Below are 102,380 nucleotides of genomic sequence, written 5' to 3' on the forward strand. Positions count from 1 at the left end.
CTTCAGTAGCACTGATTTTTCCAGAAATTTTCCAAACGCTGGTGAAAGCGACCGCTCCTACCTACTGCTCTGAATATCCCCATATTCAGCCCTGAAGCTCTTACCCTCACTTATAAGAGACAAGTGCCTAGAGTGCATGTGTTGAACCTCTAGTTTTGATGGGAATCTTCTGAAGGAGCTTGCTAACTCGCAATATCGTTTACAGGCATAGTTAAACGGTCATTTCACAAGAGAAGCTCATTCTCTAAATTCAGAAAAGTAGGAACTAGTAATCATGGTGTCATGGCTTACAACAGCGCAGTGGAAATGCATACAAACTTTTACAGGCCACCAGGGACGACATGCTGGTGTCAACTCAGTCGCTTTTAGCCCTGATGGATGTTTACTAGCTAGTGGCAGTGACGATCAGAGCGTCAAGCTATGGGACTTGCAAACGATGTGTGAAATTACCACACTTACGGGACATAGAGCCGCTGTTCGTCAACTTGCATTTCACACTAACAGCAATATTCTCGCTAGCGCTTCCCTTGACCGAACAATTAATTTATGGAACCTCAAAAACAATCAAAAAATTAAGACCTTGTTTGGGCACTATGATGAGGTTTCTTCCATCTCCATTGACTCATCCAATAACGTGATGGCTACTGGTAGCAATGATGGAGATATTAAGTTGTGGGATTTGACAACAAAGGAAGAAATCAAAACTTTGTCTACTTCAGATCCTCGGATAGTTGAGGCAGTTGCCTTTAGCCCTGATGGGAGAGTTCTTGCAAGTGGCGGCTTTGATAACACTCCAAAACTATGGGATGTAGAAACGGGGCAGTTAGCCCGTAAATTTTCTGCACATTCACAACAAATTCGTTCTATCGCTTTTAGTCCTAATGGACAGCTTCTAGCCAGTGCCAGCAATGACAAAACTATTAAGCTTTTTGATGCATCTTCTGAGCAAGAAGACATTCTGCAAGGTCATACTAAGGCTGTCGTATCTATAGCTATTGATTCGAGTAATACGATGTTAGCGAGTGGAGGAGATGATAAAGAAATTAGAATTTGGGATTTGAAGACCAAGAGAGAGATGTGCAACCTGGCTGGTCATGAATCTTATGTCATGTCAGTTGCCTTCAGCCCAAACGGAAATTTTCTGGCTAGTGCCAGTCATGACAGAAGTATTAAAATTTGGCAGCGTCTATAACAGGTTCAGTCAGACAGTAGAGGCGATCGCTCTTACCCTCCTGAGCTGATCGCCTTACCCTATTGGGCTAAAGAAGGCACATAGCGTCCTAACAGCGATCCGTTTTCGTCGTAGAGTTCGATGGCGATGTTGGCGTTTTCGCTGATGGCTTCTAGAGCGGCTTCCAAAGTTTGAATGTGATCGCGAACGTCTACTTGGGTGCCAATGTCACCATTCGCTTCAGCGGTGATTGCGGTTCGGACTAGCTTTCTGACATGGTCAGGATTTAACTGAACTTTGATTAGGGCGAGACTCACCGCGAAGTCGCATACCCTGGGAGAGCCAGCACAAGTACGGCGAAGGTCAGCGCGAGCGCCTTCTAAAATATTTGCCAAACTCAGCTTATTCTCGGCTTCGGTCAGCGAGTTCCCATAGGAACTTATTAATGGCTGAGCTTGGTTGTAAAACAGGCTGTCTGTAGGAACCTGCTTAGCCGCAGCTAGGGCATCTCGCCAGTTAGCGACTGCTTGGGACCATTGATTTTGCTGCTCAAAACTTTGGGCTTGACGGGCTAAGTTCACGGCTTGGCGATAAGCATTGACAGACAACTGCTCCTTCGTTTTGCGATCGCGGGCTGCTAGAATCTTTGGCTGATACTCACCGAGCAATTGCTGAGCTTCTTGATAGGCCATCGTGCCGCGTGGAACTTGCCGCAAGGTGTTGGTAGACATGCGCCAAGTCGCATCTGCTAGCTGCCAACTCGCTAAGGATTGAGCGATTCCCTGGCGAGCCTCCGCCACCTGAGCGGTAGACTTAGCCTTCGCCAAGGTTGCGTTAGCTTGTTGCTCCAGTTTGGCTCGCTTATTGGTCATAACGAGGTTGGCGCGGTATTCCGTCACCTTCTTCTGCGCCACGGGGTATGCAGTACTGGTTTGGGGGACTGCCTCTAATTGTGTGATTGCCCCTCGCCAAAGCTTTTGAATCTCAGTCCAGTCTGCTAAGGGATGCGGCGGGTTCTGGCTCTTTTGCGCGGCGGCGATCGCTTGGTTTTGCGCAGCTACTACTTGAGCGATCCCTTGCTCCTGTGCTTGATAAGTGTTTAGCAGAGTTTGGGCTTCCCCATGATGACCTGACCAAGCAGGAATGGGTGCTAGAGCTTGGGTTGCTGTCTCTAATTTTTGTTGAGCCGTTAAAACTTCTTGCCCAGACTTGGTAGCTTGGAGAATTTTCGCTGACTCCTGACTGAGTTGCTGCGCGGTGGCGATCGCGGGACAACCGCCAATCACGCAGGGCCGCGTCAGGGCATAAATGACTCCTGCCAAGGCAAACAGCCCTACCCCTGCTCCAGCTACCAGCAAAGGTAACTTAGTGCGTTGGTCTGGCTTGCTGGGCTTGCGGGTGGGAACTAACTCATCACTAGGCTCAGTCAGAGGTTGAATGGCAGAGCCAAAAGGGTTATCCTCGGCATCGCTTAAGTCTGGTGGGTCGGCAATCTCGGCATCCAGCAGCGCATTGGTAGACTCAAAGTTGTGGCTGGTATTAGCTGAGTTGTTTGGTGGTGTAGCAACATCGCCCTCTAGAAGATCGGCAGGTGTGGTAGGCTCCAGCGTCAGGGAATGGCTAGCGTAAGGTTGTTTCTGTCCAGCGACTCGCAAATACAACCGGACAGTGTGGTTAAACTCGGAATCAGAAAAATCGGGTTGTAGAGACTCTAAGGCTTGCTCTAAAAGCGTGAAAACTGACTGAGGAGTGGGTGGGTTAATACCGGGAGAGTGTTGGCCTAAAATCATGAGTACGCCTTGCTTTAGCGCACACTGAATCTGGATCGGAACTGGCTGGGCCAACTCGGATTGCAAATGTTGCTGTAACTGCCGTGCCAGCACCTGCAAACTATCCTGATGCACTGCGGTTTCCATAGGGCAGTCCCACTCCACCTGATTAGTTTAGAAAGATAAATACAACTTCCAGATTGCCCAATACAGAAGTTGCGATCGCGACCGTATCAATACAATCTACATCCTGCTTGTGGGTGATTTCGGTCGAATTTAATCGTCATTTGTAGAAAATGGGGAAAGCGGCAAAGCCAATGGAAATCTTAATCGTCGAGGATGAAGCTGAAATTGCCCAGCTCATTCAACTGTATTTAGAGAAGGAAGGCTTTTCTTGCCGCATTTGTCGGGATGGCATCACGGCGCTGCAAGTGTTTCCAGAGCAAAAGCCAGATTTGGTCATCCTAGACCTGATGATTCCTGGCTTAGATGGTTTAGAGGTTTGCGCCCGCATTCGTCAACGTCCTGGGGCGAAAGATCCCTACATCTTGATGCTGACCGCCAAAGGCGAAGAAATCGATCGCATCATTGGCTTATCTACTGGGGCGGATGACTACCTGGTGAAGCCCTTTAGCCTACGAGAGTTGGTAGCGCGGGTGCGGGCGCTGTTGAGACGAACACTCCGACAAGGTGGCCAAACCCAAACTTACCGCACCCAGCATTTTCTGATTGATATTGAACAGCGTACCGCTTCCCGCTTTATGGATGGCGTTACAGAAGGCGCTATAGGCGGGGCTATAGGGAGCGATCGCGCAGAAGCATTGGATCTAACCACCCTAGAGTTTGAGCTATTAGCCACGTTTATGAGTTATCCAGGACGAGCCTGGAACCGCACGCAACTCATCGACAAACTCTGGGGTAGTAACTTTTTTGGCGATGAACGGGTAGTGGATACCCATGTAGCGCGACTCCGCAAAAAGATTGAGCCCGACCCCGCAAATCCCACGTTCATAAAAACGGTGATCGGGGTGGGCTACAAATTTGAGGATCAAGCACAAGCTTGAACTTATGCCAGATCAAACAGCAAGAGTTCTGCACCTGTATCGCTGCTGAGGTCAAGCTGCTCGCCAGCCGCGATCGCCACGCCATCCCCTTCGCGGAGAGTTTGATCGCCCCAAACCACCATACCTTTTGCCACTTGCAGCCAGCCGTAGCGTTCTGGTTGGAGGGTGTAGAAGAGGCGATCGCCAGCAGCCAAGATGGACACGTACAGGTCAACATTTTGGTGAATCGTGACGGCTCCACTACGGCCATCTTTAGCACCAATCAAGCGCCATTGACCTTGCTTTTCCTCTAGAGGAAAGTCGCGCTGCTCGTATCGGGGCTTCAACCCTTGCTCATCGGGCAGAATCCAGATTTGTAAAAAGTGAACAGGATCAGTGCCGGAAGAATTGAACTCGCTGTGAGTAATGCCTGTGCCTGCACTCATCACCTGAGCTTCTCCGGGCTTAATGATGGCACCGTTGCCTAAGCTATCCTTGTGCTCCAAGGCTCCTTCAATCACATAGGTCAGGATTTCCATATCCCGATGGCTATGCATGGGAAACCCTGCGCCCGGTGCTACGCGATCGTCATTGATTACTCGTAACGCCCGGAACCCCATCCGACCGGGATCGTAAAAGTTGCCGAAGGAAAAGGTGTGGTAGCTGTCGAGCCAGCCGATTTTAGTGCGACCACGGGCATTGCGATCATGAATTAAGTTACTCACTGTCCCTTGGGTCATAGCTTAAACCTCGTAATAAAGGCGATCGCTGAAAACACTCCTGGTGTGTTGCGTCAGGGAGGTGTTTCTCATCTGAAATCTTGCTTTCATCCAAATGAAATTGGTTATTTCTTGGATGTCTTCTTACTCTAAACTAGCTAGCATCAATATGGAAAGTACATACTTGAAAGTGGAATACTATCCAAAAAGATACTAAGCAAAGCAACTGGGTTTGAAGTTAGCCTAGAACTAACGTAGCGAGCTAGGGCTGAGGCAATAGGTTAAGAGATAGCACTGGTTAAATAGCACTGGCGATCGTGAACGATTAGATTCAGGACATCGAGCATTCGTGGCTAAAATTGGGCTGCAAGGACGACTATTTTTATCCCATGTGATTGTCATGGTAGTGGGGCTGAGTACCCTGATCACAGTGGGCAAGTTTTACTCACCTCGCTTGTTTGTGCTGCATTTAGCCAAGTTAGAAGGAAGCGGATTTAAGTTAGGTTATGTGCGCTACCAACTAATTAAAGGCTTCGAGTATGCCTGGGGACGTGGGGCACTTTGGTCAGTCGTGGTCGGCGGATCGACTGCGGGAGGACTGAGCTATTTAGTGGCGCGGCGCATTGTCAAACCCCTAACTCAAATGGAAGCCATCACCCAGAAATTCGCTTCTGGCAACCTCAGTGAGCGCATGCCTGCCAACGACATTCGTGAGTTGCATCGACTGGCGGCAAGTTTTAATCGCATGGCAGCCGATCTGCAAGGAGTGGAACAACGGCGGCGGGAGTTAGTGAGCGATCTAACTCATGAGTTGCGCACTCCTCTAACCGTAGTTGAAGGGTATTTAGAAGGCTTGGCAGATGGCACGATCGAACCTTCTGTTGATATTTACCAACGCTTAGCCAAGGAAACCAAACGCTTACGACGTTTGGTGAATGACCTGCAAGAACTCTCCCAAGCTGAAGCAGGTTATCTACCCATTCATACCCAAAAGTTGGAACTGCTGCCTTTGTTGACGGCACTGATTCAGAAGTTTTCTGACCAACTCTTAGAAGAAGGGCCAAAGTTACGTCTAGACTGTCCAGCCGTTCTCCCACTGGCATTGGCTGATCCAGAACGAGTCGAACAAATTTTGATCAATCTATTAGGGAATGCGCTGCAATACACCGAGCAGGGTTCAATTACGGTGCGGGCTTGGAGTGAAGCAGGAAAAGTATGGGTTGCAGTAGTAGATACGGGGATAGGCATTGCACCTGTAGATCTACCCCATGTGTTTGAGCGGTTTTGGCGGTCTGATCCGTCGCGCGATCGCAGTTCTGGCGGCACCGGAATTGGGTTATCCATTTCCCGCCGCTTGGTAGAGTTGCAAGGGGGCGAAATTGAAGTGGAGAGCCAAATGGGAAAGGGTAGCACCTTTAGATTTTCCTTACCCTTGGCTTGAATAACCCACTCCTTGAGGTGAACCACATCCAATGACAAAACTTTGTGATGTTGTGGTCACGAAGATGCCAAACAGAATCGCTAAAGTCAGGCGGTTGGCACAATGGTAATCCCTATGTCTCCCCTCTCATTAGCGATCCTTCTGGTGAGCCTCGCCCTGACTTTAGGTGTGGTTGCAATTAGCTATCTTTTTCCTCCCAGTCGCTTTCCTGACTAATACTGCTACTGCCAGTAATCGCAATCAGAGAGTTAACCCTCTAATCGGGCAGCACAGAGGGCAGCTCCAATTAAGCCAACCTGAGGATTTAGGACAATATGTACTGGGACTCTCTCTAGCAACGGGCTAATTCTGCCCTTTTGGCCGAATGCTCGGATAAACAGACCAGTCTGCATTAATGGCAAAATTTTGCTGGCAATGCCACCCGCCACATAAAGGCCACCGTAGGGTAGGAGTTTCAGTGCTAGGTTGCCTGCTTCAACCCCATAAGCTTCCACAAAGATTTGCATCGCTTGCTCACAGAGCCGATCTGTCTCTTCTAAAGCAGCAGTAGCGATCGCAGCGGCTGGGTCTACGGTTTTTTCGCTCCGCCCCGCTTCATGCTCCCAAGTTCTCACGATCTGCCCCACTGGAGACTCAGCAATCGGTTGAGCGCTGCCTGTGAGTTGGCGATCGCGCAAAAACTGATAAATAGCGGTAATACCTTGCCCAGAAACTACACGCTCTACAGAAATCCGTTGAATGTTGTTGCGATCCAGCAAATACTTCAGCAGTTGGAACTCTAGCTCGGAGCGAGGCGAAAAATCGGCATGACCGCCTTCGGAACCAAACACTTCATAGCCGTTGTTGCAAGGAATCAGAAATCCTTCTCCTAAGCCAGTTCCCGCCCCAATCACCCCAATGGGAGCGCTCGGATCTGGTTTGCCTGCTTGCAAGGTGAGCAAGTCTTCGGGATTCAAGCCTACAACTCCATACCCTACCGCCACAAAATCATTGATTAGCCGTACATGCTTCAGGGCTAGCTCTGCTTCCAGCCGCTTACCATCGAGAGACCAACCCAAATTTGTCAAAATGGAGGTGTTGTTGACCACAGGCCCAGCGATCGCAAAGCAAGCTTCTTGGGGCGCGAGAGCATAGCCTACTTTTTCTGCGGCTTCCTTATAGAACTGCTGCACCATCGGCACCAAGTCAGGAAAGTGCTGACTAGAGTAGCGAGCTTCGTAGAGTGTTTTAAGATTAATTTTGGCTTGAGGTGATGTCGTTTGGGCTTCTACTAACCGCAGGATAGTTTTAGTACCGCCAATATCTCCCGCTAATAGTAACGTCATAGCTTTTATGTACTCCCTCTCAACGCTAACTCAGGCAAGAAGCTGCCTAGGATGCAACTCCAATGGTAAGTGTAAGGCGTGGTTCCCATTTACAACTCCATGAATGGTCATAGATTCCATTCACCTAGCTAATAATTTGATCCCTAACCATTGCTCGATATATAACCGTTCATGAACAGTTCGATCGCTGATCTGCGTAAAGACTACGCCCTACAAGCACTGACCGAAGCAGAAGCCCATCCCGACCCGTTTCAACAATTTCAAATTTGGTTTGATCAAGCGATCGCGACCCAACTCCACGAACCCAATGCGATGACCTTGGCAACCGCAACTCCATCAGGCATGCCCTCAGCCCGTATTGTCTTGCTCAAAGGCTTTGACCCACGAGGTTTTGTGCTCTATACCAACTACAACAGCCGCAAGGGCCAAGAGCTAGATGCTAATCCTCAAGCTGTGTTGGTGTTTTGGTGGGCCGAGCTAGAGCGGCAAGTCCGTATCGAAGGTCGTGTAGAAAAAGTCGCAGACTCAGAAGCCGATGCTTATTTCCAAAGTCGTCCCCGTGGTAGCCGTTTAGGTGCTTGGACTTCTAATCAAAGCGAGGTAATCAGCGATCGCGAAGTGTTAGAACAACGGTTACAAGCATTAACCGCACAATATCAAGACCAAGAAATTCCCCGACCCTCTCACTGGGGAGGCTACCGCGTGGTGCCATCTGCGATCGAATTTTGGCAAGGTCGTCCCAGTCGTCTCCACGATCGCTTGCGTTATCGCCAAGGCGAAGGTAGCCAATGGTTGATTGAGCGCTTAGCACCTTGAGTTGTCACAGCAATGCGGCGACAGGAGTGCTCCATGCAGCCCCATGAGCTAGACCTCTGGTTTACTCCAGAATGCCAGCAGCATTACATTACGCTGCTATCTGGACGCATTGGCTTAACTCGGCGTCGGGCTGAATGTTTCGTCCGCTTGTGGGCCTATTTGTCTCTGAAGCAGCAACAAGCTGTGACGCAATTACCTCCTCTCCCCATCTCGCGATTACAGCCATTAGCAGAGCCAGTCGCTTGTAGCCATCGAGAAGCGGCACAACTCTTCTACACAGGTAAAGACCAAGGAAGCGATCGCGCAGCGGGAATGATGCTGGACCAACTCGTTACCCTAGGGTTGATTGACAAAAAATTTGACGGCAACCGTATCTCTATTCGCATTCGGGCGGTGCCAGAGCTGACTGAATCGCCTCGGTTGTCTCCCTTTCCCAGCGTGCAACCAGACGCATTCAATCCCCGCACCGATGCCATTCCAATTGCAAGTTTGCTAACTCACACCTATGGTTGGCTGGTCAAAGATGCCGCGATCGCTCAACCCAAAATCATCAAAACCCTGCGAGCCTGGGCACAACAATATCCCACCGGGATGCGGGTCTTGCGGCGCTGTGATAACCTTCAGCCCGTTGGCATGTCAATTTTATTTCCGGTCGCCAGTGAGTCAGAAGCTAATTTCTTCAGGCCACCCGCCAAGAGTTTCTACTTAACCTCCAAGGCCAAAAGCGACCCGTTCCAGATCGCATCCTTAGGAGATATGAATTGTACGGCTGTGTTTGAGCGGTTTTGGATTGTTGATAGTGAATATCTGCGCCGCGATTATCTTTGCCAGTTTTTAGAAGATGCGCAAGCCACTCTGACGCAGATGAAACAGGATTTCCCTAACCTGTGCGATCTCTACATCGTGGTGGTACATCCGATTCATCTTTCATCCTTGGCCACTACCTTGGGTTTTCAAAAAACGGGGCAAGAGGCTTCCCTCTCGGCTTACTGGATGTATCAAGCAATCGATCGCTTTTTAGCGCTGGATATGAAGCAAGTCTTGGGAGATCTGCAACTTGAAGCCGCACGGTAAACTCAATATTTCTCAGATGCCCTGTAGGCAAAACTTCTGGGCCTGCCTATTTGCTGTTAGCGATCTGAAGCACCTGATTGAGCTTACCGCTGCGGAAACCTTCTAAATCAAGGGTGACGTAGAGAAAGCCGTAACTTTGCAAGGCTGTTACAACAGTGGAAAGATCGGTCGTTAAAACAAATTCTTTGATTTGCTCTGGGGGTAACTCAATTCGCGCCGTGTCGCCTTCAGATCGCACGCGGAGATTTTGGAGTCCTAAATCGCGCAGATAACGCTCTGCTCGCCCGACTCTTTGTAGTTTGGCTACCGTAATTTCCTCACCGTAGGGAAAACGTGAACTGAGGCAAGGTTGGGCGGGTTTGTTCCACCACGGTAAACCCAAAGATTTAGCCAGCTCTCGTACTTCCAGCTTGGAAATGCCCACCTCGGCCAAGGGCGATCGCGCTCCCCGTTCTTTGGCCGCTTGGATGCCCGGACGGTAATCTCGTAAATCGTCGGCATTCACGCCATCGACGACGTAAGGGTAGCCCCGCTCTAGCGCCAGTGGTTTTAAGGTGTCGTGCAGTTCACTCTTGCAGAAGTAGCAGCGGTTGACGGGATTTGAAGCGTAGTTGGGGTTGTCCATCTCATGAGTGTTAACCACCTCATGGGCGATGCCAATCTCAGCGGCTTGAATCCGAGCATCCTCTAGGTCTTCTGGCATTAAGGAGGGGGAATCTGCCGTGACTGCGAGGGCGCGATCGCCCAAAACATCGTAAGCGACTTTAGCGACCAGGGTACTATCAATGCCGCCTGAGTAGGCGATCAAAGCCTGCTCCATTTCGGCCAATAAGGTTCTCAATTGCTCAAGTTTTTGTAGCAGCATGGTCTGGCAATCCCCAAGCAATGATAGTTACTCAATTTTTGGCAACTTTGGCAACTTTCGGCATCAAGCGCCTCACCTAGGGTAGCGAATTTCGGCCAGATTTTTAATCTGGCTCAAGCTTGCTGCGGCAACCTGTGATTGGGTTCAACCCCACCGCTGTATCTCGCTACCATTTGCGCCAGTGCACTCAAATCGATTGGTTTGGTGAGGTAGTCGGTAAAGCCTGCTTCTAAACAAACTTCGCGATCGCCTGTCATCGCCATTGCAGTTTGAGCAATGATTGGCAGTTGTTGGTACGTCTGGTAAGACCGCAACTCGCGGGTTAGACACAGGCCATCAATCTCAGGCAGATGAATGTCCATCAGCATCAGAGCAGGTAATGAAATGGCTAACGCTTGCCACATTTCGGTCGCATTTTTGACCCAGGTGACTTCATAGCCCAGCTTGCTCAGGTAAGCAATCAACAGCTTGGCATTGGGGACGTGGTCTTCGATCAGCAGGATATGGTAGGGCCGAGTGTGCGTACTCAGCGCTCTGGGGCGGCTTGAAACTCGCATGGCTGTCACAGTCTCTTCCGGAGTTGCCGCCATCACTGATTCTGTACTGTGGCGTAGAGCAGCTTGAGCCGAGGGACTCGCTGCTTGCATGGCAGTGCGCTTCAAGCGCGATCGCTGAGCCGTAGGAGTAGCTGAGCTAGTCGGGCTGGAAATGTCCGGGGTGGTTCTCGGCTTGCCTGGACTCTGGTTAGACCGAGGGTTAGATCGAGGGCTTGAGTGAGGGACAGTAATTTCAGTCTCAACTTGATACTTGGCAGCACTCTCCGCGACGGTAGAAGCAGAGCTAACTGCGGGGCTGGCTGCTGTAGTGGTTGCGGGCAAAGCTTCTGCACATTCCCGCATAGGCTGAGTGTTGAGCTGCGGCGTTAATGGCAACTTGACAGTAAAGCGCGAACCCCGATTAAGTTCTGACTCAACTTCTACCCAACCGCCATGTAGTTCAGCTAGCTTCTGGGTTAGAGCTAAGCCTAAACCTGTGCCTTCGTCTCGGCTCACCACGGCATTGGCAATCTGTGAATAAGGCCGAAACAACTGTTGTTGCTGTTCGTGAGAAATCCCGGTTCCGGTATCCCAAACAGTGAAGTCCAGAAAAATCCCAGCCAACCGGACTTGCAAACCTACAGTGCCTTTGGTGGTGAACTTCAAAGCGTTGGATAGTAGGTTGAATAACATTTGCTTCAACCGCAACGGGTCAGAAACAAACGTTGTCACATTTGGATCGAGGTCAAGGCGCAACTCTAAGCCTTTGTCGCTGGCTTTTTCTTTGACTAATTTCAGAACGCTGCGACAAATCTCTTCAACTTTAGTCGTTTCGCATTGCAAATCGAGTTGATTCGCTTCAATTTTGGACAAATCCAAAATGTCATTAATTAAGGCTAATAAATGCTGACCACTCGTCAAAATAATGTTGAGATATTCTCGATGGCGGAGGCTACTGGGGTTAAAGCCTTGCTCCCGTAACAAATGAGTAAAACCCAGAATAGAGCTGAGGGGAGTCCGAATTTCGTGACTCGTATTGGCTAAAAACTCACTTTTGAGTTGATTGGAGCGCTCTAGCTCCCGGTTGCGAGCTTCTAGGTTTTGGCACTGCGGACAAGTGGCATTCAGTTGTCGAGCTTGCTGAACTGCGATCGCACATTGATGGATCAGCCGTTCAATTAAATGGGTTCTTAAGGGTCCCTGCCAAGCTTGCAAGGTGGACAGTTTGGTTTCGCCAACCGCATCACAAACAACATCAGAAACAATCAGCCAACCCAAAGCTTTGCCATCCAAATTCAGAATTGGCCAAGCAATCGGATCGCTTTGGTCATGCAGCGTTTGTAAATCAGTCAGGGGCAACAATTCACCCAAACTAAATTTGAACAGCTTGCTAGTGGCGATCGCGATGGGTGTCACGGAATTGCTGGAGCGCTGCAATTGCTGAGGCGCTACATGACCGATGCGAAAAGCCAGTATTGCTTCTGAAGCGGCTGGAACTGTCGCTAAGGGAGGAGTGGGTGACTGGTAAGGTAGGGCGATCGCAACGATCCCGCTGCCCAGAGCGCTTCTCAGCTCATTGACAATGATTTGAAAAATTTCTGCTTCTGGCTGTAGCGCAGTGGCGAGTTCCGGTTGATGTTTGTGGTTCAGGAGTTGGTTGGCTAGGCGATCGCTGAGTTGGTTGCAAAAGCGCTCGACCCAAAGCTCAGCTTCCAATTGCTGAATTCGAGACGAAGCTGCTCGCTGCGGTGCTCCGTGCGTCTGCAACTCTGGCAGAGATGTCTCTGACGACTCCTCAGCCTGCCAACTTAAATGTTGATGTGTATTTAGCCTGTCCACTAAATTTCGGTCTCTTTTAATTCAATAGCTCGGATATTTGACCAGCCGCAGAAAACAGGGAACACACTACTACTGCTTTGATGGAGCTAGTCATCAGCTCAGTAGTTTTAAGCTGTCATAACTCAGTCGCTATCCTAAAAACGCAGACCTTAGAGCACCTTCGCTTTGCGCAAGTTTACGCAAACACTTCAGGCTAAGATTGACTCCACAAAATCTGTCATTATCTAAAGTTGAGGTTGGCAGTTTTGTCTTACTTACAGTTCTGTCTTAGCTTAAAGCTGACTAACTGATCCTCACTGAAAAAATTAATTTAGTTAAAACTAGGTTGCATGCTTTCGCTTAATTCTAACGTTACATGCGTGAACGTACTGAAAACAAAAATTGTTGCTTTGTAAATTTTAGATAAATTTCATAAAGTTCATGCGATCGCTCACCTCACTCTCAGGATTGTGAATAGAGATTACAGAAAATTTTTGGCAGCTATTGCTCTGAGACAGGGCTTTGAACCAGTACTTTGAGCCAGCCCCAACAATGATATTCTGGGAACGCAACTGGCCAAATGTCGCCCTAACAGCCGCTAAGCGCTGAGCAATCTGTGTGAGAAGTGACCATGAATATTGTGCCAACTGAGATTCCAGATGTCTTACTGATTGAACCTCGGGTTTTTCGAGACGATCGCGGCTTCTTTTTTGAAAGCTTTAACCAAAAATTATTTGACGATAAGACTGGAACTCCTGTCCCTTTTGTCCAAGACAACCATTCTCGCTCCCAAAAGAATGTGCTTCGAGGGTTGCATTACCAAATCCAGCAGCCGCAAGGGAAATTAGTCCGAGTGGTGGTAGGGGCGGTGTTTGATGTGGCCGTTGATATTCGCCGCAGTTCCACCACTTTTGGGCAATGGGTAGGGCGCTTGCTCAGTGCCGAAAATCAGCAGCAGTTGTGGATACCTGCGGGTTTTGCTCACGGATTTTTTGTGATTTCAGAGGTTGCCGAAGTTCTGTACAAAACGACGGATTACTACGCTCCCGGTGGAGAGCGCTGCATTTTGTGGAATGACCCAGAATTAGCGATCGCCTGGCCATTGGCCGGAGAGATCCCGATTCTGTCAGCAAAAGATCAAGCAGGACACCTTTTCAAAGCGGCAGAGATGTTTCCATGAAACGGATTTTAGTCACTGGGGCAGACGGCCAAGTGGGGCAAGAGCTAAGAACTTGTCTCACCTCTCTCGGAGGAGTCACCAGCTTAGGGCGAGCCGCACTAGATCTAGCCCAGCCTGAGCAAATTCGTCAGGTGATGGATCAGATTCAACCAGAAATTGTGGTGAATGCTGCGGCTTACACAGCGGTAGACAAAGCGGAAGCGGAATTAGAGCAAGCGATCGCGATTAATGCCACAGCGACTCAAGTTTTAGCCGCCGCTGCCCAACGTGGGGGATCTTTTTTGATCCATATCTCAACCGATTATGTGTTTGACGGCACGCAAAGCCACCCTTACTTAGAAACAGATGCTACCCATCCCTTGGGCGCCTATGGCAAATCAAAATTGATGGGAGAAACCGCGATCGCGCTCAGCACTTCCAACTACGCCATTCTCAGAACCGCTTGGGTTTATGGCAGCTATGGCAAAGGTAATTTTGTCAAAACTATGTTGCGTCTAGGAGCTGAGCGTGAAGAAATTCGCGTCGTAGCCGATCAAATTGGTAGTCCCACTTGGGCTAAGGATTTAGCCCAGGCGATCGCTCAGTTCATTCCCCACGCAAATTCCAAACACGCAGGCATCTACCACTACACCAATAGCGGCGTAGCCAGTTGGTACGACTTTGCCGTTGCCATTTTTGAAGAAGCCAAACTATTAGGCTTGCCGCTCAAAGTGCAACAAGTGGTCCCGATTACAACGGCTGAATATCCTACGCCCGCTCAGCGTCCAGCCTACTCAGTCCTCTCTTGTGCAAAAATAGCGGGAGTCCTGGGAACTTATCCCCCCCACTGGCGACAAGGACTCAGGCACATGCTAGCCGAACTTTATGCTCAAACCCATGAAAGCGCTAATTCTCTCCGGCGGTAAAGGGACACGTCTGCGACCGCTGACCTATACAGGAGCGAAGCAACTAGTGCCCGTCGCCAATAAACCAATTCTTTGGTATGGCATTGAAGGGATTGTAGCGGCTGGCATCACTGATATTGGCATCATTATTAGCCCCGAAACGGGTGCAGAGGTAAAAGCCAAGACGGGAGAAGGCGATCGCTTTGGGGCCAAAATTACTTATATTCTGCAAGAACAACCCGCGGGTTTAGCTCATGCTGTGAAAGTGGCTCAGCCTTTTTTGGGAGATTCGCCCTTCATTATGTATTTGGGCGACAACTTGATCCAAGATGGGCTGGAGCAGTTCTTAGATAAATTTACTCAGCAAGACCTCGACGCCTTGATTCTGCTGCGCTCGGTGAAAAACCCCAGCGCCTTTGGGGTGGCAGAGGTGGCGGAGGATGGACGGATTGTGCGCTTAATTGAAAAGCCACAGCAACCTCCCTCAGATTTGGCTTTGGTGGGGGTCTATTTCTTCTCCCCCGTGATTCACCACGCGATCGCCAATATTCAACCATCTACACGTGGCGAATTAGAAATTACCGACGCGATTCAATACTTAATCGATCAACAACGCCAAGTTCAGGCGACTCAACTACTAGGTTGGTGGTTGGACACCGGCAAGAAAGATGATTTGCTCGCTGCCAATCAAATCATTCTCGACAGTTATGTAAATCCCCAAATCGCGGGCGAAATTGATGCCCAGTCACAGGTTAGCGGCAGGGTCGCGATTGGCGAAGGCTCACAACTGATTAACTGTACTGTGCGCGGCCCTGTGATCATCGGGCAAAACTGTCATTTAGAAAATTGCTTTATTGGTCCTTATAGCAGCATTGCTGACAAAGTCACCCTGATTGACACTGATATTGACCACAGCGTGATCTTGCAAGGCGCTAGAGTCGTTAATATTAATCAGCGGATTGTGGACAGCGTGATTGGTCGAAATGCCTCCCTGACAGTGCATCCCCGCCGACCCAAAGCCTTAAGATTCATGGTGGGGGATGACTGCCAAATTGAACTGGCCTAGGGATACCAGCATGTCAGGCCCAGAAAAAATCGCCGTTGTTCTCGCTACTTACAACCCGAACCCAGCCTATTTTCGCCAGCAAATTCAATCGATTCAAAGCCAAACTTGGCAAAACTGGGTTTGCCACATTGTCGATGATCGCTCGCAAGCTGAGTCGCAGCAGCTAATTCGAGACACCGTAGGCGACGACGATCGCTTTATCTGTCACTTCCATCCCCAAAATCTCAATTCCTATCACAACTTTGAGCGGGGTTTGCAGTCTGTAGCTACCGACTCCACAGTGACCGCGATCGCTTTTGCCGACCAAGACGATATTTGGCAAGACCATAAGCTGAGCGCGTTGCTAGAAACTCTACGAGCTGAGCAAGCGCTGTTGGTGCATTCCGACTTGGAACTGATTGATGGTAGCGATCGCACCTTGCATGCTTCGGCTTGGGAGTTCGAGAGCCGCCACCCGGAAAAACTCACAGCCGAGCTACTGCTTCTACGAAACACTGTGACGGGCTGTTCGGTACTATTTTGTGCGACGTTGTTGCCCTCGGTGCTGCCGTTTCCGCCTCAAGTAGAGGTGAATTGGTATCACGATGTTTGGGTGGCGATCGTAGCAGCGCAGTTAGGGAAAGTTGCTCATGTGCGGCAGCCTTTAGTTAGGTATAGAATTCACGGTTCTAATACTATTGGAGTGGTTAGAGATGCCGGGAAACTCTACCGAGAATTGATTGTTTGGCTCAGTAAAAAATGTCGAATTACGGGTAAAAGTTATCTGATTCATCGAAACTTGAGTCAGGCTTTCTATCTACGCTTTCAGCAATCTACCAATCCTGAATGGCGAGATCCGTTTAGCGATCGCCAATTAGACTTTGGTTTAGGCATTCTTCGCTTAGGTTGGCAAAGTTATCAAACGGGATATGGCTCTGAGGGAATCGCTTTGAGAATTTGGGCCTTAAAGCTATTATTCGACTTGCAGAAATTGCGCCAAAAGTTGATGCCAAAATTATTCAAGATTGGTTAGCGTTGATGATATTTCCTAACTAATGCAACCAGACAAACAAAATATTTTAGTTTCAATTATTTTAGTTAATTACAACGGTGTAGGAGTTATTCTAGACTGCCTCGATTCGATTGAAAAATTTATTCATTCGATTACCTATGAACTCATTGTGGTAGATAATGCCTCCACCGATGGCAGCCCGAAGTTAGTTGCACAAAAATTTCCTCAAGTACAGCTCATTCAATCAGCTAAAAATTTAGGCTTCGGGGCAGGAAATAATTTAGGTGCTCAAGCGGCCAAGGGAAATTTCTTATTTCTACTGAATACTGATACTGTCCTGCTCAGTGATCCACTACCACACTTGTTGACCTTAATGCAAACTCACTTGGATGTGGGGCTGATTGGGCCAAAACTCCTGAACCCAGATGGTACTTTGCAGCTTTCAGTAGTTCCTGCGATCGGCTTGCGAGGAGAATACCAAGCGCAACAACAGTTAAAAAAGTATCAAAATGTTGACAATCAGGTAGCAGTCAGCCAACAATTTCAGGTAATTCAAGAAGTCGAGATTGTAATTGGAGCAGCAATTTTTATTAGACGAGAATTGTTTGATAGCTTGGGTGGATTTGATGAAAACTTCTTTATGTACTTTGAAGAATCAGATCTGTGCCAGCGATCGCGAAACCAAGGCTGGAAAATTCTCTATACTCCTCAAACCGCGCTGATTCACCTAAAAGGACAATCTGTGAGTCAGCGAGCTGATGCGATGGCAATTGAGTATCGCAAGAGTCAGCTTTATTACTATCAAAAACATTGCTCCTTGGCAGAACAAATTCTAGTAAGACTTTATCTTTTAATTAAATTTCTGAGTCTTTTTCTGAAAACCTTAAATCCCACTTTTGGCAAGATTATTCTATTATTATTCAACTTTAAGCAATATCCTTTAAGCTTTAAACCCAGATTAAGCCTCAATGTCACTCCTAGTTAATTTAGCCTTTTTGCCAGAAAGACCGACAGGTTGGGCAACCTATAGTCTCAATTTACTGAAGGCGCTGCCTCTGCTAAACATTAAAGCGGTTAGTCCAATACCTTTGACAGAAAATATAAAGACGTATCCAGCTCCTATCGGCTTAACAACAGAGTTTGGAGCCAAGGGGCATCTCAAACGATTACTTTGGACTCAATTCTACTTGCCAAAAATTTATCAAAATCTTGGCTCTAAGTTATTATTTTCCCCAGTTCCAGAGTCACCTATTTCAAAAAGCTGTAGGGCGATTGTCACAATTCATGACTTGATTCCTCTGCACTTTCCGCAGTGGTTTTCTTCGGCTCAAAAGCTGTATTGTCGCTACTATATTCCTGCTGTTCTAAGACAGGCAGAACAAATTATCTGTAACTCACAGGCAACTGCTCAAGATGTCGTTGATTTTTTTGGTATCTCAGCTAAAAAACTAATAGCAATTCCGTTGGCTTATGATGCCAGCAACTTTCACGACTTGCACTTACCCGGAAAAAACTATTTCCTTTATTTAGGCCGTCACAATCCACACAAGAACCCACAGCGTTTGATAGCAGCTTTTGCGGCTTTGCCGAACTGTTCCGATTATGAACTGTGGCTAGCAGGACCCACCGACTTGCGATACACTCCCGCCCTACAAACCCAAATTGCCGAGTTAAATCTCCAACAGCAAGTGAAGTTTCTCGATTACGTGCCCTATGCCGAATTGCCCAGATTGCTGAATCAGGCGACCGCCTTAGTGTTTCCGAGCCTCTGGGAAGGATTTGGCTTACCTGTGTTGGAGGCAATGGCCTGTGGGACTCCGGTGATCACGTCAGATTTGGCTTCTTTGCCAGAAGTGGCGGGTGATGCGGCTGTTTTGGTGAATCCCTATCGGGTGGCCGAATTAACCCAGGCCATGCAAGCGATCGCGACGGATACGAGTTTGCGATCGCAGTTGCGCGAGCGAGGATTAGCGAGAGCCACACAGTTTAGCTGGGCGAAAACTGGACAGGCTACCGCAGAGATTTTGCAGCCATATCTCTAAGCTCTCCGCCAAGTAGACTGGGCAAGCGCCAGCCAGTTTATTTTTGCCAAGCGACCAAAACTACACCGCTGACAATCAAACCCAGTCCGATGACTCGACTGACAGGGATGGTTTCGCGAAATAAAAAGTAGCCTAGCATCACCGCAAAGACGTAACTCAAGGCCACCGAAGGTGCGGCAATACTCAGCTTGACGCGAGTCAAGAGCAAAATATAGGCGATCGCGCCAAAGGCATAACAGGTCAGGCCCGCCAGCAACTCAGGAGTGAACAGAATGCTAAGGATGTGCCCTAACATATTGTCTACATTCACCTTGCCGAGTTTGAGTGCCCCTGCTTTGAGAAAGAACTGCCCCGCTACACTAGCGACAATTGACATTAACAACAAACTAAATTCTTGCAGGGTCACAGAACTGCCTCACAGGGAATTGCCAGTTTAGTTTACAGGTAGCTCAGCCAAGACTAGAGCTAAAATCGGTTCAAAATCGCAACTTGAAACTCAGTAGAATTTTATGTCTGATCTGGCGCAATCCCCTCCAACTAGCGACCAAATTTCTGCCTGGTTAAGAGGACTACTCGCGATCGCTTGGGCTGATGGCAACTTTGACCGGGAAGAGCAAGAGCTAATCACTAGCCTGACCCAGCAAGAATTGGCTCCTTCGAGCAGCTTAGAAGCCACAACAACAATTACACCGAGGGAACTGGCTGCCAGTTTGGGCCAAAGCAATGAAATTGCCCAACACTTCCTCCGCACGGCTGTGATGGTAGCGATCGCAGATGGTACCTATTCGGCTCCAGAAGACGCTCAGTTAGAGCAGTTTTGCCAAGCGCTGGGGCAAAGCTTAGAAGTGCTGGAAGCCTTGCGCCACACCCTCTATCATCCATCGGAGGCCACCTCGGCCAGCCAAAACCTAGCTTCCGCTCCAGTCGCTCCGCTCAACCTGACAGAAGCGGAAAAGGCCGATTTGCTGCATCCGGTGCGGGAATGGCTCGATGAACTAGACGTTCAAGATCCTCAGGTAGCTCGCTTCCTTTGTAAGCTGATTCCCGCTCAATGTCCCTTCGAGCGTGATATTCAACTATTTGGTCGTAAGGTCGTGCATATTCCTCCCCTGTGTAAGCTAAATCCGCTCTACGAGCAGTTGGTAGGTCTGCGGTTTCGGGCGCTCTCCTACCTTGCCGATAAATGTGGTGAGGATGTAACGCCCTATTGCTAGCAGGCTATTGGGTGGGCAGGGTTTAGATCAGCGATCGCTCCTCTGGCGTCATGTCTGCTTCCTGCACATCTCGGCGGAGTACCCAACCATTGGGACCTACAATGATTCTGGGCAGGTCTTGGTGCTTGACCAGTTGCAGCGTGGTCATGTCGTAGGTGGTGTAAGTCGTCGAAGCTGAACCTAGCTTGACATCCACAATGGTTAAGGTCTTCTGTGGGGGGCGATCGCTATTGAGCAAGCGTCTAGGCCCAGCCCCGATCGCCCCTGCATGTAGCAGTTCTAGCTTGCCGCGATGCCCCGGATAGTAGGCGTGGTGGTGGCCGCTGATGTAAGTATGGACTCGGTACTTTTCTAGCAGCGATCGCAACTTATCCGGTTGGTCGAGAATTTCACCCAGGCGATCGCGCCTCACAGCTACGGCATAGAGGGGCAAGTGACCAATGGCAATGCGTAACTTGGCCTTTTGAGCCGCAGGACTGGCTAAGCTTTTTTCCACCCAAGCCAGTTGATCCGCTCGAATGGTCGCGCTAGAGGCATCCCAAACTAAATAGAAAATGCCATTTTGCTGGAACGTGTAGTAGAAGGGAAATTTACCGCGATCGACAAACTGCAAACCCGGATTGTGCTTTGGGTTATTCCAATGGGCGGCAGCTAGATTGCGATCGCGTTGAAATAAGAAGGTGCCACCGGAGGACAAGGCGGCAGAAGCGTCGTGGTTGCCAACAGTGAAGCCGTAGGGCAGTTTGGCTTTGCGGAGCGATGCCCCAATGTGGCGATCGAATGCGGCCCACATCGCTTGCACTTCCCCATCAGACAACGATTGAGATTGGCCTGCCACCATGTCGCCCCCACATAGCACCAAATCCGGTTGCCAAGCGGGAATTAGAGCGATCGCCTTGTCTACTTCTGCCTCATAGTCTGTGGAACCGTATTGGCTATTTAAGTCGCTAATCACCGCAATCCGCACATCGCCTCTAGGTGGAGCAAACATCCCTTGAGGTGCGATCGCTTTGCCGACGTTGGCATTGGCAGGTTGGGTAGGAGTTGCTAATTTGGGTGGCGGTGATTGGCTAGGAGCGGGCGATCGCTGGATGGCTGACTTTGCAAAGGTTCTTTGCATCAGCACCGCTACACCAAAACCTCCTGTTAAACCGCTTAAAACCAGAAATTGACGACGATTCAGGCTCATAGTTCAGTGGCAGGGAAGGGCAAGAGCGTCGAGAGAATATCGGTTGCTAGGGAGGAAATGATAGGCTTTGTGGTAACACCCGTAAGAATCTACCGCGTTTCCTGCGGTTTGCGTAGCCTAGAGGGAGATTCCATGCCAGAGGAGCAGCCGAAGCAACCATCATCATCTGTCCCCCCAACTCCCAACCGCCCAGCCTCCACGGGGCAAGGTGGAACGAGCTTGCAGCAAGTCACCCAGACGTTGCAGCAGAAATGGGAGCAGGTTCAGCCTGGGTTGAAGGCGCAAAGTGCTAAAGTGCTACGCCTCACTATCCGGAGCTTGGAAACAGCAGCCGAAAAACTGGAGACGGATACTCCACAATCTCCGTCCAGGCCAGCTTCGGCTCAGGAAACTTCGCCAACCCCCACTCAGCCTACGGGCCAGTCCGCTCAACTTAGTTTTTCGGTCCTACTAGAGCGATCGCGCCCCTTCTTAGCCAAGCTCCAAACATGGGCGACGGCAGCCCTGGAAAAAATCCAGCCTCAACTGGCCCGCCTGCAAGCTTGGTGGACTAAGACTCTGCCGCAAATTCGCAACCGCTTACCAGCTTCTCTGAACGAAAAACTGTCCGATCGAGCATTAACCAACCTGGCGATCGCTGGAGTCGTGTTTCTTGTCCTAACAACGAATTCACTCTTCTCTTCCCCCCAGCCTAGGGCACCAGAAGTCGCCAAAGTGCCGATCTCGCAGCGAGTCCCCCCAGCGGAACTTACAGCACCTCCAGAACTCAGCGCTCCGGAAGCAGAAATTCCGGTGGCAATCGCTCCGCCTGAAGAAACAGCCCTGCCTCTGCCTGAGCCAATCGTGGCTGAGCCAGAAGTCCCTGTAATTGCTGATGCTCCAGAAGTACCTTTGGATCTTGTAGCTCCTGAACCTCCAGAGCCCGTTGAGGTGACACCCCCAGCGCCGATCGAGCCTCCTGCCCCTGTCTTGTCCCCACAAGAGCAAATCCTCGCCTCGATTCAAGCGAAGGTGGCAGAAGTGACAAATCAATATGCTGAGAATTTGGTGCAGTCGGTGCAAACGAACCTGGTTGGCAATCGCCTGACGGTAAGGCTGAGCGATCGCTGGTACAACCTGCAAAACTCTCAGCAGGATCAGTTAGCCAGTGAAGTGCTAGCCAAGGCCAAAACCTTAGATTTCACCAAGCTAGAAATAACCAATGCTGAAGGCAAACTGCTAGCCCGTACACCTGTAGTCGGTTCAGGGATGGTGATTTTGCAACGGGGTAATCTAGCGACTGCCTCTTAATTAACCTAAAAGTCTAACAACGCAACTTATTAAGGAAACACGGCTCGGTAGGCTTGAACTTGTAGATCAATGCCTGTGATCGCTGTACCTACCACGACTGCATAGGCTCCTAGATTTAAGGCTTGGCGAGCCATTTCAGGTGAAGCGATCCCACCCTCACAAATAACTGGAATCTTCAACTGTTGAACCATTTGAGTGAGCAAGTCGAAACCGGGGGGAGATTGCTGCTGGGTGGCGGTGGTGTAGCCGTAGAGCGTGGTTCCTACTAAGTCTGCTCCCGCTGCAACTGCGGCGATCGCGGCCTCCAAGGTATCGACATCGGCCATCACGAGTTTGCCGAGTTCTTGGTGTATCCGAGCGATCAAGTCAGTGATTGTCTCACCACCGGGGCGATCGCGCAAAGTCGCATCGATTGCGATAATGTCAGCACCTGCCTCAGCGATCGCGGCAGCATGGTGAAATTGCGGCGTGATGTAAATGTCAAAACCGGGAATTTGTTGTTTCCAAAGGCCAATAATTGGAGTCTGAAGGCGTTGGCGTACGGCTGCTACATGCTGGGGTGTATCAATCCGGACGCCGACTGCTCCTTGGTTGATAGCTGCTTGAGCGATCGTCGCAATGACGTTGGGTTCATGCAGGGGCGAGTCTACCGGAGCTTGGCAAGACACGATTAACCCATGACGCAAAGATGGAATCACATCGCTAGAAATAGCAGACATCGCCTCAACTGAGCCTGTGACTTTGTAACGTGATAAATGTAGCGTGATAAATGACTTTTAAGGAGAATACGCTGCTTCCAAGGCTGCTGGCGTAACCGATTCCATCAGGGCTGCTACCTTGTATAGCAATTGCTCTGGTTCAATCGGTTTCTCTAAACAATCGTCTGCGCCTGCTTCTAAATAGTGAGAATCGGTTTTGTCAGGACAGTGATTAGTTAAGACTAAAATTTTGAGAGCTTGAGTGGCGGGTGAAGTGCGTAAATAGTGCATCACTTCATAGCCATCCATCCCCGGCAGTTGCATGTCAGCGACCACCACGATTGGATGCAAAATTTCAATTTGCTTCACCGCCGTTGATCCATCCACGAGCCAAACCACCTGGTAGCCTGCTGCGGTGAGCAGGTCGCAGATCAGCATGGCGCTCTCCTCATGGTTTTCGATCAAGACAATGCGGCCTTGCAAATTCCCTTGACTGGAATGCGTGGTGGGGACATCTGTAGCGGCAGACGGCTGTTGAGCGGGAAGATGTACTGTGAACACCGAACCCATGCCGACTGTTGAATCAACATCGATCCAGCCGCCATGAAGTTCCACGAGCTGCTTGGTTAAAGCTAGCCCTAACCCGGTGCCCTCATACTTGCGTTGATAGGAGGTATCAAGCTGCTGAAACTTTTGAAACAGTAAGGGACGTTGGTGCTCTGGAATGCCAATACCTGTGTCTTCCACCTGAAGAACGGCTGTTTCGGCTTCGAGCCAAGCTCGCAGTGTGACTTGGCCGCCTTCTGGTGTGAACTTAATGGCGTTGCTGAGCAGGTTGAGCAATACTTGCTTCAGTCGCCGTTGGTCAGCGGTAAAGCGATCGCCTGCCGCCGGAATCTTGACTTCGCTAATCAGTGCAATGTCGTTAGACTCAGCTTTTTCTTGCAGCGTTTGCAAGCTTTGATTGACTAAATTAGTGAGAGAAAACTCACTCAGATTTAAGGTGGCTTTCCCAGCTTCTACTTGGGACAAATCCAGAATGTCATTGATTAAAGCCAGCAGATGCTCGCCGCTATCGTGGATCGTTTGTAAATAATGGCGTTGGCGATCGCTCAAGTGCCCAAAGGACCAGCGTAGCAGAGTCGCCGACATACCAATGACACAGGTGAGTGGGGTCCGCAGCTCATGACTCATGGTGGCCACAAATTCGTTTCTAACTTGACTGGCGGCTTGGGCTACAGCCAAAGCATCATGTAGCTCTTGAGTCCGTTCAATCACCCGCTCTTCTAAAGTTTCCTTCTGTTGTTGCACCTGAGCATAGAGCTGGGCTTGGTCAATAGCGATCGCTAAGTGCTCAGCAATCCGCTGCAAAAATGTTTTTTCACTTTCCTGCCACTCTCTAGGCGCAAAGCATTGATGCGCGATCAACAATCCCCACAGCTCACCTTGCACCACAATGGGGGCGACCAACTTTGCTTGAATCTGATGCCGACGCAACAATTTCAACAGGCAGGGCGAAATGATATAGGTCGCTTCCACATCATTCACCGCTAGGGTGTAGCCTTGGCAATATTTTTCCTGGCAATTGGGAATCCCTACAAAGCAGTTTTCCTCTTCCGCCACATGCAGCACAGAAGAAATTTCTGCCGCAGCACGCGCTTCATAGGTAATGCACCCATAACCAGGCTGCAAGTGTTGCAGAGGCTCAGAGTCAAAGGGCGTTTGCGGGTTGGGCCTAAGCGCTGCTAAATGAGCATCAAATTGATAAATGACTAAGCGATCGGCTTGCAGAAAGTGTCGGACTTGCTGCACTGCTGTTTCTAAAATGCTGGACAACTCCAAGCTTTGGCGCACTTGCGTAATCACCTGATTAAGTAAGCGCTCTTGCTCAACCTGCTGGCGCAGCGCTTCCTCGACGGGCTGGCAAACTGACACAAATGGGTAATCGTTATTTAGCCCTAGGTTGGCTGTCCCAGCGATCGCCAATCGTTCCACCAGTTGCAACGTAAACTCACTTTGCAGCTTGGCATCGTTGGGGCGAAGCTGCTGACAAAGCTGCCCTAAGGTATCAGGAACATCAGACTGGTGACTAAACAGGGGACGGAGTTGAAATAAAAACTCAGCGATCGCGGCTGGCTCAAAGGTTAAATTCACCTCGCAGGCAGCGGGTTCAGTTGATGATTTGTAGTGCAACTCAGGCCCAGAAGGCAGCCCAGACTCCAACCCAGACTCAAGCCCAACCGATTTGGCAGACAGCAGCACACTAAACGGCTCTGATACCACCACCACAAATTGTTCTACTTCTAGGTCTAGAGAACGGTTGGTGGCAGAGAGCACGGCTTCAGTCAGAACTGTAGCTGTAGCCTGAGGCGCGATCGCCAGAGCCGTCTGGTGCAGAAGGTCGCGTATTTGGTTAAAGGTAGCACCAGGCAAAGTCCGACATACTGCTGAGGCTGGGAAACTAGGCATTTTCGGGGTTGTTCACACAAATTAGCTGCCTGACTCAGTCAAGAGAAACGCTGTAAGCTAGTACGATGCACCATGGCTGGAACCGCACCCAAATAATTGAATACTCAGTAATTAAATTGCTTGATTAATGCTTGACCGCTATAGAGCGTCAGGCTTTTGAGTTAGAAAATGCGCGTCTGACATGATGATCAGCTACTAATCAGCATATCCTAATCAACTCCTCTCCAGATCCGTGGAGGAGCGGGAGTCCAGAGTCAGCCGTATTTGTCAGCAATATCTTAAAACCCAAATTTAGAAATCCAAGTTCAGAAACCAAATTTAGAAACCCAGAAACTATGCATCGTTTAGCTGCTACGCCCGGCGGTTGGAATCCGCAAGTGGAAGGCGTGATTTTTATCGAGCAAACGCCCGCACCCGTTGTTTTTTTGACTGCGGCTGACACTGACATCCAGACAATGGCGCAAGCTCTGCCGCAATTGCCCCCGGATTTTCCAGCTATTCGTGTGGTGAACCTGTTGCAGCTACAGCAACAACTCACCATAGATACCTATGCTGAGGAGGTGTTGGAGTCCGCTCAGGTGATCGTCTTGCGCCTGTTGGGAGGTCGTTCTTATTGGTCCTACGGCTTTGAGGTGGTCAAAGATACGGTTCAGCGCACCAAGGCGACTCTGATTGTGTTGCCAGGAGACGATCGCCCTGATCCAGATTTGATCAGCCACTCGACAGTGCCTCTCACAGCAGTGAATCAATTCTGGCGGTACTTCACCGAAGGCGGTGTCACCAATCTGGTTAACGCCCTCAAGTTTGCGGTCAAAATTGGCCTCAATCAAGATTATGCTCCTGCACCGCCTGAAGCAATTCCTCAAATCGGCTTCTACCCCTGGCAGCCTTATTCTTATCCCTTCTCCCCTCCCCTTCATCCTGCCTCTCACCCTACAGGAACGCTTGCAGCGTTAACCTCTCACCCCTCACCTGCAAAAGTAGGCTTATTGTTCTACCGAGCTCATTACCTTGCAGGCAACACAGCTCCGATTGATGCCTTGTGCCAAGCTTTAGCTGAGCGGGGTCTAGAGCCTGTACCTGTCTTTGTGCCATCCCTGCGCGACCCAGACTTGCAGACCGAGTTGTTGAAGTACTTCCAGACTCCAGATGCGGCTCCTATTCAGGTACTACTTAATGCCACCAGTTTCTCGCTGGCTAAGTTGGAAACCGAAACTCCCAATCTAGAGCTTTGGCAGCAGTTGGATGTGCCCGTGATCCAGGTGATCTTGAGCGGCGGCACAGTGGAGCAGTGGGAAACCGAGTACCGGGGATTGTCGCCCCGAGACACGGCAATGAATGTGGCTTTGCCAGAAGTCGATGGCCGCATTATTAGTCGTGCTGTTTCGTTTAAAGCAGTCCAGATTCGCAACCCCGATCTAGAAACGGATGTGGTGGGCTATCAGCCTGTGCGCGATCGCATTGAGTTTGTGGCTGACCTAGCTGCCCATTGGGTTACGCTGCGGCAAACTCCACCTGCCCAGCGACGCATTGCTTTGATTCTGGCTAACTATCCCACCCGGAATGGCCGACTGGCGAATGGCGTGGGTTTAGACACCCCGACGAGCTGTGTGGAAATCCTCAAAGCGTTGCAGCAAGCAGGTTATAACTTAGCAGATGTGCCCCAAAGCAGTGAGGAACTGATTCAGCGTTTAACCGCTGGAGTCACCAATGACCCTGAGGGTTATGAATTACGCGCTGTGCATCAAAGCCTGGACTTAGCAGAGTACCGACAGTATTTTGCTACTTTGCCTGCATCGGTCCAACAAGGGATGCGCGATCGCTGGGGAGAACCGAGAGTAGACGGCTTAGCGTCAGATCCAGAAAACCCAAGTGCCAAGCCTGCTGCTTTCCCAATTTTTGGGTTGCAGCTCGGCAACGTTTTTGTCGGCATTCAACCTGCACGGGGCTACGATTTGGACCCCGCCTTGAACTATCACGCTCCTGATTTAGAGCCGACTCATGGGTATTTGGCGTTCTACTATTGGCTGCGGCAGCACTTGCAAGCTCAGGCAATCGTGCATGTCGGCAAACATGGCAACTTGGAGTGGCTACCGGGTAAGAGTCTCGCCTTGTCCGCGTCCTGCTATCCCGAAGTCGCCTTCGGCCCTTTACCGCACCTCTACCCGTTTATTGTCAATGATCCAGGGGAAGGAGCGCAGGCCAAGCGGCGATCGCAAGCTGTGATTCTCGATCACTTGACGCCGCCCATGACTCGGGCTGAACTTTATGGGCCACTGCAACAACTAGAACGGTTAATTGATGAGTATTACGAAGCCCAAAGCTTGGACCCCACTCGCTTACCTGTCATTCGCGATCGCATCACGAATTTGGTGTTGCAAGAAAAGCTCCATCAAGATTTAGGCATTGAGTTCAGCTCCACCTCAGCGCAGGCTCAATTGGCAGAATTTTTGACGCGAGCCGATGGTTATCTGTGTGAACTGAAGGAAGCTCAGATTAGAGATGGTTTGCACATTTTCGGGTGCTGTCCAGCAGGGCGGCAACTCAGAGATTTGATCGTGGCGATCGCGCGGCATCCTGGAACGGGTCGTATGGGTTTAACTCGCGCCTTAGCCCAAGATTGGGGTTTAGATCTTGATCCACTCATGGCTGATTTAGCTAGTCCGTTTGAGTTAGCACCGGAACTTCCAGCCGGAGACCATCCACCTGTGGCCAATTCCCTGCTGCCTGTACATCTCCAGCCGCAGTTGTCTGCCTGTCGGACTTTGGGCGATGTGGTGGAATTCTTGGAGCAAGAAGCTGCTTTGCTAGTGGAGCAGGTGATGGATGCCTCTAGTGATGCCTCTATAGATACGCTTGCCTCTAGCGATCGCTCTCTCCCACCCCGAACCCAAGCAGAAATCACCTGGATTCGCACAGTTCTGCTGCCCAAGCTGCAACAAACCCCGCAAGAAATTACTCATTTATTGCAAGGTCTGTCAGGCCGTTACATTCCCAGTGGGCCATCAGGAGCCCCCACCCGTGGTCGTCCGGAAGTGCTACCGACGGGCCGCAATTTTTACTCGGTTGATATTCGGGCCATTCCCACCGAGAGCGCTTGGGATGTGGGGCGAAAGGCGGCTGAAGCGTTGATCGAGCGCTACACCCAGGAAAATGGTGAGTATCCCAAAACGCTGGGCTTGTCGATCTGGGGCACTTCCACCATGCGAACCGGAGGCGATGACATGGCAGAAGCGTTGGCCTTGCTGGGAGTCCAGCCGATTTGGGAAGGCCCTTCTCGCCGGATGGTGGATTTCGAGATTTTACCGCTGGCAATTCTGGGGCGACCGCGCGTGGATGTGACGTTGCGAGTGTCTGGATTTTTTCGCGATGCTTTTCCTAACTTGATCGATCTCTTCGATCAAGCTGTGACCGCTGTCGCTGCCTTGTCAGAGCCAGCCGACCAAAACCCTTTAGCGGCTCAAGTCCAGCAGGAAACTCAACATTGGCAATCTGTGGGGCTGACGCCAGAACAGGCAGAACAGCGATCGCGTTATCGGGTCTTTGGTTCTAAACCGGGTGCCTATGGGGCAGGTTTGCAAGGCTTGATTGAAGCGCAGAATTGGACGGATGATCAGGATCTAGCGCGGGCTTACATCAACTGGAGCAGTTATGCCTACACCCGCAACGGCACAGGCCGTGCTGCCCCCGAAGCCTTTGAGCAACGGCTGCAACAAATGCAGATCGTCCTGCACAACCAAGACAACCGCGAACACGACCTACTAGATTCGGATGATTATTACCAATTTCAAGGCGGCTTAACGGCAGCAGTGCGATCGCTCACTGGCAAGAATCCCCAAACTTATTTTGGCGACCATTCACTGCCCCAAAACCCTAAAATTCGCAAACTCCAAGAGGAAATTGCCCGTGTATACCGATCGCGAGTGGTGAATCCCAAGTGGATCGAGGGAGTGATGCGGCATGGATATAAGGGAGCCTTTGAAATGGCGGCTACGATTGACTACTTGTTTGCCTACGATGCCACTGCTCACTGCGTCGAGGACCACATGTATCAGGGAGTAGCCAATGCCTATGTTTTGGATGAGCAAGTCCAAGCTTTTATTCAAGCAAAAAATCCCTGGGCCTTACGCGATATGGCAGAACGCTTGTTGGAGGCTCACCAGCGCGGATTGTGGCAACAAGTGCAACCGGAAACTTTAGATCAATTGCGTGCGATCGCCCATGAAGCAGAAGCGGTGATCGAAACCACCCTCTGATCTATGGATTCTTAGCCCGCAAGGTAGTTTTAGGTTAGTAGCTGCCCTGCGAGCTTGCTTCTGGTACGGGGAGTGCGGCTAGGGCTGAGTGGGAAGTTTGGGCATAGTTTTGTTGTACCGGAATCTCAATCCAGAATTCAGTGCCGTGCTGGGGTTGGGACTCACAATGTAGGGTTCCTTTGTGTCGCTGCACCACAATCTGGTAGCTGATTGATAGTCCCAATCCTGTCCCTTGGCCCACGGGCTTAGTGGTAAAGAATGGATCGAATAGGCGCTGTTTGACTTCATGGGTCATGCCAGGACCATTATCAGCGATGCGAATGGCGACCCGATCCGGTGACACGAGTTCTGTGCGAATGCGAATTTGGCTAGGATGACTTTGAAGATTTGCTGCCGATCGCGTCTGGTTGTAGCTGTCTAAGGCATCGATCGCATTGCTGAGAATATTCATAAAGACTTGGTTGAGTTGCCCCGTATAGCACTCGACTAGCGGCAAATCACCGTACTCTTTGACCACTGCAATGCCTGGATGTTCTGGCTTAGCTTTTAGCCGATTCTGCAAGATTAACAGCGTACTATCGATGCCTTCGTGAATATTGACGCGCTTCATGTCCGATTCATCGAGGCGAGAAAAGTTGCGGAGCGAAAGCACAATTTGGCGAATCCGTTGAGTGCCAACTTTCATCGAAGCCAGCATTTTAGGCAGATCAATTTGCAGAAAGTCTAGATCGATTGCGTCAGCATATTGCTGGACTTCCGCCGGAATTGAAGAAGAGTGCCGCTGGTAGCGATGAATGAGTTCTAATAAATCTTGCACATAGGTATGGGTGTACTCCAAATTGCCATGAATGAAGTTGACTGGGTTGTTGATTTCGTGCGCTACTCCCGCCACTAGTTGCCCCAAGCTGGACATTTTTTCAGTCTGGATCAGTTGGGATTGGGCTTGTTGGAGTTCTTCGATGGCTTGCTCTAGCTGTTGGGCGCGATCGCGTTCCCGTTCCTCCGATTGCCGTAGTGAGGCTTCGGCTTGCTTGCGATCGCTGATCTCACTTTCTAAACTTTCGTTGACCCGCACAAGTTCTGCCGTCCGCTCAGTCACCTTCTGTTCTAAGGAACGATAAAGCTCAGCCAACTGCGCCGCCATCTGATTAAACTCTTGCGCCAATTTCTCAATTTCATCACCAGTGGAGATGTTTACCTGATGGTCTAAATTGCCAGCTCCGATTGTCGCCGCACCTACCTGGAGCTGATGGATAGAACGAATGACGGGCAGCAAAATCAATAAAAATTGACCGACCAAGACCAAAACAATTAGCCCAATAATGGCATAGGTAAAAGCTTGGGCTCCTTGCTTAAACTGTTGTCCAGCTTGCTGAGCCAGAACATCTTGCTGTTGAGCCGTATCGGTTAAGAGAGCCAAATAAAAGTCGATGTCTTTACCAAAAGAGTCTAAGGCTCGTAAATCTTGCTGAATTTGATTTCCCTTGGCGGGTGTGTTGGTCAGGGTTCCTGCCAAGCGCACTAAGAAACGATGTCGCCGTCGCACGACAGGGATTTCTGCGGCCTCTGGCATAATGCGCTCCAACTCTTCCAAGCTGATCAAAAAGTTAGACATCGCCTTTTGGTAATCGGCCATATCCGCCGCTGCTTGATCCGTCAGCAAGAAAGCCTTGAGCGCTAGTAGTTGTTCGCGTAAGGAAAGTTGCAGCTCTAAGGAAATGATCCGAGCTTGAATGGTTTTCTCCCGGCTCGCCTGGATCGACTGATCGGCTTGTTTAATCAGGAGGGTACTGCCGCTCATGAAGCTAGCCACCAACCCAGCCGCCACCAGCGATGAGCCAATAAACTTCTGCCAAATCTTCATTGTCTTGGACCAGAATTTGCCTCTAAGGCCTTTTGTAATTGTCGAATCGGCTCATAATCAGCATCCTCGACCAATGTATATCCTGCAGATTCAGCTCCTGTAACGTCTGCAAGGCCCTCAGGAGCATTAATCAGAGCTTTTTTAAGGCTAGAAACGAGTTCTGGGGAAAGCTTCTTGGAAACAACGATTGGCGACATGGGAATGGGAGCGGATTCCCAAATGATCTGGTACTGGCTGGGGTCAAGCTTGCCAGATTTTTGCCGCTTTAGCAAAGAGGGTCGGCTGTCGGCGATCGCGTCTACCACGCCTGCTTCCAAATCCGCCTGCGCTTTGTCATGGTTGCCAGAATATTTGACGGTGGCAAAGTCTTGGTCTGGACGCAGACCTATTTTTTGGAAGTGAGCCATTGGCACCAAGTAACCAGAGGTGGAGGATCGGCTGACGAAGGCAAACCGCTTGCCTTTAAGATCGCTCAAGCTATCAATTCCGGCAGCTTTCCTAGCAATGATGACGCTGGTATACGAAGGGCGACCTGTGCTTTTTTCAATCGGAGCGACGATCGGCTCAACTTGAGGGTTTTGCTGTTGGGCCAGCACATAGGTTAAAGGCCCCAAATAGGCAACTTCTACCTTTTCCTGCACTAGCAGCTCAACTGCTTGCTCATAGCTCGAAGTAACTTGAAAGTAAATGGGATATCCCAGCGACTTTTCTAGATACTCTGCGAGAGATTCCAGTTGTTTTTCTTGTTCTTTAGGACTTAGAGCTGGAATTACCGCCACATCGATGACGTTGAACTCTTTGACTTCCCGATTGCTGGTTGCAGGTGGCTTGGATGCTGACGGAGCAGGGCGATCGCCAGATTGAGACCCGCAACTCACACTGAGCAGCATCAGGAACAGTGCCAGGCTATAGCGAACCCAAGTGCGGCAGCTCAAACGAGTGAGAAAAGACAATATAGCTGGCATGAGGTGGGGAGTTGGTTGATTTTTACGGTTTATTTTTATTCAACGGGCATCCCGTGCTTCGAGCTTGCCTACAACTATTCAGGAGACTACTCAGGCACAGAGGCGGCTTCAGCTTCACTAACGAGGAATGGGGCACTTTGGCTAATGGGGATTTCGATCCAAAATTCTGCTCCTGTCCCTGGTTGGGAGTTGCACCAAAGGGTTCCTCGATGTTTCTCCACGATGATTTGGTAGCTAATCGAGAGCCCTAAGCCTGTTCCCTGACCGACTGGCTTGGTTGTAAAAAACGGATCGAACAAACGTTGAACCACAAAAGCAGTCATACCAGGGCCGTTGTCTTGAATCCGCACAGTGACTCGCTCTGGATGTAAGACTTCAGTGCGGATTGTAATAGTGGGTGCAGGCTCTCTCAGACCCGATGCGATCGCTGCCTCACTTTGACTATCCAAGGCATCAATGGCATTGCTCAAGATGTTCATGAAGACCTGATTCAACTGTCCGGCGTAGCACTCTACTTGGGGTAAGTCGCCATATTGCTTAATCACCTCAATCCCTTGAGAGCCTGGTCGAACTTTGAAGCGGTTTTGTAGGATGAGTAAAGTGCTATCAATTCCTTCATGGATGTTGACAGGTTTCATCTCTGATTCGTCTAGCCGAGAGAAGTTGCGGAGCGATAGAACAATTTGGCGGATGCGATCGGCCCCGACTCTCATAGAGCTCAGCATCTTCGGCAGATCTGCAACTAAAAACTCAAAATCGTTGGTTTGGCGATGTTGCTGAATTTCCAATGCTGGCTCAGGATAATGCTGCTGATATAGATCAATGAGTTTTAGCAAATCCTGGGTGTATTCATTCGCGTAACTCAGGTTGCCGTAGATAAAATTCACAGGGTTATTGATCTCATGGGCGATCCCTGCCACCAACTGCCCCAAACTCGACATTTTCTCAGTCTGAATTAACTGGGTTTGGGTGGTTCGCAGTTCTGCTAAGGCTTGGGTGAGCCGCTGAGCTTGAGCTTGAGCCGCAGCAGCGGTGGCTCGACTCTGAGCGTAAAGCTCGGCTTGATCGATCGCGATCGCTAACTGGTCGGCGACATCTTGCAATAACTCTACTTCATCCGTACTCCAAGACCGAGAGCCGCTGTAATGCTCACAAACAATGGCTCCGATTTGTCCAGAATTGGTATAGATAGCGATCGCTAGCAAAGAAACCAGACCTAAATCCGTTAAAGCTTCTCGGCTCCTAGTGTCTAATTGAGGAGCCGTGGCAATGTTGTCAATCCACAGCGGGCTCAGCTTCAGCAAGATTTCCCCTAGCACTTCCACGGCGATCGTGGGGGGTGGCAAGGAGCGATGAGTCAGGTGAGGGGCAGAAACTTCATGGGCCAGTTTAAACCGAGCGGCTTCCTCGCTCTGGTTGTACCAAAGAAACTCGCAGCGATCGATCTCGAAGAGATGGTGAATTTCCTGGACAGCAGTCCGCACAATGGTTTCTAGCTCTAGCGTGCTCCGGATTTGAATGGATAGGCGACGCTTCAGCAGTTCTTCTCGCTTGGTCAACTCTAGCAACTGATTTTTGGCTCGTTGCAGATGTTGATTGGTATTCACCAGTTCGGCCATCGCCACTTCTAGTTCTCGCGACTTGCGCTCTAGCTGGCAGCTATACTGGATGACCTGGGGCACTTCTGCTAGTAAGTCAAGGATTAAAGCTGAGTCTCTCAAATCAGATTCATCTATACCAAACCAGGGTTGGGGCTTGATCGAGCGTTCTGAGACATATAGCGACTGAAATTGCCCCGTGGGCAAAATCTCGCCAATGCGGCAACTCTTCCAAACATGGTGATTCGGCTCAATCTGAATAAAACCACTAGGGGCAATCAAGGTTTGGCCATAGGCGGCACAGCGAACTGGGTGGGTTTCAAAGGATTCAGCGGTTTCAACAGCCTGTTTCCATAGATAAACCTGGCTGTAAGCAGCTTCGACGGGATCGCTGGTGACTCGCTCTGCTCCATACAGCGTTTTGAACCGTTGTACGAAAGCCTGGTTGGGCAGACTGTCGATGCTTTGGAAATAACTCCAAGTAGCGTAGTGTCCTGCCATCGCTGCTGGGGTGATGCGTTGCAGTTCATCTTCGGTCACGCTCACCGCCATAATGGGAATTTCTGCCGCGGAAATCCCCGCTGCATGGTACTGCTGGTAAAATTCCACATTGCCGTTGCCGTTTAAAGTGCTAAAAACGACATCGGGTCTAGCTTGTTTGATTTGCTCAATCACGGAGCGATAATCTGTGGTTTCTAAAGCGGGATAGGCCTCGCCCACAGTCATGCCTCCCAGTTGCTTCAACCGCGCTTTGATGATTTTGTTCGCAACTCTGGGAAAGACATAATCCATCCCCAGAAGATAAAAGCGGCGATGTTGATGCTGAAACAACCAATTAACGGCTGGTTCCACTTGCTGGTTGGGGCAGGCTCCTGTGTAAAAAATGTATTTGGAACACTCCAAACCTTCATACTGCACGGGGTACCAGAGCAAGCGATCGAATTCTTCTAAGACTGGTAAGACCAACTTGCGGCCTGTGGAAGACCAACCTCCAAACAAGGTGACGACTTGCTCATTTTTTAGGAGCTTTCTAGCTTTTTGTTCAAAGACGTAAGGGTCAGAAGCGCTATCTTCCACCACAGGTACGATCGCTTGACCGAGCACTCCCCCAGCTTGGTTAATTTCAGCGATCGCCATTAAGGCAGCATCTTTCAGAGACGATTCGCTGATTGCTAGCGGCCCACTTAAAGAATGTAGGATTCCAACTCGGACGGTGCCATCGGGAGGATTCATCGTGCGCTGTGCTACCAAACTGCTCATAAACCTGACATGCCGAATTAGCCTGGCTCAGGGGCGATCGCGCATGGTATGAACGACCTGTCGTTTAATTTGCAGAAATTCCGGGGTCAACTTCAGTTCCATATCCCGCTGTGTTGGCAAATCTATGCCAATTTCTGCCTTGATCTGCCCTGGATGGGCACTCATTACATAAATCCTCTGAGATAGAAAAATTGCTTCTTCTACGTCATGGGTAATCATCAAAACTGTGACGTGGGTTTGCTCCCAAAGATTGAGCACAAACTGCTGCATCTGCTCTTTAGTTTGGGCGTCCAAAGCGCCAAACGGTTCATCCATCAGAAGAACGTCTGGTTCATTCGCTAAAGCCCGCGCGATCGCCACTCGTTGTTTCATCCCACCCGATAGCTGTTTAGGATAAGCTTTGGCAAATTGAGTTAGCCCAACTACGTCTAAATAATACGCTACCCGTTGCCTCCGTTCCGGTTTGGGTAGACGCTGCAACTTTAGCCCATAACCAATGTTTTGAGCGACGGTGAGCCAAGGAAATAGCGTGTAGCTTTGAAAGACCAAACCGCGATCGCGACCGGGGCCTTGCACTGCCACACCATCCATCAGCACTTGTCCAGACGTGGGTGGAATCAGTCCCGCCACAATATTCAGCAGGGTTGATTTACCACAACCAGACTTGCCCACAATACAGACAAACTCATTGGGGTAAACGTGGAGGTTGATGTCTTGCAAGACTACCAGCGGCTGTCTCTGACTCTGAAAGGTTTTGCTGAGGTGGTGAACCGCTAGTTTGGGTTGACCCATTGAGGTGACTATGTCATCAACCCTGAAAGCGGTTTCAAGACTGGAATTAGGAGGTCTAGTAGACGGTGCCATTGCGAATTGCCTCAGGGTGAGCATGAGTCCGACCGATGGTAATGCCTCAGACCCTCTATCTTCAGCATGCCCTTGGGCAATCTAGGCGTAACGGATGTAACCGAAGGGCTGTTGACCTGAACTTTTAGCCCTGAACTTTTAGCTAGGGCGGGTAGGTAAGCGATCGCTGCCTTCAGATGACTAATTTGGGCGTGCTAACTTGGGCAACATCCAAGGAATTTTTACCAAAGTTCAACCAAAGTTATGACTAGAAAGCTATTTCAAGCTTGGTGTAGTCTCTGGAAAATTCGGGGTGAGATTTCTAAGCGTCTATATTTTTTGATGGTGCTTCTATCTATTTCAATACCTCTGTTAGGTTGGGCTTGCATCACTTACAGCGGCTGGGTAGATAGTCAGTTTTTGCCAAGCCCAACTACTGTGTTAGCTCGTGGCTATACTTCACTACAAAGCGGAGAATTAATTACAGATTTAATGGCTAGTTTGTCAAGAGTAGTTTGGGGCTTCTTGGCTTCAGCCATTCTTAGCATTCCTTTGGGGTTAATAATTGGTGCCTTCAAGAGTATGCAAGGGCTTCTGGAACCAATTTTGGGTTTGCTTCGGTATATGCCGACTGCTGCTTTTATTCCTTTAATTATTTTATGGATTGGCATTGATGAGCCAGCCAAAATCGCCATTATCTTTCTGGGTACCTTCTTCTATAACGTCTTGATGATTGCTGATGCCGTCAAGTTTATTCCGAGTGATTTAATTAAAGTTAGCTATACCTTGGGAGCCAAAGAAAAAGACATCTTCTTTGATGTGATTTTTCCAGCTACGCTACCTCATATTATTGATGCTCTCAGAATTAATATCGCGACGGCCTGGAATTTTGTCGTGATTGCTGAGTTGATTGCAGCCAGCTCAGGTCTAGGTTATCGGATTTTAATGGCTCAAAGAGCTTACCAAACCGATGCCATTTTTGTAGGGATTATTGTAATTGGTTTGGTAGGATTACTAATAGATTTTAGCTTCAAGCTACTCTTTGACTTAGTCGTACCTTGGGCGACTGATAAAAATCATTAAAAGTCATTGGTTGGATGAGTGCGATCGCATCAAGTACCCACCAAACTTGCTGATTGAGTTAGCTCAAAGTGACTTCACTAGAGAATTATCATAGATTTTATTAACATCCACTACAACGGGAGTTAGGTTCATATCCTTGGCAGTTTTGGCTGCGAACTTCAGGCTGTCAAAGACGTTTCTAGGATGTTGAGGGTTAAAGACAATGTTCTTGTTATCTTCAATGCCAAATAACTTGACTCCCCCCACTTGTTGCGCGGCTTCTTCCGGAGTAACGTTGAGCCGCTTGGCTACAATAGCGATCGCTTTTTCATCTTTCTGCTGGACTAGCTTTACTGCTTTATCGATCGCTTTCATGTAGGCTAAAATTTCAGCTCTCTTGGTTTGAATCACCTTCTCCTTGGCGATCAAACCATCAGGAACAATATTGCTGTCTTTGCTAGTAAACAGAATCTTGCCGCCGCCTTGCTTTGCTGCCTTGGCCATCCAAGGATCATAAGTTACGGCAACATCAACTTTTTTGGCGGCAAATGAAGCAGCAGCATTAGCGGCTGAAGTATCAACAATCTTGATGTCCTTCTCTGTTAACCCGCCTTTTTCTAAATAGCGTCGTAGTAGTAACACTTCAAACAAAAGGTTTTCCCGAGCTATGGTTTTACCCTTTAAATCAGAGGGTTGACTAATGTCACGACCAATAATGCCGTCAGAGCCATCTGAATAGTCAAAGAGCATTAATAGTTTGATGGAAGTGTCGCGCTGAGCCAATGGCACTAAGTCAGGAACTCCCGTCAAAGCTAGATCAACTTTGTTGGCTAATAAAGCAGTATTAGGGTCGCTTTGGGTGGGGAAGAAAACCTCCTTAACTTCAATGCCCTCTGCTTTAAACAGATTCAAATCTGTCGCGACATATTGGGCAGCAAATCCTGGCCAAGGGGGAACCCCAACAATCAAAGGCTGATTAGCAACAGAATTGGTTTGAGGTTGGGAGCTACAAGCAATTGGCAAGCACAAGGCCAATGAAAATAAAAAGAATAGAAAGCCTGTTCGATAGCGATTAAGCATACTTCTGAACATACTTAATTCCTGGTAAGTACCTGAACTCAGTTAAGCATCATCCTGCTTCCGGACTGTGTGATCCTTAAGCAGTTGTGGCTGGCTGGTTTGCTCTAAGTTTATCTAAGCTATGGTTTAACTGATTCAGTGCTTGTCCCTATGGGGTGGATCAATGACAGAACATCAGCACGACTCTGATCAAGACTCATCTGCATATGCAATGGAATTCTGTCGAGATCCGGAAGTAGCCAAACTGGATATCTTGGCGATCGCTGAGACTGTGCGAGATGCGGGAAACCTGCATGTCCTTAAAGCCACACCTGACAACTGTTTTTGGGGCTTTTTTGATCAGTCTTTGCCCCCAGTACTCACGATTAACTCTGGGGACATTGTTTATGTGGAAGCCTTGACTCATCAAGCGGGAGGAGCACCCGATTTGATGATGGACCAAGGTGTGCGGGATGTCTACGAACAAGTCAGCGATCGCGGTCCAGGCTTACACATCATGACAGGTCCGATCGCGGTGAAGGATGCTGAGCCAGGAGACACACTAGTCGTCAGAATTTTGAAGACCACGCCGCGTCTGCCTTATGGAGCTAACATTGCTGCTCATTGGGGCTACCTCTACAACAGCTTCCGCAAAGAGCGCATTACTGTTTACAAATTAGATACTGAATCGGGATTGGCCCAACCTGCCTTTGCCTACGACTTCCAAGAGCGCCCATTGTATAACCAGCCGGGATTGATAGTGCCGCCCGAAGCCACCCACCGCGAGCCGATCAAAACCCATGTTGCTATTCCTCTACGACCTCACTTTGGCATTATGGGGGTGGCTCCTCCGCAAAAGGGTCGCGTCAATAGCGTCCCTCCTGGACCTTTTGGTGGCAACATCGATAACTGGCGCATGGGAGCAGGAGCTACGGTTTACTATCCCGTGTTTACGCCCGGAGCCAACTTCTTTGTTGGGGACCCTCACATGGGTCAAGGAGATGGCGAAATTTCAGGCACCGCGATCGAAGCATCGATGAATGCTTGGCTGCAAATCTCGCTCTTGAAAGACTTTCCCATCGGCAGCCCTCTCCTGGAAACTCAATCCCACTGGATTACCCACGGCTTTCACGATGATCTCAACCAAGCGGTGCTTCAGTGCGCCGATCAAATGCTGGACTTCTTACAAACCAAGCGTAAGATGAGTGCTGACGAAGCTTATGCCCTCATGTCAGTTGCAGTAGACTTCGGGATTACTCAAGTCGTGAATCAGCGACGAGGCTGTCACGCTGCACTCCCCAAACAGCTATTTTTACCAACACCTTATCTCCCGGAAGTTTAAGTTACAGGCTCGCGCTGCATAGAAACTCGAAGCATTTTCTAAATTGTTTTTTAGAACACACTTTGGGGAACGCTGAGAGGCGAAGAAGGCGGTAAAACGTCGAAAAAACGCAAAAAATTTGTCGAAATTGGAGTTTCCCTGTGCTCGAATACATCACTTTGCCCAATACACTACCTCCTGTTGCTCCTTACTCTCATGCAGTTCGAGCGGGTGACTTTCTGTTTGTCACAGGTCAATTATCTGAAGACCCTGAAACTGGAGAGATTGTGCGGGGTCCGATCGCGGAGCAAACTAAGCAAGTCATGGAGAATCTAAAATTAGTTTTGCAGCATGCTGGTACGGGTCTGGACAAAGTGGTAATGAGTCGGATTTTTATTACTGATTTTCGTGAATACGAAACTGTCAATGAAATTTATTCTGCCTACTTTCCAGCTAATCGCTTACCGAGCCGAACCACAGTCGGAGTAATTGGATTAGCAGGGTTAGGTGATGTAGAAATTGATTTAATTGTTTATTGTGGTGATTAGGTAGCGATGGCTGGTTGGAGCGGTAGCTTGAGGCAAAATTCTGCTCCTCGGCCTGATTGTGAGGCACACCAAAGCACCCCTTGATGAGTTTCTGTCACAATCTGCTGGCTGAGAGAAAGCCCGATTCCAGTTCCTTTTCCCATCGGTTTAGTGGTAACAAAAGGTTCAAAGAGTCGGGCTTTTACTTCATCGCTGATCCCAGGACCGTTATCAGCAATCGAAACAGTGATTGTGCTTGTATCTTCTGCTTTGGTGCGAATGGTAATTCTGGGAAGTAGGCAAGAATTGTCGGTGCAATTCTGAGTAGTGCGATCGCTACTTCTCAAAGCATCAATAGCATTGCTCAAAAGATGCATAAAAACTTGATTAATTTGACCTAGATGACATTCAATCAAAGGTAAATCGCTGTACTCTTTGATGATTTGAATTCCTGGAAAGCCACCTGCTGGCTTCAGTCGATGCTGCAAGAGTAACAATGTGTTGTCGAGGCTCTGATGAATATTAACTCGTCGCATGCAGGCATCATCGGGTCGAGAAAAGCTGCGTAAAGACAAAACAATAGCTTGGATTCGCTTAACCCCAACCGCCAGTGAAGTTAAAACCTTGGGAAGATCCTGAACTAAGAATTCGAGGTCAGCCAGTTTGATTTGTTGTTGAATCTCTAGCTCAGGTTGCGGGTGGTACTTTTGGTAGAGCGCTAATAGATTGAGTAAATTGTGGCTGTACTCCCTCACATGCCCCAAATTGCCATAGATGAAGTTGACAGGATTGTTAATTTCTTGAGCAATGCCTGTCACTAATTGACCCAAGCTAGACATTTTCTCAGTTTGAATCAGTTGCGCCTGGGTTTGTTTCAGCTCAACTAACATCGTTTCCAATTGCTGCGCTTGTTGTTGTGCCGCTGCTGTAGCTGCCTCGCGCTGCTGAAACAGTTCTGCGTGACTTAAATCAATAGCTAGCTGTTCGGCTTCGCTCTCTGATTGATATTGGCTCACGACTGCATCTAAGGTGTCTAGGAGCCTGGTAGAAGCAGCGCTCAGAATCGCTTGCAGATGAGGATTCTCTAGAGTTAGTTCTGTGGCTGGAGCCGTCGCGATCGCTCGTACCTGATAAATGTAGTCGCGTACTTGTTGGTCTAGATTCAACGGCGGCTCAAAATACATTGTTTGCAGAGCCGGAGATAAATGACCCAGTAGCTTCAGACTGACATCTCCTTTTAGCAATCCTTGATGAGACTGCTCCATTAACGCGATCGCCGATAGTAAGACAGACTGCAACCGGGTCCGCTCAGCGTCATCACGACTGCAAACTAGTTGCAAAGCGAACAAAGCTGTCCGTTGAGAGAGCATCCGCTGGCGACCGCTTACATTCACCACTGCCGCATTAATCTCTCGGCTGGTATTAAGCTGCTCTAAATCGAAACTGTTGCCAAAACTGAACACAGACAATAACTCCAAATGAAGTAACTTGTGAGAAACATCACGATTCACAGATGCATTATTCATGACCTTTCTGCACTCAATTACCTCTGTGAAACGATGGGCCTAGGCTAAACAGTTTGAGCACCCTAATTCCACCGAAAAGGTGATTAAACCAATGGTAAAAACTTACTACTTGTTACCTCTGTGACCTAATGGTGAGCTTTTTGGTCCTACCTTAGAGATGACAGGCAGAGAAGAGATAAATGTGTTTTTGAATACTAAAACTATGAACTGAATAATCCGACAATATCGTGTCTTTTTATACTTGATTGCACTAACTTTGTGATCAAACTAAGAATTCTGGTGGCTATGGCGGTCATCCGGATGAATTTAATACTGAAGTAGAAAAATTTGCAAGATTGCTGAGCTTGAGGTTCAACAAATCCTCACAAAAGTAGCGGTGAATAAACAGCTTTGTTGATCCCTCTATTGTCAAGTTGGTTTTGACTGCTAATATGTGGGGATCAGTTCCCTTTGTGGTCAGATTGGCATGAAGTTAATGCAGCCCGTACCGCAAGAAGTGATGCAGCAAATTGCTGAGTACTTCAGTATCTTGAGTGAGCCAATGCGTCTACGAATCTTGAACTTGTTGCGCGATGGTGAGAAATGCGTACAAGATTTGGTCGAGGCTACGGAAACTAGTCAAGCTAATGTTTCTAAGCACCTAAAGGTGATGCTGCAAGCAGGAATCTTGAGCCGACGGACTGAGGGAACTTCGGCCTACTACAGCATCGAAGATGACCTGATTTTTGAGCTTTGTAACTTAGTTTGCGATCGCCTCGCCACCCGAATTGAGCAACAAGCTCACTACTTCCGCACCTTTGGTCTAGCTGAGCAGTCCATCAGCGTCAGCACTCCCGAACATTAGGCCAAAACACGAAATCAGAGCACTAGAGTGGAAAGTCTCTGGCAAAGCTTTGGCGAGTAAAGGGTTGATCCAGGAGTAAGCCTTCACCCCCTAATGTTTCTAGCAGTTCGCCATTCACGGAAAGCCAAACCTTAGCATCGGGCTGGAGACTGGTAGCAGTGTAAAGGACTTGCGCCACTCGACCCGTCATGGAGGCACTGCCGCCCCCTTGAGTAAACTCCTCTGAGAAGTCAATATGAATACCGTTTGGCTCCACCGTTAGGCTGCGAAGTTTCGTGCCTTGAGGCAGGGTCGTGGCGATCGCGGTATCTTTCCCCTTAGGGCCAGCCAATAATTCAGCAAAGGCAGCTTTCAGAGCGGCTTCTGGCTGCAAGTCAGTCTGTAAAGCTGTCTGATTGGGTACAGTTTCTAGTCCTTTGCCTGTGTCTTGAAGCCAATAGGGGCGGGCTACCTCTTCCTGAGCAGGCTGAACGACTTGGGTTTGCGGCGGTTTGGTAGTGGAAAAATCTGTAGAGTTGGTGGCATTGGGAACCCGACTGGCGAAGTCCGGTTGAGAGGATTGCCAAGCCAGCCAAGCGGCTCCTCCCCCTGCCGCCATAATCAAGGCTGACAAGCCCGCAATTAGACCGACAGAAACTGGACGGGTCCGAGATTGGTCTTCCATAGGAAGCTCCTGTTGAAAGGTTAGTAGTGTGGTAAATGCACTACCAGAGCCGATGACGGTAACAACCCACCAAAGTCATATGGTGAAGTCCGAGTGACTACAAAAGCATACCCAAGTTTTTCGCCCAATCTCTAGTTTGATGGGGCGGCAGGAGAAGCTGGAGGTGTTTCAGCGCGGACAAAAGCGACAATATCGATCTGTTGCTCTGGCACTACCTTTAATTGTAGGACTCGTGCCGTTACTGCTGGCCCAGCTAATTGGTCAAGGTCAAACCGCTCCGTGACTCCCCTGGCGATCGGGTCCAAAATTTCTTGAGGCACTGCTTCCCCATTTACACTAATGCGTGGCTCCACCAACTGCAATCGCTTCCCAGCTACAACTGCTAGACCCGACTCGACGGTAATTTGCAAGCGATCGCTTTGCCCCTGTTCTTGTAACTCCACCTTTGCCCGAATCCGGTTGTTGGGCAGCAACTCCACCTGCGGGTTGAGAAAGTCGTAGCGTTGTACTTGCTGGGCTTCCGAGTCCTCTAAGGCGCTAGCCCCCAAATCCCGCAAGCGTTTGGTCACTGTCGGGGAACTGAGGGCGCGATTAATATCTGCTTGGGTTAAAACCAGATGTACCCCTGCTTGCAACGGGCGATCGAGCTTCAGACCTTTACCCCCGCCGCGAGGGTTGATGTCAATCGGATCGGTTTCCACGTCTAATGCCGCAATCCGGAATTCTGGCAGGGGAAACAAGCCTCGACCGGCAATCCTTACCTTTTCTGCCTTGCCCTGGACAATTTGGTAACTGGGGGCGTTATCAACTCGCACCTGCAACTGCTCCACCGACTCAAATTGCGATCGCACGGCATTTTCAGCCACGCGATCGAGCACTAAGCCTGCGGGTGAAACCAGAGCAATCAGGCTCGACAGAAAAATGGTGAGGAATTCCATAACAAGTCCGGAGTTGAGGAGGTGCAACCGACCTAACCCCCAGCCCCTTCCCTACTAAGGAAGGAGAGCCAGAGTCAAAGCCCCTCTCCGCGTCGGGGAGGGGTCTTGCTAGGAGCAGGCGGCGTTTACCCATTGCTGAATCGTAGACACCACTTCGGTAAGTGGGAGTTCCTGAACTATTTTGGTTGCCCGTTGCACCACTTCCACTTTGCCGTCTTTCAGCGATTTGCCTGTGACGATGCGGTAAGGAATCCCAATCAAGTCAGCATCTTTGAATTTGACCCCAGCTCGCTCATTCCGGTCATCCAATAAGGTGTCAATGCCTGCCTGGTTCAACTCGGAGTAAAGCGTTTCAGCCGCTTTCACTTGCTCGGCATCATTCACGTTAGGAATCACCACGATCGCTTGATAAGGCGCGATCGCCACAGGCCAAATAATGCCATCTTTGTCGTAGGATTGCTCCACCGCTGCTTGGGCCACACGAGAAACGCCCACGCCATAGCACCCCATGATTAACGGTGCTTCTTCGCCTTGCTCGTTGGTGTAAGTAGCTCCCATCGCCTTGGAATACTTGGTGCCGAGTTGGAAGATATGCCCCGCCTCAATCCCACGAGCACTTTGCAATGTTTGGCTAGGGTCATGAACTGCGCGATCGCCGAGTTTGGCTTTCCGCAGATCGACCACGAGTTTGGGCAACTGGAACTGATCGCCCCAATTTGCCCCCACTACGTGATAACCAGATTCGTTGGCTCCGGTGACAAAGTTTTTCAGCTCGGCTACGGTCGGATCAACCAACCGCAAAAACTTAGGTGCTAAATTCTTCTCAGATTGGATGTAGGTATCGGCAATATCAGGAGCAATGTAACCCAAAGGCAATGCTTGAGTCGCCCACTTAGCCTGAGCCGCAGCATCTGGAACAGTGAGCGCAATCACGGTCTTGCCACCAAACTGCTCTGCTTGTCTGACCAACTCGTTTTGCAGTTTGACTTCGTTTACTTCCTGGTCACCACGAATGTTAATCAGAACCAAGACAGTGGTGCCATTGTCATAAATCGCTTGGTATAGAACGTTTTTGACGATTTGGCTGGAAGAGCACTTAAGAAACTGACAGAGCTTTTCGATCGTGTCGGTACCTGGAGTTTCGCGCTTTTCGTAGGCGGTAAACGGGGAAGGCTCTGCATCGGCAGGCAGAGAGACCGCTTTCTCCACGTTGGCAGCGTACTTGCCATCCTCGGTATAGAGGACTTCGTCTTCGCCCGCTTCCGCCAGAATCATAAACTCATTGGAGCCAGAACCCCCGATCGCGCCAGAGTCTGCTTCCACAGACCGGAAAGCCAACCCACAGCGCCGGAACATATTGCTATAAGCCTGGTGCATGGCTTGATAGGTTTCTTTCAGGCTTTCTTCTGTGGCGTGGAAAGAATAGCCATCCTTCATGATGAACTCACGCCCACGCATCAAGCCAAAGCGAGGCCGAATTTCATCGCGGAATTTGGTCTGGATTTGATAGAGGTGGGTGGGCAGTTGCCGATAGGAGCGAATCATCTCGCGAGCCACCGTCGTGATCACTTCTTCGTGAGTGGGGCCGAGTCCCATCTCCCGCTCTTGGCGATCGACCAACGAGAACATAATGCCTTCAGCCTTGGTGTAGGTATCCCAACGCCCGGACTCTTGCCACAACTCCGCAGGCTGCAATTGTGGCAGCAAGCATTCCTGCGCTCCCGTGGCATTCATTTCTTCTCGCACAATTTGGGAGACTTTTTGCAATACCCGCCACATCAACGGCAAATAGGCATAGATCCCGCTACCAATCCGCCGGATATATCCTGCCCGCAACAACAATTTATGACTGGGGATTTCCGCTTCCGCTGGATCTTCCCGCAGTGTGACAAAGAGCATTTGAGACAGGCGCATAGGTTCCCCTTTCAGACCGGAGATTATTATCTCATTAACCGCTCAGACGTAGCTGCCCTCTAAGCAAAAGCGATAACAAACGGCGATCGCAGAATCTACAGTGCCGTTCATCGGGCAGGTATGAGTGGCACAAATGCCACAGTTGGCTTGGGTAGGCAAAATTAACTCAGTGGCAGGATAAAGGCTAATCCCTTGTGTAATAAAAGCTTGCGCTTCCAACTCAGCGATCGTGTTGCAAATCAAAATTGCCTGAGTAATACCTAGCGCCGTTCTATCCGCATTGATTTGGCGGAGCGTTTGGCTAAAACTTTGGCTGTCCTCGCGGACTATAACCAACACCTTCTGCGGCAAGCTTTGAAAACCTACAGGCTTGGTTTCAGAGAAATAATCTTTGTATTGCAGGGAGACGGTGCCGTCTGGGTAGCGCAGCGTGCGGATATAGCGCAGAAACGGGATGGAGAACTGCCCTGTTGCATCTAAGGCGTACCACCAAGACTTATGCGAGGCTTCGTAGGACAGGTGCAAAATTTCCTGTGCTTGCTGCGGCCCAAATCCGACTTTTGTTAAGAGCGCGATCGCCTCAGCCAGAGAAACGTTATGAGCGAGCGTCAGAGTTTCCGACTCGCATTTGGAGTGTTTGCCCTGGCTCGTTTTAGTCTGATGGCGATAGGGACTATGGCACGATTCAGCTTCCCTTGAAGGTGTTGCAGGGGGCGAATCTGCTAAGACACATTTCACCGCCTCAAAATGAACCACCGCATCCACAGTTTGTTGATCCTGCAAGGGAATCCCAATTTCTGCGCTGACTTCACCAATCTCGTGGGGTTGGGCGATCGCAGGCAAACAGTTCGTCAGCAGCGATTTGAGAACTTGTGGATCAGCGATCGCCAAGGCAATCTGGATTTGGTCATGGAGTGGCGTGGCGGGTAGATGCTCAGAAACAGGATAAAACAGAGGGTGATTTGGCATGGAGAGAAACCCAACTCTGTGATCGCTGACAAGCCTGAGCGCTTTCCCCTCAGAATCAACCTGTCGTGGTTAAACCTCCAAGTATCTCTAACTTCAAAATAGAAACTCGCTTTTCTCTGGATTGTCTTAAGAAATTAGGTCAGGGCCAATAGTGGCGATCGCCAGCCAATCCTTCCTTGAAAACCCTTTCTTGAAATCAATACTTGAGCCGCAATGACCAGCAACCCAACGCTCCTAGTAACAGCAAACTCATGACCGAAGTCGGCTCAGGAATAGAATTAGGGTCAGTGCCACCTGGGGGAGTGAGAACTGGCGGTTCGGATGGAGTACCGGGACCAGAATCTGGATCGGGGGAGCTAGTTTCAAAAAATGCGAGTCCTGAGACGCGAGTAAAGCCTGTATTCCCAACCAAAGTCGCTGCCGCAGTTTGCGGATTTAAGGTGTACAGGGCGTTATTCACGGCAGCGTAGAGGGTGCCGTTGGGAGCAAAAGTTAAGCCTGCTACAAAAGAACTGTCTAAGCCCGGATCACCAATGAAGGTGCTGGCTCCTGTCGCGGGGTCAATCGTATATAAATCTACTTGGTTTTGGCTAAGACCAAAGAGCACGCCAGTGGGGTCAAAGGCCAAACCATCCAGGCTGGGAGTCAAGCTGTCGCGAGGTGTAATTTGAGTAGAGCTAAGTCCCGCAAGATTAAAGCTAAACAACGTTCCGGTGGGTCCAAAGCTGCTAGTTAAGAAACCAGTGCCATCTTTGCGAAAGGCCAACTCTCCTTCTCCATCTTCTTTAATGCCAGCATCAAAGGTGTTGAGAGTCTTGGCGGTCAAAGGACCGAGTTGCAGAATCGTACCGCTCACTTGATCGTAGGTGTAGAGATTGTTGCCGTGGGTGGCTAAACCAAAAGGAGAGGCTCCTAAAGCTAATTGGCTAACCAGAGTACCTTGACCCGAATCGGGGTCAATTTGAATCAGCTCAGAATTCAGGGTTGTGCCGTACAGAGTTAAGGCTTGGGCTGGAGCTGCCATTGCTAAGGCGATCGCTGCCATACCGATCGTGCCTGTCAGTCGTTGATTTAGCCAATTCATTGCATCCCTACCTCCAGCTACCCTGTATGGGATTCTCATCGCAGCTTACCGTAGGCTGGCTCAACCGTCTCCAGCTCAACCTATGCTTCAACATGACTACAATGAGCGATCGCCCTCTTTAATTAACGCTGGTTCCGCAAAATTTGCCAGTAGCAGTCAACACAAGCGCAGCTTAATAGTGCGCTAAACAAAAAGGTCTGATAGAGCAGGAGCGAGAGAAACCTCTCATGCTACCTGGAACTATCAGACCCTAGGTTGTACAGATCTAGCGATTCGTTACAGTTGACGAATGAATCGCTTATTTGGTTTCCGAGAACTCAGCGTCAATCACGTCATCGTCACCACTGCCAGTGGGCCCACCAGTGGGGCCAGCATCAGGACCAGGTGCTCCAGTTGCACCATCAGGAGCTGCACCGCCACCCGCTTGCTGGTAGATGTTGCTACCAATGCTGTACAGAGCTTGTTGCAATTCGGTCGTGAGTGACTTCATGCGCTCGTAGTCTTCCTGGCTGGAAGCTTCCTTTAGGTCTTTGATCAAACCTTCAACCTTGGTCTTGTCGCCTGCAGGAACTTTGTCGCCTAGCTCACCCATTTGCTTCTCAGCTTGGTAAGCCAAGGAGTCAGCTTGGTTCTTGAGGTCAATCCTCTCACGCCGCTCTTGGTCAGCTGCTGCGTTTTGCTCAGCTTCGCGAACCATGCGCTCGACATCATCCTTGGGTAGAGTAGAAGCCCCAGTGATGCTGATCGACTGTTCCTTGCCAGTACCCTTGTCCTTAGCACGAACATTCAGGATACCGTTGGCATCAATGTCGAAGGTGACTTCGATTTGAGGCACGCCACGAGGAGCCGCAGGGATACCGTCTAGACGGAACACACCCAAGTCTTTGTTGTCGTTGGCCATTTCCCGCTCACCTTGCAGGACATGGATTTCCACGTTGGTTTGACCATCTACCGCAGTGGAGAAGACTTCGGACTTCTTGGTAGGAATGGTGGTGTTGCGAGGAATAATCTTGGTCATTACACCGCCCAAGGTTTCCACACCCAGAGACAGCGGGGTTACGTCGAGGAGCAAGATGTCCTTGACTTCACCTGCAAGTACACCTGCTTGAATGGCTGCACCAACCGCTACGACTTCATCAGGGTTAACGGTCTGGTTGGGGTCTTTGCCCAGCACGCGCTTCACAATTTCTTGTACCGCAGGAATCCGGGTAGAACCACCCACGAGTACCACTTCGTCGATCGCGCTCTTGTCGAGTTTGGAGTCACGTAGAGCCGCTTCCACAGGGATGCGGCAGCGATCGATCAGGTCTGCACACAGTTCTTCAAACTTGGCGCGAGTTAAGGTTGTGTCAAGGTGCTTCGGACCGTCTTGAGTCGCGGTGATGAAGGGCAGGTTGATTTCTGCTTGAGTAACGCTAGACAGCTCAATTTTGGCTTTCTCAGCAGCTTCAGTCAGGCGCTGAAGGGCTTGCTTGTCTTTGCGGAGGTCGATGCCTTCAGCGCTACGGAATTGGTCAGCGAGCCAATCTACGATCTTCTTGTCGAAGTCGTCACCACCGAGGTGAGTGTCACCAGAGGTCGCTAGTACTTCAAAGACACCATCGCCCACTTCTAGGATGGAAACGTCGAAGGTACCACCACCCAAGTCAAAGACGAGAACGGTTTCGTTGCTCTTGCGATCGAGACCGTAAGCCAAGGAAGCAGCCGTCGGCTCGTTGATGATCCGCAGCACTTCCACCCCAGCGATTTTGCCAGCATCTTTGGTAGCTTGGCGCTGGGAGTCGTTGAAGTAAGCCGGAACGGTGATTACTGCTTGAGTGACTGTGTCACCTAGGTACTTGCTGGCGTCCTCGATCAGCTTCCGCAGAACTTGGGCAGAAATTTCTTCAGGCGCAAATTGCTTGCCCTGAGCGGGGGAGTCGATTTTGACGTTGCCGTTGCCGTTGAGGACTTTGTAGGAAACTTCGGTGAGTTCGTTTGATACTTCGTCAAAGCGACGACCGATAAACCGCTTCACTGAGTAGAAGGTGTTTTCGGGGTTCATCACGGCTTGACGCTTAGCGATTTGACCCACGAGGCGATCGCCATTCTTTGCAAAGGCGACAACCGACGGGGTGGTGCGGAAGCCTTCTGCATTTGCAATCACAGTAGGCTTGCCACCCTCCATCACCGCAACACACGAGTTTGTCGTGCCTAAATCAATACCAACAACTTTTGCCATAAAATTCTCCGGCTCTATTCAATTCAATACAAAAGACTTAGCGATTTCAGAGGCCAAGTTTGGTTAGAGGTGGGGCAGGGTGAGACCTGAACTGGAGTTTTGTCGGCAGCTAAGCTACTGTGTGACGCCAGACCAGACTAACCGCACTAATCTCTATACTGCTTGTCCTTGGCCTTTCTCTTGAAGGGGTATTTACCGAACCTGGATGGTCGGTTCTGAAGAGATGGCTTCGTTTCTGCCCCTTTTTAGGAAGAGAATCCGAGCTTTGGGGGCACTCGCCCCCAAACCCCCACTGAGGGACGGCTGCGTCCCCCAGACCCCCTCCAGAAGGGGTTTTAAGGTAGTCTGAAGGTTACTGTTTAGGCAGTAGGGTTTTCAGACCAGACATCTGAGGTGAGTTCAAGGATGCTTTCAGCTACCGGGGCTTGAGTGGGAGCTGAAGTTGAAATGGTTTCGGTAGTCTCAGGGGCTGCTGTTAAGGAAGTAGCGGATTCGGTGGTGCTTAAGTTGAGTTTTACAACTGCTTTTTCAGGGGCTACTTTTGGCAAGGTGAGAGTGAGAATGCCGTCTTTGAGTTCTGCTTGAACTTGGTCATTCTGCACAGGAACTCCTAGGGAAATTACGCGACGGAAGTTGCCGTAGCGAACCTCAGAGCGGAAGTGGCCTTGCTCATCAGTTTTCTGCTCGGAGCGATATTCGCCTTGGATGGCTACTGCATCTCGGCCGACTTGCACGTCTAGATGCTCTGCGTCTACGCCAGGAACTTCGGCGCGTAGAACTAGTGCGGCTCCGATATCGTTGAGTTCGATTGCGGGCATCCAAGCAGCACCCCTTTCTCTAGGGCCAAGCTCTCTAGGTTTGACCAGGGCTGAGTCAAAATTGATATTGGAAATCTCGTCAAAAAGTTGGTCAAGTTGACGACGGACAATGTCGAACTCACGTCGAGGTTGCCAGCGAATTAAGGTTCTCATGGGCTTAGGAGCATTGCTTGGGTTCCGATGTTTCTACTGTAGGCAGCAATATCTCAGGTCGCATTCAGGGGAACCGTAAGCTCAGAGTCGTGTTTGCCGCCTGCTTCAGGAATTATCTAGAAAGGAGCGATCGCCTGGCCAAACCCAATGGGTTAGCTCAGTTTTATACAATATAGAAACCTAGAACTTACCTGCTTGTAATGGTTTCTCTGTCTCCCAGTCTGAAGTCCCGTCTGTCCAGCCCGCTGAAAATTGGTTCTTTTGCAGTTAATAGCCGGGTGCTTCAGGCTCCACTGTCAGGTGTGACGGATTTGGTGTTTCGGCGGTTGGTACGGCGCTATTCTCCTGACTCGATGATGTATACCGAGATGGTGCAGGCGAGCGGGCTTTGCCATGTGAAGCACCTGCCTAAAATTATGGAGATTGACCCTAATGAGCGCCCCATTAGTATTCAGTTGTTTGATTGTCGCCCGGACTTCCTAGCGGAAGCAGCCCGGATGGCAGTGGCGGAGGGAGCAGACACGATCGACATCAACATGGGCTGCCCGGTGAACAAAATCACCAAAAATGGGGGTGGTTCTTCGCTATTGCGTGACCCTCAAACCGCAGAGGCGATTGTGCGGACAGTGGTACAAGCGGTGAATGTGCCTGTGACGGTAAAAACCCGCATCGGCTGGACTGATGAGGAGATTAATATTCTGGAGTTTGCCGAACGCTTACAGGATGCTGGAGCGCAAATGTTAACGGTGCATGCCCGAACGCGATCGCAGGGCTACAACGGCTCTGCTAAGTGGGAGTGGATTGGTCGAGTAAAGGAGAAACTATCGATTCCGGTGATTGCCAATGGCGATATTTTCTCGGTGGAGGCAGCGGTGGAATGCTTGGAGCAGACTGGGGCAGATGGGGTGATGTGCTCGCGTGCCACGATGGGCTATCCCTTCTTGGTGGGAGAGATTGATTACTTCCTCAAAACTGGCACCGAAAAAGCTGTGCCGACTCAGATAGAACGGCTGCAATGTGCGCGTGAGCATTTACAAGCACTGTGGGAGTACAAGGGCGATCGCGGCATTCGGCAAGCTCGCAAGCACATGACTTGGTATGTCAAAGGCTTTGCTGGGGCGGCTGACCTGCGCGGTCAGTTGTGTCTGATTGAGACGGTACAGCAGGGGTTGGATCTATTGGATGGCGCGATCGCGGCTTTTGCTGAGTTGGAGCCTGACACGGCAGCAGTGGCAGATGCCTTTCCACTAATTTCTGTGGTTGCTTAGCCGAAAACAGTTAAATATCAAGTAAATATAAAGCGGTTGGGACAGTTGAGTGTGCTGTTGCAAAAGTCAGGATTGGTGGAACCCTAAATTTATTAAGAGTAAGAAGCTTTTTTGCTACACAGCTTTTTTGCCACTGACTAACTTCGCCCTAACTTTAAGATGAACCAGCCAGAGAGCAGTTTTAAAGAGGAAATAGAGCCATCCCTGCTGGCTCAAGGAACTCTACTAAACCGGATGACCAACCGCATCCGTCAGTCTTTGGAATTGCCTGAAATCCTGGCTGCAACTGTGGCAGAAACGCGCTCGTTTCTAGGTACTGATCGGGTCAAGGTTTATCGGTTCCACCCAGATGAAAGCGGTGAAGTCATTGCAGAGTCTATTTACCAACAGCGATTACCTTCTTTGCTGGGGCTAAACTTTCCAGCGGACGACATTCCCCCTCAAGCCCGCGAAATGTTTGTCAAAGCTCGGCAGCGAGTCATTGTTGACGTGCTGAGTCAGCAAGTTAATGTGAGTTGGTTAAATAGCCCCGATACCGCAGAGGATTTGGCTGCTATTGGGCTTCTCCAGCGTCCTGTTGATCCCTGTCATGTCGAATATTTGACTGCGATGGGCGTTCAGTCTTCGCTGGTTGTGCCCATCTTGCATCACCAACAACTGTGGGGTTTGTTAGTTTCCCACCACTCTGAACCCAGAGTTTTCTCGGCGACAGATCTGCAAATTTTGCAGATGGTGGCGGACCAAGTTTCGATCGCGATCGCTCAATCTAATCTGCTAACCCAGGCCAGAGAGCAAGCAGCGCGCGAGGCAATTGTGAACCAAATTTCCACCTTGCTACATGCGCCGCTCAGTATTCAAGCAATTCTGCAAATTGTCCTCCAGCGGGTAATTGAGGCGGTTCAGGGTTCGGGCGGCAGATTGTTTTTGGCGGGCACTGAAGCTACTGCTGGCGGCCATCTCTACGCTTATGGTACGCAACCCCAATTGCCTGACGCTGCTCAACCTTTAGATCTGGAGGCAAGCAGTTTTTGGCAAGAGTTGATGGAGGGCCAAACCAAACCTGTACAGCCAGCATTACTGTTATCTCTGCTCCAGCGATCGCCCCTATCCAAAGCTGCGATCGCAGCTTCTTTGGCTCCAAACCTGATGGAAATCACGGAAGAAGCGCAACCCGTCGTTTACCCAGCCATCCCCCATATTTGTGCGATCGCTGACTTGTATCAGGAACCAAAGCTAGCTGCATTGCAAGCCGCTTTTGCGACCACTCGGATTCGTAGCATTTTGATCATGCCCCTGCGTTACGGTCAGCAATCTTTAGGTTGCTTGAGTATTTTCCGCGATGAGGTTGATACAGAGAAAGCGTGGGCGGGACACTGGGACTCCGATGAGCGGCAGCAACGACCCCGACAGTCCTTTGAAGTTTGGCGAGAATTGAAGCAAGCCCAAGCTCAGCCTTGGTTGGAAGGAGAAACTGAGCTAATTCGCGCCTTAGGCACGCATCTGTCAATGGCTGTGATGCAGAACCGCTTGTACCAGTACGAACGAGAACAACGGCTCCTGGTAGAAATGCGTAATCAGGAGTTACATACGGCACGGACCGTCGCAGAGGAAGCCAGCCGTTTGAAGTCTGATTTCCTCTCCTCTACCAGCCATGAACTACGCACACCTTTAGCCTCAACACTGAACTATTTGAAATTGCTTAAAGAAGGATTTTATGACAATGAAGAGGAATTAAAAGAATATATTCAAGTGGCTTACCAGTCTGCCGAAAATTTGGTTGATATCATCAACGATGTTTTGGATATTGCCAAAATTGAAGCAGGTCGAATGAATATCAATTTGGAAGTGGTTCATCTACCAACACTGCTGCAAGAAGAGCAGAATTTATTCAATTTAGATAGCCGTCGTAAAGGAATTGCATTAATCGTTGAATGTGAAGTGAACAACGTTTACGCCGATAAGATCAAGCTTCGACAAATACTAACTAATCTGGTTTCCAATGCCCTGAAATTTACTAGTCAAGGAGAAATTCGCATTCACGCGGTGAAGAAAACAGATAATTCCTCTCAGAGCAAGATTGGTCAAATTGTGGAAGTTTCTGTAGCTGACACAGGCATTGGAATTGACTTAGAAAAACGAGATTTATTGTTTGAGCCTTTTGTGCAAGCCGATGGCTCGATTAAGCGACGCTATGGGGGGACGGGCTTGGGTTTAACCATTAGTAAGCGTCTCGTAGAGCTGATGGGGGGCAGAATTTGGATTGATAGTGCTGGTAAAGATCAAGGGACTCAAGTAAGTTTTACTTTACCCCATACTGATGCTCTCAATCCTTAGAAATTGGCTTGGCTGATTGCGATCGCTTTAATAACTAACCGCTCTGATTGCTAATAGATTTAACGATTCAGGCAAAGGAACACAAACCTTGAATGTTTTGCTAGTTGATGATGACCAAGTACTAGCTAAAGGAACTGCTAAATTAATTCAGCGCTTAGGTGGTCATCAAGTCTACATTGCCGATGATCCGGTTGAGATTTTCTATCGATGCCAAATCGGGGCAGTGGATTTAATCTTGATGGATGTGAACTTACCTGGAGCCCAATGGAAAGGGCAAGCGGTGAGTGGCGCGGATTTAGCTCGTTTGCTGAAAAATCATTCCCCTACGGCTCATATCCCAATTATCTTAGTCACTGCTTATGCCATGCTGACTGAGCAAGAAGCCCTTTTAGTTACATCTCAAGCGGATGGTTTTTATACAAAACCTATTACAGATTATGATGCCTTTCTGAATGCGATCGCCCAGCTCTGCGGCACTAACTAATTGAGCTGTTAATTCATCTAACCTAGGTGAATTAATGCTGATTCATATTTAGGAAGAGAAAGTTTTGCTTGAAAATTCTCATTAGAATCGCTGAAATAGTTGTCTTAAAATAGTGATTAAAACTAGCCACTATAAAATAGAAGTTTCCGATGTCTAAGATTGCGGTGTTGGATGATGATCAACAATGGGGATTCGCAATTAAACGATTTTTCAGAAATGAGTTTGATGTATCTAACTATGTAGATGTTTATAGCTTCTTGCCCAAAGCCCATGAGTATGATCTGGCGATCGTTGATTTCTCCATTCCACCTGCCAGATTTGAAAAAAACATCAATGGTTGTGAGTTGATTTGCCAGCTAAAAAACGATTTACTCGATCCGCCTGTGCTAATCCTGGCCACTGGATTTTTGAGCCAACATGATTTGGAGGCTGGTAAAGCCCTTTGCCCGCAAGCCGATGGATTTCTAGTCAAAGATATGGGTTTAGAAGCAATCCTGGCGCAAATTAAGCAATTTTTAGCGGCTAATCGCTCGTAAAATCATCTACTCACTTGAGCGAGGTAGACAGCGTACCTAAGCTGAGGAGATGTTGATATCGCGATCGCCCCTCAACCTGGAAATTGGGCTCTGCACTTGGATTGCTATATCAAGGTTTGCTGGCTAGGTTATCTCTTGAGGATCTGGTAGGGTTTTAAGACGGCCTCTCTGGTGGGCCGCTCAGGGTAGCCTTGTCGGTTGCCTACGCTTGTTTGTAAGCATCAAAGCATTTTGCTTCAGTTAAAGAGGGGCAGCATGGAGGCAATGAAAGGACGGGATCTCCTAAGTTTGGCGGATCTCACCCCAGACGAGGTGCAAGGGCTACTGGATTTGGCAGGACAGATGAAGGCGGGCAAAGTCGCACCGCACTGTCCCAAAGTTTTAGGGTTGCTGTTCTATAAAGCCTCAACGCGGACGCGGGTGAGCTTTTCGGTTGCCATGTACCAACTAGGGGGACAAGTCCTAGACCTGAACCCAAACGTGACTCAAGTCGGGCGAGGAGAACCGCTTGAGGATACAGCGCGCGTTCTAGATCGCTATCTCGACATCATGGCGATCCGGACATTTGAGCAGCAAGACCTTGAAACATTTGCCCATCATGCTCAGATTCCCGTGATCAATGCCCTGAGTGATTTGGAGCATCCTTGCCAAATTTTGGCGGATTTACTGACCGTTCAGGAGACGTTTGGTACGTTAGCAGGTCTGACGTTAACCTACTTAGGAGATGGCAACAACGTGGCTCATTCTCTCCTATTAGGTTGTGCCTTAGTTGGAATGAATGTGCGAGTAGCCACACCGCCTGAATACAAGCCTTTGCCCGCGATCGTGGAGCAGGCCAAAGCGATCGCCGCAGGTCGCTCAGAAGTGACTGTCACTCATGATCCAGAAACAGCCGTCAAAGCTGCTCAAGTACTCTACACGGATGTGTGGGCCAGCATGGGCCAAGAAGCAGATGCTGCCTCTCGCATTCCTATCTTTCAGCCGTATCAAGTGAATGAACCCCTGCTGAGCTTAGCGGACCCCAAGGCGATCGTTTTACATTGCCTCCCAGCACACCGGGGAGAAGAAATTACCGATGGCGTGATGGAAGGCGAGCAGTCCAAGATTTGGGACCAAGCGGAAAATCGTCTCCATGCTCAGAAGGCATTGCTGGCTAGCTTGCTAGGAGCAGGTGCGTAGGCGATCGCAGGTTTATTTGGCTCAGGGCTAGACAGACGAGAATTGTGATGATACAAATGTTCTATGGGGTGAGAATAATCAACCACCTAGAATTTTTATGGAACGCCTCACTGAAGCCCAACAGCAACTTTTTGACTGGTTATTAGAGTATATCCGTCACCATCATCATTCACCGTCCATTCGGCAGATGATGCAGGCGATGGAGTTGAAGTCGCCAGCTCCCATCCAAAGCCGCTTGGAGCACTTGCGCGCTAAGGGATATATTAGCTGGACCGAGGGCAAAGCTCGGACAATCCGGATTTTGCAAGCAGATACCCAGGGTGTACCTATTCTAGGTGCGATCGCCGCTGGTGGCTTGGTCGAGCCGTTTACGGATACGGTGGATCGCCTAGATCTGTCTAATCTTCTGCTGCAACCTCAATATTTCGCGTTGCGAGTCACTGGCGACAGCATGATTGAAGCGCTGATCGCTCCTGGCGATGTTGTGATCATGAAACCTGTCGCCGATCCTAAGTCTCTCAAGAACGGCACCATTGTCGCTGCGATGGTGGAGGGACATGGTACGACTCTGAAGCACTTCCATCGCAAGGGCAACAAAGTGACTTTGAAGCCTGCGAATGTGAAGTATCCACCAATTGAAGTGTCTGCTAGTCACGTACAGGTGCAAGGCTCACTGGTTGGTGTTTGGCGCGGTCTTGAGACGGCTCTCGCTTAATTTTGTAACAGCTCCCTACAATCAATGAGTGCTTGAATCTTCCTGTGGCATGATTGTCAGACTGCAACAGGAAGGCTCTGTTGTGGGAGGAATTCTAACTAACTGTGAAAGCGAATCAATCTTTGCTGCAAGTATTTCAAAGCCGCAAGATGGCTGCATTATTGCTGCTGGGCTTTGCTTCTGGCTTGCCATTATTTTTGACTAGTAAAACCCTGCAAGCTTGGATGACGGTGGAAGGAGTCGATCTGAAATCGATTGGCCTGTTTAGCTTGGTAGGCTTACCGTACTCTCTGAAGTTTCTGTGGTCCCCTATTCTCGATCGGTTTATCCCACCATTTCTAGGACGACGACGAGGTTGGTTAATTTTGACCCAAGGTGCATTGCTGCTGGCCATTGGCGCGATGGCATTGCAAAACCCTTCCCAAGCCTTGCAACTGTTGGCGCTGAATGCTCTGATCATTGCTTTCTTCAGTGCCACCCAAGATATTGCGTTTGATGCCTACCGCACAGATGTGCTGGAAACCCATGAAATGGGAGCAGGGGCAGCGGTAGCGGTGTTAGGATATCGCATCGCTCTTTTAATCACTGGTTCCCTAGCCCTGATTTTGGCAGATCGGATTCCTTGGCCCACCGTTTACTTGTTGCTGGCAGTGCTAATGGCAATCGGAATGGTAACAGCGCTTTGGGCTCCAGAACCCGTGTTGCGCGATCGCCCTCCTGATTCTTTGGCAGATGCTGTGAGGTTGCCCTTCATCGAGTTTTTTCAACGGCTCGGTGCAGTGCGGGGCGCTTTGATTTTGGTGTTTATCGTGCTCTACAAGCTCGGAGACGCCCTCGTCAACAATATGTCTACCCCATTTTTGCTGAAAACAGGTTTTACCCAGACCGATATTGGCGCGATTCAGGGAGGAATGGGGCTGCTGGCAACCATTGTTGGGGTGTTAGCAGGAGGTGCGGTCCTCAGTAAATTGGGCATTAACCGCTCCCTCTGGATATTTGGTGGGCTACAAGCGGTTAGTAACTTGGCCTACTTAGGGCTATCCCAAGTTGGTAAAGACTACTCGTTTATGGTGGTCGCAATTAATATCGAGAACTTCTGTGCAGGATTAGGGACAGCCGCTTTCGTCGCTTTCTTGATGAGCCTTTGTAACCAACGGTTTTCGGCGACGCAATTTGCCCTACTTTCTAGCCTCATGGCGGTTAGTCGTGACATTTTGGTGGCCCCCGCAGGTGGGATTGTGGAAGCAACAGGTTGGCCTCTATTCTTTACACTATCGCTGGTGGCAGCGTTACCAGGTTTATTACTTTTACCTGTTTTTGCGCCTTGGAATGCCAAAGTTGAGACGGTAAATGCTAATGGAGAAGACGGAGACGATTAGCTGTATCGGTTGTAGGATGAAGAGAGAGTCGCTTCACAAATCTTAGATTTCTTCTCAGATAAATTTTCTTACCTACGATTCCCTGGCACTATGGCTTTCTTCCGTCAGTACATTGCCCCTCTGATTGTGGTCTTGGTCTTTCTGGTCGCTCTGGTTGCAGTCAGCGCTCGTATCTTTTTGCCAACAGATATGGCAGCACCTGCTCCCATTGAAGAAGTGGGTTTGCAAACTATTCCGGCTCGCCCAGACCAAGTGGCTGATTTACCACCAGCGCTGTCAGCCCTGATTAAAGGATTACCAGATGATCCAGCTTTGTCCGAGCAACTGTAACTCCTGGTTTTGTAGGGTGATTAAGTAGCGGTGTCCTCACCGAAGCTATTGTTGCCAGGTTATTGGCTGCGTTCTGGCTCTGGCTTGGAGCGAGCGTTGCTGGTCAAGTTTATGCAGCGAACTTACCAGGAACTATATCCAGACCAAGATTTTTCTCACTTAGCGCAGACTGTGGAGCGCTACCTGACTCATGACAGTCCTGTCTGGTGGGTGGAGCTAGAGGAGCCAAGCCCTGCTACTTCTACGACTCTGTTGTCTCGTGCGGCTCTGTCACCCGTGGCCTGTCTATGGCTAGGTAACTCGGTTGACCAAGTGACAGGCGATCGCCATGCTTGTATCTTTTTGCTGTATGTCTTGCCAGAACATCGGCGGCGAGGGATTGCTGCGGCTCTAATTCAACATGCGATCGCTTGGTCCCAGGCAAGGGGCGATCGCCAACTGGGGCTGCAAGTATTTCAAGCCAACCAACCTGCGCTGAACTTATACCAAAAGCTAGGGTTTCAAACGCAGGCTTTATGGATGGTTAAGCCGTTGGAATCACCGTCCACCGAAGGGTAAGTATCGGTAACCAGGACTTTGGCAGAAAACTGGGTTTAAGTGGTACTAGCGCGATCGTCCTAGGCTTTGGCTCTGCGAGATTGCTAATGCGATCGCTAATATTTTCAGGAGTGTTGTAGCTCGCTACTACTACGGTTGGCTTAGATACTGCATTCTAGCCAAGATTGTTATATTTTTGCGAAGAAGTTATAGCTTACTCCTTCCGGCACTACTACCTCGCAAGTTAAGTTGGGATAGATTCAAAACTGCGAAATCATCCCCCAATTTTGCAGTTCCACTACCGCAAAAACTCTACCTGTTGACCTGCTCCTGCACCCCGCTAAGTGCTGTAAAGTGACAGTATGTATGATGATGACGACCTAACAGTACTCGATCTTGAGGCTGAACTGGAGAGCCCCCTCGACCGCATGGGGCCAATTGATGCTGAGTCTGAGACACCGAAGCCAAATCCAGAGGCAATGCTGGCGCTCTTAGACGCACCGGAGACCAACCAGCGGATGCTGGCAGCGAGAGCTTTTTGTGAGTTGCAGGATGATCGCGCAATTCCGCAATTGATTAGCTTGTTGCAGGATGCTTGTCCGTTGGTGCGAGTCAGTGCAGCCTATGGTTTGGGGCGGAATCCGAGTCATGATGCGGTGGAGCCGTTGATTGACCAACTGAATCGCGATTGGAATGGCTATGTGCGCAAAGGTGTGGTTTGGGCCTTGGGCAACTGCCGCGATCGCCGCTCTCTCTTGCCACTGATTGATGCGCTCAAAACTGATATCTCCGCCGTACGACTTTGGGCTGCGAGCGCCTTATCTCAGATGTCGGATGTGAACTACGAATCTGTGATTGCTGCAATTCCACCGCTGATCGAAGGCTTAAGACGCGATCCGGTGGCGGCAGTACGAAGCAATTGTGCGTGGTCGGTGGGGCAACTATGCCGCGAACTGCCTTCTAACGTTGTGTATGCCACGGCGATCGATGCCTTGATCGAAGCCTTTGCCGAGGATGAAGAACTGGGTGTCCAAGAAGATGCCAAAACCGCTTTGCTAAAAGTGGGTGATCCGCGTGGCTTGCAGGTGATTGAAGAAATCGAGCGCGATCGCTTGATATAACGGTGAGCTGCAACGGTTGGTGACTATGGCGATCTCACAAGACAATTTCACAACGCTGCTAGTAGCGATCGCACTCCGGCAGAACCAGAATGCTCATCAACCGATCGCCTGACCTGCCAACCAAGCAGTTGTCCAAGCGCTTTGAAAGTTGAAGCCGCCTGTAACCCCATCAATATCCAGAATCTCCCCGGCTAGGTAAAGCCCTGGACAGCAGCGGCTTTCCATCGTTTTGAAATCTACTTCTTTTAAGCTGACTCCGCCACAAGTGACAAACTCCTCCTTAAAAGCACCTTTACCTTTCACGGTATAGGAACCTTGAGTCAGTTCTTGCAGCAGTTGGTTTAGGGCTTTGTTAGAGAGTTCTGCCCAACGAGTTGTTTCTGTAATGCCAGCACTAGCAATCAACCGTTCCCACAGACGGCGAGGTAAGAGAACTGGGCAATTGGGGGCGATCGCTTTTCTGGGTAGCTGGGATTTCACTGCAAGCAATTGCTCCCGTAGGGCTTCTGGTTTGTATTGCGGCAACCAGTTGATTTGCAGAGTGCCTTGATAGCGACTGTCATGCAACGCCCTGGCTCCCCAAGCCGATAGTTTCAGTACCGCTGGCCCACTCAAACCCCAGTGCGTAATTAGTAATGGCCCGCTTTGCTCGAATTGCTCACCATTGCCTGTCCGCAAGCGCACTCGCACCGAAGCGGCAGAAACACCTGCTAAGTCGTGCAGACGCGGATCGGAAACATTAAAGGTAAACAAAGAAGGTACAGGAGGCGCTACTTGGTGGCCCAACTGTTTAGCGAGTTGATACCCTTGGGGACTGCTGCCTGTGGTGAGCAAGAGGCGATCGCAACTGAGGGTCTGTCCAGACTTTAACGCCACCTCAAAGCCAGGATCTAAGCGAGTAATTCCCGCCACCGGAACCCCGGTGCGAATTTCAACTCCTGCCGCCTTAGCCGCATGAATGAAGCAATCCACAATGGTTTCTGAATCATCGGTGGTGGGAAACATTCGCCCATCGGGTTCGGTTTTCAGTTCCACACCATGCTGATCTAGCCAAGCAATCATGTCTCGTGGCTGGAAACGGGTGAAAGCTCCCCGCAACGCTTTGCCGCCCCTGGGGTAGTACTGCGTTAAAACGGCTGGGTCAAAACAGGCATGGGTCACGTTGCAGCGCCCGCCCCCTGAAATGCTAACTTTGGGCAAAAGTTGACGGCCTGCTTCTAGCAGCATGACTTGCGCGTGGGGGTGCGCCTCAGCACAGGCGATCGCACCAAAAAAGCCTGCCGCTCCGCCCCCAATCACTAAAACTTTTAACGGTCGTGAAGACAAAGGAATTCTAACCCTGATTGCAAATCCTTGATTCTAGGCTAACGCTTCGGTTTCACAAAAAGCTGAAGCCAGCGCTAATCTCTCTTTTTGCCGTCTCCCTTCTCCTGCTCTTTAGCTCGCTGCTTTTCTTGTTTTTCTGCTTCTCGTGCTGCTTCTGCGGCTTGTTCTTCTGCCTCCTGCTGTTGCTCTGCGGCTTTTTCGTCTGGTGGTTCAGGAGGAATGTTCTCAGATTCTGGAGGTAGAGAGGGACTAGTTGACGGAGGTGCAGGTTCTAAGTCGCCTTCTGGTTCAGGAGAAGTTGGAGCGGGCGGTTCAGGCTCGTCGGGGGGTGATGGCTCAGGAGCCTCTGGTAGCACCAGGGGTGTAGGGGCAGAGATTGCTTCTGGAGCGGGAGTTGCAGCTTCTTGAGTTGAAGTTGGGCTGGAAGGCGGAGCGACAGGACTCGGTTGGGCTACGGAAGGGTTTGAAGTGGAGGGTTGTCTGGCAACTAAGGCTCCTACCGTTGCAGCTACGATCGCTGCCAGTCCACCAATCAGCACGTACCGCCAGAGTTGGGAGCGAGGAGATGCAGCAACGACCGTAGGAACTGACCGAGGAGCTGGCCGAGAAACTGGCCGATGTTGCGGAATTACGGCCACCGTTGCCGCTTGGGTGGTAGCGGAGGGAGTTGGCTGACTGGCAAATTGAGAGTCAGGTAGCAACTGGAGCCACTCATCAACACTGGCTGGGCGTAATTGAGGTTCGACCGCCATGCCCCTGACGACCGCTTGGTTGACCCTAGCACTCAAGTCCGATCGCCATTCTCTGGGTTCTCGGAGGGGTTGGCGATCGCGAAGAATTGAGGGGGCAGGGACTTGAGCTGTCAGCAGCATGTAGAGAGTGGCTGCTAAGCCATAAACATCAGTGGCAGGGGTGCGCTTCTCCTGGGGCAGATATTGCTCAATGGGAGCGTAACCAGGTGATACGAAGCTGGTATGAGTCTGCACCGCTCCCGGCGAAAACTCCCGCGCAATGCCAAAGTCGATCAAAATCACTTGATCGGTTCCTTGGCGCAAAATCAAGTTCTGAGGCTTCACATCTCGGTGCAGTAGACCATTCTGATGGACAACTTTTAGTGCTAGCCCAATCTGACGAATATAGTGAATCGCAGTAGCCTCGCCCAGGGGCGTATTCGGCAGAACGACAGCATCCAAGGTAGCTCCGGGAATATACTCCATCACAATGAAGGGCAGACCGTTTTCTGTGAAGAAGTCCATGACCCGAACAATATTGGGATGGATACACAACGCTAGCCTTTTCGCCTCATCCTGAAACTGCTGTTGCGATTGAGCAAAGTTGGGATCTCGGCGGAGAGACGCATCAAGCGTTTTGATCACCACAGGTTGCGCCAGCGAGTGCAGGATGGCTTTATAGGTAACGCCAAATCCGCCGCGCCCCAGCTCTTGCTCAACTGTATACTTGCCGTTTTGGAGGTGACTACCAACTAGAGTGCTCATACCGCGTTTAGAACCACAAACCTGCGACCTCAATCAGCCTAACCTGCGATCGCTGACTCTAAACACTAGCCTCATAATTACTGAATGTTCTTCGACTAACCTAGTGAAATTGCAGCGATAAACTCCAGCGAAGCCGACTAGCTGAAATCAAGCTGCCGTAATCCCACTCATCTGACCATTTGAGGTTGTCTTTACTACGTCAGCACACTAGCATTCCTAATTGTTGAACTCCACTTCTGCTACGTAGAAATACAGCTCGGACTTCCTATTTTCAAGGGCTGTTAAAGATTTTTTTGTCCGAAAGCTCTTCATCCTTGTGCTTGCTAGCTTAGTAAAGCCGTCATCTCTCTGTAAATACTTATACAACTGAGACGGCCCAATCACTAGCGTCTATCATCCTTGGGATATCAGAGAATAACCATGCGATTCACTTCCTTCACGAAGCTTCCTCTACTGGCAGTTAGCCTACTGGCACTTTCGGCGATTCCTGCCCAAGCCGCAAATTGCTCCGCTGGCACAGTCACTGCCTTTGGCCTTGGTACTTCCACCTCTTGTATCGGCTCATTCGATGGTAATGATGCTCAAGGAGATGGCTCAGGAGCACTCTTTGGTAAGTTATCAACCGGAGTTTTTGCAGGAATTACGGATTGGGCCTTTGTCGGCAAATCAGATGCGGGGGCCTTTGATGTTACCTCTGGCAACTCTGGCACTTGGAGCGTTGATACCGCTTTAACAGGTCCGTTTGTGCTCAGCTTGAAAGCTTCCAATTCCTGGAGCGCTTATTTCTTCGATGGCTCCAGCGATCCTTTTTCCGTGCTGAGTGGCAAGTGGTCCACAGCTGGAGTGTCTACAAATCGCAAAGGCATCGCTCAAGACCTATCGCACGCCACAATTTATCGAGCTGTGGTCAAGACCCCAGAAGAACCCACCAGTGTCCCTGAGCCTTCCGCAACTGCAGCGCTTGGATTGGTTGCGATTGGTACCTTCGCATGGCTTAAGCACAAGCAGAGTTAGAACGCCGGGTTGAGCCAGTTCCCAAGACATCAAGTCCACTAATATTTGATGTGATCGAGTTCTAGCGATCGCTGGCTTTTCCTCATTAATTTGCCACAGTGCCCTGAATGCCCTAAATTGTTGAGGTTTAAGATTCCTGTGGCTCAAAATCGTCTTTAGTAGCTCCACATAGCGGGCAAATCCAATCCTCTGGTAAATCGGCAAAGGCGGTACCGGGAGCAATTCCTGAGTCTGGATCACCTACGGCTGGATCATAAACGTAGTTACAAACTGTACAGACGTAGCGCTGCATCTTCACTCCTGCCAATCACTGTGCTGCCATCGTACAAGCTCATCGCATTTACTTGCATAAAGAAGCGGCAAAATTCTAGAGTGATACAATCCCTGCATCCAGCTAGCAGTACGAAAAACTCATGGCTATGAGACGCAGCAGAAGTGTTGCAACTGGCTTTTTGAGGGATTTTCAAAAATTTGCGCTGAAAGGAGTTTTCTAAGTTTTGCGATCGCTAAAACTTTGCGACAAGACTTTGCCAAAACAGCTATGAATCCTAGGTGGTTTTGGGATTGCTAGGATTTAAGGACAGGAGCTAAGGATGACTGGGCTAGTAATGGATGGCCTAGTTAATCCAGACTCATGTTTTGGCAAAGTTATCCAGGCAAAGAGGCAGAAATGGTACAGGATTGGTGGCAGGCAACCTTTCCACAGGGCCGACAGCAAATCCAGATTTTAGATGCGAGTGGTTATCCAGTAGCGATCGCCTATGGAGAAAAAGGCAGTGGCCCACCCCTGATTTTGGTTCATGGCGCTGCCAGCTGGAGTTATGCTTGGCGAGATTTGATTGATCCGTTATCGCAGCACTTTCGGGTCATTTGTTTTGATGCCAAAGGTTATGGCTTTTCTGAGCAAATTCGCCACTCTGAAGTTCCAGGGCATCAGCTCGTGGAGCTGGCGCGAATTATTCAAGCGTTGTGTCCTGAACCTGCGATCGTCGTGGGCCAGTCATTAGGAGCTTTAACCGCGATCGCTTTAGCGGAAACCTACCCAGAATTAGTCGCTCAGTTAGTGGTGATCAATGTCCCCATCTTTCCAAAGCGCTTGCCGACTTGGGGTATGCAGTGGATGGCCGACATCCCGCTGACGTTGGTGCAATGGGTAGATGAATTGCAGCTAGCGCGTCCAGTCACGCCACTGGTGCATTTACTAGTAAAAATTGCTCGCCTCGAAGTAATGGTAGACCCCACTTCTACATCTCCAGAGGAAATTTATTGGTTGACCTACCCCTACACTGAGATTCCGGGAGCCATGACGCAATTTGCCGTAGATATGCGCCAATCTGCCCGCGAAATTCAAGCTTTGCTGGCAGGACAGCCGAACCAAATTACACCGATTCAAGATAATCTAGGCGCGATCGCTTGTCCAACTTTGATTCTTTGGGGCAAAGACGATCGCTGGTTTCCCCTGAGTAACGGGGAGGAACTGCATGCTCGCCTACCTCATGCTCAATTTCAAGTCATTATTAATTGTGGACACGATGCGGCTGTATGCTGCCCAGATGCTATTAGTGACGCAATTCTTCACTTTTTGAGCGATTCTTACCTACTACGACCCACAAGTTCCTCACCAGCTTAATGCTTGTGATAGAAGCCCTTAACGCGATCGCTCAGCCATAATTCTCTCTACAAACTGTAAAATTGAGCACGAGAGCGTTTATGACAAAAGAAGTTACTGATGCTGAGGGAATTACCTGGAGCTGTATTCAAGCTTATGCGGGTCTTTCCCAAACCGCCGAGAATCAGGAAGCCGCGAAAGTCAACGAAGACAAGGACACCTATCGAGTAGTCTGTACTCCGAGTGGTGGAGCACAATCGGTACGGCTAGAGTTACAGGGCGATTGGGAAAGCTCTTACTCTGATGATCAACTGCTGCAAGAGATTGCAAAACAGCGGCAAACAGAGAGTTAAGCGATCGCGTTTAGCTATAGCAAGAATCATCACTGAACCGACGACAACATCTCTCGTACCGCAATCGCACAATTGGGGAAGGCTAACGGAGCCACGTTCATTGCATCTGCCAAGATTAACTCTTGCTGATAACCGCTAGAACTGGGTGAGCGAAACACATGCAATTGGCGATCGTTAATATCCAGCACCCAGTAATCGGCAATGTCCGATTGAGCATAGAGGAGCGCCTTAGTCTTGAGGTCACGCTGAAGCGTTGTATCCGCCACCTCAATCACTAAATACAGGTCCGACGGTTTGGGGTGATGATCTTCGTAATAGCGCGAATCAAGCTTAACGACGGCGATATCTGGCTCTGGTTCAGAATGGTTGTCTAACTGGATCGGGTCTTGCAGCCGCAATAATACCTGGTTACCTAAGCAACTTCGCAACAATAATTCCATGCGAGTCACTGCGGCACTGTGGGCGGTTCCTTTGGCTGCCATCCGAACTATTTGTCCTGCAATTAATTCAACCCGTTCCTCAGCACCCAGAATTCCGGTTTCTGTCATCCGGTGATACTCTTGCACCGTTAATAAGCGAAGTTCCAGAACCATACAACTCGCGAGGGTGGTTTCACTTTACAGTTTAGCCTTAGCAAGCTCCACAAAAGCGATCGCTGATCTACCCTGAAAAGCATAGAGGGTGTGAGGGAGAATACCGTGGCAGAGAAGCAATCATTTGATATTGACATCGCGATCGCCCAGATTCGGCAGGCTGTAGAACCTTTACCTAAAGCTGCATTGTTTGAACTCGCTGAGGAAGGCTATAACTCTGTCTTCGAGCTTTTGGTGGCTTGCATGATCTCGATTCGCACTCGCGACGAAACCACCTTACCCGTATCACGTCGCCTCTTTCAGCAAGCTCGAACTCCCGTAGAAGTTAGCCAACTCACGATCGCCGAAATTGACCAACTGATTAGCGACTCCACTTTTCACGAAGGCAAAGCCCCTCAGATTCACGCGATCGCCCAACAAGCGGTAGCAGAACACAACGGAGTTCTACCCTGCGACCTCAACACCCTACTTTCCTTCAGTGGTGTTGGCCCTAAATGCGCTCATCTGGTTTTGGGCATTGCTTGCAATCAGCCTTACATCAGTGTGGATATTCACGTCCATCGCGTCACCAATCGCTGGGGCTACGTCCACACTCGCACCCCCGAAAAAACTTTGGTAGCCCTAGAGAAGCAATTACCGCTTAACTATTGGATTGAAATTAATCGGTTGCTGGTGCCTTTTGGCAAACATATTTGTACAGGCGATCGCCCCCGTTGTTCCACTTGCCCAGTTTTGGAGATGTGTCAGCAAGTTGGTATCAAAGAGTAATAGTCTTAACCTTCTAGAAATGTTAGAAATAGCTTCATTGTTATATCCTCTTGATTGCTATCTTTGGATAAATACATAACAAATTAACGGGCTTTGATTTTTTTATACGACTTTACCCAGTTCAAAGATCTTTTGATGCCTAATTTCTTCTGCATATCCTCCTTGGAGGAGTAAGGACGGTTTTCTACTATAAGTTTTGCGTATTTATCCTTGATTCCTGGAATCAAGGTAAGTTTAGATTCTCTATGATTAATAAATTCCAAGAAACTATCTATGTCTTGTAGCTCAATAATCTCTGTATTTAATTGTAACTGTGCAAGTATATCTTCTAAGAACGCCTCTACTTCTAATCTTTGAGCTGCGATAAGAAAAACCCAAATCCTCTCAACTTCTGACTGTACAGCAGCTCTATAAATTGACGAACCAGTCATTAGACGATATTGATCCTCATTTTCCGTAAGACAAACAATCGGAAGAATCCAGTTAAAACCCTGGCGCTTCAGTGTATTTGCAACTTTTTCAATAGCTACACTAGAAGTGGAGAAAATATCTTGAGGAACTTCTATCTGATTTAGAGCAACTAAACTTGGTTTGCTTTCAATTCCGCTGTAAAGCTTGACCATACTTATAACCCCATAGTACTTTCAATCTGATTAATTCTTGAGACTATCTCTTGCGTTAAAGCTGTAAATTGCTTCGCTACACTACCTGCACCTTTATTTTGCTCAGCAAACAGGGAAAGAGGTTGTCGAACGTCAGAAGCTTGCCCTACAGAGATTGTTCTTTTAACTTCTGGCAATATAGGAATTCCTTGAAATGTCTTACTAACTAACTGCTTAATCGTATTATGCAGCTTTACATTCTCAGTCATCATTGGAACAATTCCGAGAATAATTCCTCGTTTACCACTCATTTCATCTAGAACTTCTCTAGCCCGTTTAAGGGGAGTTCTGATTCCGTAAACTGAAAGATACTCCATTTGAGACGGGATTAGAACATATTGAGATGCGTATAAGCCATTACTAGCAATAGTAGTAGCACTTGGTGGTGTATCAATAATTGCATAATCATAATCTCCTGCAAGACCAGATTGACGGAGCGCTTTATCAAGCCGCTTTTCGCGTATGCCAATTAAGTTTGCAAGAGCAGCATCATTAGTCTTATAGCTACTTGGTAAAACATCAACCCTGCCGTGACAACCAATATTGTCTAGCAGTTGATTCAAGTATGAGCAATGGATATATTCTTTATAGTTAAAGCCAGGTAAATCATAATCTTTTAGGAACTCTACAACTTCTTTCCTTTCTTTAAAGGAATCCAATATTCTCTCAAACTCATCTAAGCTAGATGCTTTATCAAGCTCATTAGCCTTGTTGACTCCCAAAGATAAACTGGCGTTTGCTTGATCATCTAAATCAATTACTAAAACTCTGTTGCCCTGCTTTGCTAATTCATATGCAATGTTGGTGACTAGAGTAGTTTTACCAACTCCCCCCTTAGAGGTGTGAACTGAAATTGTTCTCATCCGAATAGTGTCCAAAAAATTTCTAAGAAAGTTTGCAACAGGTTGTGGATTTAACGGACTTTCGATATTACATTGGCATATTAGCTTAACCTGCCAGTTATTGTATTCATGTACTTCTACAAGATAGGGATCAATTAAAACTCCAAACCTTGTAGATGAGTATTTTAAGTATTTCTCTAGTTGGATTCGGGCATCATCATCAATACGGGTATTGGCGGTCTTAACCTCAACCAAAAAGTTAAGGCATCTGCCAATATCTTCTATAAGGAAGTCTACTTCTTGAGTAGTTTCCTCTATTTGGTTATTTACGTTAAATCGAGGTACCTTAACTTTGAATTCTGGTACCCAATGAGAATACCCGCTCTTACTAGGAAGCCCCGCTAGTCGTAATATTTCTTGGACAAGGTGTAAAGATACATAAGCTTCATTGTTCCATTCTGATGCCAGAGCTACCATGCTTCAGTTCTAAATACTTAGTAAATCGCTTCTGATTAATAGAAGTATTCCCAGTAAAGCAACAGGTTTAGAAAAACAAAACTCCCCCACTTTGCAGCAGGGGAGTTCCTATTAACCTATACAGCTAACGCGAGTCAATCGGTGAAGATTAACCGAACTTGCTGGCCGTAGAGGCGATGAGGAAAGCGGCGTAGGTGAGAACGTAGCCAACCGTGAAGTGGACTAGACCAGTCAACCAGCCTTGAACAATAGACAGAGCAACAGGCTTGTCCTTCCAGCGAACCAGGTTAGCTAGAGGAGTACGCTCGTGCGCCCAAACCAAGGTTTCGATCAATTCTTGCCAGTAACCTCTCCAGGAGATCAAGAACATGAAACCAGTTGCCCAAACCAGGTGTCCGAAGAGGAACATCCAGCCCCAGACCGCCAGGTTGTTCATGCCATAGGGGTTGTACCCGTTGATCAGCTGAGCAGAGTTCAGCCAGAGGTAGTCGCGTAGCCAGCCCATGAGATAAGTAGAAGACTCATTAAACTGAGCTACGTTGCCTTGCCATACAGCCAGATGCTTCCAGTGCCAGTAGAAGGTGACCCAACCCAGGGTGTTCAGCATCCAGAAGACAGCAAGGTAGAACGACTGTTCCCAAGCAGAGGTTTGGCAAGTGCCGCCTCGTCCGGGGCCGTCGCAAGGGAAGGTGAAACCGAAGTCCTTTTTATCGGGCATCAGTTTGGTACCGCGAGCATCCAACGCACCCTTGACGCAAATCAAGGTCGTAACGTGCAGACCCAGAGCGATCGCATGGTGAACTAGGAAGTCGCCAGGACCGATGGTCAAGAAGAGGGAGTTGGTGCCGCTGTTGATGGCATCGAGCCAACCAGGCAGGTAAGTAGCGCCAGCATTGGAAGCAACACTATCCGCATTTGATAGCAGAGTGTTGAAGCCATAGAGAGCCTTACCGTGGGAAGCCTGAATGAACTGAGCGAATACAGGCTCAATCAGGATTTGCTTTTCAGGAGTACCGAAAGCAACTACAACGTCGTTGTGGACGTATAGACCTAGGGTGTGGAAACCCAGGAAGAGAGATACCCAGCTCAGGTGAGAGATGATCGCTTCTTTGTGACGGAGGACGCGATCGAGCACGTTGCCTTTGTTCTGATCTGGATCGTAGTCACGAACCCAGAAGATAGCGCCGTGAGCGAACGCACCAATCATTAAGAAGCCTGCAATGTACTGGTGATGGGTGTACAGAGCTGCCTGAGTGGTAAAGTCCTTCGCCATGAAGGCGTAAGGAGGCATCGCATACATATGCTGCGCGACCAAAGAAAGCACAGTTCCTAGCGCTGCTAAGTGAATGCCTAATTGGAAGTGCAGAGAGTTGTTGTAGGTATCGTACAAGCCTTGGTGAGGCAAGTTACCTTGACCTTCGGTCTTAGCGCCAAAGAAGTTCTTGGCGTTCAACATGTCTTTGATGTTGTGACCAATTCCGAAGTTGGTGCGGTACTGGTGTCCAGCAATGATGAAGATCACTGCGATCGCCAAGTGGTGGTGAGCCATATCAGTCAGCCACAAGGACTGAGTCTGAGGGTGGAAGCCACCCAAGAAAGTCAGGATTGCATTACCCGAACCCTCAGCAGTACCAAACAGATGTTGAGCACTGTCTGGGTTCTCTGCATAAACACCCCAGTTACCTGTGAAGAAGGGACGTAGACCTTCTGGGTGAGGCAGAGTCGTCAGGAAGTTATCCCAACCCACATGCTGTCCACGAGATTCAGGGATAGCGACGTGAACCAAGTGACCAGTCCAAGCCAAAGAGCTAACACCAAACAAACCAGCGAGGTGGTGGTTCAGGCGAGACTCAGCATTCTTGAACCAAGAGAGGCTAGGACGGAACTTGGGCTGGAGGTGCAACCAACCTGCGAACAAGAAGACCGCAGAGAGGATGAGCAAGAATACGGAACCTTGGTAGAGGTCACCGTTGGTGCGCATCCCGATGGTGTACCACCAGTGATAAACACCAGAGTAAGCCACGTTAACCGGGCCAGAAGCGCCACCTTGAGTGAACGCATCAATCGCAGGTTGACCAAAGTGGGGGTCCCAAATCGCGTGAGCAATGGGACGGACATTCAGTGGATCTTTGATCCAGGTTTCGAAGTTACCTTGCCAGGCGACGTGGAACAGGAGGCTAGAAGTCCACAGGAAGATGATTGCCAAGTGACCGAAGTGGGAAGCGAAAATCTTTTGGTAAAGATTTTCTTCCGTCATGCCGTCATGGCTTTCAAAGTCGTGAGCCGTTGCGATCCCGTACCAAATCCGACGTGTAGTCGGGTCTTGAGCGAGGTCCTGGCTAAATTTAGGGAATTTAGTTGCCATAGTTTTAGGGAGTCCTCCTCGCCCTTATCCTATCGAAATTGATCGAGCTAGGAAGAATGCCCAGGTTGTGACAATTCCTCCCAGGAGGAAGTGAGCCACCCCTACAGCACGACCTTGAATGATGCTCAAAGCACGAGGCTGGATAGAAGGAGCCACTTTCAGTTTGTTGTGAGCCCAGACAATAGACTCAATCAGTTCTTGCCAGTAGCCGCGACCGCTGAACAGGAACATGAGACTGAATGCCCAAACGAAGTGAGCACCGAGGAACAGCAAGCCATAAGCAGACAGCGCTGTACCGTAGGACTGAATGACCTGAGAAGCTTGTGCCCAGAGGAAGTCACGCAACCAACCGTTGATCGTGATTGCACTTTGAGCAAAGTTGCCACCCGTGACGTGAGACACGGTGCCATCAGGATTGACAGTACCCCACACATCCGATTGCATCTTCCAGCTGAAGTGGAAAATTGCGATCGAAATGGAGTTGTACATCCAGAACAAACCTAGGAAGACGTGGTCCCAACCAGAAATTTGGCAGGTGCCGCCACGACCAGGACCGTCGCAAGGGAAACGGAAACCCAGGTTGGCTTTGTCAGGAACTAGGCGAGAGCCGCGAGCGAAAAGTACGCCCTTCAGCAGGATCAAGACAGTGACGTGAATGGTGAACGCATGGATGTGGTGAACCATGAAGTCCGCCGTACCCAAGGCGATTGGCATCATTGCGACCTTGCCACCGACAGCAACCGCACCACCACCAAACGCATAGCTAGCAGGAGCCAGCGCGTTAGGAGCAGTACCACCTGGGGCTAAGGTGTGAACATTTTGAATCCACTGGGCAAAGATAGGCTGCAATTGAATTGCAGAATCCGAGAACAAATCTTGGGGACGACCCAAAGCCCGCATCGTGTCGTTGTGAACGTACAGACCGAAGCTGTGGAGGCCCAAGAAAATGCACACCCAGTTGAGGTGAGAAATGATGGCATCCCGATGACGCAGGACGCGATCTAGGAGGTTGTTTTGGTTTACGACTGGGTCGTAGTCACGCACCATGAAGATCGCAGCGTGAGCAGCTCCACCAACGATGAAGAAGCCACCAATCCACATGTGATGAGTGAAGATGGAAAGCTGTGTCGCGTAGTCCGTCGCCAAGTATGGGTACGGAGGCATTGCGTACATGTGCTGAGCCACGATGATGCTCAAGGAACCAACCATTGCTAGGTTGATCGACAGTTGAGCGTGCCAAGAAGTGGTCAGATTTTCATAAAGACCTTTATGGCCTTCGCCTGTAAAGGGACCTTTATGATTTTCCAGAATGGTTTTGATGCTGTGGCCAATACCCCAGTTGGTACGGTACTGGTGACCAGCAATCAGGAATAGAACTGCGATCGCCAAATGGTGATGTGCAGTGTCAGTTAGCCATAAACCACCTGTCACTGGATTCAGACCACCCTTAAAGGTCAGGAAGTCTGCATACTCACCCCAGTTCAAGGTGAAGAAAGGAGTTAGACCCTTAGCAAAGCTGGGGAAAATCTCTGCCATTAAGTTGGAGTTCAGGATGAACTCGTGGGGCAGAGGAATCTGATCAGCTGGAACACCTGCATCTAGCAAGGCATTGATAGGCAGTGCTACGTGGATTTGGTGACCAGCCCAAGATAGCGAGCCCAAACCGAATAGACCAGCCAAGTGGTGGTTGAGCATAGACTCAACGTTTTGGAACCACTCCAGCTTCGGAGCCCGTTTGTGGTAGTGGAACCAGCCAGCAAACAGCATCAGAGCAGCTGCTACCAGACCACCGATAGCGGTGACATATAGCTGGTAGGTATTAGTAAAGCCAGCAGCGCGCCAGATATAGAAGAAACCAGAGGTAATCTGAATACCTTGGAAACCGCCGCCTACGTCTGCATTCAAAATTTCTTGGCCAAAAATCGGCCAAACCACTTGAGCGCTAGGTTTAACGCCTAGAGGGTTAGCCAGCCAAGCTTCATAGTTTGAAAAGCGAGCGCCATGAAAATACATCCCGCTGAGCCAGATGAACACTACAGCCAGGTGGCCAAAGTGAGCACTGAAGATTTTACGGGATACGTCTTCTAAGTCACTAGTATGACTATCAAAATCGTGAGCGAGGGCATGAAGATTCCAAATCCAAGTAGTGGTTTTGGGTCCTCGAGCGAGGGTCCGGTCAAAGTGCCCTGGTTGCGCCCACTTCTGGAAAGAAGTAGGAACTGGGTCTTTGTCAACGACCACCCTTGCTTTAGCCTCTCGCTCCTGTGGACTAACTGCCATTGAGACTCTCCTCTCTTTAGACAAGGAACGAGGAATCTCCCACCCTCAGAGGTGCTGTGAATTCACCTAGAGCCCTTTTCTGAACCGTTACAGAAGCCGCATCCAAGTTTATGAGACCTGAACTAAGCTTTGTAACCCCATCTGAATTTGGGATTCAGAAAAGAATGCAATCGCCATCATTATCGTCCCGCGAGAGGTTGAAGTATGATGCGGAGTGCCTGAGGGGAGCTTCAAGGTGAATTATAGGCTTGCCTTAGGTTGGGTTTACGTAGCAGTTAACAATAATTCAAGTTGTCTAAACCATTAGTGGGTCTGAGCTTGACGTTTTGTGATGCTGAGCAAAATGTCAAGGAGATTTGCATAAGTTCACATAGCGCTAAGAAGTGTAAAAAAATGATCGCTAGTAAAGCCCACTTTTAGGTCAGGTTACTCCTACTGCACGCTGCGACACGCTCTAGCTAAATTGGCTGAAAAGCAGGCGAACTAGCTTTTTCCAAGTGACAAGACCTGGGAATATAGGTTTTAGCCTTAGAGTAATATCGTGCTGTAACTCCGCAATGACTCATACTCAACTGAGGTCCAATCGGGGAGTGAAAGCCTTTTTCGTTATAGTTCCTTAGGAACGACTTGCGTAAAGATTTTTGATGTCGGTCGCTTAGGAGTAATGCTGCGTGTTTGCGATGAATTGGCGGTGTGCTGCTAAAGGTTTCGTTTCATTCCTAGTAGCAGTCAGTTTGGTGATGGGCCTAGTAAGCTGTGGCGATCGCTCCGAAGCGCGACTTCCTAGTCCCGCCGGATCTCCTCAACTTGTAGGAAAAGCAGGCAAAGTCTCAGAAGTTTCTCCGCCGGAAGTCATTCAAACACTGCGGCAAAGCCTAGAAAAATATCAGCCTCAAGTCTCGATTCTTAGCCCTCGCCCGAGTGAAGTGCTGCAAGACAACACTGTATCGGTGCGATTCCAAGTCACAGATTTACCTCTATTCAAAGATGCTCAACTGGGCCTAGGGCCACATTTACATGTGATTTTAGACAATGAGCCTTATGAGGCTGTTTATAACGCTGAGCAACCTTTGATCTTGAAAGATGTAGCACCCGGAACCCATACGCTACGAGTCTTTGCCTCGCGGCCTTGGCATGAAAGCTTTAAGAATGAGGGTGCCTACGCTCAGACGACTTTTCATGTCTTTACTAAGACCCAAGAAAATACGCCAGATTTAGAACAACCGCTGCTAACTTATAGCCGCCCCAAGGGAGAGTATGGAGCTGAGCCAATCATGCTCGACTTCTACCTCACGAATGCGCCTTTACATTTAGTAGCGCAGGAAGAAGACGATGACGACATCTCCGATTGGCGGATTCGCTGCACTATTAATGGCGAGAGTTTTATCTTCGAGCGCTGGCAACCGCTTTACCTCAAAGGTTTTCAGCCCGGTAAAAACTGGGTACAGCTAGAGTTGCTGGATGAGAAGAGTAAGCCGATTGGGAATGCCTTTAACAATACGGTGCGACTAATTACTTACGAACTCAACGGCCAAGATACGCTGTCTAAGCTGGTCCGAGGCGAAATTTCAGCAGAACAAGCGCAGGGCATTGTCGATCCAAACTATAAGTTGCAAATTCCCGCGTCTGAACCTGAGGCGATCGCGCCAGTACCCAGCAGCCCTGCGGTAGAAGAGCAACCTGTAGAAGAGTTGCCAGAAGAACAATCAGAAGAGCAATTCTCTCCCACACCTTTTACAGAAACTCTGCCTGAGCCAAAGGCCAACCAATCTCCTGCTCTACCTCAAATTCAGCAACCAGAGGCTCCCAAGCCAGGTGGCTACTTCAATCGCTTCCGGAGTCCAGCTGCTCCGATTTACACCACCCCGAAGCCAAACTTCGTCCCTAGAAGTAAGCCCGAAGTGATTGAGACTCCTGAGCCTGAGACTCTCCCAGAAACTCAACCAGAACCGGCGATCGCGCCTTCTCCAGAGCCACTGGAATCTATCCCTCCTTCTATGCCTGACGAAGAAACAGAATCACCAGCAGTAACCCGAGAGCCGCTAGAGACTGCAAAGCCCAAATCGGGTGGTTTCTTCAACCGCTTCCGTCGGTCAGCGCCTAGCCCTGTGATTCCAGTTCCTACTGATGCGCCCACTTTGCCAGACTTACTGGAAGCTCCAACTCCAGAAACTTCTAGTGACATAGAGCCAACCCCTGCTGCGACTCGTACTGGATCGCCTGAAGCTGCTGAGGAGCCCGCTAAGGTTGAAACACCTGCAACTTCCAAGCCAACTGGGTTCTTTAATCTCCGTCCGCCTGCTCCCAGCCTCGCGCCAGAGATCATCGCACCAGAGGTCACAGAAACTCCAGTCGTAGAGCCAGCAGTCCCAACTGACACGACTGAATCTGCTCCAGTGGAGACGGAAATTCCAGCGATAGAGGCAGAGCCGCAAGCTCAACCGACTGAATCTAAACCGGGTGGCTTCTTTAATCGTTTGCGGAATTTAGTGCCTGCTCCGGCTGCGCCTCCAGCACCAGAGGCGGTCGAGGCTCCAGAAGTAACTCCTGGCGTAGAAGCTGCGGAACCCGCGATCGCTCCTAGCCCAGAGCCGTCTGTAGCAGAGCCTGAAGTCCCAGAGCCAACGCTGGAGTCTAAGTATGGAGACATTTTTGAGCGGCTGCACCAGGCAACTCCTGCTCCTGTGATGCCCGCGCCAATTGTGACTCCTGCCTTGCCAGAGGTTGTGGTACCAAAGCTCAAGCCTACGCTACCGCAGCAGACAGCTCCAACGATTCGTAAACGTTCGCAGCCAGCACCGATTGTCCCTGCTGCGCCTAAGGAAGTGCCTATCATTCAAGCACCAGAGCCATCTGATCGCGTACAGCAACTGCGCGAGAAGTTTGCGGCTCCCAGCTTACCTGCAACTACTGATTCGCCCGATAGCAGTACAGAAGTTGAGGCTGGCAGTTCGGTTGACAACGTAGAATCTCTCGAAACTCCTTAAAAACTTTGGGGCTTGATTGCTAGGAGATACTCATGCCTCGCGTTAGAGCCCCAGAACTCCCACAAGACCGACCTTGGTTGAACACAGCTCATCCTTTGACGCTGCGATCGCTCCGGGGTCGGTTTGTTTTGTTAGACTTTTGGACCTACGGCTGCATCAACTGCCTCCATGTCTTGCCAACTCTGAAATACCTGGAGCAAAAGTACAAAGACCGCCTCACGGTTATTGGAGTTCACTCCGCTAAATTTACCAACGAGCAAGAGCTAAACAGCATCCGTCAGGCAGTTCTGCGCTACGACGTTGAACATCCGGTGCTGGTAGACAGTGAGTTTGAAGTTTGGCAGCAGTACGCGGTTCGAGCTTGGCCCACTCTAGTCATCATTGACCCTGCTGGGTATGTGCGGCATTCTTTGACTGGGGAAGTCAGCCGCGATCGCCTAGAAGCTTTACTAGACGAGCTATTACAAAACTCCCAAACTCAAGAAACTTTGCGCTTAAAAGAACTGAGCTTCACCCTGGAAAAGCAACAGCAACCCCTGACTAGCTCTCTTGCTTTTCCAGGTAAAGTTTTAGTTGGGCAGGTGGGGGCTGAAGTTTGGTTATTTGTGGCTGACTCTGGTCACCATCGGCTAGTTATAGCGATGCTGACAGGTGAAGTGCGACACGTGATCGGGACTGGGGAACCTGGGTTAGTGGATGGCACTTTTGCGGAAGCCAAATTTTTTGCGCCTCAAGGGATGAGTTTTGACTCAGACCAGTTGCTTCTCTATGTAGCCGATGCCGAAAATCATGCGCTGCGTCGTGTTGACCTGAGGCAACAACGGGTAGATACGATCGCTGGCACCGGAATCCAAAACCGTTTAATTCGACCCCAGCAAGGATTGGCTTTAGAAACGCCGTTAAATTCTCCCTGGGATGTCGAAAAAGTAGGCGATCGCCTACTCATTGCGATGGCAGGACCACATCAAATTTGGGTTCTGCGCTTATTAACTGGATTTATCGAGACATATGCAGGTAGTGGCGCAGAAGCAGGGGTCGATGGAGAACCGACGCAGGCAGCTTTTGCTCAGCCCAGCGGCATTACTACAGATGGGCAAGAACTCTATGTAGCTGATAGTGAAACTAGTGCCATTCGGGGCATAGGCTTAGGCCCAAACTATCAAGTTAGAACCATCTGTGGCAGCGGAGAGTTATTTAGCTTCGGTGACGTAGATGGCATAGGGGAAGCGGTGCGCCTTCAGCATTGTTTAGGCATTACCTATGCTCAAGGAAACTTGTGGGTTGCAGACACCTACAATCACAAAATTAAGCGAGTTGACCTAAGCACTCAGCATTGTCAAACTTTGGTGGGCAATGGACAAGCTGGGCATCAAGATCGGCAAGGTACTGATAGCTCTTTTGCCGAACCCTCTGGTCTCAGTATTTGGGGCGATCGCCTGTATGTAGCGGATACCAACAACCATGCCATTCGCTGCGTTGCTCTAGATACCTTAACTGTCTCCACTTTGACCTTTCCTGGCTTGTGCAGCCCAACTCTTTGTTGGCCAGACTTCACCCTCTAGTTCTTAGCTAGCTATCTGGTGTGCCAAGGACCTGTAGAATTCGGTTCACATTATCTAGCTCTCCCACAATGCGCCGCACTGGATGAGGCCACACCCGCACCAGCGTCGGTGTAGCAGAAACTTGGTCTGTCTCTGCTTGTTCGGGGTGCTTCAGAATATCAATGACCTTGAGTGTATAGGGGTGATGCAGCGAATTCTCTAAAAGTTCATGCAAGGTTTGTAGAGTTCGCTCAGTTGCCGCACTATGCCCAGATACAAACAATCGGAGCACATATCCCTGGGTGGTGCGCTTAGATGCCACAAGCGTCTCATCTAGCTCATGGAGCGATCGCGACGGTGCCGTAGGAGCACTTTCCCAACGAGAAAAGTTTTGGTCGAAACGGACAATCAATTCATGCGATTCCCACAGTTGGGGAAATTGACGGCGATAAGCGGCCAAAACCATGGGGTCACATAAGCCATCAGCGATCGCCACAGGTTGCCAGGCTAAATGTTTGGTTTCAAATAAAGCATTGAGCAAAGCTTGATGACGTAAAACCGGGGGATATGCCTCTGCAAACACGCGCACCTGCTTAGTTTGAGGATCAAGCCAGCGATCGATTGTGGCAGTGTAGCAAGGAACGAGAAAGTGAGGCGGTTCCGGTAAGCCCAAAATTTCTTGCAAAGCCACACATAAATGCAAATGCCAACGCTTTTGCTTGTTTGGATCGATGCAATAAATTAGGTCCCCTTTGGGCGTAAATAGGGCAATGCCTTTGAATAGTTGTGGCGGTGAAGAGCGAGCTTGATTCAAGAGATATTTACAGCTAGGAGATCATGTATAGAAATTGTAAGGATTTAATCTAGCACTGCGCTGAACTAACCTATGGAAAAAAGCAACTACTTTCTAGGTGAAAGCAGTTGCTTGAATTGGATGACTAATGTAACAGAAACTCACGGGTAGAGTTAGAGAAAATACTTTTACCCTAAAGCTGAGTGAGTTGGCTCTTGCTAGATACGGCCTCTCAGGGTCATAGCCATTTCGTTCGCCTTAGGCGACGCTTCTAGTGCGGTTTCCTCAGTAATCCGACCTGCTTCGTAGAGTTTGTACAGCGACTGGTTCATCGTGCACATACCGTCAAAGGTACATTTCGGAATGATCGCCTCGACTTCATCCACGTCGCCCCGCTTAATGTAGTCACGGATGGCATCAGTGTTGATCATGATTTCGTGAATCGCGGCCCGTTTGCCGTCGGTCGTCCGCACGAGACCCTGAGCAATGACACCGATGAGAGACTCAGCTACCTGAATCCGCATGGGGCCTTGCTCCTCTGGGTTATAGAGGTTCAGAATCCGCTCAATCGTTTTCACAGCGCTGTTGGTGTGCAAGGTACCAAACACTAAGTGACCTGTTTGCGCTGCCTTGAGTGCCGTGTTCACTGTCTCGCGATCGCGCATCTCCCCGATCAGGATGATGTCTGGATCTTCCCGCAAAGAGGCTTTCAGTGCGTTATCAAACTTGAGGGTGTTAATCCCGACTTCCCGTTGCTTAATCAGCGATCGCCGACTTTTATGGACGAATTCAATCGGGTCCTCAATAGAGATGATGTTTTTCGGCATCTCCTTATTGATGTAGTCGATCATCGCCGCCATTGTGGTGGACTTACCGGAACCTGTTGGCCCTGTCACCAAGATCAAGCCTTTGTGGTAATGGCACAAATCGCGGAAGACCGGAGGTAGGCTGAGTTCCTCCATCGTCAAGATCTTCACCGGAATCAATCGCAGCACCATTGCAGGGCCGTGTAGGGAATCAAAAATATTGATCCGGATGCGGGCAAAGTCGTACTGAGAGGCACCGTCAAAATCTAGCGTGTCTTGAAAACGCCGAATTTCCTCATCAGACAAAATTTCTCGCAACCAACTCATAAAGGTGGCTTCATCTGTGACGGGGTAGTTCGTCGTGTCAATTTCTCCCCGGTTCCGGAAGCGCGGAGTTTCACCAACTCCCAAGTGAACGTCAGAAAAGCCTTTATCGTAAGCTTCCCGGACCAACTGCTCTAGGGTGGGTGCGCCAGTATTGGTTTTGCGAGCCGCATTAGGAGAACTCGGTGGCGCACCAGGACGGTGCCCAGCAGGAGACCCAGGAGGCGCTGGTGGAGGAGCCATTGGGGGCGGCGCAGGGTTTTGAGCTGCGGTAGCCGTTGGCATAGGCATCGTCTGGGGAGACATTTGCTGAGTAGCCCCTGTAGGTACAGTAGTGGCAGCAGACCGCATGGGGGGTGGAGGCGGTGGAGGTACGCGGGGACCAGGAGCAGGGGGCGGCGAGATGGGTGGGCGCTGTGATTCTGTCATATACTACTTCTCTACAAGAACGTTGAGATGCAAACAACCCGTAGAAGTCTGTCAAGCCGATGCAGATTTGACTGGGAAAAGCTTCAAGCTCCCGACTGCCTTAACTTCCTGGATGAAAGGCTTGACTTTTTTGTCAGGATACGCAACTACCTATCATTCCATAGAGTAACTGCAAAACTTTTCTAACGTATATACCTAAGCCAAAGATTTTGGTCGAAAGCATTTTATTGACTTCCATCTTGCTCAGGGTTCCCCCGTAACTTTGTCAAAGTATCAAAGAGATTGAAATTACTGTGTCCCATGTCTTGGGGAAGCAGCAACAGGCAGGTATAGGAGAGTCAGGTATCGGGTATAAGTGTTATGAAGTGAGGCAGGTTGGTAGAGGCGATTAGCCTAGGAAAAGCCTTTGCGTGAGTTGTTATTTACAATCGATTCAGTTCAATGCAGCAATTTCCCATTCGAGTTTGCGTGACGTTAGGCACCCGCCCCGAAGCCATCAAAATGGCCCCCGTAATTCAACAGTTTCGGCGTTCTGAGCGTTTCGACACGCAGGTAGTTTTGACAGGTCAACATCGAGAAATGGTTGCACAAGTGATGCAACTGTTTAACTTGCAAGCCGATCAAGACTTGGCAATTATGCAACCTCAGCAAACTCTCACTGATATTACTTGCCGCAGTTTGCAGGGGCTAGAGCGTCTATTTAAGGAAATTGAGCCGCAAATTGTTTTAGTACAAGGCGATACTACTACCGCATTTGCTGCTGCCCTCGCAGCGTTTTACCAAAAAATCCCGGTGGGTCATGTGGAAGCGGGTCTGCGAACGGATGACCTCTACAACCCTTATCCAGAAGAAGCGAATCGTCGGTTGATTTCGCAGTTGACTCAGCTGCATTTTGCCCCGACGACTCTGGCTGTAGAGCATTTACAACGCTCTGGTGTGGTAGGCGAAATTCACCAAACAGGTAATACGGTGATTGATGCTTTGCTATCTGTGGCAGCGCAGCACCCTGTTTGTAATATTCCAGGCTTAGACTGGCAGCAACATCGAGTGCTGCTGGCAACAGTACACCGCCGAGAAAACTGGGGTGAGCCGTTGCAAGATATTGGTCAGGGGTTTTTAGAAATTCTCGATAAGTTCCCTGACACCGCGTTATTGCTGCCGCTACACCGCAATCCGACCGTGCGAGAACCTTTGCAAGCGCTTTTAGGCAAACATCCTAGGGCTTTTTTGACTGAACCGCTAGATTATGCTGATTTAGTTGGGGCAATCCAACGTTGCTATTTGCTACTGACAGACTCCGGCGGACTGCAAGAAGAAGCGCCTAGCTTAGGTAAGCCCGTATTGGTCTTGCGGGAAACCACGGAACGACCCGAAGCGATCGCGGCTGGCACGGCTAAGCTAGTGGGAACCCAACCAGCGGACATTATCAATGCAGCGACTGACCTCTTGAGTCATCCCACTGCTTATGAAAAGATGGCAACTGCCGTTAATCCCTTTGGAGATGGACGAGCGGCTGAGCGAATTCTACAGATTGTGACTCAGTATTTTGAATAATTCAGAATTTTGATTATTCAGGTCTGAGTAATTTAGCTCGGTGGCCTAAGAAAGCACAGCAGCAACTTAATTTCCATCAGGTAAATCAACTTGGCGGGGGCGCTGCTGATCTAACAAATTTTGCTTAGAAACTTTGAGCTGCTGCCATAACTTCTGAATTTCCTCATAAGCTTCTGTCGGAGAGATTTTGCCGCCTGCTTCTAAGCCACAAATAATGGAAACCCGTTGAGTAAACTCTTGCAAGTTAGCATTAAAGGCTAAATATTCAGGTGTGAACTCACCGTAATACCGCCCGGTTGGATAGAAGAACTTGTCTTTATTGGTATTGATGCCTGTATTGTCCGCCACAACAATCACCCCAGCAATATAGTTCAGTACTTCACGCGCTAACCTTAGTTTGCCCAGAGGAAGCGTTTCTTTGACACTGTCTTAGTAACCATCCCTTGACATCAATCTAGAGGTTGTCAGTCAGAAATTCGGTGAACTAGCAGGATGAGTAGAAGTTGAAGGCCAGGTGATCGCAAATGTGAGTATTACTGAAATTTAGCTAATTTTTATTTACACAGATCGTTAGCGCTAATCTTAAAGAGTGGTTTATAGGACTATTGCTCAGCCTAATTTGCCCGCTGATTAGATTTATTCCAGCGCTCTATTTACGTGATCTTTATCACTTAAAAAAGCCTTGATTATTTCAAGCGCTGCAATTGGCTGCTCTACGACAGATACTAATTCGGGAGCCAGACCTTTAAAGAAAGTTTGACTAGAAGCATTTTTATTTAACAAAATCACTTTTTTCTGAGCTTTAAGGGCTAGGGCAATTTCTGAAGCAGTTCCTGCGCCCATGCCACAGGCAATGACCACCTGGCTAGAGAGCACATTAATGTTGTTGCGGGCACTCCCCATGCCCGTCAAGACAGGAATATCGACTGCCTCTGACATTGCTGCCCTGTCAGCGCTGGGCAAAATTCCTATCGTTAGTCCGCCTGCTTGTTTGGCACCTTGACTCGCAGCCTGCATTACGCCAGCATTGCGTCCACCCGTGAGTAGCACCCACCCTTCTGTAGCAATCAACTGACCGACTGTATAGGCATTTTGTAGGTCTAGGGCAGTTGCCTCAGACCCAGGCCCCATCACTCCGATCACAACTTTAGGCATAATTTTGCTGCTAGTGGGGTGAAGGGCAATTTGAGAAATTTTAGGTGTACCTCTCTCAGATTTAGATCTTAGGATTCAATCTGAAGGCATTCCAGTTACAGGCGCTGTCTGACTGCTTGACGAATTTCTTCTAGGCGTATTGTTCGGCCTCCTCCAGAACCGGGACATTCTGTTTGCACGCGATCGCGATGGGCACAAATCCGGGGGAGTTGACGAATCCCAAAGGTATTGGTGGGCGTTGGTACAAGTTTCACCGGATCATCAATGCCATAGCGTTTGCATAGGGTCGTGCACAGAGCGACAGCAGACTGAAACTGGGCAGGACTGATGGTGGCGCTGGTGTAAACTCCATCGAAGGCGATTCCCAGACCATCATTAATCACGTCATGGGCTCCACGTTTCCGTTCAAAGCGAGCTTCGTAAATTCTGCCACTAGGCATGATTACGTAGTGATAGCCAATATCGCTCCAGCCATTACCGCCAACATGGCTTTGCCAAAGCTGCCGCATCCGTTGGATTTCTTGACTCTGATTGGCACTAGGCGACAAGGTAGGACTAACAAAGGTGTGATGCATGGTAATCCGCCGAGGTTGCAGATTAGCCACATCCGAAGGAGTGGGCTTGCTTGTCCAAATGCTACGGGGCAGTACTTGTAATGCCGCGGGCTGCACTTCCAAAGTGGTTTGAGCGCGGTCTTGGTCGGAGCCAATAATTTCGATTAGGCGTTTGCCAGAACCGTGAAATAGCAAACTTGCTTGCCACTGACCTGCCTGCACCCGTGGTCGGGCCAGTTCGATCGTTTTGTCAGCTCTAAGAATTAGCTGATCCCCTTCTTGGTAAGAATCCGCAAAGCCGCGCAGAATAAAAGCTTCTTCTGCACGGACATTTTGAGGTAGTGGAGCAAAACGCAGGCGGGGCGAGATGATCGGTTTGACCGCTTCAGCTACTACTTCGATCGGCACATCTACGCTTTCATTCGCGATCGCCACTTCTAGCTGACGGTTACCAGGTTGTAAAAAGACAAACTCAACCCGCCAAGCTCCGTCTGCACCCACAACTGGCCCGGAAGTTTTAATCTGGTCATCGATAGTTAAGCCGATAGCTTTACCAGCATTTTCTGGAGAGGTCGTTCCTACAATCGAGAATTTTTGCCTGACTACAACCGGATCAATGGGGGCTTGTAGAACTTTAATCATTTGGATGACACCTTGGGGCAGGGGTAAAGAAATTATGGAAGCAGAAGTGCTAGTTATTGAGTGAAGTACTAGTTTTTTTTATAAAGGATCGTATTGAGATTCAGAGCTGAATCTAGGCGGAAATGATGATCAGAGCATACTGAGAACTGATCTGTGCTACTCAACGGCCTATAATTTGAGTGCGACTCAAGAATTCAAGTGCAACTCAAGCAATCTAGATCTACTGCTTTCTAAAGTGTAATTTGATCATTTGTTATAGCGATTTCTAAGATTAATTGAACTAGCTCAAACTCATCAATTAACCTTCTGGATTGTTGTTCAAAGCCATAAATACGGTGAATTTCTTGCCCTCGGTAGAGACTTTTAAGGGCAAATGCTAAGAAAATGATTGATGCTACATAGTAGGTAACGATTGATGGCGGGACAGGTGCTGTTGGTAGATGATGAACCTGGTTTGCGGGAAGCAGTGCAAGCTTATTTAGAAGACAGTGGTTTTGCTGTAGACGTTGCTGGCAATGCTCAGGAGGGTTGGCAACTACTACAACAAAAGTTACCTGATCTGGTGATCTCCGATGTGATGATGCCGCAAGTAGATGGCTACCAGTTTCTGAAGCAAATGCGAGAAGATGCCCGCTTTAAGGCACTGCCAGTAGTTTTCCTAACTGCTAGAGGCATGACCAGCGATCGCATTCAGGGATATCAAGCAGGCTGTGATGCTTATTTGCCCAAACCTTTTGACCCCGATGAACTAGTCGCGATCGTGGAAAATTTGCTAGGACGTCGAACTGCTAGGGCTGGCACAGAAGATGGAGAAACTCCAGATATTGCCGATATGGCTCGCCAGATTGCTGAAATTAAAGCCCTCCTAACCCAGCGAAACGCGATCTCGGCGACTCCTGCTCCGATCCCAGTCGATTTTACACCGCGTGAACAGAGTGTGCTTGACCTAGTTGCTGAGGGATTGATGAACAAAGAAATCGCTCGCCGCCTCGACACGAGTGTGCGGAATGTAGAAAAGTACGTCAGCCGTCTATTTAGCAAAACTGGAACCAACAGCCGTACTGAACTAGTCCGGTACGCACTTGAGCATGGCTTAACGAAATGAAAACTGTGGAATTTCAGGTTAGTTACAAAAGTTAAAAATTAATGAGCTAAAGCTTCCATTATTTTTAACTTAGATTGATTTAGATTAAGTTTTCGTCATCTTATGTCTCAATCTGAGAAGGGCTGATATTCTCAGTAAAATTCCTTAGACGTGGAGACAAACATGAAAGCTTCTAATCATCTAGGTCAATCGCTCTCGATGGGTCTACTTTTGGTCGTTAGCAGTATCGGTATTGTGGGATTAGTAGCGCTCCAAAGCGGAGCCTTAAGATAAGAAAACTTTACGCTTCTTGATTTTTACAAGCAGACTTTTCAAATTATAAAATTGCAGAAGTTACTGAGAGGTAGTCTGTTAAGTCGCTATCTCCAGTGCTTCAGCAAAAGTGATTAAATTTAGAATTACAGGCGCTGTAGTAAGTTTAGGCCGTGGGTATCGGTTCCACAGGTACTTAAGAGCTGGTGGTGAGTTGCTAACTTCTGAACTTGCTCGGTTTGGCTAGGACTGGGCTTCCAAGGATTAGGGTTGTTGTAGGCATAGTAAGTTTCAATGCCATCGATCCCTAAATGAGCTGCTGCTTGAATGAGGTCTATCGGCGATCGCCGATAGCGGGCTGGATGGGCCAACACTGCTAAACCTCCAGCTTTTTGAATGGCAGTGATGACATTTGCTGCTTGGTAGGCGTTGCCTTGGACGGCTCGGTGTTGTAGATAAAGTTGTAAGCAGGGATGAGCGGGGTCGAAAGCGTATCCCAAAATATGGACCTCAATCCCTAAGAGATCGGCGTTAATTTCCACGCCTGTCCATAAATAAGGCACAGACTGACAAGTATTGCTGCTAGTACTCCTCAGGGAGCTTGACCGCCATTTCCAGTCGTCTAGGTATTGCTGTGCGATGCGGTAACCGCTGACACTGTGGTGGTCGGTAATAGCCAAACCTTTTAGACCGATCGCGATCGCCTGTTCGATTAAGTCTTTAGGCTGCAATTGGCCATCGGAATGGGCCGTGTGCATGTGGAAGTTGAAAGAGTAGGGACAGCTATCAGCACGAATGGTTTCCAAGACCCGCCTGAGAGCTGGCATGTTCTGCGCTGCTGGCCTAGAAACAGCAACCGGAGCAGGATTAACCGCCATATGAACTTGTGAATTAAGGTAAGTTCGTCTACTATAACCAAGTTTAAACTTGGTCATCTTGCCGCGATGAGGCACTGAATCGTCTCTAAAGTTAGGGAACGATTACATCAAGCCCATCAACCTGAAGTGAAGAATATTAAACGGGTAGTGGCACCTGAAATAGCCAAAGTCCCTGATGGTATAAAGCCGCTCCAGCCTGAGCTGCATAGTCTTGGATGTAGAGAATGATTCGTTGCTTAATACCAAGCCCTACCTTAACGCAGCAAGAAGCTTATAGGGTTTGGTTGAGCACGAAAGCAGGCGCAGGCTGGACAAAATAGCGGTCTTGAAGTCAACTATTAAATTTTTGCAGTAGTCAGTATCAAGCTTGGCCCAAATTCACCCGAGCTGGGCTGAAGTGGGAGCTCCCAATTGGAACTTAAACCGGATGTTTAAACAAAGTATCCAGATAAACACGAGCGGCTCGGCGATCGCCATCTCCGTTTTGGAGTAGAAACAGCGACAACGCTGCCGAAAAAACACGGTCTTGATCCCAATCAGGATGGGATTCGAGATAGTGAGACAGAGATTCGTGAAGGGCTTCAGGAATTTCTGCCAGGATGCTGACGGTTGCGTTCATTAGGACCTCTACTTGGACCAAGGTGAAATGGATAGGATGCGGGTTAGTGCCTGTCTGACGGCAAAAAGGTTACAGCAGAAAGCAGCGCCGATCTAGCTTACGGGAACACCTTTCACCCATGCTCTGATGTGGAAGCATCAGAGCATGGGTGAAGCTAGCGCGCTCAGCAACTGCTACAAGCTCCAACTGCGACCATCAGAACTCCGCGTTGCATTTAAGTGGGTCGCATCATTTTGCGCTATCAGGGGGGAGGGTTGTCAATGCTTCGAAATGTTGCGATCGCCTTCAGATAAAAAAAAGATTTACGATAGAATCAGCTTTTGAGAGCATTTCTTGTTACTTTCCTTTACAAGAATTTAGGCATTCTCATTTCCAGAGGGGGTTAACTGAAAAATCCCCAAATTGGCTCAAAGCTACGGTTCTACATACTTAGCCTGTGGAAAACTCCTCCTAACCTGTGGAAAAACTAGGCTGTTTCTGTGGAAAGGCTGTGGAAACCGTGGGGAAAAGTCTGGGGAATGATAAGAATTGCAAAAAACTCAAAAGCTCTCCGTCTCTTGACTTGCCTTAGGAAGGATCAGCAGGGGGATGAGGCTGGCTGAATCGTTGGATCGCGACTTGCACGCCTAAGGCTAGGAGGCCGAGCGCCGCGAAGCCAAACACACCTGCACCTAGGGCTACCACCCCAACTACTAGAGTTCGGACGGCAGAAGCGATATTGAGCACGGTTGCGTTGTCCGAGTGAATTGGTTTGGCAGCAAAGGTAGTGGCGATCGACATCGTGAGTTTATAGCCAGCAAAGGCCAGACTACCCGAGATCAAAGCGCCGCTTAAACAACGGAATGGACCAGGGAGAGCTTGAGCTTCTGAAGCTGAGTTGGACTTGGGGGGAGGCGTGGGGTTAGCCATAATTCTTCCTGTAGAACTAAGGAGCAGGCAAATTAAACCGGGCGGGAAGAGGCAATCCGAATACTGGTGTTGGTGAGGGGAGCTACCCAAAGCTCTAGATCTGGGTCTGCGATCGCCGCCTGTACTCGTTCCCGGACTTGCTCTGCTTGCGTTTGCGATTCGGTGAGGGCAAAAACGGTAGGACCCGAGCCAGACATCATCGTGCCCAATACGCCTTGCTGCTGAAACTGCTCTCGCAAACGCTGCACTTGGGGGTACTCTGGCAACACAATCCGCTCTAAGTCGTTGTAAAGGCGCTGCCCAATCTCGGTGCTGTTGCGATGGGCGATCGCCGCTACCATCGGCCCTGAATGGACGCGCTGCCTGCGAGTTTCTAGTTCCTGGACATTGGATACATAAGCATGCCCAAACTGTTGCCGGAAGGTTTGGTAGGCCCAAGCGGTAGAAACTGAGAGGCTGCGGTACTTAGCCAGAACCACATAGATCTGGTTCAGGTCTGGTAGAGGCGCGAGTTCTTCGCCACGGCCTGTTGCTAGCATGGTGCCGCCAACAACGCAGAACGGCACATCTGAGCCTAAGCGAGCCCCCAACTCTTGGAGTTCTGACTGAGTGAGACCTAGTTGCCACATCAAGTCCAACCCGACCAGCACTGCCGCTGCATTGGTTGACCCCCCTGCCAAGCCTGCGCCGACCGGAATTTGTTTGTGAATATTGATTTCTACGCCACCATACTGAGCAAAAGTGTCAGGAAATTCTGCGGCCATCAGCGCAGCAGCTTTGTAAGCTAAATTTCGCTGATCGACAGGCACTTCCGGGTGGTTACAATGCACTCGGATTTGGTCCGTAGAAAGTGGGCGCAAATCGATGCGATCGCAGAGGTCAACGCTTTGGAGCACCATCGCCAACTCATGGAACCCATCTGGGCGATCGCCAATGATTTCTAGGTGCAGATTAATTTTGGCTGCGGCAGTTAAGGAGTAGGAGCGCATGCAGGTGTCAACAAATTACTTAAAGCCACCCATTCAGCTACGCTCAAATCTTCGGCGCGGGCTTGTGGGTTCACGTTTAATTGTTCCAGCAATTGAGTCAGGCGATCGCGATCGATCACACTTTTCAAATTATTTCGCAACATCTTGCGCTTCGTGGCAAAGCCCATTGTGACCAAGCTAGCCAACTGCTTAGGATCTTGGGCGGGCGGTTCTGTCGGTCGGGGACGTAAGCGCACTACAGCCGAATCTACTTTCGGTGGTGGTTCAAAAGCCTTGGCAGGCACATCACAAATGAACTCACACGCAGCCAAATACTGCACCCGAACAGACAATGCGCCATAAGCTCTAGAACCGGGTTTGGCACACAAGCGATCGGCAATTTCTTTTTGCACCAATAAAACAATCGATTCTAGCGGTGAGGCAGCAGGCTGAGCGATATTGCCTAACAGCTTTTCTAGAATGGGGCCAGTAATGTAATAGGGAATGTTGGCAACGACTTTTTTGGGCGCTTGAAACTGTGGAAAAGGCGTTAAGTGAGCCTCTAAATCCAGCGTTAAAAAATCCCCTTGAAGTAGCAAAAAGTTTTCCTTTGGTCCCAATTTCTTGGCTAGGAGGGCGCACAAATCTCGGTCAATTTCTACCGCTACAACTGATTGAGCTTGTTGTATTAATTGCCGCGTTAAAATGCCTGTGCCAGGACCAATTTCGAGTACGCGATCGCTCGGTGCTAGAGCTGCCGCTTTAATAATTTGGTTGAGAGCTTTATCGCTGCGCAACCAATGTTGACCAAATTGTTTTCGAGTCGGAGGTGCCATTGCTTTATTGTATCGGGGGCGATCGCACTTCTTTGAGAAAATTTGATTGGGGTGTATCACAGCAGCGTTTTAGATATGAAAAAGCTTCCCGTTTGGGTGGGCTGCGGGATAGCGGCGATCGCAACCGTAGCAGGCATTAGTTACATGGGTTATAGAAGCTCGATTTCCACGGTAAATTCCAGCGCTAATTCCACAGGGTCAGCTATTGGGGTATCCGAAAAGGCTTCTGCAAAAGTGATTCAGTCGCAAAGTTGCATCACACTCGTTAGTGATCCGACGCCACCCTTAAATGTGCGGGCTAGCCCAGTGGTCGCCTCAGATAATGTCGTGGGCCAACTCACCAATGGCACCCGCCTCTTTGTCTTAATTGAACAAAACGAGTGGTTGCAAACCAAGGCTCCGATTGCAGGGTGGGTTTATAAGTCGCTGACGATCACCAGTTGCCCCACGACCAATGGTGTCCCTGCTCCCAGACCTGCTACTCCAGCTAGCGCGACTCAGCCTGTAGATGCTGGCCCGACTTTATTAACGACAGCCACTGAGCAATACCAAGCAGGCAATTTAGAAGTAGCAATGGCTTTAGCCAAAGCGGTTTCCAAAAACAGCATTGCCTACGCCGAAGCTCAACTCGCGATCGCCCAGTGGCAACAAGATTGGCAACAGGCAGAAACTCGCTTTCAAGCCGCGCAACAAGCCTTCCAAGAGCAGCGCTGGCAAGATGTCCTGAGCCAAGTCAATGGGTTTCCGGAGATTCGCTTTTGGAAAGAGAAGTTAACACCAGTGGTAAAGGCCACCATTGAGCGGCAGGGTCATGCAGGTGGAAACTACGACAACAAAACTAAGTCGATTACCCTCCCTGCCAATCACCGCCCCGCTACTGTGGCTGGCCGTTTTGCCAGCTCAGGAGTTCACCAATACTTACTGAACGGAGTGCAAGGACAAATTCTCACAATTGATACTGGCGGGCTCGGTCCTTTACCAGGCATCATGGCTCCAGACGGCACCTCCCTAGGTGAGACAAGCGATCGCAGTCAGACTACGCGCTGGACAGGCAAACTACCGCTCAGTGGCACTTACAGGCTCAAGCTCGATTCTCGATCGCAACCTTATGATTATGCCTTCTCAGTCCAACTCAACTGAGCTGCATCGGTTGGTTGAGTTCTAACCCTGAGACTCCGTAAAACCTTAACCCAAACTGCTCTATCCAACCCCTCTACGGATTTCATTTATATGTCTCCTCAATTTCACAGAATGCTTGGAACTGGTCTGCTCACGCTGGTGTCCTTGGTCTGTGTTGCCTGCGCCTCAGCCCCCGAAACGGACTCAACAGCAGTGAGCCCTAGCCCGACAGCCACGACAACCCCAGCCGCTCCAGGCTCTAGCCCCGCAGCCGCTCCCCCCGTGACGGCCCAACCCCTCAAATCTTCTCCTGATAATAGTGCTCAAGATAATGAGCCAGCGGTACAGGTGGAAAACTGCGTTGTGACTCAAGCGATCGCGGCTGATCCCAACCCCCCTCTAAATATTCGTTCTGGCCCAGAAGTGCAATCTGATAACGTGGTCGGCACCCTCAAGAATGGCGCTTGGGTTTCGGTAGTAGCTGAAAAAGATGGTTGGTTTCAGATCAGGTCAACGGATGGCAATGAAGTTGCGGGTTGGGTCGCCAAAAATCGGACTGAGAGCAACTGCAACCAAAAGAAAGCCCGGATTGCGCTTCCTCAAGCAGGTGGAACGGTAGCGATCGCCGATCGCTTTGTCGGTACTGGGAGCCACAAGTATGTATTGCGAGCTAATCAAGGCCAAACCTTAACCGTTACGAATCAAAAAGATGTCTTCCCCAACATCTTGACTCCCACAGGCCAGCCTTTGATTTCCGGGAATTATGATGAAAATCGCCAAAACTGGACTGGCGAACTTCCTGCTACCGGAGAGTACACCTTGGAGCTAGACTCAAACTTCAAAGGCTACGATTATGCCTTCTCCGCTCAAGTGAAATAGGGAATTATGCGCCCAGTTGTGGTGGTGCTTCTAGCTGTGGGATTGGCATCGGGGAGTTATTGGGTTGCCAATCAGGTGAAGCAGACGCAATCTACGCAATCTAATAGAGTGACAGGAACTAGAGCTCCAGGAACTGCTCCAGCGATCGCGGCAGCAGGGGACATTGCCTGTGATCCGGACAGTCCCAAATTTAACGGGGGACGAGGAACCGCCACAGCCTGCCACATGCAGGCAACAGCCCAACTTTTGCTCAACGAAGGTTTAACTGCCGTTTTGCCTCTTGGGGATTTGCAGTACGAAGTAGGCAGTGCCGAAGCCTTTCAAAAATCTTATGCGCCTAGCTGGGGCAGGCTCAAGTCGATTACTCGGCCCGTGGTGGGCAATCACGAATATGAAGAGCCGGGCGCTGCCAGCTACTATCGCTACTTTGGGGCAGCCGCAGGCAATCCGCAGCGGGGTTATTACAGTTACGACATTGGGCAGTGGCACCTGATTGCGCTCAATTCTAATTGCTCGGAGGTAGGGGGCTGTGGCGCAGGCTCGCCCCAAGAGCGATGGCTCAAAGCAGACTTGGCAGCGCACCCTCAGAAATGCACCTTAGCTTATTGGCATCACCCCCGCTTCTCATCGGGGCATCATGGCAACAATTCTGACACTCAGGCTTTTTGGCAAGCGCTTGCCGCTGCGGGCGCAGATGTTGTCCTGGCAGGGCATGACCACCACTATGAGCGTTTTGCTCCCCAAACTCCGCAGGGCAAGCTAGACCCCGATCGCGGTATACGTCAGTTTGTGGTGGGAACTGGGGGTAAAAATCACTATGAGCTGGGCGAGATTCAACCCCATAGCCAAGTGCGAAATGCTGATACGTATGGCGTCTTAAAGTTGACCTTGCACCCAACGCGCTACGATTGGCGCTTTATTTCCGAAGCTGGCAAGAGCTTTTCAGACTCCGGTAACAGCCCTTGTCATTAAGGGAGTTGCTTTGTGTCAAAAGGTACAAAGTTGACTGAGGAGGTTTGGGGAGTCGGCGATCGCACTGAGAAGCGCTAAAACTTCCTAGCTCTCCCTCGGCAATCCTTAAGGATTCATGTAGAAACCGAGCCAGCAGTTTGTTCGTACGAAATCGTACTGAATCTTCTCAGCGATCGCCCTATGCTAAGAGAAAATAGCATTAAGGTTTGTAACGACCCAATGTTATTAATCAGCAATTTACCCTTTCCATCAGCTTCGCAGTTTTTCAGAAAAAAGTTAAGTTCTTCTCAAAACCTATACTCATCAAGTCAAACAACCAACTGCTTTCGTCTTTGGAGCAGAACGATATGTGCCCCCTATCTGCCGAGTTTGGCTATGCCTTCTCCACTAAGACCAGGCCTCTGGAGACAATGCGTCATCCAAGGTTGATGAAACAGTTGCAAGTGCTAGTTGTTGATAATGACCCCGATTCTAGACACCTGCTCACCGTGTTGTTTGCAGCCTATGGCATCAGGACGATTGCTACAGCTTCGGCCTGCAAAGCACTGGCAATTTTGCAAGATATCCAACCAGATTTACTGATCAGCGAACTTGCCCTACCCGGCGAGGATGGCTATTGCCTGATGCAGCAAGTCAAAGCCCTAGAGAGTAGACAACAAGTTCAAATTCCTGCGATCGCCTTGACTGGCTACAACCGCAAGAGCGACCAAGCACAAGCCCTAGCTGTCGGCTTTCGCAGGTATCTAGTAAAACCTGTTGATATTGACGAGTTAATGACCACGGTTGCTGACCTGACCAAATCCCCTCAAATGGTGCCTACAACATGAATGCAACCACATTTTCTCGACAGGTTGCAGCGATGTCTAATCGCTTGAGCGATTTATATCAAGGCATCAGCGCCTCCTCCAGCTTATCGCCCGCTCTACTACCCTCTGCTCTGAAAGAATTAGGCATTGCCTCTGAGCGGCTTCAAGTGGCAGCCGATTTACTGAGCGAGCAAAACCAGCAATTATTATTGGCAAGCCAAAGCGCTGCAACTGAACGCCAACGATATCAAGAGTTGTTGGAATTTATTCCCGATGCCTGTTTGATCACAGATGCCGCTGGAGTGGTGCAGCAAGCCAACCAAGCCGCTACCAAGTTGCTAAACCTCCCACCTTCTTTTCTCACAGGTCGTTTACTGACGGCCTTTGTGCCTCCAGAGGCTCGGCTACAGTTTCAGACTGAGCTACAGCGGCTCCAACAAAGACCTTGGAAACATGAATGGCAGGTGCAGTTGCAGCCACATCAAGGGACCACTTTTAATGCAAGCATTCTGGTGGAAGTGAGTCAGCCAGATGCCAACCAACCCCCAATGCTGCGCTGGCTGTTGCGCTACCTCAGCGATCGCCAGCCGTCTGACCATAGCCCCAACCTGAGCTATCCGTTGCGGACCTACCACAAGGGAGAAACGATTCCTCTAAGTCTGCAAGGAATTTGGCAAGTGCACTCGGGATTGGTGCAGTTAACCACTTTTTCGCAGACGGGCCAAGAAATATTGATTGGCTTAGCGGGGGCTTCAGCGCCTTTTGGCCCTAGTCTGACTGCGCTTACGCTCTATGAAGCTACTGCCCTAGCGGATACGCAGTTATGGTGCATTCCCCTGACCGATTTTGCTGCCTCCTCGGAGCTACAGCAACGGCTGCTGCCCCAAATTAGCCAACGGCTCAAGCAAACTGAGCTGCTGCTAACGGTTTATGGGCAACTCCGAGTCAGCGATCGCTTGTACACTTTGTTGCAGTTGTTAAAGCAGGAAGTAGGACAGTCTGTGACCGGGGGGACTCGGTTGAGCGTGCGCCTGACCCATGAAGACTTGGCGATCGCTTGCGGCACGACTAGAGTCACCATCACCCGGCTACTCAGGCAATTTCAGCAGCAACAAAAGCTGAGAGTAGACTCCCAGCATCACCTGATTTTGTTAGAAGGCAACAGTAGCTCTCCCGTATCTGCCCTCTCACTTGAGCAAGTTGCATCCACAAAAGGGCAAAGCTTACTTGTTACTCAAGGAGTCTAACGGTGCTCAGTTATCAACCCAAGATAGCTCCCCAATTATTTTGGTGGTGGAACCCGATGACGAAACACGGCCCCTCTTAAAGCACAACCTCAAGCACCAAGGCTACCGGGTCATCATCGCTTTAGATGTATGAAGATGCGATCGAGCGGATGATGGACGGATTTCATTGCCCAGATCTGATTTTGCTCAACCAGTTTAGGCAATCGATTGAGGAGGCGGTTGGGACTGGACGGCGGATTCGTACGACTTCAGGGATTGCCAAGGACACACTGATCGTTGTAATTGCTGAACGGTATAGCGTGGATTTAGAAGGCAAGGACATGCAAGTGGGCAATCGCGAGTACGTTAGTTACTCAGAAGATGGGCAGCAGCTGATGGATCTGCTCCAGAAACTTTGCCCTGTCTAATTTTCTCTCTTAGAATATCCAGCTAGAAAAAATGCAGAGCTACTACAGCAACTCTGCACTCTACGGTTTAAGCTTTCTAATTAAATTCCCAAGCGCTGATAGACGTGATCCAGATGGCGCAGATGATGTTGAGGATTGAAGCATTCTTCAATTTCCTCTGGCGACAAATGCTCTGTAACTCTTGAATCTTGGGCGATCAGATCGTGGAAACTACCATCTGCTTTGTTCCAAGCTGTGTGAGCGCAAGATTGCACCGTGGCATAGGCTTCTTCTCGGCTCATTCCTTTCTCCACCAGCGTCAGGAGTACTCGCTGACTAAACACAACCCCACCGTAGAGGTTCATGTTGCGTTTCATGTTTTCGGGGTAGACCTGCAAGTTCTTCACTAGCTCGGTGATTTCTACCAGCATGAAGTGGGTGAGGGTGCAGCCGTCTGGGAAGACCACCCGCTCCACAGAACTGTGAGAAATATCGCGTTCGTGCCACAGCGCTACGTTTTCGATCGCTGCTACCGCATAGCCCCGGATGATGCGGGCGATGCCAGTCAAGCGCTCCGAGCGAATCGGGTTGCGCTTGTGAGGCATGGCAGAAGAACCCTTTTGGCCTTTGGCAAAGAATTCCTCGACCTCTAGCACATCGGTTCGCTGTAAGTTGCGAATCTCCACCGAAAACCGCTCGATTGAGGCCGTTAGCAGCGCCAAGGTTTGCATGAAATCGGCGTGGAGATCGCGAGAAACAACTTGAGTTGAAGCCGTGTCTGGTTTCAGGCCCAACTTCTGGCAAGCCAACGCTTCTACTTGCGGGTCAATGTTGGCGTAGGTGCCCACAGCGCCAGAAATCTTACCCACTGCGATGTCATCTCGCAGGCGGACTAGGCGATCGCGATTCCGCAACACTTCTGCCAACCAACCCGCTAGCTTAAAGCCAAAGGTGATCGGTTCGGCATGAATCCCATGCGATCGCCCGATCATGACGGTGTCGCGGTGCTGCTGAGCTTGATAACGAATCGCCTGGATCAAAGCTTCGAGCTGACCTAACAGCACATCCAAGCTAGCCACGAGTTGTAGCGCCAGTGCGGTATCGAGCACATCGGAGCTAGTCAAGCCCAAGTGAATGTAACGGCCTGCATCGCCGACATATTCATTCACGTTGGTCAGAAAGGCAATGACATCGTGACGAACTTCGGCTTCAATTTCTAGCACCCGCTTGGGATCAAAGTTCGCCTTTGCTTTAATTTCTTCAACTGCTTCAGCCGGAATATATCCAAGTTCAGCCTGGGCTTCACAAACTGCTATCTCTACCTGTAACCAAGTTTTGAGTTTGTAAGCCTCCGTCCAGAGTTCGCCCATCTCAGGCAGGGTATAACGCTCAATCAAAGCCCGTGTCGCAGAATACAACCGTCATATTTTAGCGCTATCTCAACCCGCAACTTGCAATTACAAAAAAGGAGCTGCATTGTTGCAACTCCCTTTTATTTTTATACCCCCAGGGGAATTCGAATCCCCGTCGCCTCCGTGAAAGGGAGGTGTCCTAGGCCTCTAGACGATGGGGGCTAGGTGACTTGAAGGCGTTGCCCTCAACCGCTCGCGTATCTCGGCGGAATATTAGTCTAGTACGAACGATTTAAGTTTTGCAAGTCCCTAAATTGAAAAAATTAGTGACTCAAGGATGTGAGTAGGCGATCGCCTTTATTCCTTTTCTTCGTCCTCATACTCTTCCTCGCCGTATTCTTCGTCCTCTTCAGATTCCCCTAACTCTTCGTCCTCGTCTTCTTCAGATTCTTCATCTTCAGATTCTTCATCTTCAGATTCTTCGTCTTGGTATTCCTCATCCTCCTCAGATTCCTCTAACTCTTCGTCCTCGTCCTCATACTCTTCCTCGTCTTCCTCAGATTCTTCGTCTTCGTATTCTTCTAACTCTTCCTCCTCTAGTTCTTCATCTTCAAAGTCTTCATCCTCCTCAGATTCCTCATCCTCCTCTAGTTCCTCTTCCTCAGCTCCTTCGTACTCCTCATCATCCTCTTCTTCTAGTTCTTCCTCGGATTCTTCATCCTCGTCGTATTCTTCTAATTCCTCTGACTCTTCATCCTCATACTCTTCTTCGTCCGTTGGCACCTCTGTACCTGTGAGGAGTTCGATCAGGGCATTAAAGAAAGAGAAGCCTTCTTCGTAGCTGCTGCTGATGTCTTCTGAAAAATCGAGGTTGTTGGCACGGCGCAGAGTCCAGCAATCGCCTGTCAAATCTGCATTGGTTAGGTATTCATAGGGAATGTAACAGTAGCCCTTGTCACCCCAATCGGTGCCCCAAGAGTTGCGAACCAGAAACACTTGGTCTTTATCGGAGTAGCCGCAAGCGAGCATCGCGTGACCGCCCAAGTTTTCCTCGCTGGGGAATGGCATGTTCACATGGCCCCGATGATCTAAATCTTCAAAAGATTGAAAGATGTCGGAGCCAAATACGAATGGGTAGCCCTCCGACAGACAGACTTTCATCGCATGTAAATCAACATCAATGCGATCGTACTCATCAATTAAATGCTCAGCCGCTTCTTGAAAAGCATCGTCGTGGGGTTCGTCACAGAAAGCTTCAATGTCGTAAGGCCAAGCCGCTTCAGAGCAAGCGCCATACTTGGTTAACACTTTCATACCCCGACGTAAAGTTGCGCCGCTATCTTCCTGCTCACAGCCATCAAATTTGCGAGCTAGGTAGTAGATAAACAAGCGACTAATATCGTAGTTTTGCCCTGTAAGTCGCTTAGCCAAATACTCATAAGCTCCAGCGATCGCGTTGGCGGTACAACTTCCTAGCTCGCCTTGGTTCTCGACTGTGGTCATGTGCTGCCGCAAATCCACAAACTTGGGCAGGCTGTTTTGCTTTACATTGCGAGGCCGAGCGTAGCGACGATCGCGGTTATCTTGGCGATCGCGGTGATAGCCACCCACCACCACTCGGCTCCCCTGAGGATGAAGAATTTGCTTGAACATAACCAGTACTCCTAAATTTTTAGCGAGATCCGCGAAGTCAGTGACAGCACCCTGTTTTACACCCAGCTATTGCATCCGATCGATCGTCCGGTACTGAATCGCCTCTGCTACATGCTGGGTTTGTAGTTGTTCGTCTCCAGCTAAATCTGCGATCGTGCGAGCGACTTTCAAGATGCGATCGGTGGCTCTAGCAGAAAGGCCCAGCTTGCGGATTGCTCCTTCCAAAATGTTGCGGGCAGCGTCATTGAGTACGCACCAGTTTCTGAGGTGGCGGCTTTGCATGTCGGCGTTGCAACGTAGGCTGGGCTCGGCTTCAAAACGGGTTTGGGCGCGATCGCGAGCTACTTGCACTCGTTCCCGCACATTGGCTGAAGCTTCGCCCAGGGGTTGCCGTGTGATTTCTTCCGGTTTCAAACGATTCACTGCTACTTGCAGGTCAATGCGGTCCATCAACGGGCCAGAGAGCTTGGCCCAATATTGCTCTCGCTGTCGGGGAGAACAAGTGCAAGGCTGAATCGTGTCGCCAAAGTAACCACAGGGACAGGGGTTAGTACTGGCAACCAAAGTGAACTGAGCGGGAAAAGAGACCGATTGGCGCGTCCGAGAAATCGTCACATGTCCGTCTTCTAGCGGCTGCCGCAAAAACTCTAGAACATCTCGCTTAAATTCTGTTAATTCGTCAAGAAACAAGATCCCTCGGTGAGCAAGTGAGATTTCCCCAGGTCTAGGAAAACTGCCACCGCCTACGAGCGAGGGGCCAGAGGCAGAGTGATGAGGGCTGCGGAAGGGGCGATCGCTAACCAAGGAACCTCGTTCTTTGAGCAAGCCCGCAACCGAATGAATCTGAGTGACTTCGAGTGATTCGGCGAAAGTTAATGGCGGTAAAATCCCAGGCAAACGACGAGCCAGCATGGTTTTCCCGCTACCGGGAGGGCCAACGAAAACTAAGTTGTGACCACCCGCTGCGGCAATTTCCAAGGCGCGACGGGCATGAGCTTGACCTTTGACCTCGTTTAAGTCTTGTCCGGTGTACCGCGCTCGTGCCAGGGCTGCCTGACCATCGACTTGCACAGGCTGATACTGCTCAGGCTGGTTCAGGAAGTTTCCCACTTCTGCTAAATTCTGAAAGCCGTAGACTGCTAGACCTTTGACTACCGCCGCTTCGGGGGCATTGCCCGCAGGTACGACTAGGCCTGTGATTCCCATTTGTTGCGCGGCAGCCGCGATCGGTAATACACCAGCCACAGGTCTGAGGCTACCGTCCAGCGAGACTTCCCCCAGAAACAAGTAATCGCCTAACAGCTCTGCACTCACTTGCTCAGAGGCAGCCATAATTCCCACACTGATGGGCAAATCGAAGCTGGGGCCCTCTTTTCGCAGATCTGCTGGTGTGAGGTTAATCACAATCTTTCGCATGGGGAAGGCATAGCCCGCGTTTTTTAGGGCTGCTTTGACTCGTTCCCGCGACTCCTGCACTTCAGTGCCAGGTAAACCTACCAAGACAATGCCTGGGAGCCCACCAGAGACATCCACCTCGACTCCAACCTTCACCGCATCAATCCCCACGAGGGATGCACTCCAAATCCTGGCCAGCACTCGGTCATACCTGAGACTTCTAGCCGTAGAATGCCCGCGATCGCCTATGCACCAACATGCTCGGGTTCGCCTTTACTAACGATTGAAAATACTTGCTATTTACTAGCCAGATTGATCAGTCACTCAAATTCGAGGATTCTTCATGCTGATGTTGCGATCGCCCCTTAAAATTGCAGCTAACCTCAAGAAATTCTGGCTATGAGCGAAACAGACACGATTTTTGGCAAAATTATCCGCCGCGAAATTCCAGCGGATATTGTTTATGAAGACAACTTGGCCCTTGCCTTTAGAGACGTGAATCCGCAAGCGCCTGTCCATATCCTGGTGATTCCCAAAGAGCCGATCGCCAAGCTTGCAGATGCAGAATCGCAGAATCATGCATTGATGGGGCATTTGTTACTAACTGTAAAGCGCGTGGCAGAGCAAGAAGGCTTAGCAAACGGTTACAGAGTTGTAATTAACAATGGGGAAGATGGGGGGCAAACCGTTCCCCATCTGCATTTGCACATTCTCGGCGGGCGACCGCTGGCCTGGCCTCCCGGTTAATCGCTCTAACTGGCGATAGAAACATGAGAAAACTACTTTACAAAGCTCAACAAAGTGATTAATCTATAGATCAAGTGGGGTTCGCCCTACTTTACATAGATTCATCCAACTTTAAGTAATAAGCACTCATCCAGACATGACTACCACTCTACAGAGACGCGAAAGCGCCAACCTGTGGGAGCAGTTCTGTAACTGGGTTACCAGCACCGACAACCGCCTCTATGTAGGCTGGTTCGGCGTCCTGATGATCCCCACCCTGCTCTCCGCCACCATCTGCTTCATCATTGCCTTCATCGCGGCTCCTCCCGTCGATATCGA

At 49.6% G+C, this 102,380-nt stretch carries 86 protein-coding genes, 1 tRNA gene and 1 pseudogene; 44 read left to right on the forward strand and 44 right to left on the reverse strand.

Annotation, left to right across the window (positions count from 1 at the left end; all coding sequences use genetic code 11):
* Window positions 1–274 precede the first annotated feature (274 nt).
* A complete protein-coding gene (locus tag NDA01_RS08055) occupies window positions 275–1,192 on the forward strand; it encodes a WD40 repeat domain-containing protein (RefSeq protein WP_348227526.1) in 918 nt (305 codons plus the stop codon).
* Between the two features lie 59 nt (window positions 1,193–1,251).
* Here the strand turns inward: NDA01_RS08055 and NDA01_RS08060 are convergent, their stop codons facing one another.
* Window positions 1,252–3,087, reverse strand: a complete 1,836-nt coding sequence (locus NDA01_RS08060) for a hypothetical protein (protein WP_348227527.1) — start codon at window positions 3,085–3,087, stop codon at window positions 1,252–1,254.
* Window positions 3,088–3,257: 170 nt separating this feature from the next.
* Between NDA01_RS08060 and NDA01_RS08065 the strand changes: the two genes are divergently transcribed.
* A complete protein-coding gene (locus NDA01_RS08065; protein ID WP_348227528.1) occupies window positions 3,258–4,004 on the forward strand; it encodes a response regulator transcription factor in 747 nt (248 codons plus the stop codon).
* 2 nt (window positions 4,005–4,006) lie between these two features.
* On the opposite strand, the gene NDA01_RS08070 is transcribed toward NDA01_RS08065, so the two are convergent.
* On the reverse strand, window positions 4,007–4,723 hold the full coding sequence (locus NDA01_RS08070) for a pirin family protein (protein WP_348227529.1): 717 nt from the start codon (window positions 4,721–4,723) through the stop codon (window positions 4,007–4,009).
* 328 nt (window positions 4,724–5,051) lie between these two features.
* On the opposite strand from NDA01_RS08070, the gene NDA01_RS08075 reads away from it, so the two are divergent.
* Window positions 5,052–6,143, forward strand: a complete 1,092-nt coding sequence (locus NDA01_RS08075; RefSeq protein WP_348227530.1) for a sensor histidine kinase — start codon at window positions 5,052–5,054, stop codon at window positions 6,141–6,143.
* Between the two features lie 248 nt (window positions 6,144–6,391).
* On the opposite strand, the gene NDA01_RS08080 is transcribed toward NDA01_RS08075, so the two are convergent.
* Window positions 6,392–7,468 (reverse strand): glucokinase, encoded by a 1,077-nt coding sequence (locus tag NDA01_RS08080; RefSeq protein ID WP_348227531.1) that lies wholly within the window; start codon window positions 7,466–7,468, stop codon window positions 6,392–6,394.
* A gap of 171 nt (window positions 7,469–7,639) precedes the next feature.
* On the opposite strand from NDA01_RS08080, the gene pdxH reads away from it, so the two are divergent.
* Both pdxH and NDA01_RS08090 read left to right on the forward strand, forming a co-directional pair.
* On the forward strand, window positions 7,640–8,284 hold the full coding sequence (gene pdxH / locus NDA01_RS08085) for a pyridoxamine 5'-phosphate oxidase (RefSeq protein ID WP_348227532.1): 645 nt from the start codon (window positions 7,640–7,642) through the stop codon (window positions 8,282–8,284).
* A gap of 33 nt (window positions 8,285–8,317) precedes the next feature.
* Window positions 8,318–9,358: a hypothetical protein gene (locus NDA01_RS08090; RefSeq protein ID WP_348227533.1), complete on the forward strand. Its 1,041-nt coding sequence runs from the start codon at window positions 8,318–8,320 to the stop codon at window positions 9,356–9,358.
* 46 nt (window positions 9,359–9,404) lie between these two features.
* On the opposite strand, the gene larE is transcribed toward NDA01_RS08090, so the two are convergent.
* Window positions 9,405–10,223, reverse strand: coding sequence for an ATP-dependent sacrificial sulfur transferase LarE (gene larE, locus NDA01_RS08095; RefSeq protein WP_348227534.1), 819 nt, complete (start codon window positions 10,221–10,223; stop codon window positions 9,405–9,407).
* Between the two features lie 113 nt (window positions 10,224–10,336).
* Window positions 10,337–12,598 carry an ATP-binding protein gene (locus tag NDA01_RS08100; protein WP_348227535.1) on the reverse strand — a complete coding sequence of 754 codons (2,262 nt, stop codon included), beginning with the start codon at window positions 12,596–12,598 and terminating at the stop codon, window positions 10,337–10,339.
* Window positions 12,599–13,208: 610 nt separating this feature from the next.
* On the opposite strand from NDA01_RS08100, the gene rfbC reads away from it, so the two are divergent.
* Genes rfbC through NDA01_RS08130 form a run of 6 tightly spaced genes read left to right on the forward strand, consistent with a single transcriptional unit; the run spans window position 13,209 to window position 18,740 of the window.
* Window positions 13,209–13,757, forward strand: coding sequence for a dTDP-4-dehydrorhamnose 3,5-epimerase (gene rfbC, locus NDA01_RS08105; RefSeq protein ID WP_348227536.1), 549 nt, complete (start codon window positions 13,209–13,211; stop codon window positions 13,755–13,757).
* Window positions 13,754–14,662, forward strand: a complete 909-nt coding sequence (rfbD, locus tag NDA01_RS08110; protein ID WP_348227537.1) for a dTDP-4-dehydrorhamnose reductase — start codon at window positions 13,754–13,756, stop codon at window positions 14,660–14,662. Before rfbC ends, rfbD begins: the two co-directional genes overlap by 4 nt.
* Entirely contained in the window at window positions 14,634–15,707 is a 1,074-nt protein-coding gene (locus NDA01_RS08115; protein ID WP_348227538.1) for a glucose-1-phosphate thymidylyltransferase, read from the forward strand. Before rfbD ends, NDA01_RS08115 begins: the two co-directional genes overlap by 29 nt.
* A 10-nt stretch (window positions 15,708–15,717) precedes the next feature.
* Window positions 15,718–16,719, forward strand: a complete 1,002-nt coding sequence (locus NDA01_RS08120) for a glycosyltransferase (protein WP_348227539.1) — start codon at window positions 15,718–15,720, stop codon at window positions 16,717–16,719.
* Between the two features lie 22 nt (window positions 16,720–16,741).
* Window positions 16,742–17,683 carry a glycosyltransferase family 2 protein gene (locus NDA01_RS08125; protein ID WP_348227540.1) on the forward strand — a complete coding sequence of 314 codons (942 nt, stop codon included), beginning with the start codon at window positions 16,742–16,744 and terminating at the stop codon, window positions 17,681–17,683.
* Window positions 17,667–18,740, forward strand: coding sequence for a glycosyltransferase family 4 protein (locus tag NDA01_RS08130; RefSeq protein ID WP_348227541.1), 1,074 nt, complete (start codon window positions 17,667–17,669; stop codon window positions 18,738–18,740). Before NDA01_RS08125 ends, NDA01_RS08130 begins: the two co-directional genes overlap by 17 nt.
* A gap of 37 nt (window positions 18,741–18,777) precedes the next feature.
* On the opposite strand, the gene NDA01_RS08135 is transcribed toward NDA01_RS08130, so the two are convergent.
* Complete coding sequence (locus NDA01_RS08135; RefSeq protein WP_190433124.1) at window positions 18,778–19,146, reverse strand: EamA family transporter; 369 nt, start codon at window positions 19,144–19,146, stop codon at window positions 18,778–18,780.
* Between the two features lie 103 nt (window positions 19,147–19,249).
* On the opposite strand from NDA01_RS08135, the gene NDA01_RS08140 reads away from it, so the two are divergent.
* Window positions 19,250–19,954, forward strand: coding sequence for a Mo-dependent nitrogenase C-terminal domain-containing protein (locus NDA01_RS08140; RefSeq protein WP_348227542.1), 705 nt, complete (start codon window positions 19,250–19,252; stop codon window positions 19,952–19,954).
* Window positions 19,955–19,976: 22 nt separating this feature from the next.
* Here NDA01_RS08140 and NDA01_RS08145 read toward each other — a convergent pair whose 3' ends face one another.
* Window positions 19,977–21,143, reverse strand: coding sequence for a metallophosphoesterase family protein (locus tag NDA01_RS08145; RefSeq protein WP_348227543.1), 1,167 nt, complete (start codon window positions 21,141–21,143; stop codon window positions 19,977–19,979).
* A 132-nt stretch (window positions 21,144–21,275) separates the two neighbouring features.
* On the opposite strand from NDA01_RS08145, the gene NDA01_RS08150 reads away from it, so the two are divergent.
* Window positions 21,276–22,433 (forward strand): hypothetical protein, encoded by a 1,158-nt coding sequence (locus NDA01_RS08150; protein WP_348227544.1) that lies wholly within the window; start codon window positions 21,276–21,278, stop codon window positions 22,431–22,433.
* A 29-nt stretch (window positions 22,434–22,462) separates the two neighbouring features.
* Here NDA01_RS08150 and NDA01_RS08155 read toward each other — a convergent pair whose 3' ends face one another.
* Both NDA01_RS08155 and NDA01_RS08160 read right to left on the reverse strand, forming a co-directional pair.
* Window positions 22,463–23,152, reverse strand: a complete 690-nt coding sequence (locus NDA01_RS08155) for an N-acetylmannosamine-6-phosphate 2-epimerase (RefSeq protein WP_348227545.1) — start codon at window positions 23,150–23,152, stop codon at window positions 22,463–22,465.
* Window positions 23,153–23,209: 57 nt separating this feature from the next.
* Window positions 23,210–25,600: a hybrid sensor histidine kinase/response regulator gene (locus tag NDA01_RS08160; RefSeq protein ID WP_348227546.1), complete on the reverse strand. Its 2,391-nt coding sequence runs from the start codon at window positions 25,598–25,600 to the stop codon at window positions 23,210–23,212.
* A gap of 335 nt (window positions 25,601–25,935) precedes the next feature.
* On the opposite strand from NDA01_RS08160, the gene cobN reads away from it, so the two are divergent.
* Entirely contained in the window at window positions 25,936–29,856 is a 3,921-nt protein-coding gene (gene cobN / locus NDA01_RS08165) for a cobaltochelatase subunit CobN (protein ID WP_348227547.1), read from the forward strand.
* A 34-nt stretch (window positions 29,857–29,890) separates the two neighbouring features.
* Here the strand turns inward: cobN and NDA01_RS08170 are convergent, their stop codons facing one another.
* The 4 genes from NDA01_RS08170 to NDA01_RS08185 form a co-directional block, all read right to left on the reverse strand.
* Window positions 29,891–31,720, reverse strand: coding sequence for a sensor histidine kinase (locus NDA01_RS08170; RefSeq protein ID WP_348227548.1), 1,830 nt, complete (start codon window positions 31,718–31,720; stop codon window positions 29,891–29,893).
* Window positions 31,717–32,685, reverse strand: coding sequence for a phosphate/phosphite/phosphonate ABC transporter substrate-binding protein (locus NDA01_RS08175; RefSeq protein ID WP_348227549.1), 969 nt, complete (start codon window positions 32,683–32,685; stop codon window positions 31,717–31,719). Before NDA01_RS08175 ends, NDA01_RS08170 begins: the two co-directional genes overlap by 4 nt.
* Before the next feature lie 86 nt (window positions 32,686–32,771).
* Window positions 32,772–35,543, reverse strand: a complete 2,772-nt coding sequence (locus tag NDA01_RS08180; protein ID WP_348227550.1) for a transporter substrate-binding protein — start codon at window positions 35,541–35,543, stop codon at window positions 32,772–32,774.
* Window positions 35,544–35,570: 27 nt separating this feature from the next.
* Complete coding sequence (locus NDA01_RS08185; protein ID WP_431193347.1) at window positions 35,571–36,407, reverse strand: ABC transporter ATP-binding protein; 837 nt, start codon at window positions 36,405–36,407, stop codon at window positions 35,571–35,573.
* A gap of 243 nt (window positions 36,408–36,650) precedes the next feature.
* Between NDA01_RS08185 and NDA01_RS08190 the strand changes: the two genes are divergently transcribed.
* Window positions 36,651–37,469, forward strand: a complete 819-nt coding sequence (locus tag NDA01_RS08190) for an ABC transporter permease (RefSeq protein WP_348227551.1) — start codon at window positions 36,651–36,653, stop codon at window positions 37,467–37,469.
* Window positions 37,470–37,532: 63 nt separating this feature from the next.
* On the opposite strand, the gene NDA01_RS08195 is transcribed toward NDA01_RS08190, so the two are convergent.
* Entirely contained in the window at window positions 37,533–38,477 is a 945-nt protein-coding gene (locus tag NDA01_RS08195; RefSeq protein WP_348227552.1) for an ABC transporter substrate-binding protein, read from the reverse strand.
* 214 nt (window positions 38,478–38,691) lie between these two features.
* On the opposite strand from NDA01_RS08195, the gene NDA01_RS08200 reads away from it, so the two are divergent.
* Both NDA01_RS08200 and NDA01_RS08205 read left to right on the forward strand, forming a co-directional pair.
* The gene (locus tag NDA01_RS08200; RefSeq protein ID WP_348227553.1) at window positions 38,692–39,849 is read left to right on the forward strand and encodes an acetamidase/formamidase family protein; all 1,158 of its coding nucleotides are present in this window, start codon (window positions 38,692–38,694) and stop codon (window positions 39,847–39,849) included.
* A gap of 140 nt (window positions 39,850–39,989) precedes the next feature.
* The gene (locus NDA01_RS08205; RefSeq protein ID WP_348227554.1) at window positions 39,990–40,376 is read left to right on the forward strand and encodes a RidA family protein; all 387 of its coding nucleotides are present in this window, start codon (window positions 39,990–39,992) and stop codon (window positions 40,374–40,376) included.
* Here the strand turns inward: NDA01_RS08205 and NDA01_RS08210 are convergent.
* Window positions 40,373–41,881, reverse strand: coding sequence for an ATP-binding protein (locus tag NDA01_RS08210; protein ID WP_348227555.1), 1,509 nt, complete (start codon window positions 41,879–41,881; stop codon window positions 40,373–40,375). The two genes, NDA01_RS08205 and NDA01_RS08210, sit on opposite strands and share 4 nt — an antisense overlap.
* A 466-nt stretch (window positions 41,882–42,347) precedes the next feature.
* On the opposite strand from NDA01_RS08210, the gene NDA01_RS08215 reads away from it, so the two are divergent.
* Window positions 42,348–42,725 carry an ArsR/SmtB family transcription factor gene (locus tag NDA01_RS08215; RefSeq protein WP_190433152.1) on the forward strand — a complete coding sequence of 126 codons (378 nt, stop codon included), beginning with the start codon at window positions 42,348–42,350 and terminating at the stop codon, window positions 42,723–42,725.
* 22 nt (window positions 42,726–42,747) lie between these two features.
* Here NDA01_RS08215 and NDA01_RS08220 read toward each other — a convergent pair whose 3' ends face one another.
* The 7 genes from NDA01_RS08220 to NDA01_RS08250 all read right to left on the reverse strand — a co-directional run bounded on the left by NDA01_RS08220 (window position 42,748) and on the right by NDA01_RS08250 (window position 51,486).
* Window positions 42,748–43,389: a GerMN domain-containing protein gene (locus NDA01_RS08220; protein ID WP_348227556.1), complete on the reverse strand. Its 642-nt coding sequence runs from the start codon at window positions 43,387–43,389 to the stop codon at window positions 42,748–42,750.
* 131 nt (window positions 43,390–43,520) lie between these two features.
* The gene (locus NDA01_RS08225) at window positions 43,521–44,327 is read right to left on the reverse strand and encodes an LmeA family phospholipid-binding protein (protein ID WP_348227557.1); all 807 of its coding nucleotides are present in this window, start codon (window positions 44,325–44,327) and stop codon (window positions 43,521–43,523) included.
* 108 nt (window positions 44,328–44,435) lie between these two features.
* On the reverse strand, window positions 44,436–46,241 hold the full coding sequence (proS, locus tag NDA01_RS08230; protein ID WP_348227558.1) for a proline--tRNA ligase: 1,806 nt from the start codon (window positions 46,239–46,241) through the stop codon (window positions 44,436–44,438).
* Between the two features lie 42 nt (window positions 46,242–46,283).
* Entirely contained in the window at window positions 46,284–47,210 is a 927-nt protein-coding gene (locus NDA01_RS08235) for a hypothetical protein (RefSeq protein ID WP_348227559.1), read from the reverse strand.
* A gap of 196 nt (window positions 47,211–47,406) precedes the next feature.
* Window positions 47,407–48,294 carry an NHL repeat-containing protein gene (locus NDA01_RS08240; RefSeq protein ID WP_348227560.1) on the reverse strand — a complete coding sequence of 296 codons (888 nt, stop codon included), beginning with the start codon at window positions 48,292–48,294 and terminating at the stop codon, window positions 47,407–47,409.
* A 298-nt stretch (window positions 48,295–48,592) separates the two neighbouring features.
* Window positions 48,593–50,515, reverse strand: a complete 1,923-nt coding sequence (gene dnaK / locus NDA01_RS08245) for a molecular chaperone DnaK (protein WP_348227561.1) — start codon at window positions 50,513–50,515, stop codon at window positions 48,593–48,595.
* Window positions 50,516–50,874: 359 nt separating this feature from the next.
* Entirely contained in the window at window positions 50,875–51,486 is a 612-nt protein-coding gene (locus NDA01_RS08250) for an Hsp20/alpha crystallin family protein (protein ID WP_348227562.1), read from the reverse strand.
* 200 nt (window positions 51,487–51,686) lie between these two features.
* On the opposite strand from NDA01_RS08250, the gene dusB reads away from it, so the two are divergent.
* The 10 genes from dusB to NDA01_RS08300 all read left to right on the forward strand — a co-directional run bounded on the left by dusB (window position 51,687) and on the right by NDA01_RS08300 (window position 61,369).
* The gene (dusB, locus tag NDA01_RS08255) at window positions 51,687–52,754 is read left to right on the forward strand and encodes a tRNA dihydrouridine synthase DusB (RefSeq protein ID WP_348227563.1); all 1,068 of its coding nucleotides are present in this window, start codon (window positions 51,687–51,689) and stop codon (window positions 52,752–52,754) included.
* A 159-nt stretch (window positions 52,755–52,913) separates the two neighbouring features.
* Entirely contained in the window at window positions 52,914–55,088 is a 2,175-nt protein-coding gene (locus tag NDA01_RS08260) for a sensor histidine kinase (RefSeq protein WP_348227564.1), read from the forward strand.
* 88 nt (window positions 55,089–55,176) lie between these two features.
* Complete coding sequence (locus tag NDA01_RS08265; protein WP_348227565.1) at window positions 55,177–55,572, forward strand: response regulator; 396 nt, start codon at window positions 55,177–55,179, stop codon at window positions 55,570–55,572.
* Between the two features lie 149 nt (window positions 55,573–55,721).
* Complete coding sequence (locus NDA01_RS08270) at window positions 55,722–56,108, forward strand: response regulator transcription factor (RefSeq protein ID WP_190433188.1); 387 nt, start codon at window positions 55,722–55,724, stop codon at window positions 56,106–56,108.
* Window positions 56,109–56,363: 255 nt separating this feature from the next.
* Window positions 56,364–57,287, forward strand: coding sequence for an ornithine carbamoyltransferase (gene argF, locus NDA01_RS08275; RefSeq protein WP_348227566.1), 924 nt, complete (start codon window positions 56,364–56,366; stop codon window positions 57,285–57,287).
* Between the two features lie 97 nt (window positions 57,288–57,384).
* Entirely contained in the window at window positions 57,385–58,002 is a 618-nt protein-coding gene (gene lexA, locus NDA01_RS08280; protein ID WP_190551260.1) for a transcriptional repressor LexA, read from the forward strand.
* Between the two features lie 104 nt (window positions 58,003–58,106).
* Window positions 58,107–59,381 (forward strand): AmpG family muropeptide MFS transporter, encoded by a 1,275-nt coding sequence (locus tag NDA01_RS08285; protein WP_348227567.1) that lies wholly within the window; start codon window positions 58,107–58,109, stop codon window positions 59,379–59,381.
* A gap of 90 nt (window positions 59,382–59,471) precedes the next feature.
* Window positions 59,472–59,711 (forward strand): DUF8624 family small hydrophobic protein, encoded by a 240-nt coding sequence (locus NDA01_RS08290; RefSeq protein WP_190433192.1) that lies wholly within the window; start codon window positions 59,472–59,474, stop codon window positions 59,709–59,711.
* Window positions 59,712–59,741: 30 nt separating this feature from the next.
* Window positions 59,742–60,269 (forward strand): GNAT family N-acetyltransferase, encoded by a 528-nt coding sequence (locus NDA01_RS08295; RefSeq protein ID WP_348227568.1) that lies wholly within the window; start codon window positions 59,742–59,744, stop codon window positions 60,267–60,269.
* 341 nt (window positions 60,270–60,610) lie between these two features.
* Window positions 60,611–61,369: a HEAT repeat domain-containing protein gene (locus NDA01_RS08300; RefSeq protein ID WP_190562332.1), complete on the forward strand. Its 759-nt coding sequence runs from the start codon at window positions 60,611–60,613 to the stop codon at window positions 61,367–61,369.
* 96 nt (window positions 61,370–61,465) lie between these two features.
* Here the strand turns inward: NDA01_RS08300 and NDA01_RS08305 are convergent, their stop codons facing one another.
* Entirely contained in the window at window positions 61,466–62,695 is a 1,230-nt protein-coding gene (locus NDA01_RS08305; protein ID WP_348227569.1) for a BaiN/RdsA family NAD(P)/FAD-dependent oxidoreductase, read from the reverse strand.
* Between the two features lie 74 nt (window positions 62,696–62,769).
* Window positions 62,770–64,191: a serine/threonine protein kinase gene (locus NDA01_RS08310; RefSeq protein ID WP_348227570.1), complete on the reverse strand. Its 1,422-nt coding sequence runs from the start codon at window positions 64,189–64,191 to the stop codon at window positions 62,770–62,772.
* A gap of 420 nt (window positions 64,192–64,611) precedes the next feature.
* Here NDA01_RS08310 and NDA01_RS08315 point away from each other — a divergent pair, with 420 nt between their 5' ends.
* Window positions 64,612–65,205, forward strand: coding sequence for a PEP-CTERM sorting domain-containing protein (locus NDA01_RS08315; RefSeq protein WP_190433200.1), 594 nt, complete (start codon window positions 64,612–64,614; stop codon window positions 65,203–65,205).
* Window positions 65,206–65,332: 127 nt separating this feature from the next.
* Here NDA01_RS08315 and rd read toward each other — a convergent pair whose 3' ends face one another.
* Entirely contained in the window at window positions 65,333–65,497 is a 165-nt protein-coding gene (gene rd, locus NDA01_RS08320; protein ID WP_190433202.1) for a rubredoxin, read from the reverse strand.
* 342 nt (window positions 65,498–65,839) lie between these two features.
* On the opposite strand from rd, the gene NDA01_RS08325 reads away from it, so the two are divergent.
* Both NDA01_RS08325 and NDA01_RS08330 read left to right on the forward strand, forming a co-directional pair.
* Window positions 65,840–66,835 (forward strand): alpha/beta fold hydrolase, encoded by a 996-nt coding sequence (locus NDA01_RS08325; protein ID WP_348227571.1) that lies wholly within the window; start codon window positions 65,840–65,842, stop codon window positions 66,833–66,835.
* An 80-nt stretch (window positions 66,836–66,915) separates the two neighbouring features.
* Window positions 66,916–67,167 carry a hypothetical protein gene (locus tag NDA01_RS08330; protein WP_348227572.1) on the forward strand — a complete coding sequence of 84 codons (252 nt, stop codon included), beginning with the start codon at window positions 66,916–66,918 and terminating at the stop codon, window positions 67,165–67,167.
* Between the two features lie 29 nt (window positions 67,168–67,196).
* Here NDA01_RS08330 and NDA01_RS08335 read toward each other — a convergent pair whose 3' ends face one another.
* Window positions 67,197–67,760, reverse strand: a complete 564-nt coding sequence (locus tag NDA01_RS08335) for a Uma2 family endonuclease (protein ID WP_348227573.1) — start codon at window positions 67,758–67,760, stop codon at window positions 67,197–67,199.
* 105 nt (window positions 67,761–67,865) lie between these two features.
* On the opposite strand from NDA01_RS08335, the gene NDA01_RS08340 reads away from it, so the two are divergent.
* Window positions 67,866–68,528: an endonuclease III domain-containing protein gene (locus NDA01_RS08340; protein ID WP_348227574.1), complete on the forward strand. Its 663-nt coding sequence runs from the start codon at window positions 67,866–67,868 to the stop codon at window positions 68,526–68,528.
* An 83-nt stretch (window positions 68,529–68,611) separates the two neighbouring features.
* On the opposite strand, the gene NDA01_RS08345 is transcribed toward NDA01_RS08340, so the two are convergent.
* The 4 genes from NDA01_RS08345 to psaA form a co-directional block, all read right to left on the reverse strand.
* Window positions 68,612–69,151, reverse strand: coding sequence for a ComEA family DNA-binding protein (locus NDA01_RS08345; protein WP_348227575.1), 540 nt, complete (start codon window positions 69,149–69,151; stop codon window positions 68,612–68,614).
* A 2-nt stretch (window positions 69,152–69,153) separates the two neighbouring features.
* Window positions 69,154–70,509 carry a ParA family protein gene (locus tag NDA01_RS08350; protein WP_348227576.1) on the reverse strand — a complete coding sequence of 452 codons (1,356 nt, stop codon included), beginning with the start codon at window positions 70,507–70,509 and terminating at the stop codon, window positions 69,154–69,156.
* 148 nt (window positions 70,510–70,657) lie between these two features.
* Window positions 70,658–72,874: a photosystem I core protein PsaB gene (gene psaB / locus NDA01_RS08355; RefSeq protein ID WP_190434993.1), complete on the reverse strand. Its 2,217-nt coding sequence runs from the start codon at window positions 72,872–72,874 to the stop codon at window positions 70,658–70,660.
* A gap of 24 nt (window positions 72,875–72,898) precedes the next feature.
* A complete protein-coding gene (psaA, locus tag NDA01_RS08360; protein WP_190434996.1) occupies window positions 72,899–75,154 on the reverse strand; it encodes a photosystem I core protein PsaA in 2,256 nt (751 codons plus the stop codon).
* A 671-nt stretch (window positions 75,155–75,825) separates the two neighbouring features.
* Between psaA and NDA01_RS08365 the strand changes: the two genes are divergently transcribed.
* Together NDA01_RS08365 and NDA01_RS08370 are read left to right on the forward strand one after the other, a co-directional pair.
* On the forward strand, window positions 75,826–78,141 hold the full coding sequence (locus NDA01_RS08365; protein ID WP_348227577.1) for a hypothetical protein: 2,316 nt from the start codon (window positions 75,826–75,828) through the stop codon (window positions 78,139–78,141).
* A 32-nt stretch (window positions 78,142–78,173) separates the two neighbouring features.
* On the forward strand, window positions 78,174–79,703 hold the full coding sequence (locus NDA01_RS08370; RefSeq protein ID WP_348227578.1) for a thioredoxin-like domain-containing protein: 1,530 nt from the start codon (window positions 78,174–78,176) through the stop codon (window positions 79,701–79,703).
* Window positions 79,704–79,710: 7 nt separating this feature from the next.
* On the opposite strand, the gene NDA01_RS08375 is transcribed toward NDA01_RS08370, so the two are convergent.
* Both NDA01_RS08375 and NDA01_RS08380 read right to left on the reverse strand, forming a co-directional pair.
* Window positions 79,711–80,496 (reverse strand): circadian clock KaiB family protein, encoded by a 786-nt coding sequence (locus NDA01_RS08375; protein WP_190562316.1) that lies wholly within the window; start codon window positions 80,494–80,496, stop codon window positions 79,711–79,713.
* A gap of 197 nt (window positions 80,497–80,693) precedes the next feature.
* Window positions 80,694–82,034, reverse strand: a complete 1,341-nt coding sequence (locus tag NDA01_RS08380; protein ID WP_190551232.1) for a type IV pilus twitching motility protein PilT — start codon at window positions 82,032–82,034, stop codon at window positions 80,694–80,696.
* Between the two features lie 441 nt (window positions 82,035–82,475).
* Here NDA01_RS08380 and wecB point away from each other — a divergent pair, with 441 nt between their 5' ends.
* On the forward strand, window positions 82,476–83,588 hold the full coding sequence (gene wecB, locus NDA01_RS08385) for a non-hydrolyzing UDP-N-acetylglucosamine 2-epimerase (protein ID WP_348227579.1): 1,113 nt from the start codon (window positions 82,476–82,478) through the stop codon (window positions 83,586–83,588).
* A 66-nt stretch (window positions 83,589–83,654) separates the two neighbouring features.
* Here wecB and NDA01_RS08390 read toward each other — a convergent pair whose 3' ends face one another.
* The 3 genes from NDA01_RS08390 to NDA01_RS08400 all read right to left on the reverse strand — a co-directional run bounded on the left by NDA01_RS08390 (window position 83,655) and on the right by NDA01_RS08400 (window position 85,939).
* Window positions 83,655–83,936, reverse strand: a complete 282-nt coding sequence (locus NDA01_RS08390; RefSeq protein ID WP_348227580.1) for a DUF7219 family protein — start codon at window positions 83,934–83,936, stop codon at window positions 83,655–83,657.
* Between the two features lie 288 nt (window positions 83,937–84,224).
* Window positions 84,225–84,743, reverse strand: coding sequence for a TIGR00725 family protein (locus tag NDA01_RS08395; RefSeq protein WP_348227581.1), 519 nt, complete (start codon window positions 84,741–84,743; stop codon window positions 84,225–84,227).
* A gap of 95 nt (window positions 84,744–84,838) precedes the next feature.
* Window positions 84,839–85,939, reverse strand: coding sequence for a peptidoglycan recognition protein family protein (locus NDA01_RS08400; RefSeq protein ID WP_348227582.1), 1,101 nt, complete (start codon window positions 85,937–85,939; stop codon window positions 84,839–84,841).
* A 415-nt stretch (window positions 85,940–86,354) separates the two neighbouring features.
* On the opposite strand from NDA01_RS08400, the gene NDA01_RS08405 reads away from it, so the two are divergent.
* On the forward strand, window positions 86,355–87,044 hold the full coding sequence (locus NDA01_RS08405; RefSeq protein ID WP_190435018.1) for a response regulator transcription factor: 690 nt from the start codon (window positions 86,355–86,357) through the stop codon (window positions 87,042–87,044).
* A gap of 398 nt (window positions 87,045–87,442) precedes the next feature.
* Here the strand turns inward: NDA01_RS08405 and NDA01_RS08410 are convergent, their stop codons facing one another.
* The 5 genes from NDA01_RS08410 to rsmA form a co-directional block, all read right to left on the reverse strand.
* Window positions 87,443–88,123, reverse strand: coding sequence for a PHP domain-containing protein (locus NDA01_RS08410; protein ID WP_348227583.1), 681 nt, complete (start codon window positions 88,121–88,123; stop codon window positions 87,443–87,445).
* Between the two features lie 469 nt (window positions 88,124–88,592).
* On the reverse strand, window positions 88,593–88,793 hold the full coding sequence (locus NDA01_RS08415) for a DUF2811 domain-containing protein (RefSeq protein ID WP_190435020.1): 201 nt from the start codon (window positions 88,791–88,793) through the stop codon (window positions 88,593–88,595).
* 567 nt (window positions 88,794–89,360) lie between these two features.
* Window positions 89,361–89,702 (reverse strand): DUF3082 domain-containing protein, encoded by a 342-nt coding sequence (locus NDA01_RS08420; protein ID WP_348227584.1) that lies wholly within the window; start codon window positions 89,700–89,702, stop codon window positions 89,361–89,363.
* 32 nt (window positions 89,703–89,734) lie between these two features.
* The gene (gene ispE, locus NDA01_RS08425) at window positions 89,735–90,691 is read right to left on the reverse strand and encodes a 4-(cytidine 5'-diphospho)-2-C-methyl-D-erythritol kinase (protein ID WP_190551221.1); all 957 of its coding nucleotides are present in this window, start codon (window positions 90,689–90,691) and stop codon (window positions 89,735–89,737) included.
* Window positions 90,673–91,506, reverse strand: coding sequence for a 16S rRNA (adenine(1518)-N(6)/adenine(1519)-N(6))-dimethyltransferase RsmA (rsmA, locus tag NDA01_RS08430; RefSeq protein WP_190435029.1), 834 nt, complete (start codon window positions 91,504–91,506; stop codon window positions 90,673–90,675). Before rsmA ends, ispE begins: the two co-directional genes overlap by 19 nt.
* A gap of 75 nt (window positions 91,507–91,581) precedes the next feature.
* Between rsmA and NDA01_RS08435 the strand changes: the two genes are divergently transcribed.
* From NDA01_RS08435 to NDA01_RS08460, 6 genes are all read left to right on the forward strand, one after another.
* Window positions 91,582–92,646, forward strand: a complete 1,065-nt coding sequence (locus tag NDA01_RS08435) for an SH3 domain-containing protein (protein ID WP_348227585.1) — start codon at window positions 91,582–91,584, stop codon at window positions 92,644–92,646.
* Window positions 92,647–92,757: 111 nt separating this feature from the next.
* On the forward strand, window positions 92,758–93,504 hold the full coding sequence (locus NDA01_RS08440; RefSeq protein WP_348227586.1) for an SH3 domain-containing protein: 747 nt from the start codon (window positions 92,758–92,760) through the stop codon (window positions 93,502–93,504).
* 6 nt (window positions 93,505–93,510) lie between these two features.
* Window positions 93,511–94,476: a metallophosphoesterase family protein gene (locus tag NDA01_RS08445; RefSeq protein ID WP_348227587.1), complete on the forward strand. Its 966-nt coding sequence runs from the start codon at window positions 93,511–93,513 to the stop codon at window positions 94,474–94,476.
* A 347-nt stretch (window positions 94,477–94,823) separates the two neighbouring features.
* Window positions 94,824–95,303 (forward strand): response regulator, encoded by a 480-nt coding sequence (locus tag NDA01_RS08450; RefSeq protein WP_348227588.1) that lies wholly within the window; start codon window positions 94,824–94,826, stop codon window positions 95,301–95,303.
* Window positions 95,300–96,529 carry a helix-turn-helix domain-containing protein gene (locus tag NDA01_RS08455; protein ID WP_348227589.1) on the forward strand — a complete coding sequence of 410 codons (1,230 nt, stop codon included), beginning with the start codon at window positions 95,300–95,302 and terminating at the stop codon, window positions 96,527–96,529. Before NDA01_RS08450 ends, NDA01_RS08455 begins: the two co-directional genes overlap by 4 nt.
* Before the next feature lie 125 nt (window positions 96,530–96,654).
* Window positions 96,655–96,936 (forward strand): hypothetical protein, encoded by a 282-nt coding sequence (locus NDA01_RS08460; protein WP_348227590.1) that lies wholly within the window; start codon window positions 96,655–96,657, stop codon window positions 96,934–96,936.
* An 80-nt stretch (window positions 96,937–97,016) separates the two neighbouring features.
* On the opposite strand, the gene purB is transcribed toward NDA01_RS08460, so the two are convergent.
* From purB to NDA01_RS08480, 4 genes are all read right to left on the reverse strand, one after another.
* Entirely contained in the window at window positions 97,017–98,333 is a 1,317-nt protein-coding gene (gene purB, locus NDA01_RS08465; protein ID WP_431193348.1) for an adenylosuccinate lyase, read from the reverse strand.
* Between the two features lie 83 nt (window positions 98,334–98,416).
* A tRNA-Glu gene (locus tag NDA01_RS08470) sits at window positions 98,417–98,489 on the reverse strand.
* Between the two features lie 135 nt (window positions 98,490–98,624).
* Complete coding sequence (locus NDA01_RS08475; protein WP_348227591.1) at window positions 98,625–99,920, reverse strand: C1 family peptidase; 1,296 nt, start codon at window positions 99,918–99,920, stop codon at window positions 98,625–98,627.
* 66 nt (window positions 99,921–99,986) lie between these two features.
* The gene (locus tag NDA01_RS08480) at window positions 99,987–101,516 is read right to left on the reverse strand and encodes a YifB family Mg chelatase-like AAA ATPase (protein WP_348227592.1); all 1,530 of its coding nucleotides are present in this window, start codon (window positions 101,514–101,516) and stop codon (window positions 99,987–99,989) included.
* A gap of 198 nt (window positions 101,517–101,714) precedes the next feature.
* Between NDA01_RS08480 and NDA01_RS08485 the strand changes: the two genes are divergently transcribed.
* Window positions 101,715–102,062: a histidine triad nucleotide-binding protein gene (locus NDA01_RS08485; protein WP_190435052.1), complete on the forward strand. Its 348-nt coding sequence runs from the start codon at window positions 101,715–101,717 to the stop codon at window positions 102,060–102,062.
* 136 nt (window positions 102,063–102,198) lie between these two features.
* Window positions 102,199–102,380: pseudogene (locus NDA01_RS08490) on the forward strand (photosystem II q(b) protein); the annotation flags it as partial.

Origin of the sequence: Trichocoleus desertorum AS-A10 (assembly GCF_039962155.1) — a bacterium.
Classification (GTDB): Bacteria; Cyanobacteriota; Cyanobacteriia; order FACHB-46; family FACHB-46; genus Trichocoleus.

Bases quoted from the DNA above. Each gene is read 5' to 3' on its own strand.
- NDA01_RS08055 (WP_348227526.1), top strand. From the start codon at position 275: ATGGTGTCATGGCTTACAACAGCGCAGTGGAAATGCATACAAACTTTT.
- NDA01_RS08060 (WP_348227527.1), bottom strand. From the start codon at position 3,087: ATGGAAACCGCAGTGCATCAGGATAGTTTGCAGGTGCTGGCACGGCAG.
- NDA01_RS08065 (WP_348227528.1), top strand. From the start codon at position 3,258: ATGGAAATCTTAATCGTCGAGGATGAAGCTGAAATTGCCCAGCTCATT.
- NDA01_RS08070 (WP_348227529.1), bottom strand. From the start codon at position 4,723: ATGACCCAAGGGACAGTGAGTAACTTAATTCATGATCGCAATGCCCGT.
- NDA01_RS08080 (WP_348227531.1), bottom strand. From the start codon at position 7,468: ATGACGTTACTATTAGCGGGAGATATTGGCGGTACTAAAACTATCCTG.
- pdxH (WP_348227532.1), top strand. From the start codon at position 7,640: ATGAACAGTTCGATCGCTGATCTGCGTAAAGACTACGCCCTACAAGCA.
- NDA01_RS08090 (WP_348227533.1), top strand. From the start codon at position 8,318: ATGCAGCCCCATGAGCTAGACCTCTGGTTTACTCCAGAATGCCAGCAG.
- larE (WP_348227534.1), bottom strand. From the start codon at position 10,223: ATGCTGCTACAAAAACTTGAGCAATTGAGAACCTTATTGGCCGAAATG.
- rfbC (WP_348227536.1), top strand. From the start codon at position 13,209: ATGAATATTGTGCCAACTGAGATTCCAGATGTCTTACTGATTGAACCT.
- rfbD (WP_348227537.1), top strand. From the start codon at position 13,754: ATGAAACGGATTTTAGTCACTGGGGCAGACGGCCAAGTGGGGCAAGAG.
- NDA01_RS08115 (WP_348227538.1), top strand. From the start codon at position 14,634: ATGAAAGCGCTAATTCTCTCCGGCGGTAAAGGGACACGTCTGCGACCG.
- NDA01_RS08120 (WP_348227539.1), top strand. From the start codon at position 15,718: ATGTCAGGCCCAGAAAAAATCGCCGTTGTTCTCGCTACTTACAACCCG.
- NDA01_RS08125 (WP_348227540.1), top strand. From the start codon at position 16,742: ATGCAACCAGACAAACAAAATATTTTAGTTTCAATTATTTTAGTTAAT.
- NDA01_RS08130 (WP_348227541.1), top strand. From the start codon at position 17,667: ATGTCACTCCTAGTTAATTTAGCCTTTTTGCCAGAAAGACCGACAGGT.
- NDA01_RS08140 (WP_348227542.1), top strand. From the start codon at position 19,250: ATGTCTGATCTGGCGCAATCCCCTCCAACTAGCGACCAAATTTCTGCC.
- NDA01_RS08145 (WP_348227543.1), bottom strand. From the start codon at position 21,143: ATGAGCCTGAATCGTCGTCAATTTCTGGTTTTAAGCGGTTTAACAGGA.
- NDA01_RS08150 (WP_348227544.1), top strand. From the start codon at position 21,276: ATGCCAGAGGAGCAGCCGAAGCAACCATCATCATCTGTCCCCCCAACT.
- NDA01_RS08155 (WP_348227545.1), bottom strand. From the start codon at position 23,152: ATGTCTGCTATTTCTAGCGATGTGATTCCATCTTTGCGTCATGGGTTA.
- NDA01_RS08160 (WP_348227546.1), bottom strand. From the start codon at position 25,600: ATGCCTAGTTTCCCAGCCTCAGCAGTATGTCGGACTTTGCCTGGTGCT.
- cobN (WP_348227547.1), top strand. From the start codon at position 25,936: ATGCATCGTTTAGCTGCTACGCCCGGCGGTTGGAATCCGCAAGTGGAA.
- NDA01_RS08170 (WP_348227548.1), bottom strand. From the start codon at position 31,720: ATGAAGATTTGGCAGAAGTTTATTGGCTCATCGCTGGTGGCGGCTGGG.
- NDA01_RS08175 (WP_348227549.1), bottom strand. From the start codon at position 32,685: ATGCCAGCTATATTGTCTTTTCTCACTCGTTTGAGCTGCCGCACTTGG.
- NDA01_RS08180 (WP_348227550.1), bottom strand. From the start codon at position 35,543: ATGAGCAGTTTGGTAGCACAGCGCACGATGAATCCTCCCGATGGCACC.
- NDA01_RS08185 (WP_431193347.1), bottom strand. From the start codon at position 36,407: ATGGCACCGTCTACTAGACCTCCTAATTCCAGTCTTGAAACCGCTTTC.
- NDA01_RS08190 (WP_348227551.1), top strand. From the start codon at position 36,651: ATGACTAGAAAGCTATTTCAAGCTTGGTGTAGTCTCTGGAAAATTCGG.
- NDA01_RS08200 (WP_348227553.1), top strand. From the start codon at position 38,692: ATGACAGAACATCAGCACGACTCTGATCAAGACTCATCTGCATATGCA.
- NDA01_RS08210 (WP_348227555.1), bottom strand. From the start codon at position 41,881: ATGAATAATGCATCTGTGAATCGTGATGTTTCTCACAAGTTACTTCAT.
- NDA01_RS08215 (WP_190433152.1), top strand. From the start codon at position 42,348: ATGAAGTTAATGCAGCCCGTACCGCAAGAAGTGATGCAGCAAATTGCT.
- NDA01_RS08220 (WP_348227556.1), bottom strand. From the start codon at position 43,389: ATGGAAGACCAATCTCGGACCCGTCCAGTTTCTGTCGGTCTAATTGCG.
- NDA01_RS08225 (WP_348227557.1), bottom strand. From the start codon at position 44,327: ATGGAATTCCTCACCATTTTTCTGTCGAGCCTGATTGCTCTGGTTTCA.
- proS (WP_348227558.1), bottom strand. From the start codon at position 46,241: ATGCGCCTGTCTCAAATGCTCTTTGTCACACTGCGGGAAGATCCAGCG.
- NDA01_RS08235 (WP_348227559.1), bottom strand. From the start codon at position 47,210: ATGCCAAATCACCCTCTGTTTTATCCTGTTTCTGAGCATCTACCCGCC.
- NDA01_RS08240 (WP_348227560.1), bottom strand. From the start codon at position 48,294: ATGAATTGGCTAAATCAACGACTGACAGGCACGATCGGTATGGCAGCG.
- dnaK (WP_348227561.1), bottom strand. From the start codon at position 50,515: ATGGCAAAAGTTGTTGGTATTGATTTAGGCACGACAAACTCGTGTGTT.
- NDA01_RS08250 (WP_348227562.1), bottom strand. From the start codon at position 51,486: ATGAGAACCTTAATTCGCTGGCAACCTCGACGTGAGTTCGACATTGTC.
- dusB (WP_348227563.1), top strand. From the start codon at position 51,687: ATGGTTTCTCTGTCTCCCAGTCTGAAGTCCCGTCTGTCCAGCCCGCTG.
- NDA01_RS08260 (WP_348227564.1), top strand. From the start codon at position 52,914: ATGAACCAGCCAGAGAGCAGTTTTAAAGAGGAAATAGAGCCATCCCTG.
- NDA01_RS08270 (WP_190433188.1), top strand. From the start codon at position 55,722: ATGTCTAAGATTGCGGTGTTGGATGATGATCAACAATGGGGATTCGCA.
- argF (WP_348227566.1), top strand. From the start codon at position 56,364: ATGGAGGCAATGAAAGGACGGGATCTCCTAAGTTTGGCGGATCTCACC.
- lexA (WP_190551260.1), top strand. From the start codon at position 57,385: ATGGAACGCCTCACTGAAGCCCAACAGCAACTTTTTGACTGGTTATTA.
- NDA01_RS08290 (WP_190433192.1), top strand. From the start codon at position 59,472: ATGGCTTTCTTCCGTCAGTACATTGCCCCTCTGATTGTGGTCTTGGTC.
- NDA01_RS08300 (WP_190562332.1), top strand. From the start codon at position 60,611: ATGTATGATGATGACGACCTAACAGTACTCGATCTTGAGGCTGAACTG.
- NDA01_RS08310 (WP_348227570.1), bottom strand. From the start codon at position 64,191: ATGAGCACTCTAGTTGGTAGTCACCTCCAAAACGGCAAGTATACAGTT.
- NDA01_RS08315 (WP_190433200.1), top strand. From the start codon at position 64,612: ATGCGATTCACTTCCTTCACGAAGCTTCCTCTACTGGCAGTTAGCCTA.
- rd (WP_190433202.1), bottom strand. From the start codon at position 65,497: ATGCAGCGCTACGTCTGTACAGTTTGTAACTACGTTTATGATCCAGCC.
- NDA01_RS08325 (WP_348227571.1), top strand. From the start codon at position 65,840: ATGTTTTGGCAAAGTTATCCAGGCAAAGAGGCAGAAATGGTACAGGAT.
- NDA01_RS08330 (WP_348227572.1), top strand. From the start codon at position 66,916: ATGACAAAAGAAGTTACTGATGCTGAGGGAATTACCTGGAGCTGTATT.
- NDA01_RS08335 (WP_348227573.1), bottom strand. From the start codon at position 67,760: ATGGTTCTGGAACTTCGCTTATTAACGGTGCAAGAGTATCACCGGATG.
- NDA01_RS08345 (WP_348227575.1), bottom strand. From the start codon at position 69,151: ATGGTCAAGCTTTACAGCGGAATTGAAAGCAAACCAAGTTTAGTTGCT.
- NDA01_RS08350 (WP_348227576.1), bottom strand. From the start codon at position 70,509: ATGGTAGCTCTGGCATCAGAATGGAACAATGAAGCTTATGTATCTTTA.
- psaB (WP_190434993.1), bottom strand. From the start codon at position 72,874: ATGGCAACTAAATTCCCTAAATTTAGCCAGGACCTCGCTCAAGACCCG.
- psaA (WP_190434996.1), bottom strand. From the start codon at position 75,154: ATGGCAGTTAGTCCACAGGAGCGAGAGGCTAAAGCAAGGGTGGTCGTT.
- NDA01_RS08370 (WP_348227578.1), top strand. From the start codon at position 78,174: ATGCCTCGCGTTAGAGCCCCAGAACTCCCACAAGACCGACCTTGGTTG.
- NDA01_RS08380 (WP_190551232.1), bottom strand. From the start codon at position 82,034: ATGACAGAATCACAGCGCCCACCCATCTCGCCGCCCCCTGCTCCTGGT.
- wecB (WP_348227579.1), top strand. From the start codon at position 82,476: ATGCAGCAATTTCCCATTCGAGTTTGCGTGACGTTAGGCACCCGCCCC.
- NDA01_RS08395 (WP_348227581.1), bottom strand. From the start codon at position 84,743: ATGCCTAAAGTTGTGATCGGAGTGATGGGGCCTGGGTCTGAGGCAACT.
- NDA01_RS08400 (WP_348227582.1), bottom strand. From the start codon at position 85,939: ATGATTAAAGTTCTACAAGCCCCCATTGATCCGGTTGTAGTCAGGCAA.
- NDA01_RS08405 (WP_190435018.1), top strand. From the start codon at position 86,355: ATGGCGGGACAGGTGCTGTTGGTAGATGATGAACCTGGTTTGCGGGAA.
- NDA01_RS08410 (WP_348227583.1), bottom strand. From the start codon at position 88,123: ATGCCAGCTCTCAGGCGGGTCTTGGAAACCATTCGTGCTGATAGCTGT.
- NDA01_RS08415 (WP_190435020.1), bottom strand. From the start codon at position 88,793: ATGAACGCAACCGTCAGCATCCTGGCAGAAATTCCTGAAGCCCTTCAC.
- NDA01_RS08420 (WP_348227584.1), bottom strand. From the start codon at position 89,702: ATGGCTAACCCCACGCCTCCCCCCAAGTCCAACTCAGCTTCAGAAGCT.
- ispE (WP_190551221.1), bottom strand. From the start codon at position 90,691: ATGCGCTCCTACTCCTTAACTGCCGCAGCCAAAATTAATCTGCACCTA.
- rsmA (WP_190435029.1), bottom strand. From the start codon at position 91,506: ATGGCACCTCCGACTCGAAAACAATTTGGTCAACATTGGTTGCGCAGC.
- NDA01_RS08435 (WP_348227585.1), top strand. From the start codon at position 91,582: ATGAAAAAGCTTCCCGTTTGGGTGGGCTGCGGGATAGCGGCGATCGCA.
- NDA01_RS08440 (WP_348227586.1), top strand. From the start codon at position 92,758: ATGCTTGGAACTGGTCTGCTCACGCTGGTGTCCTTGGTCTGTGTTGCC.
- NDA01_RS08445 (WP_348227587.1), top strand. From the start codon at position 93,511: ATGCGCCCAGTTGTGGTGGTGCTTCTAGCTGTGGGATTGGCATCGGGG.
- NDA01_RS08450 (WP_348227588.1), top strand. From the start codon at position 94,824: ATGTGCCCCCTATCTGCCGAGTTTGGCTATGCCTTCTCCACTAAGACC.
- NDA01_RS08455 (WP_348227589.1), top strand. From the start codon at position 95,300: ATGAATGCAACCACATTTTCTCGACAGGTTGCAGCGATGTCTAATCGC.
- NDA01_RS08460 (WP_348227590.1), top strand. From the start codon at position 96,655: ATGTATGAAGATGCGATCGAGCGGATGATGGACGGATTTCATTGCCCA.
- NDA01_RS08475 (WP_348227591.1), bottom strand. From the start codon at position 99,920: ATGTTCAAGCAAATTCTTCATCCTCAGGGGAGCCGAGTGGTGGTGGGT.
- NDA01_RS08485 (WP_190435052.1), top strand. From the start codon at position 101,715: ATGAGCGAAACAGACACGATTTTTGGCAAAATTATCCGCCGCGAAATT.